This is a genomic window from Azospirillum thiophilum (assembly GCF_001305595.1).
Classification (GTDB): Bacteria; Pseudomonadota; Alphaproteobacteria; order Azospirillales; family Azospirillaceae; genus Azospirillum; species Azospirillum thiophilum.
Map to the genome: position 1 here is coordinate 22,501 of NZ_CP012403.1, position 115,343 is coordinate 137,843.

General features: G+C 67.6%; 80 protein-coding genes and 1 rRNA gene (2 of these 81 only partly in view). 39 read left to right on the forward strand and 42 right to left on the reverse strand.

Annotated features, from left to right (window positions below; all coding sequences use genetic code 11):
• Positions 1-1,162 (forward strand): 23S ribosomal RNA (locus AL072_RS19465); it begins 1,583 nt to the left of the window's first position.
• A gap of 160 nt (positions 1,163-1,322) precedes the next feature.
• On the opposite strand, the gene AL072_RS19470 is transcribed toward AL072_RS19465, so the two are convergent.
• From AL072_RS19470 to AL072_RS19520, 12 genes are all read right to left on the reverse strand, one after another.
• On the reverse strand, positions 1,323-2,429 hold the full coding sequence (locus tag AL072_RS19470; protein ID WP_045584473.1) for a GNAT family N-acetyltransferase: 1,107 nt from the start codon (positions 2,427-2,429) through the stop codon (positions 1,323-1,325).
• Positions 2,426-3,442: an NAD(+) synthase gene (nadE, locus tag AL072_RS19475; RefSeq protein ID WP_045584474.1), complete on the reverse strand. Its 1,017-nt coding sequence runs from the start codon at positions 3,440-3,442 to the stop codon at positions 2,426-2,428. Before nadE ends, AL072_RS19470 begins: the two co-directional genes overlap by 4 nt.
• Positions 3,443-3,494: 52 nt before the next feature.
• Entirely contained in the window at positions 3,495-5,546 is a 2,052-nt protein-coding gene (asnB, locus tag AL072_RS19480) for an asparagine synthase (glutamine-hydrolyzing) (RefSeq protein WP_045584475.1), read from the reverse strand.
• 67 nt (positions 5,547-5,613) lie between these two features.
• Positions 5,614-7,206, reverse strand: coding sequence for a class I adenylate-forming enzyme family protein (locus tag AL072_RS19485; protein WP_045584476.1), 1,593 nt, complete (start codon positions 7,204-7,206; stop codon positions 5,614-5,616).
• 69 nt (positions 7,207-7,275) lie between these two features.
• Positions 7,276-7,554: a phosphopantetheine-binding protein gene (locus tag AL072_RS19490; protein WP_045584709.1), complete on the reverse strand. Its 279-nt coding sequence runs from the start codon at positions 7,552-7,554 to the stop codon at positions 7,276-7,278.
• Positions 7,555-7,848: 294 nt separating this feature from the next.
• Complete coding sequence (locus AL072_RS19495) at positions 7,849-8,781, reverse strand: polysaccharide deacetylase family protein (protein WP_045584477.1); 933 nt, start codon at positions 8,779-8,781, stop codon at positions 7,849-7,851.
• 44 nt (positions 8,782-8,825) lie between these two features.
• Positions 8,826-9,995, reverse strand: a complete 1,170-nt coding sequence (locus AL072_RS19500) for a glycosyltransferase family 4 protein (protein ID WP_200909895.1) — start codon at positions 9,993-9,995, stop codon at positions 8,826-8,828.
• Positions 9,996-10,127: 132 nt separating this feature from the next.
• On the reverse strand, positions 10,128-10,331 hold the full coding sequence (locus tag AL072_RS34410; protein ID WP_144428311.1) for a hypothetical protein: 204 nt from the start codon (positions 10,329-10,331) through the stop codon (positions 10,128-10,130).
• Positions 10,332-10,398: 67 nt separating this feature from the next.
• On the reverse strand, positions 10,399-11,616 hold the full coding sequence (locus AL072_RS19505) for a glycosyltransferase family 4 protein (protein ID WP_045584479.1): 1,218 nt from the start codon (positions 11,614-11,616) through the stop codon (positions 10,399-10,401).
• A gap of 21 nt (positions 11,617-11,637) precedes the next feature.
• Positions 11,638-12,645 carry a glycosyltransferase family 2 protein gene (locus AL072_RS19510; RefSeq protein WP_052710281.1) on the reverse strand — a complete coding sequence of 336 codons (1,008 nt, stop codon included), beginning with the start codon at positions 12,643-12,645 and terminating at the stop codon, positions 11,638-11,640.
• 81 nt (positions 12,646-12,726) lie between these two features.
• Positions 12,727-14,055: an O-antigen ligase family protein gene (locus AL072_RS19515; protein ID WP_045584480.1), complete on the reverse strand. Its 1,329-nt coding sequence runs from the start codon at positions 14,053-14,055 to the stop codon at positions 12,727-12,729.
• Between the two features lie 263 nt (positions 14,056-14,318).
• Positions 14,319-15,782: an exopolysaccharide biosynthesis polyprenyl glycosylphosphotransferase gene (locus AL072_RS19520; RefSeq protein ID WP_045584481.1), complete on the reverse strand. Its 1,464-nt coding sequence runs from the start codon at positions 15,780-15,782 to the stop codon at positions 14,319-14,321.
• Positions 15,783-16,593: 811 nt separating this feature from the next.
• On the opposite strand from AL072_RS19520, the gene AL072_RS19525 reads away from it, so the two are divergent.
• On the forward strand, positions 16,594-18,084 hold the full coding sequence (locus tag AL072_RS19525; RefSeq protein WP_045584482.1) for a lipopolysaccharide biosynthesis protein: 1,491 nt from the start codon (positions 16,594-16,596) through the stop codon (positions 18,082-18,084).
• 55 nt (positions 18,085-18,139) lie between these two features.
• Complete coding sequence (locus tag AL072_RS19530) at positions 18,140-18,784, forward strand: serine acetyltransferase (protein WP_052710282.1); 645 nt, start codon at positions 18,140-18,142, stop codon at positions 18,782-18,784.
• Between the two features lie 99 nt (positions 18,785-18,883).
• On the opposite strand, the gene AL072_RS19535 is transcribed toward AL072_RS19530, so the two are convergent.
• The 5 genes from AL072_RS19535 to AL072_RS19555 all read right to left on the reverse strand — a co-directional run bounded on the left by AL072_RS19535 (position 18,884) and on the right by AL072_RS19555 (position 27,340).
• Positions 18,884-21,403, reverse strand: coding sequence for a cellulase family glycosylhydrolase (locus AL072_RS19535; protein ID WP_045584483.1), 2,520 nt, complete (start codon positions 21,401-21,403; stop codon positions 18,884-18,886).
• A gap of 221 nt (positions 21,404-21,624) precedes the next feature.
• Positions 21,625-22,590 carry a class I SAM-dependent methyltransferase gene (locus AL072_RS19540; RefSeq protein ID WP_045584712.1) on the reverse strand — a complete coding sequence of 322 codons (966 nt, stop codon included), beginning with the start codon at positions 22,588-22,590 and terminating at the stop codon, positions 21,625-21,627.
• Positions 22,591-22,716: 126 nt separating this feature from the next.
• Positions 22,717-24,009, reverse strand: a complete 1,293-nt coding sequence (locus AL072_RS19545) for an endo-1,4-beta-xylanase (RefSeq protein WP_045584484.1) — start codon at positions 24,007-24,009, stop codon at positions 22,717-22,719.
• Positions 24,010-24,142: 133 nt separating this feature from the next.
• Positions 24,143-26,500: a GumC family protein gene (locus tag AL072_RS19550; protein ID WP_082109214.1), complete on the reverse strand. Its 2,358-nt coding sequence runs from the start codon at positions 26,498-26,500 to the stop codon at positions 24,143-24,145.
• 3 nt (positions 26,501-26,503) lie between these two features.
• Entirely contained in the window at positions 26,504-27,340 is an 837-nt protein-coding gene (locus tag AL072_RS19555) for a WecB/TagA/CpsF family glycosyltransferase (RefSeq protein ID WP_082109236.1), read from the reverse strand.
• A gap of 412 nt (positions 27,341-27,752) precedes the next feature.
• Here AL072_RS19555 and AL072_RS19560 point away from each other — a divergent pair, with 412 nt between their 5' ends.
• Positions 27,753-30,062, forward strand: a complete 2,310-nt coding sequence (locus tag AL072_RS19560) for a helicase-related protein (RefSeq protein WP_045584486.1) — start codon at positions 27,753-27,755, stop codon at positions 30,060-30,062.
• A 34-nt stretch (positions 30,063-30,096) separates the two neighbouring features.
• Here the strand turns inward: AL072_RS19560 and gpmA are convergent, their stop codons facing one another.
• On the reverse strand, positions 30,097-30,843 hold the full coding sequence (gpmA, locus tag AL072_RS19565; RefSeq protein WP_045584487.1) for a 2,3-diphosphoglycerate-dependent phosphoglycerate mutase: 747 nt from the start codon (positions 30,841-30,843) through the stop codon (positions 30,097-30,099).
• A 264-nt stretch (positions 30,844-31,107) separates the two neighbouring features.
• On the opposite strand from gpmA, the gene AL072_RS35680 reads away from it, so the two are divergent.
• The 4 genes from AL072_RS35680 to AL072_RS19585 all read left to right on the forward strand — a co-directional run bounded on the left by AL072_RS35680 (position 31,108) and on the right by AL072_RS19585 (position 36,280).
• Positions 31,108-31,608, forward strand: a complete 501-nt coding sequence (locus AL072_RS35680; RefSeq protein ID WP_245636927.1) for a cyclic nucleotide-binding domain-containing protein — start codon at positions 31,108-31,110, stop codon at positions 31,606-31,608.
• Positions 31,609-31,626: 18 nt separating this feature from the next.
• On the forward strand, positions 31,627-31,971 hold the full coding sequence (locus AL072_RS19575) for a hypothetical protein (RefSeq protein ID WP_045584489.1): 345 nt from the start codon (positions 31,627-31,629) through the stop codon (positions 31,969-31,971).
• Positions 31,972-32,717: 746 nt separating this feature from the next.
• A complete protein-coding gene (locus tag AL072_RS19580; RefSeq protein WP_245636928.1) occupies positions 32,718-34,922 on the forward strand; it encodes a hybrid sensor histidine kinase/response regulator in 2,205 nt (734 codons plus the stop codon).
• A 62-nt stretch (positions 34,923-34,984) separates the two neighbouring features.
• The gene (locus AL072_RS19585; RefSeq protein WP_045584491.1) at positions 34,985-36,280 is read left to right on the forward strand and encodes a pentapeptide repeat-containing protein; all 1,296 of its coding nucleotides are present in this window, start codon (positions 34,985-34,987) and stop codon (positions 36,278-36,280) included.
• A 12-nt stretch (positions 36,281-36,292) separates the two neighbouring features.
• Here AL072_RS19585 and AL072_RS19590 read toward each other — a convergent pair whose 3' ends face one another.
• Positions 36,293-36,511 carry a hypothetical protein gene (locus tag AL072_RS19590; protein ID WP_045584492.1) on the reverse strand — a complete coding sequence of 73 codons (219 nt, stop codon included), beginning with the start codon at positions 36,509-36,511 and terminating at the stop codon, positions 36,293-36,295.
• Between the two features lie 168 nt (positions 36,512-36,679).
• Here AL072_RS19590 and AL072_RS19595 point away from each other — a divergent pair, with 168 nt between their 5' ends.
• From AL072_RS19595 to AL072_RS19650, 12 genes are all read left to right on the forward strand, one after another.
• Complete coding sequence (locus tag AL072_RS19595; RefSeq protein ID WP_245636929.1) at positions 36,680-38,275, forward strand: glycosyltransferase; 1,596 nt, start codon at positions 36,680-36,682, stop codon at positions 38,273-38,275.
• Positions 38,276-38,386: 111 nt separating this feature from the next.
• Positions 38,387-39,436, forward strand: a complete 1,050-nt coding sequence (gene pseI, locus AL072_RS19600) for a pseudaminic acid synthase (protein ID WP_045584714.1) — start codon at positions 38,387-38,389, stop codon at positions 39,434-39,436.
• Positions 39,429-40,205, forward strand: a complete 777-nt coding sequence (locus AL072_RS19605) for a cytidylyltransferase domain-containing protein (protein ID WP_045584494.1) — start codon at positions 39,429-39,431, stop codon at positions 40,203-40,205. The genes pseI and AL072_RS19605 overlap by 8 nt, the downstream gene beginning before the upstream one ends.
• Before the next feature lie 74 nt (positions 40,206-40,279).
• A complete protein-coding gene (locus tag AL072_RS19610) occupies positions 40,280-40,513 on the forward strand; it encodes an acyl carrier protein (protein WP_045584495.1) in 234 nt (77 codons plus the stop codon).
• A 3-nt stretch (positions 40,514-40,516) separates the two neighbouring features.
• Complete coding sequence (locus tag AL072_RS19615; RefSeq protein WP_045584496.1) at positions 40,517-41,353, forward strand: alpha/beta fold hydrolase; 837 nt, start codon at positions 40,517-40,519, stop codon at positions 41,351-41,353.
• A 7-nt stretch (positions 41,354-41,360) separates the two neighbouring features.
• On the forward strand, positions 41,361-41,609 hold the full coding sequence (locus AL072_RS19620; protein WP_045584497.1) for a hypothetical protein: 249 nt from the start codon (positions 41,361-41,363) through the stop codon (positions 41,607-41,609).
• Complete coding sequence (locus tag AL072_RS19625; RefSeq protein WP_045584498.1) at positions 41,606-42,814, forward strand: AMP-binding enzyme; 1,209 nt, start codon at positions 41,606-41,608, stop codon at positions 42,812-42,814. Before AL072_RS19620 ends, AL072_RS19625 begins: the two co-directional genes overlap by 4 nt.
• Positions 42,811-43,623 carry an SDR family NAD(P)-dependent oxidoreductase gene (locus AL072_RS19630; RefSeq protein WP_245636930.1) on the forward strand — a complete coding sequence of 271 codons (813 nt, stop codon included), beginning with the start codon at positions 42,811-42,813 and terminating at the stop codon, positions 43,621-43,623. Before AL072_RS19625 ends, AL072_RS19630 begins: the two co-directional genes overlap by 4 nt.
• Before the next feature lie 26 nt (positions 43,624-43,649).
• Positions 43,650-44,708, forward strand: a complete 1,059-nt coding sequence (locus AL072_RS19635) for a 3-oxoacyl-ACP synthase III family protein (protein ID WP_045584499.1) — start codon at positions 43,650-43,652, stop codon at positions 44,706-44,708.
• 202 nt (positions 44,709-44,910) lie between these two features.
• A complete protein-coding gene (locus AL072_RS19640) occupies positions 44,911-46,770 on the forward strand; it encodes a flagellin N-terminal helical domain-containing protein (RefSeq protein ID WP_045584716.1) in 1,860 nt (619 codons plus the stop codon).
• A gap of 142 nt (positions 46,771-46,912) precedes the next feature.
• Positions 46,913-47,380, forward strand: a complete 468-nt coding sequence (locus tag AL072_RS19645) for a flagellar biosynthesis repressor FlbT (protein WP_045584500.1) — start codon at positions 46,913-46,915, stop codon at positions 47,378-47,380.
• Entirely contained in the window at positions 47,377-53,388 is a 6,012-nt protein-coding gene (locus AL072_RS19650; RefSeq protein WP_045584501.1) for a tetratricopeptide repeat protein, read from the forward strand. The genes AL072_RS19645 and AL072_RS19650 overlap by 4 nt, the downstream gene beginning before the upstream one ends.
• Positions 53,389-53,463: 75 nt before the next feature.
• Here AL072_RS19650 and AL072_RS19655 read toward each other — a convergent pair whose 3' ends face one another.
• From AL072_RS19655 to AL072_RS19665, 3 genes are all read right to left on the reverse strand, one after another.
• Positions 53,464-53,643: a YdcH family protein gene (locus AL072_RS19655; RefSeq protein ID WP_045584502.1), complete on the reverse strand. Its 180-nt coding sequence runs from the start codon at positions 53,641-53,643 to the stop codon at positions 53,464-53,466.
• A 232-nt stretch (positions 53,644-53,875) separates the two neighbouring features.
• Positions 53,876-54,568: a tetratricopeptide repeat protein gene (locus tag AL072_RS19660; RefSeq protein ID WP_045584503.1), complete on the reverse strand. Its 693-nt coding sequence runs from the start codon at positions 54,566-54,568 to the stop codon at positions 53,876-53,878.
• 11 nt (positions 54,569-54,579) lie between these two features.
• Positions 54,580-58,134 (reverse strand): tetratricopeptide repeat protein, encoded by a 3,555-nt coding sequence (locus AL072_RS19665; protein ID WP_245636931.1) that lies wholly within the window; start codon positions 58,132-58,134, stop codon positions 54,580-54,582.
• A gap of 174 nt (positions 58,135-58,308) precedes the next feature.
• Here AL072_RS19665 and AL072_RS19670 point away from each other — a divergent pair, with 174 nt between their 5' ends.
• Complete coding sequence (locus AL072_RS19670) at positions 58,309-59,529, forward strand: class I SAM-dependent DNA methyltransferase (RefSeq protein ID WP_245636932.1); 1,221 nt, start codon at positions 58,309-58,311, stop codon at positions 59,527-59,529.
• On the opposite strand, the gene AL072_RS19675 is transcribed toward AL072_RS19670, so the two are convergent.
• Positions 59,526-60,425 carry a tetratricopeptide repeat protein gene (locus AL072_RS19675; protein WP_045584506.1) on the reverse strand — a complete coding sequence of 300 codons (900 nt, stop codon included), beginning with the start codon at positions 60,423-60,425 and terminating at the stop codon, positions 59,526-59,528. The genes AL072_RS19670 and AL072_RS19675 overlap by 4 nt on opposite strands.
• Before the next feature lie 211 nt (positions 60,426-60,636).
• Here AL072_RS19675 and AL072_RS34975 point away from each other — a divergent pair, with 211 nt between their 5' ends.
• On the forward strand, positions 60,637-61,221 hold the full coding sequence (locus AL072_RS34975) for a hypothetical protein (protein ID WP_158511084.1): 585 nt from the start codon (positions 60,637-60,639) through the stop codon (positions 61,219-61,221).
• Between the two features lie 10 nt (positions 61,222-61,231).
• Positions 61,232-61,432, forward strand: coding sequence for a putative motility protein (locus AL072_RS19685; RefSeq protein WP_045584508.1), 201 nt, complete (start codon positions 61,232-61,234; stop codon positions 61,430-61,432).
• Positions 61,433-61,531: 99 nt separating this feature from the next.
• Here AL072_RS19685 and AL072_RS19690 read toward each other — a convergent pair whose 3' ends face one another.
• A complete protein-coding gene (locus AL072_RS19690) occupies positions 61,532-61,936 on the reverse strand; it encodes a flagellar basal body rod protein FlgC (RefSeq protein WP_045584509.1) in 405 nt (134 codons plus the stop codon).
• A 330-nt stretch (positions 61,937-62,266) separates the two neighbouring features.
• On the opposite strand from AL072_RS19690, the gene AL072_RS19695 reads away from it, so the two are divergent.
• A complete protein-coding gene (locus AL072_RS19695; RefSeq protein WP_045584510.1) occupies positions 62,267-63,082 on the forward strand; it encodes a PP2C family protein-serine/threonine phosphatase in 816 nt (271 codons plus the stop codon).
• A 73-nt stretch (positions 63,083-63,155) separates the two neighbouring features.
• On the opposite strand, the gene AL072_RS19700 is transcribed toward AL072_RS19695, so the two are convergent.
• Positions 63,156-64,712, reverse strand: coding sequence for a DUF4384 domain-containing protein (locus AL072_RS19700; RefSeq protein ID WP_082109215.1), 1,557 nt, complete (start codon positions 64,710-64,712; stop codon positions 63,156-63,158).
• 201 nt (positions 64,713-64,913) lie between these two features.
• Between AL072_RS19700 and AL072_RS19705 the strand changes: the two genes are divergently transcribed.
• Together AL072_RS19705 and AL072_RS19710 are read left to right on the forward strand one after the other, a co-directional pair.
• A complete protein-coding gene (locus AL072_RS19705) occupies positions 64,914-66,575 on the forward strand; it encodes an alpha-amylase family glycosyl hydrolase (RefSeq protein ID WP_245636933.1) in 1,662 nt (553 codons plus the stop codon).
• A 188-nt stretch (positions 66,576-66,763) separates the two neighbouring features.
• Complete coding sequence (locus tag AL072_RS19710) at positions 66,764-67,861, forward strand: TRAP transporter substrate-binding protein (RefSeq protein ID WP_045584511.1); 1,098 nt, start codon at positions 66,764-66,766, stop codon at positions 67,859-67,861.
• A gap of 91 nt (positions 67,862-67,952) precedes the next feature.
• On the opposite strand, the gene AL072_RS19715 is transcribed toward AL072_RS19710, so the two are convergent.
• The 4 genes from AL072_RS19715 to AL072_RS19730 all read right to left on the reverse strand — a co-directional run bounded on the left by AL072_RS19715 (position 67,953) and on the right by AL072_RS19730 (position 75,879).
• Positions 67,953-70,001, reverse strand: a complete 2,049-nt coding sequence (locus tag AL072_RS19715) for a flagellin (RefSeq protein ID WP_045584512.1) — start codon at positions 69,999-70,001, stop codon at positions 67,953-67,955.
• Entirely contained in the window at positions 69,998-71,407 is a 1,410-nt protein-coding gene (gene flgK, locus AL072_RS19720) for a flagellar hook-associated protein FlgK (protein ID WP_045584513.1), read from the reverse strand. The genes AL072_RS19715 and flgK overlap by 4 nt, the downstream gene beginning before the upstream one ends.
• Before the next feature lie 139 nt (positions 71,408-71,546).
• A complete protein-coding gene (locus AL072_RS19725; RefSeq protein WP_045584514.1) occupies positions 71,547-74,171 on the reverse strand; it encodes a flagellar hook-basal body complex protein in 2,625 nt (874 codons plus the stop codon).
• 238 nt (positions 74,172-74,409) lie between these two features.
• Positions 74,410-75,879, reverse strand: a complete 1,470-nt coding sequence (locus tag AL072_RS19730) for a tetratricopeptide repeat protein (RefSeq protein ID WP_045584515.1) — start codon at positions 75,877-75,879, stop codon at positions 74,410-74,412.
• 95 nt (positions 75,880-75,974) lie between these two features.
• Here AL072_RS19730 and AL072_RS19735 point away from each other — a divergent pair, with 95 nt between their 5' ends.
• Positions 75,975-76,313, forward strand: a complete 339-nt coding sequence (locus AL072_RS19735; protein WP_045584516.1) for a DUF1491 family protein — start codon at positions 75,975-75,977, stop codon at positions 76,311-76,313.
• A 13-nt stretch (positions 76,314-76,326) separates the two neighbouring features.
• Here the strand turns inward: AL072_RS19735 and AL072_RS19740 are convergent, their stop codons facing one another.
• From AL072_RS19740 to AL072_RS19765, 6 genes are all read right to left on the reverse strand, one after another.
• Positions 76,327-78,774, reverse strand: a complete 2,448-nt coding sequence (locus AL072_RS19740; protein ID WP_245636934.1) for an ATP-binding protein — start codon at positions 78,772-78,774, stop codon at positions 76,327-76,329.
• Between the two features lie 8 nt (positions 78,775-78,782).
• Positions 78,783-80,153 (reverse strand): bifunctional metallophosphatase/5'-nucleotidase, encoded by a 1,371-nt coding sequence (locus tag AL072_RS19745; protein ID WP_245636935.1) that lies wholly within the window; start codon positions 80,151-80,153, stop codon positions 78,783-78,785.
• Positions 80,154-80,474: 321 nt separating this feature from the next.
• Complete coding sequence (locus AL072_RS19750; protein ID WP_045584519.1) at positions 80,475-81,308, reverse strand: metallophosphoesterase family protein; 834 nt, start codon at positions 81,306-81,308, stop codon at positions 80,475-80,477.
• Between the two features lie 11 nt (positions 81,309-81,319).
• Positions 81,320-82,510 carry a carboxylate--amine ligase gene (locus tag AL072_RS19755; RefSeq protein ID WP_045584520.1) on the reverse strand — a complete coding sequence of 397 codons (1,191 nt, stop codon included), beginning with the start codon at positions 82,508-82,510 and terminating at the stop codon, positions 81,320-81,322.
• Positions 82,511-82,554: 44 nt separating this feature from the next.
• A complete protein-coding gene (locus AL072_RS19760; RefSeq protein ID WP_052710285.1) occupies positions 82,555-83,784 on the reverse strand; it encodes a GNAT family N-acetyltransferase in 1,230 nt (409 codons plus the stop codon).
• Between the two features lie 204 nt (positions 83,785-83,988).
• Positions 83,989-84,696 carry a glutathione binding-like protein gene (locus AL072_RS19765; RefSeq protein ID WP_045584521.1) on the reverse strand — a complete coding sequence of 236 codons (708 nt, stop codon included), beginning with the start codon at positions 84,694-84,696 and terminating at the stop codon, positions 83,989-83,991.
• 167 nt (positions 84,697-84,863) lie between these two features.
• Between AL072_RS19765 and AL072_RS19770 the strand changes: the two genes are divergently transcribed.
• Positions 84,864-85,295, forward strand: coding sequence for a PaaI family thioesterase (locus AL072_RS19770; protein ID WP_052710286.1), 432 nt, complete (start codon positions 84,864-84,866; stop codon positions 85,293-85,295).
• Positions 85,292-86,074 carry an oxepin-CoA hydrolase, alternative type gene (locus tag AL072_RS19775; protein WP_045584523.1) on the forward strand — a complete coding sequence of 261 codons (783 nt, stop codon included), beginning with the start codon at positions 85,292-85,294 and terminating at the stop codon, positions 86,072-86,074. The genes AL072_RS19770 and AL072_RS19775 overlap by 4 nt, the downstream gene beginning before the upstream one ends.
• A 56-nt stretch (positions 86,075-86,130) precedes the next feature.
• Here the strand turns inward: AL072_RS19775 and AL072_RS19780 are convergent, their stop codons facing one another.
• A complete protein-coding gene (locus AL072_RS19780) occupies positions 86,131-86,349 on the reverse strand; it encodes a hypothetical protein (protein WP_045584524.1) in 219 nt (72 codons plus the stop codon).
• A 227-nt stretch (positions 86,350-86,576) separates the two neighbouring features.
• Here AL072_RS19780 and AL072_RS19785 point away from each other — a divergent pair, with 227 nt between their 5' ends.
• Positions 86,577-87,023 carry a response regulator gene (locus AL072_RS19785; protein WP_045584525.1) on the forward strand — a complete coding sequence of 149 codons (447 nt, stop codon included), beginning with the start codon at positions 86,577-86,579 and terminating at the stop codon, positions 87,021-87,023.
• Between the two features lie 346 nt (positions 87,024-87,369).
• Positions 87,370-87,756 (forward strand): hypothetical protein, encoded by a 387-nt coding sequence (locus AL072_RS19790; protein ID WP_045584526.1) that lies wholly within the window; start codon positions 87,370-87,372, stop codon positions 87,754-87,756.
• 71 nt (positions 87,757-87,827) lie between these two features.
• On the opposite strand, the gene treY is transcribed toward AL072_RS19790, so the two are convergent.
• The 5 genes from treY to AL072_RS19815 all read right to left on the reverse strand — a co-directional run bounded on the left by treY (position 87,828) and on the right by AL072_RS19815 (position 100,080).
• Positions 87,828-90,608, reverse strand: coding sequence for a malto-oligosyltrehalose synthase (gene treY, locus AL072_RS19795; RefSeq protein WP_045584527.1), 2,781 nt, complete (start codon positions 90,606-90,608; stop codon positions 87,828-87,830).
• A gap of 54 nt (positions 90,609-90,662) precedes the next feature.
• Positions 90,663-96,257: a malto-oligosyltrehalose trehalohydrolase gene (treZ, locus tag AL072_RS19800; protein WP_045584528.1), complete on the reverse strand. Its 5,595-nt coding sequence runs from the start codon at positions 96,255-96,257 to the stop codon at positions 90,663-90,665.
• A gap of 119 nt (positions 96,258-96,376) precedes the next feature.
• Entirely contained in the window at positions 96,377-96,685 is a 309-nt protein-coding gene (locus AL072_RS19805) for a hypothetical protein (protein ID WP_045584529.1), read from the reverse strand.
• A 207-nt stretch (positions 96,686-96,892) separates the two neighbouring features.
• On the reverse strand, positions 96,893-98,248 hold the full coding sequence (locus AL072_RS19810) for a sigma-54-dependent transcriptional regulator (RefSeq protein ID WP_045584530.1): 1,356 nt from the start codon (positions 98,246-98,248) through the stop codon (positions 96,893-96,895).
• On the reverse strand, positions 98,245-100,080 hold the full coding sequence (locus AL072_RS19815) for an ATP-binding protein (protein ID WP_245636936.1): 1,836 nt from the start codon (positions 100,078-100,080) through the stop codon (positions 98,245-98,247). Before AL072_RS19815 ends, AL072_RS19810 begins: the two co-directional genes overlap by 4 nt.
• A 283-nt stretch (positions 100,081-100,363) precedes the next feature.
• Here AL072_RS19815 and AL072_RS19820 point away from each other — a divergent pair, with 283 nt between their 5' ends.
• The 6 genes from AL072_RS19820 to pseG all read left to right on the forward strand — a co-directional run bounded on the left by AL072_RS19820 (position 100,364) and on the right by pseG (position 112,506).
• The gene (locus tag AL072_RS19820; protein WP_144428314.1) at positions 100,364-101,680 is read left to right on the forward strand and encodes a dicarboxylate/amino acid:cation symporter; all 1,317 of its coding nucleotides are present in this window, start codon (positions 100,364-100,366) and stop codon (positions 101,678-101,680) included.
• A 243-nt stretch (positions 101,681-101,923) separates the two neighbouring features.
• Positions 101,924-104,236, forward strand: a complete 2,313-nt coding sequence (locus AL072_RS19825; RefSeq protein ID WP_045584531.1) for an NADP-dependent malic enzyme — start codon at positions 101,924-101,926, stop codon at positions 104,234-104,236.
• 67 nt (positions 104,237-104,303) lie between these two features.
• A complete protein-coding gene (locus tag AL072_RS19830; protein WP_045584532.1) occupies positions 104,304-106,325 on the forward strand; it encodes a tetratricopeptide repeat protein in 2,022 nt (673 codons plus the stop codon).
• Positions 106,322-110,359, forward strand: coding sequence for a tetratricopeptide repeat protein (locus tag AL072_RS19835; RefSeq protein WP_045584533.1), 4,038 nt, complete (start codon positions 106,322-106,324; stop codon positions 110,357-110,359). The genes AL072_RS19830 and AL072_RS19835 overlap by 4 nt, the downstream gene beginning before the upstream one ends.
• 159 nt (positions 110,360-110,518) lie before the next feature.
• On the forward strand, positions 110,519-111,244 hold the full coding sequence (locus AL072_RS19840; RefSeq protein WP_045584534.1) for a nucleotidyltransferase family protein: 726 nt from the start codon (positions 110,519-110,521) through the stop codon (positions 111,242-111,244).
• Positions 111,245-111,402: 158 nt separating this feature from the next.
• On the forward strand, positions 111,403-112,506 hold the full coding sequence (gene pseG / locus AL072_RS19845; RefSeq protein ID WP_045584535.1) for a UDP-2,4-diacetamido-2,4,6-trideoxy-beta-L-altropyranose hydrolase: 1,104 nt from the start codon (positions 111,403-111,405) through the stop codon (positions 112,504-112,506).
• Positions 112,507-112,549: 43 nt separating this feature from the next.
• Here the strand turns inward: pseG and AL072_RS19850 are convergent, their stop codons facing one another.
• Positions 112,550-113,059: an RT0821/Lpp0805 family surface protein gene (locus AL072_RS19850; protein ID WP_045584536.1), complete on the reverse strand. Its 510-nt coding sequence runs from the start codon at positions 113,057-113,059 to the stop codon at positions 112,550-112,552.
• A gap of 171 nt (positions 113,060-113,230) precedes the next feature.
• Here AL072_RS19850 and AL072_RS19855 point away from each other — a divergent pair, with 171 nt between their 5' ends.
• Positions 113,231-114,847 (forward strand): acyl-CoA synthetase, encoded by a 1,617-nt coding sequence (locus AL072_RS19855; RefSeq protein WP_045584537.1) that lies wholly within the window; start codon positions 113,231-113,233, stop codon positions 114,845-114,847.
• Positions 114,848-114,851: 4 nt separating this feature from the next.
• Positions 114,852-115,343, forward strand: the 5' portion of a protein-coding gene (locus tag AL072_RS19860; RefSeq protein ID WP_045584538.1) for a sulfite exporter TauE/SafE family protein. 246 nt of this gene lie beyond the right edge of the window; 492 of the gene's 738 nt are visible here — the first part of the coding sequence; the start codon lies at positions 114,852-114,854; the stop codon falls past the right edge of the window.

A 115,343-nucleotide genomic window follows, 5' to 3' on the forward strand; every position in this document is an offset into this window, starting at 1 on the left:
GAGGGCCCCGTTGTGGCGCAAGCCATGGCGGGGGGCACAGACCAGGGGGTAGCGACTGTTTACTAAAAACACAGGGCTCTGCGAAGCCATACAAGGCGACGTATAGGGTCTGACGCCTGCCCGGTGCCGGAAGGTTAAGAGGAGGGGTGCAAGCTCTGAATTGAAGCCCCGGTAAACGGCGGCCGTAACTATAACGGTCCTAAGGTAGCGAAATTCCTTGTCGGGTAAGTTCCGACCTGCACGAATGGCGTAACGACTTCCCCGCTGTCTCCAACACCAACTCAGCGAAATTGAACTCTCCGTGAAGATGCGGAGTTCCCGCGGTCAGACGGAAAGACCCCGTGCACCTTTACTACAGCTTTGCAGTGGTGCTAGGGATCTCATGTGTAGGATAGGTGGGAGGCTTGGAAGCCTGGGCGCCAGCCCGGGTGGAGCCAACCTTGAAATACCACCCTTGAGATCTCTGGCATCTAACCGCGGCCCGTTACCCGGGTCCGGGACCCTGCATGGCGGGTAGTTTGACTGGGGCGGTCGCCTCCCAAAGTGTAACGGAGGCGCGCGATGGTGGGCTCAGAGCGGTCGGAAATCGCTCGTCGAGTGCAATGGCATAAGCCCGCCTGACTGCAAGACTGACAAGTCGAGCAGAGACGAAAGTCGGCCATAGTGATCCGGTGGCTCCACGTGGACGGGCCATCGCTCAACGGATAAAAGGTACGCCGGGGATAACAGGCTGATGACTCCCAAGAGTCCATATCGACGGAGTCGTTTGGCACCTCGATGTCGGCTCATCACATCCTGGGGCTGGAGCAGGTCCCAAGGGTTCGGCTGTTCGCCGATTAAAGTGGTACGTGAGCTGGGTTTAGAACGTCGTGAGACAGTTCGGTCCCTATCTGCCGTGGGTGTAGGAGTTTTGCGAGGATCTGTCCCTAGTACGAGAGGACCGGGATGGACATACCTCTGGTGCACCGGTTGTCACGCCAGTGGCATGGCCGGGTAGCTAAGTATGGACGGGATAACCGCTGAAAGCATCTAAGCGGGAAACCCACCTCTAAACAAGAGCTCCCTTGAGAGCCGTGACAGACCATCACGTCGATAGGAGGCATGTGGACGGGCGGTGACGCTCGAAGCTAAGCCTTACTAATCGCTCGATCGGCTTGATCTCACCGGGCGCCATGCACAGCGGTAAACCGCTTCATGGATGTTCTGAAGACGCATTCCCGTCACTTGAAACTCGACTTTACAACGACCTTCAGAAAGGCTGCACTCCCGCATGGGAAGGCAGCCTTTTTGCATTTCTGCGCCTGATTTCGAGCTATAGGCGACTATTCGCCGAGCCCCCTGAAGCCCATGTCGCTGTCGGCGACGGTGACGAACCAGTTCTTCGGGTCGCCTGCCGGTCCGGCCAGGTCCAACTGGTCCAGCGCCGGCCGTACCATCATGCGGGTCGGCGCGTGCAGGCCGTTCTTCAGGCACAGAAAACCCATCATCGACAGCGGCCGTGCCGCCTGGGCGTTCAGCGTCCGGCACATCAGCGCGACCATGCCTTCCCGCCGCGCCAACTCGGTCATCAGCGAGAAGCTCGCCATCAGCCAACCCGGCCTGGCAAGATAGTCGCAGACGACACCGACCGGCTCGCCCTTCCAATGGTCGACCCGGAGCACGACATAGGCAAGCAGCGTCTCGCCACGCATGATGTAGAAGCGGCGAAAGCGGTCGGACTGCGGCGTGGTGTCGAAGCGCCAGTTCAAGAAGGCCCAGTCGCGGCGGGCGATGACGGGATGCTGCGGCGCAGCGGCTTCCCACAACTCATCGACGCGGTAGTCGAAGCTGTCGATCTCCACCAGCTTGGCGCCGAGCAGCCGGGCCGACAGCCCATAACCGAGAGAGGCCGAGGTCAATGCCGGCTTGCCTACCTTCGCCACCAGCTTGGCCAGCCCACCGCCATAAGGGCTGACGCGCAGGCAGCGTAGCGGATCGATCACCCGCAGATAGGTGGGCACATTGCCGAGATCGAGCCATCCCGCCCGCTTATAGGATTTGTAGGCGGCCTCCGTCATCGACAGGGATACGGCGAGATCGGACGATCCGGAATGGGTCTCGGACAGGGCGGGGCCGACACCGCGCAGCCGCCATTCCGGTGCGACCATCAGGTCGATCGCCCAGGAGGCCCGGCGGTTGCGTTCCCCGACCTTCAGGGCGAAGGGAATGCCGCCCTGTTGACCGACGACGGCACCGTTGCGCTTGCACAGCCAGAGCTGCGGTCCCTCATGCTCGCGTTCCGGCGGTTCCTCGAACAGCCAATGGAAATGGTCGGGTGAAAGCTGGATGGAGTCGGCACCGAAATGAGCCCGCTGGAAACTTTCCAGGGCGGCATGGTCGCTTGGCTCGTAGCGGGCGACACCTCGCTGTTTCCAGTCGATGATGCTCATGCGGCATCCCCGACGGACACCGGCTGTACCAGATGGGCATTGCGCAGGATGCGGGCAGACGTCCGGCGCTTGGCGGTGATGTCCTTGTAGACACGGTGGATCTGCGGGACCGTCAAGCCCAGGGCCTCCGCGGCTTCCTCCTCGCTGGCGCCGCGGCCATAGGCGCAGAGCGCCAAATCCAGCTTGTCGTAGGGCAGGGCGTAGTAGAACTCCTCCTGCGACTGGGGCAGGGTGTAGGTGTCGGTGCTGGGCGACTGCGCCTGGATTTCCGCCGGCAGGCCGAGATGGGCCGCCATCTGGTAGACCTGCGACTTGTAGAGATGTGCGATCGGCTTCAGGTCGGCCAGACCGTCGCCACCGCGCACGAAGAAGCCCAGCTCATATTCGAGCCGGTTCGGCGTACCGAGGACGGCGTAGTTGAGGCGGTCGGCATGGGTGTATTCGACCGTCTTGCGGATGCGCTGCTTCAGGTTGGTCGCCGCCACCACATCGAGATAGACGTCGACCGGCATGCGGCTGGTCTGACGCTCGCCGTCCGGCGATTCGACGGTCAGGGTGAAGTAGTTGACCCGGTCGGCGTCCAGCAGGTTGCCGGCCAGACCGATCTTCTGCTTCCAGCCCGGGCCGAATTCCGGAAACAGCCGACGGATGGCGTTGTCGCGGCGCTCGTAGCAGCCGAGTGCCTCCAGCGGACCGGTGATGGTCTCCATCACCGGCGTCACGCCGAGATGCTCGCAGAGCAGGGTTCCGAGGCGGGTGCTCTTCGGTGAATTCTCCTTCTCCGGCATCAGGATGCACAGCACACGTTCCGGCCCCAGGGCGCGGACGGCGAGCGTGGCGCAGACCGAGCTGTCGATGCCGCCGGACACGCCGAGCACGACGCCCTGACGGCGCAGATCATGGGCGACGATGCGCTGGATGGCGTCTTCGATCTCGCGCGCCGCGGCCGCGCAATCCAGATCGAGGGCCTTGGTGTCGAACTGGGCGAGGGGCGAGGAGAGGGCGTTCAGCATGGTCACGGTTCCCGATGGGGGTTGATGCATCGTCGGAAGAAAGTGGAGGCGGTCAGGCCGCGGTCGGCCGGGGCAGGACGATTCGGGCGTCCGGTCCGGCGCCGGACGCGTGCTCCTCAAGGATGTGGATCTCGGCCCGGTCCAGCGCGGCGCGCTGGTCGCGAACACGTTGGGGAAGCTCGTCGTGGACATAGTTGGCCAGCATCTGCAGGGTCAGCGTCCCGACCAGGGCCATTTCCTCCCGTTCGCCGGCCATGCGGCCGTTCTGGCGGTGGGCCTTGTCGGCCAGCGCCGCCACCGCAACCGGGTCGGTCAGGCCGTAGCGGGCGAGCGCTTCCGGCGACAACAGGTCGCGGACATAGTCCGGGGCACCATCGCCGAACAGCGCGCTGGTCATCGGCGCACGGTAGGGCCGCTTCGGACGCTGGACGATCTCCGCCGGCAGATGGCGGGCGGCCAGCCGGCGCAGGGCGAGCTTGTCGCGCAGCCCCAGCATCTTGACCCGGTCCGGCAACGCGGCGCAGAGCTCGTCCACCTCCGGGTCGAGGAAGGGGTAGCGGACCTCGATGCTGTTGGCCATGGCGACGCGGTCGCCCTGGGCGGACAGCAGGTAGGGAGTCATGAAGGCGGAAATCTCCGCCCACTGGCTGCGGGCGAGGGGGGACCAGCGCGGCCAGCCGGCCGGCAGATGGGCTGCGACATGCGCCTCGAAGGCGGCATCGTCGGCGGCGGCCTGCACCTCGGCGGCGAGCAGCCGCTGCGACCAGGCGGTGTTCCGCCAGCGGGTGCGGTGGGCGTAGAAGGTCTCCTCCGTATCCATCATGCCGCGCTTGAAGAAGGCCTGCCACAGCGGGCTGTCCTTCTGGCCGTTGACGGCGGCGAAGGGATGGATGCGGCCCAGCAGCTTCGGCCGCGCCTTGCTGTCGGGCTGGCGCGCCCAGAAGCGGCGGACCTTGTCCTCCTTGAAGATGTCGTAGCCGGCAAGCCACTCGTCGGCGCCTTCGCCGGAGAGGACGACGCGGATGCCGGTCTCGCGCACCAGGCGGGAGAGCAGGAACAGCGGAGCGGGGGCGGTGCGCAGCAGCGGCGATTCGCCATGGCGGATGACGTCGGGCAGGGCCGCCTGGATGTCTTCCGGTCCGCACAGGATGTCGTGATGCTCGGTCCCGACATGGCCGGCGACCAGCCGCTGCTGCGCGGTCTCGTCGAAACCGGCATCGGTGAAGCGGACGCCGAAGCTATGCATGCGGGTGGTGTCGAGCTTGCGGGCGAGGGCCGCGATGACCGAACTGTCCAGCCCCCCGCTGATGTAGACGCCGACCGGTACGTCGGCGCGAAGCCGCAGGCTGATGGCGTCGAGGAGCTTCTCTTCGAGCCGGTCGGCCGCCTCGTCGAGCGAGAGGGAGGCGAGCGCGGGATCGGCAGTGAAGTCCGGCTGCCAGTAGCGGTCGACATGCAGGGCGAGCGTGGAGTCGACACGGATGGCGGTGGCCGCTGGCACGCTCTCGACGCGCTCGAAGACGCTGCCGTGCGGTGCCGTGCTCCAGTGGGTGAAGACCTGGGCGAGGCGGGCGGGGTCGAAGGCCGGCTCCACCCGGCCGCCGCCGAACAGGGCCTTGGCCTCCGACGCGAAGACCAGATGACTGCCGCGGCGCGCATAGAACAGCGGCAGGATGCCGAGCCGGTCGCGGACCAGCCACAGCTCGCGCCGTTTCGTGTCCCACAGGCAGATGGCGAACTGGCCGTTCAGCTTGGCCCAGGTGGCGGGGCCGTACTCCTCGAAGGCGTGGACGATCACCTCGGTATCGGTCTGGGTGTAGAAGCGGTGGCCACGCGCCTCGAGGTCGCGCCGCAGCTCGACGTGGTTGAAGATTTCGCCGTTGAAGCTGATCCAGAGGGTGCGGTCCTCATTGTGGATCGGCTGGAAGCCGCCGGCCAAGCCGACGATGCTGAGGCGGGCATGGGCAAGCCCGATCCGGTCGTCGCGGTAGAAGCCGTAGCCGTCCGGGCCACGGTGGCCCAGCATGGCGATCATGCGCTTCAGCTCGTCCAGACCGGCCGGCTCGGCATGCGATCCTGATAGAACTCCGGCGACACCACACATGAGCGTGCTCTCTGTCCTGGGGTGGGTGTTTGTCGTGGTGGTCGGTGTGGGAGGCGCTTTGCCCCCCCTAACCCTCCCCCGCCACGCGGGAGAGGGGACGGGTGTTGCCGTCGGACGTGGTGGCTTCCTCCGTCAGTTCCGCCCGCCGGATCTTGCCGGAGTCGGTCTTCGGCAGGCTGTTGCGAAACTCGATCAGCTTCGGCACGAGATGGCTTTCCAGCCGGCCGCGGCAATGCTGCCGGATGGCGGCCTCGGAGAGGTCGGCGCCCTCGCGCGGAACCAGGAAGGCCTTGACCGCCAAGCCGTCGGCATCGTCCGGGACGCCGATCACGCAGGCTTCCAGCACGCCGTCCAACTCATACAGGGCGTTCTCGACCTCCTTGGGGCTGACCTTCTCGCCGCGGCACTTGAAGACGTCGTCCTTGCGGCTGACGAAGTAGAGGTGCCCCTCGGCGTCCTGGCTGAACAGGTCGCCGGTGAACAGCAGGGTATCGCCCTGGGGACCGCGGCGCAGGTGCCGGGCGGTGTCCTCGGGCCGGTTCCAGTAGCCGCGCATCACGTTGGCACCGCGTACCACAAGCTCGCCGACCTGGCCGGGAGGCAGGCGGTTGCCGTCCTCGTCGGCGACGAAGGCCTCGGAGTTGGGAATGGCGCGGCCGACGGAGGTCGGTTTCCTCTCCAGGTCGGCGGGATCGAGCGTGCTGATGCGGGTGCAGCATTCCGTCATGCCATACATGGAATGGAAGGCGGCCTGGGGGAAGCGCTCGCGCAGCCGGCGGAGATGGGCGGCCGGCAGCGGAGCGGCGGCATTGGTGAGGTAGCGCAGCGAGCCGAGGTCGGCGGTCTTCGCCGCCTCCAGCCCCAGCAGGGTGGAGAAGATCGTCGGCACGCCGGGCAGGCCGGTGACGCGATGCCCGACCATGCGCTTCAGGGTCTCGGCCGGGAAGGCGAAGGAGCGCTCCAGCACCAGGGTAAAACCGACACGGACGGCGGTCATCACCTGGGACAGGCCATAGCCGAAGGTCAGCGGCAGCACGCACATCACCACGTCGTCGGGCGTGTTGCCCAGATAGGTGGATATCGCCCATGTGGTGTTGACATAGTTGGCGTGGGTCAGCATCACGCCCTTCGGCCGGCCGGTGGTGCCCGACGTGTACATGATCGCTGCCAGATCCTGGTCGATCAGTCGGGGATCGGCGGGATGTCGCTGGGGAGACGACAGCGCGTCGGCATAGAGCAGGCCCTTGGCTCCGGCCGGAAGAGCGGTTCCCACCCACAGGACGGACGGAGACGTTTCCACCGCTTCCAGCGCCGGCAGCACCTGTCGGGCCAGCGCGGCCGGCGCGATCAGCAGCCGGACATCGGCGTCGGCCAGCAGGTAGGCCAACTTGTCGGCCTTGGTCGAGGGGTTCACGGGGACGAAGATGCCGCCGGCCTTGAGGGTGGCGAACAAGCCGGCGACATATTCGACGGAGTTCTCCAGCATCACCGCGACGCGGTCGCCGCGGGCGATACCCGCCGACTGGAGCGCGCAGGCGATGGCGTCGCTTTCGCGGTCCAGCTCGGCGAAGTTGCGGCGGGCATCGCCCGCGATCAGCGCGGTGCGTGCGGAATCGCGCCGGGCGGTTTCGGTGAGGAACTGGTGAACCAGATGGACCATGATGGTTCCCTATCTTGCCGTCGCCCGCTTCGGGACCGTGGCCGTGACCGTGGTGGCGGTCCGGACCGGTCAGGCGGCGTTGCGCAGTTCCTGCTTGCGGCCGACGAAGGCGGCGATCCGGTCCACCGATTCCAGGTTGTCGGCGACCATGTCGTCGTCGTCGACGGCGATGCCGAAGCGCTCCTCCAGGAAGGCGACGACGTGCATGATGCCGGTGCTGTCGATGACCCCGGACTCCAGCAGGGATTCGCTGTTGTCAAAGCCGGAATCCTTGCCCAGCAGGAAGTTTTCCACGATGAAGGCGCGGATTTCCGGCAGGGCGGGAGCGGTCAGGGTCGTGTCGGTCATGGTGGCGGTCCGCATGTCTCTGAAAACTCCTCGTGGGTTCGGTCGAAACGGGGTTCCGGGTGGCTTGGCTGACGGATAGGGGGCTTGTCCGGCGGCCCCCTCCCTTATGTCCCTGAGCTGTGCGGGCCTCTGTTTTCGCATCCGCGTGATAGCAATTTTATTGTGATACTTGCGCTGCTTTGCGAGGGATCAAAGGATAGAAGCAACTTGAAGTCTGTGGTTAGCCACTCTGCTTCCTGGTAATAGGGCTTGACGTCGGATTGCAGACCTTCGTCGTGGCAGGGCCTGGCGTGGTCATATGCCGGCGGACTTGGGCTTGGCCATGCCATCCGACCATTCGGGCGCGGCCTGACCGGCGGCTCCGCCGCTGGTGGCGGTCTTCCGCTTGCGCAGCCATGCCGGGATGCCGGTCAGCTGCACGCTGAGCCATTCCACCGTCGCGTCGTCGGAGACCGGAAAGGCCTTCAGCCGCAAGGGGTCGGTGCCGGCGTCGTTCCAGCCGGGATCGATGGTGCGGGCAGTGCGATAGCCGGCGCGTCGGATCTCCTCGACCTCGCGGCCGCTGAAATCGCCGTTGGGGAAGGCGAAGTGCCGGCAGGGCCGCCCGAGCGCCTCCTCCAGCTCGGTGCGGCACAGCACGATCTCGTCGGCACAGCGGCGGTCGTCGCACTGCAGGAGGATCGGGTGGGTGCGGGTGTGGGCGCCGTAGTCGGCGACGTCCGTCATCCGGGCGATCTCGTCCCAGGTCATCGCCTGCCGTTCGGCCCCGTCTCGGTCGGGATCGTTGCCGGCCTCCGCCAGCAGGCGGCGCCGTTCGGGGTCGGGAACCCGCTTCAGCCGTTCCACCCCGATGCTGTCGGCGGCGTCGGTCTTCCACCAGTAGGGGCGGGCGGTGCCGACGATCCGGCTGCAGAGATACACCGTCGGCCGCAGGTCGAATTCGCGGAACAGCGGTGCCAGCGCGGTGTTGTTCCGATGCCCGTCGTCGAAGGTGATGACCAGCGGGTAGGCCGGCAGCGCGTCCCACCGGCCGGTCTCCATCGCGGTCGCGACCGCATCCAGCGTGGTGAAGCTGTAATGCCTGGCGAACCACCGCAGATGCTCGCGCAGCACCTCCGGTGCCGGGTCATGGTAGACGACGATGGTCACGCCGCGGCGCGCCTTCAGGAACCGCTGCATTGCACCGAATCCCGACCAGCGCACCAGATTGGCGATGGCGTCCTTCATGGTGCTCCCCCTCCTTCTTGTCGATCTGTCCAGGCCGGCCCGCTTCAGCCGGCCCTACCCTTGGAGTGGCCGGCCGGTCCGGAGGCCGGCACCGGTCCGGCCGGGACCGCGGGGGTCGTGCCCAGGCTGCCGCGGGCGTTGCGGCGGTAGATCTCCAGCAGCCGTTCGCGGAACACCGCGACGTCGAACTGGCGCTCCCACCGCGCCCGCGCCCCGGCGCCGAGGTTGCGGCGCAGGTTGCGGTCGTCGATCACCCGTGCCAGCGCGTCGGCCAGGGCGGCGGCGTCGCCCGGCGGCACCAGCAGCCCGGTCTCTCCGTCGGCGATGGCGTCGGGAACGCTGCCGACCGGGGTGGCGACGATGGTCAGGCCTTCCGCCATCGCTTCCAGCACCGACATCGGCAGGCCCTCGAACATCGACGGCTGCACCAGCACATGGGCGTTGCCCAGTTCGCGCCGGCAGCCGGCCTGATCGAGCCAACCGGTGAAGCGCACGCGGTCGGAGATGCCCAACTGGGTCGCAAGGCTGCGGTAGGTCTCCAGGTCGCCGTCGCCGGCGATCGTGATCCGCCAGTCGCGGTCGCGGCAGACCGGCGAGGCCAGCGCGTTCAGAAGGACGTCGATGCCCTTCAGCTTGATCAGCCGGCCGAGGAACAGCAGGCGGACAGGGCCGGCGAAGCCCTCCTCCGCGTCGTCGCGCACCGGGAGGGAGGCCGGGCCGGGGACGGCGTTGTGCAGCAGGGTCGTGCGGCGGCGTGCCTCCGGCCCGAAGGCTTCCGCCACCCAGTCGCGCCAGAACTCACCCAGCACCACGATCTCGCTGGTCATCGCCATCATGCGGCGGATCGCCCAGCGCGTGACCGGTTTGGAGTCCTTGAAGTGTTTCGGGAAACGGCCGCCATGCAGGTGGAGGACCACCGGCACGCCGAAGCTGCGGGCCATGGCGATCAGGATGCCCTTGCGCAGGACACTGCCATATTCCGCCATGTGGATGTGAACGAGGTCGGCCTTGCCGGTGACGAAGCAGCCGGCCAGACGGGCAACCGCCCGCGCGAAATAGAGGGGCATCAAGTGGAATTTGCCGGGGCCGTAGCTGTCGACAACCTCGAACCGCAAGTCCGGACAGTTTTGCCGGAAATCGGTCGTGAAGTTGTCGACCACACGGCCCATTCCACCTTTCTCCTGGGTACCGCCGGGGGAGACGATATAAATCATGTCCGCTCCTGATCCTTTCCCGGCCCGCCGTTCCTGCTGTTCCGTCCCGGCTTTTACCGTGTGACGTCCGTCCTTCGACGGCTGCGGCGGGCTTGTTTTGTCTTCGGCCTCGATCCCTTGCCGGCCTGTAGGTCAGGGCGGCAAGGGCAGTTCATGGTGATGCGGCCGGTCGGCTGCCGCCGTTTGGAAGGCGCCGCAACCGGCGGTCGGGCGGCGCGTGCTTTCAAGTTTACGCCATGCCGCACCCGTACGCTGTGGAGCGACCGAACGGGTGAGCCTGCCGGGGGAATTACCCAACCTGAGCATGGTTTTCTCCATTCCGGTCATGGGGTTCATGATGGTTTTCCACCCCGATCATCGAAGGAATCATCGGACGGGCCGTCGAAGAGGGCATCCGGGCGCATCAACGGCGCTTCGAAGCCGCGGCGGCCGATTCCGCCAGCTTGTCCAACTCTCCCGACAGTTCGGTCCCGCTGCGGTCGAGTTCCTGGTAGATGGCCAGCAGCGACTTGGCATAGGCGTCGATGACGAACTGCTTGAGGAACAGCCGCCGGCCGTTCTCCGCCAGACGGCCGTACAGCACGGGGTCGCGCCCGACCTGGGCGATGGCGTCGGCGAGCGCACCGGCATCGTTGACCGGGATGATCCGCGCCGTCTCGCCGTCGGCCAGCACTTCGGGGATCGAGCCGACCGGCGTGGTGATGACCGGCAGCCGGGCCGAAAGCGCCTCGAGGATCACCATCGGCAACCCTTCATGGGTGGAGGGCAGCAGCAGCATGTCGTGCGAGCGGATGTGTGCATGCGCCTCCTCCCGGCCGATCCAGCCGAGGAAGCGGCATTCCTCCGCAACGCCCAGCCCGGCGGCCATCGCGCGGTAGCCGTCGATGTCGCCGCCGCCGCCGATGGTCAAATGGAAGGGCTGGCCGCGTTCCTTCAGCAGGGCGCAGGCGCGCAGCAAGGTTCCTATGCCCTTGCGCTCCGACAGGTTGGCGAGCACCAGCAGCGACAGGACCGCACCCGGTTCCGGCGGCGTGCGGGACGCCAGATCGGCGCCTACATCGGGCACGGCATTGTACAGCACCCGAATCTTGCGGGGATCGGTACGCACCGACTGCACCAGATAGTCGCGCCAGTTGTCGCCCAGCACGACCACGCGGCCGCAGCGGTTGAACAGCCAGCGGCTGATGGCGCGTGCGAAGATCCCGCCTTCGAAATACTCGACGAAGGAGGCGCCGTGCAGATGCACCACCGTGGGGCAGCCCATCAGCCCGGCCACCGCCTGGACCGCTGCCTTGCGCAGGAAGCTGGCCCGTTCCGACACGTTGATGTGCACGACGGAGGCCCGGCGGAGGGCCAGGATCCAGGCCATCCGCGCCAGGGTCACGCCGAGGTAGAAGGGTGACAGCAGAACGCTCCCGGTGCCGCGGGTGTCCAGGATTATGGATCGCGGGGCGCCCGCCTTTTCGAACTGGTCGACCACGTATCCCGTCATGCGGCCGATGCCGCCGCCGCCGTCCAACGCGCCGGGCGTCGCGAAGACGATTGCGTTCTTCTGCGGTATTTTTTTTTGCGGCGAGCCCCGATTGCGGGCAGGCTTTTGGCTGTCGGTTTTGCTGTCCATAGGCGTCGGGGTCCTTTCGGCTCAGGCCGCGTCGGACGCGGAGAACAGGGCTTGCCGCAGCCGGCGGCGCAGGCCGACGGGCATCAGCGAATGCATGGTGAAGGTCGCAAGTGCCATTGGCGTGGGCTGACCGTCGCGCAGGGCGGAGTTCAGGATCCGCCAGCGGGTGCCCGCGGTGCGGGCCGCCTGCTCGCCGCCGGTCGCCTGCAGCAGCAGGCTGGCATAGGCGCGCGGCGACAGGTGATCGCGCATCGCCTCCGCCCATTCCAACGCGTGGTTGATGTTGTGGCAGGTCGACAGCGTGACCCGGTTGTTCTCGGTGTAATGCACGGCCATCACGTCGGGGATGTGGATCAGCGCCGTCCCGTCGACCCGGCCGCAGGTGATCAGCCATTCCCAGTCGTCGAAGCGGGATTCCGGAATGGGATTGCGCAGCAGCAGGGACTTGGGTGCCAGCAGCGTCGTGGTCGGGGCGAAGGTCTCGCCCTTGAACAGGCCGCGGCGGATGAACAGGTAGTCGCCGATGGCATCGCCCGGACCGGCGAGCCGGCGCGGCCAGGCGAAGGTGCCCCTGGCCGTCACCACCTGGCAGCGGCAGCTGACGATGGGAAAGCGGATGCCCGCCGGACGGGCGGCCATCTGGAGCTCGACTTTTTCCGGCATCCAATGGTCGTCGTCGTCGAGGAAGGCGATCCAGCCGCCGCGGGCGCTGCGCACGCCGATGTTACGGGCCTCGGCGGCGCCATGGTTGGTCTCCAGCTCCATCACGGTCAGCCGCGGATCACCGAGCGTCGCCAGATGGGCCGCGGTCGCGGGATCGGGGCCGTCGATCACAACCACCACGTCGAGGGTCCGGTAGGTCTGGTCCAGTGCGCTGCGCACCGCCCGCATCACCATGTCCGGCCGGTTGCGGGTCGGGATGACGACCGTCACCTGTTCATCGACGGCGTGTTCGCTGGCCACCTGTCCGTCGGTCGCCGGATCGTTGCTGATTGCCGGTTCGTTTTTCGGGCTCTTTTTCGGGCTCATGGGTCTGCCTTCGGTCGAAGGAAAAATGGAAGAGGTCACGGGTGACGATCCTTCAAGGAGCCTGAATCGGGCAGGGTGGGCCTAAGAGCGGGCGGCCTGGAGCGGGCGGCTCCGGCCGGCATAGGCCGGGCCGATTCCGGAAGGTGCATGGCGGTGCAGGCGGGCATGCTCCGCCGCACGGTCGTTCAGCAGGCGCTGCCAGCGGCTTTGCTGGACCAGCCGGACGACGGCGATGGTGGCGATCACCCAATTCATGGAATGCCGCTCGGCGAAGACGCTTTCCGACACCGACACCGCCAGCAGGGCGCAACCGACGGCGAAGGACCAGGCGGCCTCGGGCCGGCCATTGCCGTAGCGGGCGGCGAAGAACCCCTGGAACAGCAGGCGCGCCAGCACCGCCAGCACCAGCGCCACGCCGACCAGGCCGAGGTCGAGCGTCAGTTCCAGCCAGCCGCTGTGGGCCGAGGTGATGCCCCAGTCGCGGGTGAAGCTGGCGCCCGGGCCGTTGAAGCCGAACCAGTAGGCGGCGTAGCCGTAGCCCTGGAGCGGACGTTCCCACACCGAATGGACGATGTGTTCCCACAACACGGTGCGGCCGGTCAGCGTGGGGTCGCGCCCCAGCGCATAGAGCACGTCGTACCAGAAGGTGGCGCCCGCCGTGACCATGACGACCAGCAGCGCCGTCAGCAAGGCCATGGTCGGTGCGAAGTTGCGGATGCTGCCGCGAAGGAAGGTGGTGGACAGCAGCGCGACGGACACCAGGATCGAGGTGATCAGTCCGGTGCCGGACTGGCTCATCACGATCAGCAGCATCGCCAGCAGCATCAGCGGCCGGGTGACCCAGCGGCTCTGTTCCTTCTGCCAGTCGAGCCAGACCAGGCACAGGATCAGCCAGACCATCATGCGGCCGGTCACGTTCTTCTGAAAGAACACACCCTTCCAGGCGCCGACATGCTGGGCGCTGTCCAGGCCGATGTCCGGCATCGCGACGATCATGAAGAAGGAGATGAACATCAGCGCCGACAGGCCAACCACGATCAGCCGCATGATCTCGGGAAATCGGAAGCGCAGGCCGAGCCAGATGCCGAATACCGTGGTGAACAGGAAGGCGATCGACCGGCGGAGCGTCACGTCGGGAAACAGCGACCACAGCGAGGTCAGGAACGCGAAGGCGATCAGCATCGTCAGCGCCGGGCTGGCGAACGGGATCTGGAAGGCGATGGCCGGCCGGAGCGCGATGGCGCCGAGCAGCAGCAGGTAGACGCCGCCGTAGAACATCGTGACGCCGGAGGATTCCAGGTCGCCGGCCAGCGGGTCGCCGCCGGTCAGCATCAGCGGAAGCACCGAGCCTCCGAAGGCGATGATGCCGATGACGGCGATGCTCTTTTCCAGAAAATCCAGGATTTTCATCGGCTTTTCCTTGGGCTGCCGTAGCGCGTTCGGCTGTGCAGCACTGAAGATGCGGTTCCCTCCTCCCATCGCGTAGCCGGGCGGTGGCATTAGACCGAAGGAGGCCGGACCCGAATGGGGTAGCCGCTTTCGCGCAGTCTGCTTCCTTTGCCGTCCGAAAAAGGTCGTCGGCACTGTGCGGGATCGACAAAACCCCCGCGCGGGTGGCGCGGGGGTCCGGCTGGCATCGGTTCGAAAGCGGCGGGAGGCATCCTCCGGGGTGGTTACGACCCGTCGCCCTTCAGGACCATCACCGCTGTCTTGCACAGGATGAAGAAGTCGAACAGCAGGCCGCAGTTGCGGACATAGAAGACGTCCATCGCGACGCGCTCCTGGAAGGTGGTGCGGTGACGGCCCGACACCTGCCAATAGCCGGTCAGCCCCGGGCGGACGGTGCCGATCACCGCGGCGGAGTCACCCACCTCCGGCAGCTCCTTCGGCATGTAGGCGCGCGGACCGATCAGGCTCATGTCGCCCATCAGGATGTTCCACAGCTGCGGCAGCTCGTCGAGCGAGGTCTTGCGCAGGAAGCGGCCGAGCGGGGTGATGCGCGGGTCGACCGTCAGCTTGTGGTAGGTCATGTATTCTTCGCGGGCGACCGGGTCGTTCGCCAGCAGATGCTGCAGCTGTTCCTCGGCGTCGACATGCATGGAACGGAACTTCAGCAGGTCGAAGGTCTGCTTGCCGCCGGCCCAGCGCTTCTGGCGGAACATCACCGGGCCGGGGCTGTCCAGCCTGATGGCGACGGCGAGGCCGAGCATCAGCGGCGCCACCACGACCAGCAGGATCGCCGACAGCACGATGTCCATGGCGCGGCGGATGCGCAGGTAGCCGGTCGGCGGCCGGACGCTGACGCGGAGCGCGAGCGAGCCGTGCAGGTTGTGGTAGGTCGCGTCGACGGCGCTGACATTGCCCTCGCCAAGCACGCAATAGACCTGGCGGAAGGGCAGGGTGCGGACCAGGCTGGTCAGGTCGCTGCCCTGGCGCCCCATGTGGCGGCCGATGTCGGCGACGATGGCGGCGCTTGCCTGGCTGGCGACGGCGGGTGATTTGGCCAGCAGTTCCACCGGTCCCATCACCGGCAGGCCGGCGACGCGGGTCTGCCACAGGCTGTCGTCGTCATCGACGAAGCCGACCGGACGCATGCCGAGCCAGGGCAGGCGCTGCAGCTTCTCGGCGATGGCGGCACCCTGCGGTCCGGCGCCGACGATCATCACCGGCGTCCGCCAGTCGAGCGCGCTGGACAGCAGTCCCTGGATCAGCAGCAGGTCGGCCACATAGGTGACGGCGAAGCCCAGCAGGGCGATCGACAGCGCCTCCACGAAGAAGGAACGGAACCCCTCCATCACGATGAAGGGGACGGCGAGCACGGCGCAGCACAGAAATGCCGCCTGAAAAGTCCGTCTCGTCCGTTCCATGTAATCGAAGCGGCCGAGCGTATAGATGCCGAACACCGATTTGACCAGGGGCACCAGCATCAGGCCGGTGACCAGCGACCGCTGCCAGGCGGCGGCCTCCACCGGTTCGGTCAGCGCGTCGGCGCCGAGGAAATGGTTGAGCGTCCACCCCACCAGGGCGAGAACCAAGCCGTCGGACAGTGCCAGCAGCAGCCCGGGGGCGATCGGTGGGATCGTCGCCTTTTTCGCCGAGGTCAGATCGATGACCACTTCGGGGTCCAGTTTGCTCATCGCAGGTCCCGTGGTTGAAGGGAATGCCAGCCACCGCACGGCCATTCGTGCGGATGGTCGCTCGTCATCAGCGTCTCTTGTGAACCGGCCGGTCTTTACTGCGCTGCGCCGCAGCATGATGAGTGGCGCATTTGTGTAAAGATCGCTGTTTCATGATTTCAGTCAGCCGATCCGCGGTTTGTTGAGCACGAATTAGGATGAGGAGGCGCAGGCAGCAACAGTGCATACGGACGTTGATTTCGCGTCCGCGATACCACCGGAGTTTCAAAGGGTGCGGTGCCCCGAATATTAAAGGGGATACTTTTGGATGCGGACTCGGGTGAGGTAGCATTTCGGGTTAGCGGCAAGGTGGTGTCGCACCCCAGGCGGCCTGTTCCATCACCGCGAATTGTGGGTATGGGGTGCCTGCTTTCCTGACCGACCGGTCGGGATGCGGCGACGCGAAGGAAGGCGGTCACCGATCGTACGGGGAGCATCCCGCACCCGGTTTTACCGAAGGAGGGCATGCGGCAATTCCGGACGAGGGGGTGGCGCGAAAGCCCCCTTGCGTGTTGTCGGGCGCAGGAGGCAGCGTGCGAACTCGCCGGAACGCCTAATCGGAATGTCCAGGCCCTCTGACCGGCGCCGTGATGACTAGCACCGAAGAGTGCCGCGGTCGCTTCAAGGCCGAATTGACGCTTCCAGAGCCGCCGCCGAGATTTGGCCGGTTCTTCTTCCTATTGTGCGCCCGCGTCCTGTGCGTCCGCGTTCTGCGGAACGCGGCGGTTGGCAAGGGAGGAGGGAGCGGGAAACGGGGGGCGAAGGAAACCGGATGGCTTTGGAAGCTGGCACCATCATCAAACATGGCTGGATGTTCATGGTGGCGAATGTGGTCAACCGCGCCGCGGGACTGCTTCTGCTGCCGCTCTACGCCAAGGTCCTGTCGCCGGCCGAGTTCGGCATCTACGCCCTGATCGGCGTGGTCGGCGACATCGTGGCGGTGATGCTGATGATCGGCATGATCAACGCCTTCACCGTCGTCTATTTCGAACATCCCGACGACCGCGGCCGTTCCCGTGTGGTCAGCACGACGATGATCGGGCTGTGGGTTGCGTCGCTGGCGCTGCTGGCGGTGGCGCTGCCGGCCGGCTGGGGCGCCAGCCACCTGCTGTTCGGCACCGCCGACCAGGGGCCGATCATCGCCTTCGCCTTCGCCGGCATCGCCTTCAGCGCGGTGTTCGAACTGGCGCTCGCCTATTACCGGGTCCACAAGCGGTCGGGCACCTGCCTGCTGATCTCCGTCGGCAAGGCGGTCGGGCTGATCGGGCTCAATCTCAGTTTCCTGCTGGTGATGGATCTGGGGGTGAGCGGCATCTTCCTGGCCAATGCCATCACCTTCGTCGGGCTGGGCATCGTGCTGACCGTCGCCATCCTCGGTGCGAACGGCTTCGGTTTCTCCTTCGGCATCCTGAAGCGGGTGTCGGTGCTGGGACTTCCCTTCATGCCGCAGACCATGCTCGACATGGGCAACCAGTTCGCCATGCGCTATCTGGTGAACCTGATGATGGGGGTGGCCGCCGTCGGCGTGCTGTCCTTCGGCCTGCGGCTGTCGACCATGCTCTACATGTTCCTGACCGCGTCCTTCCTCCAGATCTGGTCGGTCAGCCGGATCGAGGCCCAACACGATATCGGGGACAATACGGCCGGACGCGACCAGTCGGAATTCGTCTTCTACCTGTTCGTCGTCCTGCTGTCTGCCGCGGCCCTGGGCATGGCGCTGACCGCGCCCGAAGTGCTGTGGCTGATTGCGTCCAGCGAATACGATACGGTCCTGCCCTGCATGCCGCTGCTGGTCCTGGCCTATGTGGTGCACGGGGTGCGCATGCATGCCGAGGTCGGGCTGGTCAAGACCAAGAAGGTCGGTGTCCTGCCGGCGATCTCGCTGGGCGGACTGGCGGTCGGCACCCTGGTCATGGCGGTGACGCTCGGGCCGCTGGGATTGATGGGCGGCGCCATCGGCGTGCTGGCGCGCGAACTGGTGATGCTGGTGGCGACCGAACTCCTGTGCCGCCGCCTCAGCCCGGCGGAACCGCCGCTTGGCGTCGGGCGCGTGCTCGGCATCCTGGCGCCATGCGCCATCGCTTATCTGGCCGGGCTGGCCCTGTTCGGGTTCGACGTGAACCCGACCTATGCCGCCGCCAAGGTTGGGCTGACCATGCTGTTCGCAGTGCTTGCCCTGTTCGGGCCGAGCTTCGGCAAGAGCGACCGCGCGATGCTGTTCCGCATGATCGGCCGCTTTCTGCGCCGGCCGCAAACTGCCTGACTCCATGGCCTGACGGGACTGTTCCGAACACCCCTTCCGGAAGGATCACACCGAGATGCAGGAAGCTTCCCGTTTCACCTTTCGCCAGACCGTCGCGGCGGATGCAGTCCGCTACGGCGGCGGCTCCGGCCTGGGGGCGGTGCTGAAACTGCTGGCCGGCAACCGCATGTTCCGGACGACCTTCACCCTGCGCAGCTGTCAGGCCGCCGATCGACTGGCGGGCCCGCTGCGCCTGCCGCTGCTGGCCGCCTGCCGGCTGCTGCATCGCTGGACCCAGCATTCGGCCGCCATGGATCTTCCGTGGGAAACGCAGATCGGCCCCGGACTGCGGATCCTGCACGGCTGGGGGTTGGTGGTGAACGCGAATGCCCGCATCGGCGCCAACGTCACCCTGTTCCATGGGGTGACGTTGGGGCAGAAGGACGATCTGCTGCCCACCGGCCGGGTGACCCATTATCCCGAGCTGGGCGACGGTGTCTGGGTCGGCCCGCATGCGGTGGTGATCGGTGTCGCCATCGGCGACGAGTGCATCGTCGCCGCCTCGTCGGTCGTCACCAAGCCGATGCCGCGGCGCACGGTGGTCGCCGGCAATCCCGGCAAGGCGGTGGCCGAGGTCACCATCCCGGACATCCCCCATCCCGCCCCGGTCTGCGGCCCGGCCACCGTGCATGCAGACGAGGCCTCTCCTGCCCTGGGTTGAGCCCACGACGGGAAAGGGGGCCGGCAGCATGGCCGCCGTCCCCCCTTCCTTGGATAAACCGCCCGGTCGAACGATCCGAACCGTCAGGCCGCCGAACCGTCAGGCGGCATGCGCCAGGCTGGTGTCGGTGACGTGCAGTTCGTGGTAGTTCACGCCCAGCGTGGCATAGGACAGATCCGTGGCCGAGGCGTCGTGGCTGGAAACGGTGGCCGTCGACGCATCGCCGAGGGTGGCGGTATCGTTGGCGGCGTTCACCGTGTAGGACAGCAGGTCGGCCGAGCTGAGCGAGGCCGCGGCGGCCTTCGCAGCCGAAGCGTCGACGATCGTGCCGGTGCCGGTGGCGTCGGCGATGGTCGCGGCGGTCGGGTTGGAGATCTTCAGCCCGAAGGTCTCGTTGCCTTCCGTTACGCTGTCGCTCAGCACCTTGACCGTCACGGTCTTGGCGGTTTCGCCGGCGGCGAAGGTCAGCTTGCCGCTGGTCGCGGTGTAGTCCGAACCGGCCTTGGCCGTGCCGTCCACCGTGGCGTAATCCACCGTGACCGCGCTGCTGGAGGCCGCCGACAGCTTCACCGTGAAGGTGGCGTTGACGGTGTTCGGGGTGGTGGAGCCGTTGTCGGTGTCGAAGACGGCGCCGCCCATGGCGGTCTTGAAGATATCGACCTTGGTCTGGTTGACGGTCTTGTAGTCGTCCATCAGCACGCCGCCGACGTCACCCGATTCCGGCGTCCAGGCCCAGAAGGTCCAGCTCATGCCCTTGTCGCCGGCGGCGATGTCGCTCTTTCCGTCCAGGTTCCAGTCGCCGTTCAGGTACTTGGCCAGGGACTTGCCCCAGGTCTGCTCGGCCGAGCTGTTGAACAGGCCGCCCCATTCGCCAAGCAGGATCGGCGCGGTGTTGTTCTTGTACAGGTAGCCCCACATGCTGTCATATTGGGCCGGCAGATTGTTGGGGTAGTTCGGGTCCTGCAACCAGGAGAAGTTGTAGACGCTCTGTCCATAGGCGTGCGGTGAATAGACCAGCTTGTTGGGGACGTCGAACTCGATCGGGCGGGACTGCGCGCCGGCCAGCGTGCTGCTCCACTCCGTGCCTTCGACGAACAGCAGCCAGTCCTTGTTGACCGTCTGGATGGCGTTGCCGATGCGCTCGGCCGCGGACGCCCAGTCGGTGGCGGCGCTGCCGCCCCAGGTGGCGGTGACGCTCGGCTCGTTGTGCAGGTCGGCGCCGATGACGGTCTCGTTGCCGGCATAATGCTTGGCCAGCATCTTCCAGTTCTCGATCATCTTCGATTCGGGATACCGGGTGCTGTACCACAGGCCGTGCTCGTTGGTGCCGGCGCCACCGTCGTTGCGGTGGTGGTCCAGGATCACCTTCATGCCGAGCTTGCCGGCATAGTCGATGACCTTGTCATAGACCTGCAGGCGGGTGAGGCCCATCAGGTCCGGGTTCTTCGAATAGTCGATGCCGTTGGTCACCGCCGCGCTGTCGAACATTTCGTCCGACATGGTCAGGCGGATGACGTTGAAGCCAACCGACTTCATCTTTTCCAGGTGCCCCTGGTAGCTGTCGGCCCACAGGCCGGCGGGCACGTAGTTGTAGCCCTCGCCGCCGAACCAGTTCACGCCGGTCAGTCGGACGGTATTGCCGGCCGCGTCGACGATCTGGTTGCCTTCGGTGTGGAGGAAGCCTTGGATGCCGCCGGTCGACTTGGTTCCGGTCGGCTCGGTCACCGTCACGTCGCTGACCGACAGGGCCGGCTTGGTCACAGGCGTGGTCGGGGTGGAGGTGCTGCCGGCGAACCAGGACTTGTCGGCCTTCACTTCCATGGTGCCGTTCCACCAAATCCCCTGCTGGCCTGCGACAACGTCCTTGCCGTCCAATGCACCCTTGTCGATCGACACGATGCTGTCGGTGGGGGCGACGGCATGGCCGCCGATGGTGATCTTGTTGACGTACAGGTTGCGGTCGGCGCCATTGACCACGGCGTCGTTGTCGTACTGGATCTGGACCTTATGGGCGGCATCGGCGCTGACGTTGGCGTTGAAGGTGAAATCCTTCGCCGCGGTGCCCGCGGTGGCCTCGCCGATGACCTTGCCGTCGACCATGACCTTGAAGTGGGCGTTCACGCCGCCGGCCGCATTGCCATGGGCATTCACCACGATCGGCGTGGTGCCCGTGGTCGGGGTCGTGGGGGTCGTGGGGGTCGTGGGGGTCCCGGTGGCGCCGGCGAACATGTCCTTTGACATGTTGAAGTCGAGCGAGCCGCTCCAGGACAGGATTTCGCGGCCGGATAGCGTGCCCTGGCCCTCGGCGGCGTAGGAGACCGCCGAGTTGGTGGAAGCTACGGTTTTGCCGTTCACTTCGACGGATTTGACGATGAGATCGCGGTACATGCCGGACTTGTCGGATGCCAACCAGTCATTGTCGTAGACGATCTGAATTTTGTGCGCGACGTCGGGAGCCACCTTGGTGGTGAAGCTGAAACGACCCGCGCTGGTGGAATTGACCGTCGCCTGGCCGACGGCGACGCCATCGACGAGGAACTTGAAGTGCGGCCAGACTCCTCCGGCAGCCACACCCGAGGCATTGACGACGAAGGTCGTATCGACGGGGTTCGTTGCCATTGGAAGTATCCTCTTTTCCGTGTTTCGCTGGAGCCCAGACTGGCCGGAAAAGGTTAACGAGCTATTTCAAATTTTAGGGAAATGCGTCTCTAATGCCACTATCACTTGTGAAAAGAAAGAGACACGAAAAACCCCTTTGCCGATGCTTTGCAGCAACAAAGGGGTACTAGGTCGATGCTAGCGCCTTGATTTTTCGAGATATTTTGAAGGAGAAAGGCGCGTCAGGCAGGCTTGTGGGCGACCACAAACACCTCGGGGCGGAACATGTAGAGCTGGCCAACCCTTCCGAGCTTGCGATTTAGGGTTAACGGGAGCCGTCCCAAAAATGTCTCCACCGCTCGCATGTAGCCGAAATAGGCACGGCTGGCGAAATGCAGGTTCACGCGGCGCCGCACCGCCATAGGCACGACATAGACGGCTTCGACCTTGCCGAAGCCGGCGCCTCGCAACAATGCCGCCGTCTCGCCATAGTCGTATTCGCGCAGATGCATGCAGACGGGTTCCTGCAACCCGAACACCTCCGACAGATCCATCGGGCCTGCGTATTTGTGCGGCATGCTCAGGACATATTTGCCGCCCGGCTTCAGGATGGTCCGGACATTCTCCATATGGGTGGCGACGTCGCCGGGATGCATATGCTCGACGACGTGGGTGGAGATCACGCTGTCATAGCGCCCGGCGGGCTCGAAGCGGGCAAGGTTCACGCCGTCGCAGCATCGCCAGGAGATGTTGGAATCCTGTTCGATCCAGCCGGCGCCGCGTTCGCGCGTCACCTCGGTCGCGACGCAGCGGTAGCCGTGGCGGGCGAGGTAACGCAGCAGCCGCGCCTTGCCCGATCCGACCTCGTAGACGTCCTGCGGTCCGCCCAGCAATGTCAGGAAATGGCGGAAGTCCAGGTCGTCGTCGCGGGTATGGGCATCGTCCTCGGCCTCGTTCAGCCAGGGGCAATTGGTGTAGAGCGTGGTGTATGCCTTCTCGAAGACGTCCCAGCGCTCGTCCGGCTTGCTATCCAGCAACTCGCGGGCGAGGCGCCTTTCCAGGTCCCAGTGCCTCCGCACCATATCGACGGTCAGCGGATAGGACGGCGAAAGGTGGAATTTCCGCCGGTACCGATCGACGAGGGCATCATCCTCCACGCGATCGACGGGCAGGCGATCCAGTGGCAACGTGTCGGCTGTGTTCTGCACGATCGACCTCTCCATCAGGGGGGTGCCGGACGCATTCCGGGACTCTAAACGGGAGTGGAAACGGAAGCGCGGGTGCGAAGGGGAAAGTGGGCGGGGCTATCGGATGGCTATGTCGCCATGAAGGGTTTACCCCGCCCGGGCCTTGCCGGTGCGGGACTTGTCGCGCAGCGTGTCGACCACTGCGGCGTAGAGCGGCAGCGGCCGCGACTGTGCGTCGTACGGAGAGGGGTGGGGGCGCAGCGCCGGATGTTCGCGCGCGATGAAGTTCAGGTCGGAGCGCAGGTGCCACCAGCACAGCTCCTCCAGCCGGGAAGTTTCCAGCACGTCGGCCAGATAGCGGCGGGCCAGCAGGGCCAAGGTCCGGTCCTTCTCGGCCCGCGACCAGGAACCCGGCAGGCGCGTCTCGTCCACGTCCATCTCGGTCAGGTGGACGGTGAGGCCCAGCTTGTTGACGGCGCGGAGGAAGCCGCGCATGCCGGCGCTGTCATAGGGCTTGCCGCCGATCAGGTGGCTCTGCAGCCCGATGCCGTGGATCGGCACCCCGCGCTTCACCGCCCCGGTCAGCCAGTCCAGCAGATAGGCGCGCTTGCGCTGCTGCCAGCCCTCGTCGATCTCGATGCCGAACTCGTTCAGCACCAGCCTGGCCTTGGGGAAGGCGGCATGGACATGGTGGAAGAAGGGGTCGAGCCATTCCGGGCCCTTCTCCGCTCCGCCGGCCGCGACCCACCACATGCCGCGGCGGAAACCGTAGCGGTCCTGCTCGCGCGGGTGGCTGTCGACGGTCTCCCAGAAGAAGACCTCGTTGGCGACATCGATGCGGTAGAAGATATCGCCGTAGCGCTGCCTGACCGCCTCGACCACGCCGGTGAAGCGGGGCCAGACATTCTCCTGTCCCAGCGTGCCCTCGGGCGAGAAATAGGCGTCCTCGTCGATGCCCAGCTCAGCCTGCCTGCCTGCCGGAAGCTTCATGTAGGGCGGCATGCCCATATGCTGCCAGATGATCGTGTGCCAGTTCGGCATGGCGCCGATGGAGCGGGCCAGCTCCACCGCCGCGTCGAAGCGGCGCCAGTCGTAATTGCCCTCGCTATGCTGGAAGACCCCCCATTTCCCGCCATTTTCCGGCGTGACGACATCGCATTCGCGCGCCATCAGCCGGTCGAGCGTCGGGTCCTCCGGCTCGATGAAATGGTCGCGCGCGGCGCCGTGGCGGATGCCCAGCGCACGGCAGGCCGCGCGCAGCGTCACCGCAGGCTCGGCCGCGTCCGGTTGGGGGGCCGCTGCTTCGGCGGGTGCCGGGCCGGAGGCGCCGCGGCAACTCGCCAGCACCGCGCCGGCGGCGACCGTCCATAGCAGCTCGCGCCGGGTCGGCCGCAAGTCGGGCAGCCAGGAGGGCAGGCGGGGCTTCGGAAGCGTGATCATAGAAAGGGGGCTCTCTTCTGGTCGCGGGTTCCGGTCGTGAAAGGTTCCGGTCGTGAGAAAGGCCCTTCCCTCCGGATGCCGGGGCGTTCCGGAGGGAAGGGGCTCGAAGTGGAAGGAGCTTGGTCCCGGCCGCTTACGGCGCAGTCCGCAGCGTGGTGTCGCCGTAATATTTCTTGGTCGCCATGTAGCTGTTGTAGGGGCCCTGGTAGCCGCGGGAGGCCGCCTTCTTCAGGTTCACGTCGGTCATCACCGCGACGAACTTGGAGTGATCGATGGGGCCGAGGTCGGCGACCGCCTGAAGGTCGCTGGCCGTGGTGTGGCCCCAGCGGCTGACGAACAGAACCTTGGACGCGGCGCCGCAGACGATGCGGGCATCCGACACGGCGAGCGCCGGGGCGGTGTCGAACACCACGAGGTCGAAGTGCGGCGACAGGCCGGCCATCAGGTGGATCAGGCCGTCGACGTTGAAGCGGTCCAGCGTCTCCGGCATCAGGCGGCCGGCCGGGATCATGGCGAAGGGTGCGTCCTCGCTGCTGTGCACGATCTCGTCCAGGGTGGCGGTGCCGGAGATCCAGTCCGACAGGCCCTTCTTGGCCGACAGGTTGAACAGGCCGTCGATGCGCGACCGGCGGAAGTCGGTGTCGACCACCACCACCCGGCGGCCGGCCTGCGCCGCGACCTGGGCGACGGCGAGGCTCATCGAGGTCTTGCCGTCCTGCGGGCGGGCCGAGGTGACGGCGATGGAGCCGACCGGACCCAGATCCGCCAGATGGTTACGGAACAGGGCGCGCATCGATTCCGAGAACAGCGAGAAGGGATGGTTCTGGAAGATCTGGTCGAGGCGGCTGCGCGACCCGCGGGTCGAGTGGTGCGGGACGATGTGGACCGTGCCGACGCCCAGGATGCGGCGCACGGCGTCCGGGGTGCGGATGCGGCGCTGGAACAGCTCGATGCCGAAGACAATGAAGATGGCGGTGGCGAGCGAGGCGACGAAGCCGGCCAGCAGCAGCAGCAGGCGGAACGGACCCGACGGCTCATGCGGAACCTGCGGTGCCGACACCAGCTTGACCGCGGTCGGGAAGGCGCGGTTGTCCTGCTGGGCCTGCACCTCTTCCAAACGGCCGAGCAGGCTGTCCAGGAGCTGGCGCTTGGCCTGGGCCTCGGCCTCCAGCGTGCGCAGCGGCACCGCTTCCTCGGTCATGGTCTGATAGCCGGCTTCCAGCTTGGCGATCATCCCCTTCAGGGCGTTTTCCTGCTCGATGGCGACATTGGCCGCCTCGCGGACGCCGCCGATCTCGTGGCGGACCTCCTGCTGCAGCGAGGAATTCGCCTCGTTCAGGCGGGCCTGCAGCTCCTGGATGCGCGGGTGCTTCGGGCCGTACTGGCGCGACAGCTGGGCCAGCTCGGTGGAGATGGCGGCGACGGTGGCGCGCAGCTGGGCAACCACGGGCGAGGCGAGGCTGCCGCCGTTGCCGCCGCTGCGTTCCAGCGTCTGGGCCTGGGCGACGGCACGGGCGCGGGTGGCCGCGGCCTCGGCCAGCCGCAGGCGGGCCTGCTCCAGCTCGGTGGTGGCCATCAGGCCGTTGGTGCCGTTCTTGACCAGGCCGGCCTTGAAGCGCACGGCGTCGACCTTGGTGTCGGCGGCTGCCACTTCTTTGCGCAGGGTGCCGATGCGGTCCTCGAGCCAGGCGACGGCGCTGGTGGACAGGTCGCGGTCCATCTGCTGGCGGGTTTCCATGTACCGGCGGACGACGGTGTCGACCACCTTCTGGGCGATCTCCGGCTCGCGCGCGGTGTAGCGGACCTGGATCACGCGCGACCGGCCGACGACCCCGACCTCGAGGTTGCGGCGGACGCGGTCCAGCACGCCGTCGATGCTGTCGGCGGCGCGGGTTTCGCGCAGTTGCGTGTCCTTGGTCATGTCGTCGCCATGGGCCAGCACCGCCTGCACCACGCCTGGCAGTTCGGGGCCGAACACCGCATGGGCCTGTACCCGCGTCCAGGCGGTGGCGCGCTCGACGAAGGGCTTGGTCTCGTCGGCCTGCGGCGGCGGGTTGAATTCCAGGTTGGTGGCCAGCTTCAGGTCGGCGACGGCCTGGGACAGCACGGCGGTCGATTTCAGGATCTCGATCTCGCTGAGGATCGCACCATCCTCCGGCGTGATGGAGTTCAGCGCCTGATCCTCCGCGCGCACCACGCGGACCTGCCGGTTGTCGACCAGCAGCAGGGCTTCGGATGTGTATTTGTCCTTCATCAACGAGACGCCGAAGGCCGACATCGCGGTCAGCGCCAGCACGATGGTGGCGATCAGCGTCTTGTGCGCAGCCAGAACCCGCAGGATGAACCGGAAGTCGGGCCCCATCGCCGGAGCCGGCCCGTCGAACTCGCGCGGCGCATGGTGGCCGACCTGGGTTGGCCATGCCGGAGCCGGCAGCCCTCCATGGCTTCCAGGGCCATGGCCACCGTTGTTGATCTGGGGAAGGTTTTCCACGTCTCAAAGCTCCTTCTGGATAGGCGACCGCCGGATCGGGGACGAGGTCGGGGACGGGGCGATCCGGGTGGAACCGGGCGCTGCGGGGCCGGCCCCGCGGGTGCGGAGGGATGCGGCACGGCGTAGGCGAAGGGTGCTCCAGGCGAAGCCGAAGGCACCGATGCAATAGCGGCGGAACAGGCGCCGGGGCTCCTGCGCCAGACGGAAGGCCCATTCCAGGCCGGTCCGCTGGACCGCCTCCGGCGCGCGCTTGAAGCGGCCGGCCAGGAAATCGACGATGGCGCCGCCGTTGACGATCAGGACCGGATGGTCGAGCGAGCGCTTCAGCCGGGCAGCCACCTCCTCCTGCCTGGGCATGCCCATGGCGAGCAGGATCAGGTCGGGACGGGTGGCCCGGGCCTGGGCGATGTAATGCTCGACTGGGTGGAAGCCGTGCTGCAGATCGCGGTAGCGGTGCGGCGTGGCGGCTTCCAGCACCACGCGGGCACGGTCCAGCCAGGGGGTGGCGGTGCCGTAGATCGCGACGTTGCGGGCCGGGAGCGATCGCAGCAGCAGCGGAATGAAATCGGTGCCGTTCATGTTCAGGCCTGCCGGCATGCCCAGCACCGGCATGACCGCCTGCAGGCCGATCCCGTCGCGCAGCAGGATGTCCGACGCACCGAAGGCGGCCAGCGCCGCGTCGGAGTCCATGCAGACGTTCAGGCCATGCGCGTTCAGGAAGGACAGCACCGTCGGATGGTCCACCGTCCCCAGCCGTTCGACCAGGGACCGGCGCTCGCCGTCGTTCGAAATGCACCGCATGCGCTCGATCAGTTCCAGGACTTCACGAGGGTTCGGCATGCGCATCTCCCGAAATGATTGATCGAATGAGGAACATCGGCAGACCCCGCGACCGATCCCGCGGCCGGTTTGGCGACCAGTTCGGCGCAGCCTTGTGCGCCGGACGGCGGCTAACCCGTTGGAGACGGGACGTCGAACCTGCGTGGCTCTATGTGGCCGGTCATCCCCCCTTTTCGCACGGGCGAGATCGGCGAAGCGGCGACGGATTCGAATTAGCCCGGCCTCGCTCCGGCGGGGGATTCGGCTTGCCGAATCGTCCGGTTCGACCCATAAAGAAGGACCTTGGCCATAAAGAGAGATCCTGGCGCTCTATGGCTGTTGTCGGGAAAGCGCATCCGGGCCGGCCGCTCCGCACAGGCCGTCAGACCGATGTGCTTGCAATGACCAGGGCATTTCCAAGAAAAGAACAGTCATGACCGACGATACCCCCGACACCTCCCGTCCGGGCCGCACCCCCGGCACGGCCGATGAATTCGACCGCCGCGACGCCTTGCGCGCGGTGGCGGCCGTGGTGCGCGGCGACGGCATCGACGTGGATTCCGATAGCACCCCGGCGCGCTGGTCGGTGGCGGCCACCCATGTCGTCGCGATCCCCGGCACCGACCGTAAGCTGAAGCTGCGTTTCAAGGTGGCGATCGGCCCGCTGCCGGACATCGAGGCCGACCTGTGGGGCCTGCTGACCATCGAGGAGGGGTTCGGCCGGCCGCAGGCACGGGCGCTCGGAAAACGGGTGAAGGGCGCCTGCCTGTCGTCCCCCGCCATCGAGAAGGCGAAGGCGCGTATCGACGCCTGGTTCGTCTCGATGGAGCAGCGGGCGGCCGGCTTCGGCGAGTCCTGGCGGCCGAAGGGCTTCGCAGACGAGCTGGGCCGCGTCGTCGGCTTCGGTGGGCGCATTCCGCGCCTGCAGACCCTGCTGGACGCGCTGGAGGAATCCTTCTCCACCGCCGCGGCCCGCTCCGGCCTGAAGGTGCGGCGCGAGCGGCTGGAGAACGCGTCCGGCATGGGCGTCTATCTGGACAGCTTCGCCACCGCCCGCGCGATGATCCGCAAGCTGCGGCTGTTCGTCGGCCCGACCAACTCCGGCAAGACCCATGCCGCCATGGACCGGTTGGCGGAGACGGAGAGCGGCTGCTACCTGGCGCCCCTGCGCCTGCTGGCGCTGGAAGGGCAGGAGGCGCTGGAGACGCGCGGCCGGCCCTGCAGCCTTGTCACCGGCGAGGAACGCGACGTGCGTCCGGGGGCGGCCTTCACCTCCTCCACCATCGAGATGGTGAACACCGTCAAGGTGTGGGGTGCCTGCGTCATCGACGAGATCCAGATGATCGGCGATCACGACCGCGGCTGGGCTTGGACCCAGGCGGTGGCCGGCGTGGCGGCGCCCGAGATCCTGATGACCGGCTCGGCCGACGCCATCCCCTACGTCAAGCGTCTGGCCGATGCCCTGGGCGAGGAGCTGGAAATCGTCGAATTCACCCGCAAGTCGCCGCTGCGCGTGCAGGAAGAGCGGGTGAAGCTGTCGGAGGTGAAGTCCGGCGACGCGCTGATCGCCTTCTCGCGCAAGGACGTGATGGCGCTGCGCCATGATCTTCTGGGGCGCAACCACAATGTCGCGGTGATCTACGGCGCCCTGTCGCCGGAGGTCCGCCGGGCCGAGGCCCGTCGCTTCCGCGAGGGAACCGCCGACGTTCTCGTGGCGACCGACGCCATCGGCATGGGGCTGAACCTGCCGGTCGCCCGCGTCGTGCTGTCCACCACCCGCAAATATGACGGGCGTGAGGAACGCGAGCTGACCCCGTCGGAGATCCGCCAGATCGGCGGTCGGGCCGGTCGTTTCGGCATGCATGAGGAAGGCCGCGTCGCCGTGCTGGAGGGCGAGAGCATCAACCCGGTGCGCCGGGCGCTGACCTCGCCGCCGGTGCCGCCGGAAGACCCGCGCTCGTGGATTTCGCCCAACCTCAGCCATGTCGAGGCGATCGCGCGGGAGCTGGAGACCGACAGCCTCGCCAAGGTCCTGCGCACGGCGGGGCAGGAGTTGCTGCGCGCCAACCAGACCTTTCGCATGACCGACCTGGAGCAGCGGATCCAGGCGGCCACCGCGGTCGACCGCGCCAGGCTGCCGCTTGCCGAACGCGACATGCTGGCCCGCTGCCCGATCGACACCCGCGACCAGAACAACCTGCGCCTGCTGGGCGGCTGGGCGACCAACCAGGGCAGGGGCATTCCCAACGCCGCTCCCGACGCGGCGGAGCGGTTCCGCCACCATGTCGGGACCGACGTCGAGCTGGAGAAGGCCGAGCGCGCGGTGAAGGAGTTGACCGCCTACGCCTGGCTGGCCTACCGCTTTCCCGATGCCTATCCCGAGATGGATTTGTGCCAGGAGCGCCGCGCGCACCTGAACGCCTTCATCGAGCGCACGCTTGCCGAACGCTCGCTGGCCCGGGCCTGCCCGGTCTGCGGCGCCCGGCTGAAGGCCAACCACCGTTTCCGCGTCTGCGACAGTTGCTATGGCAACCGTGTAGAGCACCGCCGCGACGGCCACCGCGATGGCCGCCGCGGCCCGCCGGACCGGGCCGGAGGCAGCGCCCTCGCTCCCGCCCATGGGAACGGCACTGCCGATGCGAACGGCAAGACCGCCGGCAATCCCCACCAGTTCCACCATCCGGTGGGCAAGGATGGCCAGAAAGCCGGTCCCCCGAACCGGGCTCGGGGGCGGAGGCCGTAGGCGGCCGCTTCGGACAGGGCACCGGCGGCGGGCGTCATGCCGCCGCGCTGCCCTCCCGGTCCGGCCAGGTGATTTCCTCCACCGTGCCGCCGTCGCCAAGGAAATAGCGGCGCAGCGGTGTCAGGTCTGCGCCCAGCTCGTAGACGAGCGGCCGTCCGGTCGGAATCTCGAACAGCGGAATGTCCTGGTCGGCAACGCCGTCCAGATGCTTGACCAGCCCCCGCAGGCTGTTGCCGTGCGCCGACACCAGCACCCTCGCGCCCAGCCGCAGGGCCGGGCTGATCGCCTCGGTCCAGAAGGGGATGACGCGGTCGGTGGTGTCCTTCAGGCTTTCGCCGCGAGGCAGGTTCGCTTTGGCGATGCCGGCGTAACGCCGGTCGGAGACGGCCGACCGCGGCTCGTCCGGTTCGATGGGTGGCGGCGGCACGTTCCAGCTGCGCCGCCATTGGAACACCTGCTCGGCGCCGTGCCGCTCCGCCGTTTCCGCCTTGTTCAGGCCCTGCAGCGCACCGTAATGGCGCTCGTTCAGCCGCCAATGCTTGTGCACCGGCAGCCACAGCCGGTCCATGTCGCGCAGGACGAGGTGCAACGTCTCGATGGCGCGGCTCAGCACCGAGGTGAACGCAACGTCGACGTCGATACCGGCATCCTTCAGCAGACCGGCCGCCTCGCGGGCTTCGGCGATGCCGCGGTCGGTCAGGCCGACATCGGTCCATCCGGTGAAGCGGTCTTCCGCATTCCAACGGCTTTGGCCGTGGCGCAGCAGGATCAGTCGATGCATGGCGTGAGCTCCAGGAGGCGGGCGCATCCGGCTTGAAACGCCGGCGCAATCCGCAGGTTCCCGCGACCGTTCGCCGCAACCGTCCGGCCGTCACAGTGGTATCGGGTGGGCAGCAGGCGGTTTCAGTCCGATTTCATGATTGCTTCCGGAGACACCAATTATGTCAGCGGCGAAATCGAGACGACATACTCGGACAATAATCGTGCGGTACGGTCACCCCATCTGAAATTGCCGGCCCAATCGGCCTACGAAATGGAGGGGAAAATGGCGGACGTGTCCATAGGCTCGCAAAATCCCTCGCAGGCGGCTGCCGGACTCCGCGTGCCGCATCCGGGCCTTGCCGCCAACCCTTCCGCCAACCCTTCCGCCAACCCTGCCGTTCTCCGTCCTCAACCCGGAGCGGGGGAGGGGACTGCCGCGAATGGCCCGGCCCACTCCGATTATCGTACCAGCCACCTTACAACCTTGCGTACCGAGGCCACGATGCTGCATCATCATGACGTCATCTCCAGAGCCGTCTCGACCGACCGCGAGATCACTCTGGAGGCGCTTCGTGTGTTCACCTATCTGAGCCGGAGGCTCCATTTCGATCGCTCCGTTCCGGTGCTGCAGTCCGAACTGGCTGATGCGCTGGGCATGCAGCGGCCCAATGTGAACCGGGCCATCAAGCTGCTGGAAACCAAGCAGATCCTGCTGCGGGAATCCAAATTGGGGCGCGCGATCACGTTCCGGCTGAACCCGGGACTGGAGGGCAGCCGGGCCTGAGTATTTGCCAGGGATGGAATGATCGTCGAGACCCGTGAGCTGTTCTTCACCAATTCCGCCCTGAAAAAAGCCATTGCCTGGTATCAGAAGGCCGCAAACCAGACGGACTTGCCGCTGGGGGTCGTCACCGCGGTGTCGCCCAAGCCCGATGGCTGCCTGTCCGTGCAAATCCAGCAGAGCGGCGCGTCCAGGTCTCGCGAGGTCGTGTTCACGCCCAGCAAGACGCTCGCGCTGCTGCTGCTGTTCTGCCGTCGCCAGAAGGTTCCGATTCCCCGCGATGCGGGGAAGGAATTGGAGGCCGTCGATGATGGCCTGATTCTGATCGTGCGTGGCGAGACGGCGACCTCGGCCCCGCCGCATTGAGCGGTCGACCCGACCGGCGGCCGTTCTCCCCGACCAATCAAGTGCCGCCGCGCATTCCGCGCGAGCGGTCGCCTTGCCATGTCCGAAGCGTGACATCGCGATTGCCGATGCTTTTATCATTCAACGGCAGGAGCCGTTCGGGAAGGGTACGCGCCCAACCCGACGGCTAAGATGCTCATCATCATTCTGATTTCGCAGGACCATTTGCGCATCCTGCCTTGAGATGCCCAGGGCGCCATTCCGTCGGAATGGAAATTTCATAAAATGTGCATTGATCAATTATTGCGCCAAAAGGATAGCGAATCTCCTCTCGCCATACTGATCAAACGGGTGGGCAATGTATGAGTATAGTCATAGTCGCCAAGGTTGATCGCGCGGTTCCTCTTGCTGTGCTATTGTGCAAATCGTAAAACGAGCTAATCTTTTCTACCGGAAGCTTTCACCAAATGGATGGAGCTGCATTGTCTTCTGGCGGGGGCACTCGGATAGGGGGATGCTGTGGCAGATGCATTCGTTCGGTTCCGGCTGGACGAACTGCTGCAATCCGATCCCGGTTCATCGCCAAGGATGCCATCCTGATGCCCATCAGACTTCCGTTGCCGCCGTTCTCGACGGACTCCGGCCGTCCTGGGCAGCCGGTTCGTTCAACGCCGACCTGATCAGGGCCGATGTCTTCGCTTTTTCATGCTGCTTCGCTTCACCGGCACGCTTCCACACTGCTTCGCACGGCGACCGCCTCCTCCCGGGTGCCGCTCACCGTTCTGTGCGCGGCGTTGGCTCTGCTGGGCAGCGTCTCCTGGGTGGCGGTCACCATCCTCGATTATCGCGACACGCTCGAACGCTCCGAAGAGACTGTGCGGCAGGCGGTGACCCTGCTCGACGGCCATGCCAGCAGCGTGTTGGAGCCCGGCGTCACCCTCCTGCAACAGGTCGCCGACCGTATGGATGGCCGCGGCCTGGGGGCATGGGCGGAGCGCAGCCTGATGGAAGCGATGGCTGTGGAACGGTTCGGCCGCATGACCGTGCTCGATGCGAATGGGATGCTGCGGTTCGGCGCCGCCGTCGCGGTCGAGGGGCCGGACGGAGGCGGGCCGATGACGCTTGCCCACGTCCTACCACCAGAGGAGGAGCGTGCGATCCAGGCAGCCTTCGGCCATATGGCAGGCCAACCCTCGATCCTTCTCGCCCGCCGCATCCACGACATGGCCGGCGTATTCGATGGCGTCATTCTGGTCGCGGTGCCGGTGTCATCGCTGATGCCGGCGCTGAACGCCCTCGGCGACGGGATGCAGCGGTCGGTTGGGCTGTTCCGCCCCGACGGTATGCAGCTGGTCGGGTTCGGTGCCGCTGCGCTCGGCATGCTGCCGCCATTGGCACCGGGGGCTGAGCGGCTGGAGGCAGAATGGACGGTTGACGGTCGGCCGTCCATGCTGGGGCTGAGCCGCATGCTGCGCATGCCCGTCCTGTCGGTGGTGTCGATCCCGCGGGCGGTGGTCCTCGACCCCTGGCATGTCAGGCTGGAGCGTGGGCTTGCGGTGATGGCGGCCGGTGTTGCGGCCCTTGTCGGGCTGTCCCTGTTGGGGGTGGCCGGCCTGCGCCGGGAGGCTTCGGCACGCCGCCGGCTGGCCGAGGCGAACGGACAGCTCGAACAGGCGAACGCCCGGTTGGAGCAGCGGGTGGAGGAACGGACCGCCGCGCTCAGCGCCGCCAACCTGGAGCTGAGCCGTGCGCTGGCGGAGAAGGAGAGGGCCAATCAGGTGAAGGGCCGCTTCCTGTCTGCCGCAAACCATGATTTGCGGCAGCCTTTCCAGGCGTTACGACTGTTCCATCACATCCTGACGGAACGTCTGGCCGACACGCGCGACCGCGCCATCGCCGAGAAGATGGGCGAGGCGCTCGATGCCGGAGAGAAGCTTCTGCACGCCCTGCTGGAAGTGGCGACGCTGGATGCGGGTGTGGTCCGCCCGCAATTGGCCGATGTGCCGGTACCGGTCATATTCGATGATCTCCTGGCGGAATTCCGTGGGCTGGCAGCGGAAAAGGGCTTGCAGTTGCGCGCCATGCCCAGCCGGATGGTGGTCCGGACCGATCGGGCGTTGCTGACCCGCATGCTTGGCGATCTGGTGCGCAACGCCATCCGTTTCACCGATGCCGGCCGCGTCACCATCGGCTGCCGCCGCCGGGGGCATTCGCTGCGCATCGAGATCTGGGACACCGGGAGCGGCATTCCGGCCGAACAGCTCGACAACATCTTCGAGGACTTCGTCCAACTCGGCAATCCGGAGCGGGACCGCCGCCAGGGACTTGGTCTTGGCCTTGCCAAGGTGCGGCGCAAGGCTGCCCTGCTCGGCCATGCGGTGGAGGTGCGGTCGCATCAGGACCGGGGGTCGGTCTTCGCCGTCACCGTGCCGACGGTGGAAACCGAGCGCCCGCCTGCCCCGCCGCCGGTGCCGGCAGCCGCCTGCGTCGCGACCGGCGGCCGGCTGATCCTGGTGGTGGAGGACGATCCGGTCCAGCGCGACGCCATGCGCCTGCTGCTGGAAAGTTGGGGCCATCGCGTGATCGAGGCCGCCGACGGCGAGGCCGCGCTGGCGTTGGTCGGCGGTGCCGTCCGGGTGGTCGAGGCCGCCGAGCCGGCCTCGATCACCCGGGAGGTTCTGGTTCCCGACATGGTCGTGAGCGATTTCCGCCTGCCGGGTGGGCTGACCGGCGTCCAGACCGTGGCGAAGGTGGGTGAACGGCTGGGCCGTGCCGTGGCCGGCCTGATCCTGACCGGCGATACCGCGCCGGAGCGCATCCGCGATGCGGTGGCCACAGGCTGCCGCCTGCTGCACAAGCCGGTGACGCCCGACGATCTGCGCGACGCCATCGCCATGACCCTGGCTGAACAGCCGGGCGCACGCGCTGCAACCGATAGTGAAAAGATTTTGGAGAACCAGCAGACTACTTGAGTTAACCGTTTTTGAAGCGTGGCGACGCCACACTGCCGTCGGAAAGGGAGTTCATCGGTCCGATGGTGCAGAATCGCACGCTCAAACGTCTAGACCAGGGGCAGCTCGATCAGGCGGTCCGGCGGCACGAGATGTTCCGCAACGCGCGTGTGGGCGGCGCGCGCGCAAACCTGTCCTTCTGTGACCTTTCGGGGCTGGATTTGGCCGGCCGCGATCTGGCTCATGCCGATTTCGTCGGCTGCAGCCTGCGCGGCGCCAATCTTGCCGGCGCGCGGCTGGATTGCGCGTCCTTTTTCGTGGCCGATCTTCGGCAGGCTAATTTCGATGGCGCCAGCCTGATCAAGGCCGATCTGCGCGGCGCCTGCCTGCGCGGCGCCATCCTGGTCGGTGCCAACCTGTTCGAAGCGGATCTCCGCGACGGCTCGCTGGCGGAAAAAGACCGATCCGGCCATCTGCGCATGGTGCAGATCGACGCCAATCCGGCCGAGGCCGACGGCGCCGACCTGTCGGGCGCCAACCTGACCAATGCCCGCATGTCGGGGGTCATGGCGATCCACACCGACTTCTCCGACGCGGTGATGCGCGGCTGCAAGCTGGTGCGGGCGACCATGCGCGGCGCCAACTTCACCGGTTCCAACCTGGAGGGTGCCGACCTGTCGGGTGCCGACATGCGCGGTGCCTGCCTGCGTGGCGCGGTGCTGACCGGTGCCACCATGATGCTGACCGACCTGACCGACGCCGACGTGGAAGAGGCGCTGACCGACAAGCCGGTCGGCCGGGTGGTGGCGGAATTGGGGCGATCGCTCGACGATCTGCTGGCCGACCATATGGCCTGGGTCGGATCCAGCGGAGCCCAGGGCACGATGCTCGACCTGTCGGGCTTCGACCTGCGTCATGCGCCGTCGCTCGCCCATGTCTGTCTGACGATGCTGCGGGCGGCGGGGGCGACGCTGTATGGCCTCGACCTGACCGGGGTGCAGTTGCAGGCCGCGGTGCTGGACAACGCCGACCTGCGCGGAGCGACGCTGAACGACGGCGATCTGCGCGGCATCGGCCTCAGGCATGCGAAGCTGAACAACGCCAACCTGCGCAATGTCAATCTGCGGCCGCTGGTGTTCGACGAGCAGCGGTCGCGTCCGGCCGACCTGTCCGGCGCGAAGCTGCGCTATGCCGATCTCAGCGGTGCCAGCCTGCGCGCCGTCAATCTCGGCAATGCCGACCTGTCCTTCGCCAACCTCCGCGGCTGCGACCTGACCAGGACCGACCTTACCGGCGCCAAGCTGTTCGGTGCCAAGGTGGAACGCCGCGCATTGACGGAAGGGGCGATCCTGGACGGCGTCGCTGGGCTGAAGCTTTAAGCCTTCACCCTGCTATGCCTTTACGCGGTCGATTTTCTGGAGCAGCCGGCGCAGGTCCAATGCGGCGCGGTCGGCGATGCGTTGCGCCTCCACCAGGACGCCGGTGAGGTCGCCGACCTCCGGCGCGATTTCTCCCGCCGCGTCGGACATCGCGTCCAGCTCTGCCGCCGCCTTGCCGATCAATCCGGTCACCACACCGGCAGGACCGGCGGCGCTGTCGAAACCAGCCATGGAAACATCCCTTCTGTAAATGTGGTTTTTGCGAGTGTGTCGCATTCGGCAAGCGCACGCAATGTCTTCAGTTGCATCGCAAGGCGTTTGCCGCCGAATGCCGGCTTGCATCGTCATCGCCGGTGGCAGTACACCCGGAGGGGGTGCCCGAAGCGGAAGAGGTCCAGAATGCCGGAACCGGTCCCGTCCGACCGCATGACCGAGGCGGCAGCCGCCCTGATGGTCTTCCTGACCGACCGGCAGTTCGATGCCGGGAAGATCAACCGCTTCTCGATGCTGTGCGACGGGTTGCGCCGCAGCCTGGACCAGGACTCCCGGCTGGGGCTGGCCGACCTGCTGGAGCGCGAGGCGCCTGCGAACGACACGGTGCGTCTGCGTTCGGTCCTGTTCCTGCTGACCGGCGACCTCTACCATTACGAACGGATCCTGCATTATCTGATGCTGGGGGCGGACAGCGCCGATCCGGCCGTGCTGCACTACACCCACTGGTGCCTGTCGCGGCAGCTGTTCCTGGGCGTCGCGACCGGCGACAAGCTGGCGAGCTTCGTGCCCTGCGACCTGTTCCGCTACTATACTTCGATGGTCCGGTCGGTGGCGCGGCGCTGGGGACTGACGCCGCCGCGGACCACGCTGCGCGACGGGCCTATCCGCCGCGTCGCCGTGGTGACCAACCAGTTCACCAACCAGGGGCATCAGCCGACCCGCGACTGTTTCGATTTCGCAGCCCGCATGCAGGACGAATTCGGGCTGGACGTCGCCATCATCAACTGCAACGCATTGCCGACCCGGGTGGAGAATGTCTTCATCCCGCCGATGATCGCGGAGGTCGCCGCCGACCTGGAGGGCGTCTTCGCGCTGAAGATGTTCGGCCGGCAGGTCAAGGTCGCCTCCTTCACCGGGCCGGCCTTCAGCCAGGACAAACTGCGCCTGATCGTCGAGGCCATCGACGGCTACGACCCCGACCTGATCGTCTCCTTCGGCGGCTCGAACATCGTGGCCGACCTGTTCGCCGATGTGGGTGCCCGGCCGGTGGTGGCGCTGCCCACGAGTTCCGGCATCACCCTGTCGCTGGCCCCCATCGTGCTGGGATTCGAGGAACGCGACCATACGCAGGCGATTTCGCCGCTCTACCGCGCACCCTTCGCCCGCCGCTTCCGTCCCTTCACCTTCGGCTACACCCTGCCGCCGTCGGACGGCGTGCGCGCCGACACGGGTTTTCCCGACGGCACCCCGCTGTTCGCGGTGGTCGGCACCCGGTTGGACGAGGAGGTGACTGGAGAGGTGCTGGGGCTGTTCGACGACATCCTCGACCGCTGCCCCGGCGCCGGACTGGTCTTTGCCGGCGAGGCGCGGGAATTGCAGGCGAGGCTCGCCCCCTTGCGCAACCATGGGCGGATGCGCTGCCTTGGCCATGTCCTTGACATCCGGGCTCTCTACCGCCGCTGTCACGTCTTCCTCAACCCGCCGCGCCAGGGGGGCGGCGGCGGTGCGGCCTTTGCCCTGGCGGAGGGAGTGCCTGTGGTCACCTATGGCTGGGGCGACGGTGCCAGCGTGTCCGGACCGGGCTTCTCCGTGGCAGACCGCGCCGCCTTCGTGGCGCGGGCTACCCTGCTCATGACCGATACCGAAGCGCGCGAGGCGGCCGCTGCGGCGGCCCGGGCGCGCTTCGCCGAGATTGGCGACCGCCATCGCTGCGTCGAACGCCTGCTGGCCTATGGCGAGGAGGCAAGGTCCCTGCACCGCGCCGGACGCAACGGGCCGTAGGCGTTCGCTGAAATTAACGTTCCTTCATGTTTTGATGGAAGACTGTAGCAGTCGTCCCGTTCCAGCCGGAAACCCCGCCCCTTGCCGAACAGCAACTCCCTCCGTCCGCCCTTGACCATCGCCGGCCGACCCATCGGGCCGGGCCATCCGCCCTATTTGATCGCCGAGATGTCGGGGAACCACAATGGCGACCTGGGCCGCGCGCTTGCGCTGGTGGAGGCGGCGAAGGCGGCAGGGGCCGACGCGGTCAAGCTGCAGACCTACACCGCCGACACCATCACCATCGCCCATGACGGTCCCGGTTTCCGGCTGGCCGGCGGGTTGTGGGACGGGCGCACCCTGCATGACCTCTACCGCGAGGCGCACACGCCATGGGAATGGCATGCCCCGCTGTTCGGGCGGGCGCGGGAACTGGGGCTGACCATCTTCAGCTCTCCTTTCGACGAGACCGCCGTCGAACTGCTGGAAGGTCTGGACGCCCCGGCGTTCAAGATCGCCTCCTTCGAGCTGATCGATCTGCCGCTGATCCGCCGCGCCGCACGGTCCGGCAAGCCGCTGATCATGTCGACCGGCCTCGCCACCTTGGGCGAGATCGAGGAGGCTGTGGCCGCGGCCGGCGAGGTGCCGCTGGTTCTGCTGCATTGCGTCAGCGGCTATCCGACGCCGCCGGAGGACTGCAACCTTCGCACCATACCCCATCTGGCCGAGGCCTTCGGCGTCGCCGCCGGGCTGTCGGACCATAGCGAGGGCATCGCCGTGCCGGTCGCGGCGGCGGTGATGGGCACTGCGGTGATCGAAAAGCATTTCACCCTGTCGCGCGCCGATGGCGGCGTCGACAGCGCCTTCTCCCTGGAGCCGGCTGAATTCAAGGCGATGGCCGATGCGGTGCGTACCGCCACAGCCGCCATGGGCCGGGTCGATTACGCGGTAAAGCCCAGCGAGGCCGGCGGGCGCGACTACCGCCGTTCGCTCTACGTCGTCGCCGACGTGGCGGCTGGGGAGCCGCTGACCGCCGCCAATGTCCGCTCCATCCGTCCGGGCTTCGGCATGGCGCCCAAGCATCTGCCCGACGTGCTCGGCCACCGCGCCGCCCGGCCGCTCCGCCGCGGCGAACCGCTGGGCTGGGAGATGCTCGCGCCGCGGGAGGAGCCGCATGGGTAGGCCGCGCGTCGTCGCCATCTCGCAGGCCCGCATGACCTCTACCCGCCTGCCGGGCAAGGTACTGATGCCGGCCGCCGGCCGGCCGCTGCTGGCCCACCATCTGGACCGGCTGGCGCGGACGCCCGGCCTGGATGCGGTGGTGCTGGCGACCACGGTGAACACCGCCGACGATCCTGTTGCCGCCTGTGCCGAAGGGCTGGGGATAGCCGTCTTCCGCGGCGACGAGGCGGATGTTCTGGGCCGCTTCGCCGGGGCCGCAGCGATGGCGGGGGCCGAACTGGTGGTCCGTGTCACCGCGGACTGTCCGCTGATCGATCCGGTGCTGGTCGGCCGGCTGATCGCCACCTTCCTCGGCGGGCAGTGCGACGATCCGCCGCTGGACTATCTGTCCATCGACAGCACACGCTATCCGCGTGGTCTGGATGCCGAGATTTTCCCGCGTCGGCTGCTGGAGGAGGCCGCGGCCAATGCCGCCGATCCAGCCGAGCGGGAGCATGTCACCCCCTACATCTACCATCGCCCGGACCGTTTCCGGCTCGGTGCGGCGCTGGCCCCCGATGCGCCGGCCGATCTGGCAGATCTGGAAGGGCTGGCGGAACAACGCTGGTGCGTGGACGAACCGGCAGACTACGAACTGGTCCGCCGGCTGCTGGAGGCGCTTCTGCCGGCCAACCCAGGATTCGGTTGGCAGGATTGTTGCAAAATTCTTCGCGACCATCCCGATTGGATGGACATCAACCGTTCGGTCCGGCAAAAGACGCTGCACTGACATGCCCCCGGTTTTCGCCGTGGGAGCCGAACCCGCCGATCCGGACGCCACCCCCCGGACAAGGAGAAAAGCTAATGGATCGTAAGGATTTCCTGCTCGCTCTCGATGAGATGCTCGAACTGGATCCAGGCACGCTGACCGGTGATGAGGCCCTGGAATCCCTGGATTCCTGGGATTCGCTGGCGGTCATCAGCTTCATCGCGCTGGTCGACGAGAAGACCGGAGTCGTGGTCGAGGGGGAGAAGCTGGCCAAGGCCCGTACGGTGGCCGACCTGCTGGCCCTGGCGGGTGCGCCGGTCACGGCCTGACCGGTGCCGCGTCCCGTTTCCGACGGCAGCCGCCTGCGTGCCGGTGTCGCGACCGTGGATGGTGCGCAGGCAGCCTACCTCTCGGTCGGTGGCGGGGGCGTGCCGGTGCTGCTGCTCCATGGCTTCGCCGGCGACCGGCTGACCTGGCAGTTCAACCTGTCGGCCCTGTCGGCGCGCCGCCGTGCTGTCGCCGTCGATCTGCCGGGCCATGGCGGCTCCACCCCCGATGTGGGCCGCGGTCTGGTCACCGACTTCGCCCCCTGGCTGGTCGGCTTCCTCGACGCGCTGGAATTGCCGCGGGTCCATCTCGTCGGCCATTCGATGGGGGGGTATGTCGGGCGCGAACTGGCACGGCTGGTGCCGGACCGTGTCGCCAGCCTGACATTGTTGGCCAGCGCCGGGCTGGGAACGCCCTTCGACCTGGAATTCCTGCGACGCGCCGTGGCACCGGCAGACGTGGCGGAGGGGCGGGCCTGCGCCGAAAGGCTGTTCGCCGGCCCGTCGCCCTTGATTTCGCGCTTCGCCGAGGTGTTGCATGCCCAGGGTTGCGACCCGGTGCGCCGGGCGGCGCTGGAGCGGATCATCGAGCTGTCCTTCGCCGACCATACCGATGGCGGGCCGCCGGTGGATTGGGGCGCCTATCCCATGCCGATCCAGGTGCTTTGGGGCCGTGCCGACCGCATCATCCCCCTGCCGCCACCCGACCGGCTGCCGCCCGGGGCGCCCTTCCTGGTTTTCGACAATGCGGGGCATCTGCCGCACATCGAGGCCGCCAGCCCGGTGACCTTGGCCATCCGGGCCTTCCTGGACCGTTGCGACGACACCCTTCCAGCGAGTTGACCATCCGATGACCGACAGCATCTTCGCCCTGATCGCCGAGGAACTCGGCCGTATCGTCGCCGATAAGGGAGAGGTTTTGCCGCCCCTTGGCATGGGCAGCCTGTTCCTGGGCGGCGACCTGCCCATCGACTCCCTCGACCTCGCCACGCTGCTGGTGGTGCTGGAGCAGCGGACCGGCCAGGATCCTTTCCGCGACGGCTTCCGCCAGTTCACCACCGTCGGTGAACTGGCGGCGCTCTACACCGTTCCGGCATGACGGCCGCACGCCCCGGCTGGATTCATCCCGCCTTCCGCCTGATCGAGGGGGAGGAGGCCTTCGGCTGGCCCGAACTGGCGGCCTTGCCGCATGGTGACTTGTCGGGTGGCGGGGTGGTTCTGGCAGACCGGCCGTCGCGCGTGCTGGCCGCCCTGGCCGCCGCCGAGGCCGCCGGGCAGGGACTGCTCCTGGCGCGCGGGACGCGCGATGTCCAGGATTGGCAGCCGGGGCAGGGCTTCTCGGTGACGCTCGAAAGCTCCGGCACCACCGGCGGGCCGAAGCGTCTGCGCCATGGCTTCGACCGGCTGCGCGGCCGGCTGCGCGGCGTGGGGGAGATGGGGGCTCGCTGGCTGCTGACCTATGAGGCGGGGGCCTTCGCCGGGCTTCAGGTGATGCTGACCGCCGCGGCGTCCGGCGCGCTGCTGGTTGCGGTGCCCGGCGGCAAGGCAGCCGGCGGTCGGCCGGAGGGGGCGGGCATTGCCGATCTGGCGCAGGCGGCGCGGCGGCATGCGGTCACCCATGTCAGCGGCACGCCCAGCTTCTGGCGCGCCTTCCTGATGGCGCTGGGCGATGCGGAATTGCCGTTGGCCGCGGTGACCCTGGGTGGGGAAGCCGCCGACCAGCCGTTGCTCGACCGGTTGGCGCGGCGTTTCCCGCGGGCGCGGCTGCGCCATATCTACGCCTCGACCGAAGCCGGAGCATTGTTCGCGGTCAATGACGGTCGTGCCGGCTTTCCGGCCGGCTGGCTGGAGACGGGGGCCGACGGCGTCGCCCTGCGCATCGCCGACGGCGTTCTGGAGGTGCGGAGCCCGCGTGCCGCTCCGGCTGCTGCCGGTCCCGACGGCTGGCTGTCAACCGGCGATCTCGTCGAATGCCGGGGCGATCGCGTGCTGTTCGCCGGCCGGCTCGACGGGCTGGCCAATGTCGGCGGGGTGAAGGTCTCGCCGGAGGCGGTGGAGCGCCGCCTGCTGGCGGTTGACGGGGTGGCCGATGCAGCGGTCGTCGCCGTGCCCAGCCCGATCACCGGGCAATTGCTGACCGCCACTGTCGTGCTGGCGCCCGGCGCCGACGAGATGGTCCTGCGCGCGGCGCTGCGTGCCGCCGTCGCCGATCTGGTCCCGGCGGCCCGACCGCGGGCGGTGACCTTCGCCGACCGCATCCCGTTGAGCGCAGCGGGCAAGAAGTGCCGGAAGGGAACCGCATGACCGACATCCCGATGCCCGATATCCAGGTGCCCGATGCCCCAATGACAGATGCCGCTGCGACCGTTGCCGGACCGAAGCGTCACGTCATCGTCACCGGCGGCAGCCGCGGGCTCGGCCTTGCCCTGGTGGAAGCGCTTCTGGCCGACGGCTACCGCGTTTCCACCTGCAGCCGCTCGTCGTCCGATGCGCTGGAGCGGCTGGCCGGTCCCGACCTGTTCTGGCATCCCTGCCGCATCGGCGAGGCGGCGGAGGTGCGCGGCTTCTTCGACGCGGCCGTGGCCTGGGGCGGCGATGCGCCGCTGTGGGGACTGGTCAACAATGCCGGCATCGCACGGGAGGGCGTGCTGGCGACCTTCCCGGAGGTCGACGCCGAAGCGGTGATCCAGACCAACCTGACAGGCGCGCTCCAGGCCGCCCGCGCCTTCCTGCGGGCCAAGCTGGTGGAGCGGGGCGCCGGCCCGAAGGGGGGGCGGATCGTCAACATCTCCTCCATCATCGGCCAGCGCGGCTATGTCGGGCTGGCCGCCTACTCGGCCTCCAAGGCCGGGCTGGACGGGTTGACCCGGGCACTGGCGCGCGAGGTCGGAAGGCGTGCGATCACCGTCAACTCGGTGGCGCCGGGCTATCTCGACACCGAGATGTCCGGCACCCTGTCGGCCGGGCAGCGTGACCAGATCGTCCGCCGCACCCCGCTCGGCCGGCTCGGGACCGCGGTGGACGTGGTCCCGGTGGTCCGCTTCCTGCTGGGCACGGGCGGCGGCTTCGTCACGGGACAGACCATCACGGTGGACGGCGGCATCACCTGCTGACGCCGTGCTTGACAGGGGAGGCGGACATGGTCGCAGGCCGGATTGACGGGGTGTGCGTGCGCGGCATCGTCGGCTGCGTGCCGGAAGGGCGCGAGACGGTCGATGACCTCGCCCGTCGCTTCGGGGAGGACGCTGCCCGCAAGGTCGCCGCCGCCACCGGGATCGAGGAGCGGCGGATCGTCGCCCCCGGCCAATGCACCAGCGATCTTGCGGAGGCCGCGGCGCGCCGTCTGCTCGACGGGTTGGGCTGGGATCCGGCAAGCCTCGATCTGCTGGTGCTGGTGACCCAGACCCACGACCAGGTTCTGCCCGGCACCGCGTCGCTGCTGCATCGGCGGCTGGGACTGCGCAAGGGGGCGGCGGTCCTCGACATCACCCATGGCTGTTCGGGTTTCATCTATGGGCTATGGACCGCCGCAGGGCTGCTCAGGGCAGCGGGCCGACGGGCGCTTCTGCTGGTCGGCGACACCACGTCCCGGCTGGTCGATCCCGACGACCGGGCGGTGGCCCCGCTGTTCGGCGACGGTGCCGCCGCCGTCGCACTCGAACAGGATGAGTTCGCCGCGCCAATTGCCTTCGACCTGGGCAGCGACGGCGCCGGCGCACCTTATCTCGCGGCAGAGAGCGGAGCGATGCGCCATCCCGGCCGGCCGGCCCGGTTGTTCATGGACGGCACCCAGGTCTTCGCCTTCACCCTGCGGGAGGTGCCGGGCAGTGTGCGTGCCGCGCTGGATGCCGCCGGCTGGACGATGGAGTCGGTCGATCACCTGGTCCTGCACCAGGCCAACGCCCAGATGATCCGCCATCTCGGTCAGAAGCTGGGAGCTCCGGCCGGGCGCACGGTCGTTGCTCTGCGGGAGGTCGGCAACACCAGTTCTGCCTCCATACCTCTGGCACTCGCCGGAGCGCTGGCTCCGTCGCTCAACACCGCCTCCCGCCGGCTGCTGCTGTCCGGTTTCGGCGTCGGCTGGTCCTGGGGCAGCGCAGCGCTCGTCGTCGGGCCGCTCGCACTGTGCGAGACGGTTGTCCTGCCCGGCAGGAAATGCCCGGCAGAAACTGCCGCCCCGGCAAGCCCTACCTCCTAACCGGCAGTTTCTGCCGGGCAACCGGCAAAAATTGCCGGGCTCTATTTTTCCTATCGGCACGGATTGCCAAGGAAACCCGGCAAATTTGATCTGGCCCGCTTTTTGCCTACCCCTTTGGCGGGGGAATTAGTCCCCTTCCGGGTTTCACGCGCACCGAATAAGGCGCGCGTCCGGACATCGATCCTCCAAAGGAGTGGCCATCATGGCTGGCAACGTTTCCCTGTCCTCTTCGATGCGCACGAACCTGCTGCAGCTGCAGAGCACGCAGGCGCAGATCGACAAGAAACAGAACATCCTGTCGACGGGCAACAAGATCAACACCGCCCTCGACGGCCCGACCGCCTTCTTCTCGGCCAAGGGGCTGAACCAGCGCGCCGGCGACCTGACGTCGCTGAAGGACGCGATGGGCCAGTCGATCAGCACGATCCAGGCCGCCGACAAGGGCCTGACCTCGATCGACTCCATGGTCGACCAGGCCAAGGGCCTGACCACCGCCGCCTATGCGGCCCTGGGTAACGACGCCGCCTCGATCGCCACCCGCAAGTCGCTGGCTGCACAGTTCAACACGCTGCGCGGGCAGATCGACAAGCTCGCCGGCGACAGCGGCTACAGCGGCAAGAACCTGATCAACGGCAACGGCCTGAGCATGGACAGCACCAGCGCGTCCCGTGCCTCCGCCAATACCATTGTCGGCGTCGACAACGCCCGTGTCACCAACGTCCAGTCCGCCGATACCTATTCGATCCGCATCAAGGGTGACGGATCCGTCGAGGGCAAGACCGAGGACATCACCAAGGCGGAGCGTGCGCATGGCCTGACCGGACTGAAGCTGTCGGGCACGATGTCCTCGACATCGGGCAGCTTCTCCAACGTCCAGATCGAGGTTCGCGGGGCCAACGGCCGTTCGCGCGACTTCATCGTCTCGGACGGCAAGGAAAGCCGTACGATCTCCTACTTCGACAACACGCAGTCGACCAGCACCAACCTGACCACGCCTGCCAAATCGGGTTCGGCGCAGGTCTCGACGGTGAACATCAGCGGGACGATCGAGGAAGGCGACATCTTCTCCATTTCGGTGGAAGGCCAGACCTTCAGCTACACTGCGACCAAGGGCGATGTCTCCATCGGCCAGAACGCCGCCAAGAACATCGCGACCAACCTGCAGGCGTCGATCAGCACCGCCATCACCGGCGGCCGCCTGCAGGGCAAGGACGTCGCCACGGCCTCGATCCAGACCAACGGCACCATCACCCTGACCGGCAACACCACGGCCGGCGTTGTCCGTGACTTCACGCTGACCTCCAGCACGACCAACGCGCTGACCAAGAAGATCTCGGAGAGCTTCGCGTCGGGCACGATCGTCTCCTTCACCGTCGACCGGCAGTTGCTGGAAGCGGCGAACAACCAGGGCAACGGCATCTCGAGCATCGAGAAGAAGGTCGACCTGCAAATCCAGGTCACCAACTCCAATGGCGCCCAGGTCACCCGCGATGGCAACAACGAACAGGGCAATGCCAAACTGGCCGGCGGCGACCAGGCCTTCGCCTTCGACAGCGGCACTGTGCACCTGAACATCGACGCGGCGACCATCAAGCAGGCGGCTTCGGCGAACTGCTCGGCGAACATCGTCACCAAGCAGATCTCCGACGCCAACTCGTCGAACGACATCACGGTCCAGTTGAACGAGACCAACACCAACGCGATCACCGTGAGCGCGGTCAACCTCTCGACCAGCGGCCAGGGCCTGAAGCTCGACGAAGCGCAGAACGACTGGACGGACCGCGCCGACATCGACAAGGCGGTTGCCGGCCTCGACAACGCCAAGGCGACGATCCGCTCCGCCTCGCAGTCTCTGTCCACCAACCTGAACATCATCACGACCCGCGAGAACTTCACCAAGGAGTTCAGCGACGTGCTGACCGAAGGCGCCAGCAAGCTGACGCTGGCCGATCAGAACGAGGAAGGCGCAGGCCTGTTGATGCTGCAGACCCGTCAGCAGCTCGGCACCATCGCCCTCTCGCTGGCCAACCAGTCGCAGCAGTCGATCCTGCGCCTGTTCTAAGGCGTGGAGTTCGGATAGGGAGTTCGGGTAGGATCACTTATGGCGGGCGGCGGCATCAGGCTGCCGCCCGTTTCCTTCTTGGGCCGAACCGGGCCGGCAAAGGCCGGCCGGCGATGGCGCGCAAGCCCCGGGTTCCTCACTCATGCCGCTCAAGTTCGTACTTCGTCCCAACGAGAAGGTCATCATCAACGGCGCCGTCATCGGTGCCGGCGACCGTCCGGGATCGTTCTTTCTCTACAACACCGCGAATTTCCTGCGCGGTCGCGAGGTTCTCAAGGAAGAGCAGATCGACAGCATCGAGAAGAAGCTCTATTTCGTCATCCAGCTCGTCTACATCTTCCCCGAGGATTCGACGCTGAATCTCCAGCGCTTCGCCTCGATCCTGGATGAAACGCGTGATGCGCGGCCGGACTCCGCCAAGACACTGGACGAAATCGCCCGTCTGGTCGAAGGGCGCAACTACTATCGGGCGCTGAAGCTGTGCCGCAAGCTGTTCAAGGGCGGAACCGGTGGAGAGGCGGCCGGGGAGTCCGACGATACGGCGGATGACGTGCCGGCCAATCCATCATCCACCGATGGCGAACCTGCGACGAGCGACCGGATGCCGTGACCGCCACCGGGCTGATTGACGTAGCGCTGCCGCTCCACCGCGCCGGCCGCCTAGCCGATGCGCTGGCATTGTACCGCCGGTTACTGGTGGATGAGCCGGCCCACGCCGATGCGTTGCACCTGTCGGCGATGGTCGCCCATCAGACGGGCCGACCGGCGGCCGCACTCCGGGGATTGCGCGCGGCGCTCGCGGTGCAGGCGCAATTTCCGCAGGCCTACAACAATCTAGGCAATGTGCTGGCGGATCTGGACCGTTTGGACGAGGCACTTGCAGCCTATGCGACGGCCATCGGGCAGAACGAACGCTATGTCGAGGCGCACGCCAACCGCGCCACGGTGCTGCAACGGTTGGGTCGGCGGCAGGAGGCGGCTGACGCCTATGCCCGTGCGCTGACCATGGGGCCGGACAATCTGAACGCGCGTTTCAATTACGGCGTCCTGCAGCGGGAGATGGGACGGATCGCTCCGGCGGCAAACGCCTTCTATGCGGTGGTGCAGGCTGACCCGTCCCATTCGACGGCATGGAGGCATCTGGCGCTCTGCCTGCGCGGATTGCGCCATCCCGATGCCGAGGTCTGCCTGCGACGAGCGCTGGCGGACGCGCCGACCGATGACGAAGTGTCGGGCGCGCTGGGGGCCCTGCTGAACCAGGACGCGCGCTATGCCGAGGCGCGCGAGGTGCTGGCACCGGCGGTGGAAGCATATCCAGATGACACGGTGTTGCGCTTCGGTCTGGGCTCCGCATTGTTCGGAATGCACCGCTTGGTCGAGGCCGTGGCGCAGTTCCGCCGGGTTCTGGACATTGCTCCGACCCTGCAGGGCGCCTGCAACAACCTGGGAGTGGCCCTGCTCGACCTTGGCGAGGCTGATGCGGCGGCCCCGGTGCTGCGCCGGGCGGTGGCGCTCAGCCCCGACGATGCCATGGTCGCCAACAACCACGGCACCGCCTTGGAAAACCGCGACGACCCAGGGCATGACCCGGCTTACGACCTGGAGCAGCCGGCGCGCTGGTACCGTCGTGCCCTGCGCCTGCGGCCCGAGTATGGCAAGGCGCTGATCAATCTTGCCGGGGTTCATGCGGCGAACCGGCAAACCGACCGGGCCGTGGACCTCTATCGCCGATCGGTGGCCGCCGATCCCGGCAATGCCGAAGCCTATGCCAACATGGCCGGCCAGCGGCTGGACCGTGACGATCCGGCAGGAGCCGAACAGCTGTATCTGCGCGCTTTGGCGATCGATCCGCACCGGCCGGCGACACTGACCGCCTATGGCCTCGCCCTGCAGCTTCAGGGCCGCATCGCCGAGGCGGAGGCGGCGCATCGCCGGGCGTTGACGATCGACGGCCGCAACGCGGAGGCGGCGGGCAATCTTGGCATGCTGATCTGGCAGTACCGCCAGGACGCCGCCGCGGCCGAGCCCTGGATGTCGCTCGCCCTGTCGATCAACCCGGCGCTCGGCACCGCGCATCTCAACCGTGGCCTGCTGCGGCTGGCCGGCGGTGATCTGGCCGGGGGATGGGACGATTATCGCTGGAGATTCCGTGCCAAGGGCTATGTCAATCGGCGGATCGGCGCCCCACCCTGGAACGGGGAGGATCCGGCCGACCAGCGCCTGATGGTCTGGCGCGAGCAGGGAGTGGGCGACGAGATCCTGTTCGCATCCTGTTACCGCTCTCTGATCGCACTGGCGGGACATGTGGTGGTGGAATGCGATCGGCGGCTCGTCACGCTGTTCGCGCGCTCCTTTCCCCAGGCCACGGTAAGGGCGCAGTCCGTCGATGAGGACGGCCGCGAACTCGTTCAGCCGCCCGATGTCGATGCCCATGTGCCAGCCGGCAACCTGCCGTGGCTGTTGCGCGGCAGGCTGCCGGATTTCCGCGCAGCCTCGCCCTGGCTGGTGCCGGACCCGGCGCTGGTGGAACGCTGGGGACAGCGGCTGGCGGCGCTCGGGCCTGGGCTGCGCGTTGGCATCGGCTGGCGCAGCCAGCTGATGACGACGGAACGCCGCGCCTCCTACGTGATGCTGGAGCATTGGGGGGCGGTCTTTGCCGTGCCGGGGCTCGTGTTTGTGAATCTCCAATATGGCGATTGCGAGGCCGAACTGGAGGCGGCGGAGGCGCGGTTCGGCGTGACCATCCACCGCTGGGCCGATCTCGAGCTGAAGGACGATTTCGACGGAGCGGCTGCGCTGATCGCCAACCTGGATCTGGCGATCTCGCCGGCGATGTCGGCGGGCGAACTGGCGGGGGCGCTGGGCGTGCCGGTCTGGCGCTTCGGGATGCGCGACTGGACGCAGCTCGGCACCGCCGTCCGGCCCTGGTTCCCCTCCATGCGCCTGTTCCAGCCCAGTCCCGGCGAGGGGCTGGAACAGGTGCTCGCCGCCATGGCGCTGGAACTGCGGCGGCTGGCACGCCCGGCGCCGGTGGCGTTGCAACGGCAAATCCCAGTGGAGTCCGTGCAGACCATGGCCGATCCCGACCGGCGGACGGCCGAAGCCGTCGCTCTCTACCGCAGTGGTGACGCGGATGCGGCGCACGCGCTGGTGCGGACAGTCATCGACGCCGCGCCCGGTCATCCGGTCGCGTTGCATCTGGCAGGGGTTCTGGCCAAGCGGCGCGGTGCGCTGGAGGAGGCGGTCGAATTGTTGGTCCGCGCCTCTGCCGCCGATCCCCACAACGCCGCCGCCCATGCCGCTTTGTGCGAAACCCTGCAGGGTCTGGGCCGGCTCGACGATGCCGAACGCATTTCCCGCAACTGCGTGGCGGTTCAGCCGGAAGGTGCGGGGCAATGGGTCAACCGCACCGCCCTGCTGCGCAGTCTGGGCCGGGTCGGGCCGGCATGGTCCGCGGTCCGTCATGCATTGCGCCTGCGGCCGGACCTGGCACCGGCGCACGGCCATTGGGGGGAACTGATGGACCGGCCGGAGGATGCGGTGGCGGCCCATCGCATCGCGACCGCCCTGGTGCCGGCCGCGGCGGATACCCTCAGCAATCTCGGCGGCGCCTTGCACAAGATAGGGCGCTTCGGCGAGGCGGAGCGCCTGCTGGACCGTGCGACCCGGTGTGATCCGAACCTTGCCGCCGCATGGACCAACCGCGGCAACGCGCTGGCGGCGCTGGGCCGGGTCGCGGAGGCGGAGCTGTGCCATCGCGCGGCCATCGACCACGCGCCGTCGTTCGCGGAGGCACACGGAAACCTCGCCTGCCTGCTGCAACGGCAGAACCGCCGCACGGAGGCGTTGGCTGCTTTCGACGCGGCGCTGGAGGCCGACCCCAAATACGCGCAAGGCCATTACAACCGTTCGCTTCTGTTGCTGGAGGAGGGAGCGTTGCGGGCCGGCTGGACCGGGCATGAATGGCGCTTCGGCACCCCCGAATTCCAATCCCAGCGCCGCAAGTTCTCGATGCGGCCCTGGCGGGGCGAGAACATTGCCGGACGGCGCCTTCTGGTCTGGCGTGAGCAGGGGGTGGGCGATGAGATTCTGTTCGCCTCATGCTATGAGGAGGCGATGCGACGTGCCGGCCGGCTGGTGATCGAATGCGACCGCCGGCTGATTCCGCTGTTCAGTCGCTCCTTTCCCGATGCCGACTTGCGGTCGGAGAGCGCCGATCCGCGCGATGTCGACGTGCAGGTCGCGGCCGGCAGCCTGCCGCGGCTATTGCGTGCCGATCTGAAGCGTTTTCCCGGGCGGCCGTCCTGGCTGGTGCCGGACCCTGCGCTGGTGGAACGCTGGCGGCAGCGGCTGTCGGCGCTCGGACCTGGACTGCGCGTCGGCATCGGCTGGCGCAGCCAGCTGATGACCGCCGACCGCAAGGCGGCCTACGTGATGCTGGAGCATTGGGGGGCGGTCTTCGCCGTTCCGGGCGTCGTCTTCATCAATCTCCAATATGGCGATTGCGAGGCCGAATTGCGGGCGGCGGAGGCGCGGTTCGGCGTGACCATCCACCGCTGGGCCGATCTCGACCTGAAGGACAATTTCGACAATGCGGCGGCATTGGCCGCCAACCTGGATCTGGTGATCTCGCCGGCGATGTCGGCGGGCGAACTGGCGGGGGCGCTGGGCGTGCCGGTCTGGCGCTTCGGGATGCGCGACTGGACGCAGCTCGGCACCGCCGTCCGGCCCTGGTTCCCCTCCATGCGCCTGTTCCAGCCCAGTCCCGGCGAGGGGTTGGAGGCCACGCTTCTCCAAATGGGAAAGGCCTTGCGCAGTGCAGCGTCGCCGAGGGATGGGCGGCCGTCCAGTCCCCCCGCCGGGCCCGCCGGGGTTAGCGACACGGCCGATCCGGACCCGGCTCCGGTCTTTCCGGCCGATCCCGACCGGCTATTGGAGCGGGCGGTGCGAGCCCACCGCACCGGTAAGACGGCAGAGGCAAGCGCCTTGTACGAACGGTTGCTGCTCCTTCGTCCGCTGGATCCGGTGGCGCTCCATTTGTCCGGTCTGTTGGCGCATCAGTCCGGCGCGCCGGAGCGAGGCGAGCCGCGCATCGCCGCCGCCGTTGCCGCGGCCCCCGATTATGCGACGGCGCATATCAGCCTGGGCAATGTCCGTCTGGCGCTCGGCCGGGAAACACAGGCGGCGGCGAACTTCCGGGCCGCGCTGGCGCTCCGGCCCGACGACGCGGCTGCACTGACGAATCTCGGCAATGCGCTCGATGGCCTGGAGCGGAGAGAGGATGCTCTGCGCGCACACAGCCGGGCGATGGTGGCGCTTCCGGGCCTTGCGGAGGCGCATGGCAATCTGGGTACGGTCCTGGCCCGGCTCGGCCGCTGGAGCGAGGCGGAGCGGGCACATGTCCGGGCGCTGGAACTGGCACCGGAGTTGGTGGCAGGTTGGGTCAACCTGTCGACGGCATTGCGGCGTATGGGGCGGCTGGATGCAGCGGAACGGGCCGGCCGGCTGGCGTTGGCGCTGGACCCGGCATTGGCCGACGGCATGGCGAACCGGGGACGTCTCCTGCGCGAGATGGGGAATAATGCGGGTGCACGGCTGTGGTGCGTCCGGGCTCTGGCAGCGGAGCCCGGGCACCCGTCCGCAGCCTTCAACGGCGGCGTGCTGGATCTCGCCACCGGGCGGCTGGTGCCGGGCTGGGATGGCTACGACCGCCGCTTCGACACGCGCGATCTGACTGCGGCGGCACGCCGCCCCGGGGTGCCGGCCTGGAACGGGGAGGATCCGTCGGGCCTGCGGCTCCTTATCTGGCCTGAGCAAGGCATCGGTGACGAACTGATGTTCGCCCAGCGTCTGCCGGAACTGATCGCCCGTGCCGGCCATGTGGTGGTGGAATGCGACCGTCGCTTCGTCCCGCTGTTCGCACGCTCCTTTCCCCAGGCGACGGTACGACCGGCCCCAGCCTCTCCGGAGGAACCGGTCCCGGATGTGGACCGGCATGCGGCGATCGGATCGCTGTCCCGGCATCTCGGTCCGTCCTTGTCGGCTTTTGCAGCGGTCGTCCCGGCGCTGCGGGCCGATCCGGCGGAGGTGGAGCGCTGGCGGGCTCGGCTTGGCGGGTTGGGGGAGGGGCTGCGGGTCGGAATTGCCTGGCGGAGCGGCCAGCTCGACCCGGACCGAATGCCCGACTATACGCGGATCGAGGATTGGCGGCCGGTTCTGACGCTGCCCGGCCTCGTCCCGGTCAACCTGCAATATGGCGATTGTGCCGCCGAACTTGCGGCAGCCGGCCGGGCTTTCGGGCGGGCACCGCACGCGTTCGATGAACTTGACTTGCGGAACGACCTGGATGGAACCGCCGCTCTGACGGTTGCGCTGGATTTGGTGATTGCGCCCGCGACATCCACCGGCGAACTGGCGGGAGCGCTGGGCGTTCCGGTCTGGCGGCTGGCGCGGACGGGGGACTGGACGGCGCTCGGTACCGTGGTGCGGCCCTGGTTCTCGTCGATGCGTCTTTTCCGGACAGGCGCCGGACAGCGGGTGGCCGATCTGCTGCCCGCGGTGGCGGGCGAGCTTTCACGCCTGATGGGGCGGTGCTCGCCGCAGGACCGTGCGCAATAAAAAAGCCGGGCGAGGCAATCCGCCTCGACCCGGCTTTCTATCCCCGTCCAGGGGGTGATACGGTGAGTGGGGGGATTAATTCATCGGGCCGTGGCGCGTCAGGCGATCGATCTCTTCCTTGACGTGCAGCTTTTCGAGCTTGAGGCGCTTCACCGCGCTCTCATCCGGCCAGGAGCGCTTTTCCTCGTCGAGGATCGCGCGGTCAAGGCGCATGTGCTTGTCTTGCAGAGACGAAAGGCGAGCTTCAGTGTGCATGAGTCGCTCTCCATAGGATCAGTCCGGGACCGCCTCAATGTGACGGGCCGGTGACAACAGTGTTCACCCATCCGAAGCGCCGAACAACCCTAATCTTGCGTTTTATGCGGTCAAACCATGCGAAAAAGTGCCTCAACCGTTCGATCGTATGACAGTGGGTCGCAGGGGTGGGGTCTTGAAATCACTTCGCGCAATACCGTGTGGAGGTCGTCAGACCCTTTGAAACAAGGGGTTATGTTCCTTGCGTCGCTTCCGCGGCAGCCTCGGCGATGACGGACAAGGCAAGGCGTGCCTCCAAATCGGCTGGTTGGAGGACGAGGGTGCGGCGATACCAAATCGCGGCTTCGGAATGCCGGCCGAGCCGGCGGAGGATCGTGGCCAGCCGGGCGGCAACCGAGGTCCGCATCGGATCGAGCCGGGCGGAGCGGCGCAACGCTTCCAGCGCTCCCTCCGGCCGCCCTGTGGCATCGAGGGCGAGCCCCCACTGTTGCCAAACCGCGCCGCCGCCGCCGACCCATGCCGCCCGGCCATAGGCGTCGGCCGCGGCTGCGGCGTCGCCAAGGTCCCGCGCTGTGTGCCCCAGCCCTTCCAGTGCCGCGGGCAGCGCCGGGGATAGGGCCAAGGCATGGCGGAAACGGCGGGTTGCCTCGACCGGACGCCGCAGGGCGCGCAGGATTTTGGCATGGTTGACCGCCGTCTCGTCATCCAGCGGCGCCATGGCGAGAGCGCGAGCCAGCAGCCCGTCGGCCTCCTCCAGCCTGCCGAGCTGGGCGACCAGCAGGCCGTATCGGTGCAATGCCGTCGTTCGGTTGGGATCGGCGGCAAGGATGCGGCGGTACAGCGCCTCAGCTTCGTCGAACCCGCCGGTCTGGTGGCGATCGAAGGCGGCGGCCAGCAGCGTGTCGGACTCGAGCGGCGCAGGCATCGGGCAGGCTCTCAGCCGGGGATCAGTCCGGCCAGGACCCGCACCGCCTGCCGGGCGGCTGCGGCCAGCCCCTCGCCGGGGGGAGGCTGGATCAGCCGCATGGTCGGGTACCACGGACGCACGCCGGCTCCCAACTGGGTCCAGTCGCGGGTCCCCAGCCGCCAGACGGGGGCGCCAAGCGCCCCGGCCAACTCGCCGACTGCCGTCGCAGGGGCGATCACAAGATCCAGATTGGCGATCAGTGCCGACACCCCTTCGAAATCGTCCTTCAGGTTCAGGTCGTCCCAGCGATGCAGCCGGCGCGTCGCCGTCTCCACCCGCGCCAATTCGGCGGTGCAGTCGCCGTATTGCAGCGTGACGACGCTGACGCCGGGCAGATCGAGCAGCGGCAGCCAGTCGGCCAGCCCGGTGTAGGCCGCCGCGCGCTGGGCGGTGACGATCTGGCTGCGCCAGGCCAACCCCACCTTCAGGCCGGGCAACGCCGCCACCCGCTCGCGCCACAGCGCGAGACGACTGGGATCGGGGCGCAGATAGGCTTGGCGCGGCGGGAACCGGTCCAACCGGTCGCGCATCAGGGCGGGCAGGCTGCCGGCCGCCGTCTGGAAGTCGCAGTCGGGTGGATCCACCGTTTCGCGTCCGGCGGAATCGATCATTTCCGCCCGCACCACGGCCCACGGGAAGGATCGGGCGAACAGGTTGACCAGCCGCCTGTCGCATTCGACGGTCACCGGCCCGTCCAATCCCTGCAGAGACTCAAAGCAGGACGCGAACAAGATCTCGTCGCCCACCCCCTGTTCCGACCAGACCAGCAGCCGCCGGCCGTCCAGCGCTCTGCCGGTCCAGGCGGGCCGGTCGATGAGACGCGCGCGTTGCAGCTGCCGGGCGGAGAAGCGACGGGCGTACCCCGTCCATCCGTCGGCGATGCGGCCGTCGGCGAGATCCATCAGCCCGATGTTCCAGGCGGCCAGCGCGAAACCGGGATCGAGCCGCAGGGCACGGCGAAGATGGCGTCTGGTCTCCTCCTCCTGACCGGTGAGCATCGCCATGGTGGCGAGATTGTTGTGGGCATCGGGCGTGTCCGGCTGCTGGGCCAGCGCCCGCCGGTAATGGCCGGCAGCCTCGGGGATCCGCCCTTCCAGTTCGCAGGCATGACCGAGGTTCGTGTGGGCCGGCGGATTCTCCGGCTGGACGGCGATGGAGCGGCGATGCAGGCGCATGGCCTCCGCCACCCGCCCGCCGGTCTGGTGCAGCAGGCCGAGATGGGTCAGCGCCTGCGGGAAGACCGGGTGCAGCGCCAATGCGCGGGCAAAGGCGCGGCTGGCCTCGGCATGATGTCCCTCCGCTTCTTCGATCAGACCCAGATGGTTCCAGGCTTGCGGGAATTCGGGGGCCAGCCGTAGCGCCTCGCCGACCAGAACCAACGCGTCGGCGTTCCGCCCCGTCTGATGCATGAGCAGCCCCAGCAGATGGAGCGCGTCGGCATGGCCGGGGGCAGAGCGTGCGGGATCGGCGGCGAGCACGGCGCGGTAGGAATCCTCCGCTTCGGCCAGCCTTCCGCTGCGATGCAGGGCGACGGCCTGGTTGAGCCGGGCGTCGAAATCCGGTGGGGCCATCACCACCGGCGTGCAGGGAGCCGCCTTCGCAACGGGCGCTGTCGGGGGCGACATCGCGCGCAGGGCGGCGGCGATCGTCCGGATCGTCGTTTCCAGCCCCTCGCCGGATCGGGGCTGGAACAGGCGCATGGAGGGGAACCAGGGCCGGACGGCGGTGCCGAGCTGCGTCCAGTCGCGCATCCCGAAGCGCCAGACCGGCACGCCCAGCGCCCCCGCCAGTTCGCCCGCCGACATCGCCGGCGAGATCACCAGATCCAGGTTGGCGGCCAATGCCGCCGCATTGTCGAAATCGTCCTTCAGGTCGAGATCGGCCCAGCGGTGGATGGTCACGCCGAACCGGGCCTCCGCCGCCCGCAATTCGGCCTCGCAATCGCCATATTGGAGATTGATGAAGACGACGCCCGGAACGGCGAAGACCGCCCCCCAATGCTCCAGCATCACGTAGGCCGCCTTGCGGTCGGCGGTCATCAGCTGGCTGCGCCAGCCGATGCCGACGCGCAGTCCAGGTCCGAGCGCCGACAGCCGCTGGCGCCAGCGTTCCACCAGCGCCCGGTCCGGCACCAGCCAAGGCTCTTGGGATTCGAAGGCAGACAGGGCCCCGCGCAACAAATGGGGTAGGCCGCCGGACGGGCTCTGGAGGTCGCAGTCCGGCGGCTCGATCGTCTCTTGCGGGATCCTGCGGAAAGCGTCACCGGTGCAGCTTTCCGCCCTGACCGTGGCCTTGGGGAACGAACGGCGGAACAGCGGTACGAGCCGCCGGTCGCATTCGATGATGACCGGCCCGCCGGCCCAGGCAATGACGTCTGGGTAGCAGGACGCGAACAGGATCTCGTCGCCCACCCCCTGCTCGCGCCAGACCAGCAGCCGCCGGCCGCGCAACAGTTCCCCACCCCATGGCGGCGCCGCGATTCGGCGGTTCGGCATCACCTCTCCGGCGGCGAAACGCCGTTCATAGCCGGTCCAGCCACGCGACAGATCGCCGTGCAGTAGCGCCAGAAGGGATAGGTTGTAAGCGGCGGTGGCAAGGTCGGGCTGCTGCGCCAGCGCCTCCTCGAAACAGGCAGCGGCCTCCCCGTAGCGTCCCTGCGCCTGCAAGGCATTGCCGAGATTGTAACGGGCCTCGACGAAATCAGGGTGGAGGTCCAGCGCCTGCCGGTGGCACTGCTCAGCCTGGTCGGGCCGGCCCAGCCGCTTCAGCACGCTGCCGAGATTGTTCAGCGCAGCGCTGTGGCGCGGGTTGCGTTTCACCGCCTGGCGGTAGGCGATCTCCGCGCTCTCATAGGCACCCCTCTGCTGCAGGACGGCACCGAGATTGTAATGGGCGGTGGCGTCCTCGGGACGAAGCTCCGTCACCAGCCGGTGCTGCAGGATCGCCTCGTCCAGCCGTCCGCCCATCGCCAGCGCGTCGCCCAGATTGTTGTGCGCCTCGGCCATGCCCGGCGTCAGGCGGACGGCATGGGCGAGTGCCATGGCGGCATCTGCGTAGCTGTGGCGTGCGGTGTGGCTGTTGCCGAGATTGTACCAGGCCTTGGCATAGTCCGGCTTCAACGCCAGCGCGCCGGCGAAGGCGCGTCCAGCCTCGTCGTGGCGGCCGAGGGCCGTCAGCGCATTGCCCAGATTGTGCCGGCGCTGCGGCCCTTGCGGCCCTTGCGGATCGAGGATGACGGCGTTGCGGTGGGCCTGCACCGCATCGGCCGGCCGGCCGGCGGCAGCCAGCGCGCTGCCCAGATTGTCCCAATAATCTGCAACCCCCTTCGCGCGTTCCAGCGCCTTGGCGATCAACTCCACCGCCTCGCCCGCGCGGCCCGATTGCAGGGACAGCACGCCCAGCAGATGCAGCGCATCGGCATGCCGCGGGTCGGCGGCCAGGATCCTGCGGTAGCCGCGTTCGGCCTCGGCGAGGCGTCCGGCCTGATGGTGCGCCACGGCCCGAGCCAGCGTGTTGGTATCCATCGCCACGTTTCCGCCCCGTCCTTCGACTGCCCGCATCCTCAAAGGGAGTGCCATCATCGGGGGATCACGGTAAAGATGCCATCGATAATGTCGGAGATGCGGTCGCCGAGGATCTGCGGCCCGGGTTGGGGAGTGCTTGCGATGGCCGGGGCACGCTTGTCCTTGCGAGGAGGAATGCGCGGAGCGGCGCTGCCGCCGGCGGTGCGGCTCAGCCGGCAGGCCGATGCGCTCGCCGCCGCGGGCGACGCGGCGGGGGCGGAACCGCTCTATGCCCGTGCGCTGGCTGCCGACCCGATGCTCGCCGGAACCCACAACAACCACGGCAACGTCCTTCGCGCGCTCGGCCGCCTGGACAAGGCCGCCGCCGCGTATCGCGCCGCCGTCGCCCACGGCCTGGACGAGGGTATGGCGCATTACAATCTCGGTTCCGTCCTGCGTCAGGCCGAACGGCACGCGGAGGCGGACGACGCTTTCCGCCAGTCCCTGGCCCTGCGCCCCGATCATGCGGAGGCGTGGAACAACCACGCCAATCTGCTGCGCGACCTCGACCGCTTCGGGCCGGCGGCGCAGGCCTATCGCCGGGCGCTCGCCCTGCGGCCGGATTGGGCCGACGCCCACGACAATCTCGGTGCCGTGCTCTATCTGCTGCACGAGCAGGGCGCGGAAGGCGAAGCGGCCGCCCTGGCCCGGCTGTGGCGGCGGGACCATCCCGGCAACCCGCTGGCCTGCCACATCGGCGCGGCCATCGCGGGCGAGCAGGCCGCCTCCCGTGCCCCCGACGGGTATGTGCGGCAGACCTTCGACCTGTTCGCGAACGAGTTCGACCGCAAGCTGGCGGAGTTGGATTACTGCGCCCCGGCGCTGCTGGCCGGCCTGTTGGCGGACGAGGCGCCTGGTGCGATCCTCGACGTGCTCGATGCCGGGTGCGGCACCGGGCTTTGCGCGGCCTCGCTGCGGCCCCGCGCCCGCCGGCTGGTCGGCGTCGACCTGTCCGACGGGATGCTGGAGCATGCCCGCGCCCGTGGCCTCTATGATGAGTTGCATGCCGCGGAACTGGTCGGGTTTCTTGCCGCCCGGCCCGGTGCCTTCGATCTTGTGATGGCGGCTGACGTGTTCTGCTATTTCGGCGTTCTGGACGAGGCGTTCGCCGCGGCCCATGCCGCGTTGCGTCCCGGCGGGCGGCTGGCCTTCACGGTGGAGGAACTCGGCCCGGACGATGGCCGTCCGCACCGTGTTGCCACCCACGGGCGATATGCCCATGCCGAAGCCTATGTGCGCGCCGCCCTGGCCGCGGCGGGGCTGGAGTTGAGGCGGTGCGACCACGACCGCCTGCGCTTCGAGAGCGGCGAACCGGTGGGCGGGCTGGTGGTTCTGGCGGAACGGCCGGTCAGTTAGGGTGCGCGGCGCGGACGGCGCGGACGGCGCGGATCGCTCGGTTTGGGTGAAGGCTTCCGGGCCGGCGGAGCGTCCAGCGCCGCCGCTTCGTCGGTTCGGCCGAGCGTGCGCAAGGCGACGGCCAGCGTGTCGCGCGCGGCGGGGTGGGCGGGGTCGATGCGGACGGCCTGGCGAAGGGGGGCCAGGGCGGCAATGTTGCGGTTGGTGGCCGCCAGCGCGATCCCGAGATTGAGGGCGGCCGACAGGAAGTCCGGAACCAGTGCCAGGGCATTGCGGAAGGCGATCACCGAATCCGCGCGCAGCCCCGCCGCGAACAGGATATTGCCCAGCAGGAAGGCGATATCGGCGTCCTGAGGGGCGAGAGCCGCGGCACGGAGCAGGTCGGTCAGTGCCAGCGTCACCTGCCCGGACTCGAGCCGCAGCCGGCCGCGCCCATGCAACAGCTTCACCAGCTTTTCCCGCGCCGGTTCCAACCCCGGTTCGATCCTGAGGGCGCGTTCCAAAAGATCCGCGGCCATGTCGGCGGCGGCGGCATCGCTGCCGCCGTGTCGGGCGAACGCGCGGTCGGTCCAGGCCTCCGCGAAGTCGGGGCGCAGGGCGAGCGCATGGCGATAGCCGGCTTCCGCCTCGTCCAGCCGGCCGAGACCGCGAAGCAGGTTGGCGCGATTGGCATGGATGTCGGCCTCCACCGGTCGCAGGGCCAGCGCCTTGTCGATCAGGGTCAGGCCGAATTCGCCACGGCCGATCTGCCCGGCCAGCACCCCTAGGTAATGCAGGGCGTCGGGCTGTTCCGGTTCGGCATCGAGGATACGGGCATACAATTCCTGCGCCTCACCGAAACGGCCGGCAAGGTGCAGGTCGAGCGCGAGCGTCAGGGCTTCGAGGATCGTGACCATGGAGCAACGCTTTAGGACGAGGGACGCCATCGCCGCAAGCCTGCGCAGCGGCGGTTTCCGAATTTCGACATGGGTACACCGGTATGGTGCAAAGCCGTTACCGTCGGCAAGCAAGAAACGCAAACGCTAATAAGAGTAAAGAAAGCCTTTACGGGCGCGCGGGGTTACGATAATTTAATGTCTGATTACCACCGAATCGGGTAAGCCGGTCATGAACGTGGCAGCAGCCACATCGACGGTCTCGCGGCCGTCTTCCTTCATGACGCCCCGCGGCAGCGATGCCGTCGAGACAGGGGCCGGCGCCAGGACTCCGCCCGCCACCAGCCGTGGCGGCACCGCCGATAGAGGAGCCGAAGCGGCAGGATCGGAGCCGCTGGTCAACCGCTTCCCCACCATCGCCTTCAGCTACGATACCGATGCCTCTCGGTTGGTGATGCTGTACCGCGACCCGGCCAACGGGAAGACCGTTTCGCAGATCCCGACCGAAGCCGCGCTGAAGCAGTACAAGGACGCCCAGCAGCAGGAGAAGGAGGCCGAGCGCGCCACTCTTCTGAAGTTGACCGTGGACGGCAATGGCGGCGGCTACCCTGCGGCGGATGGCCGTGCGGGCGGCGCGCTTCCCGCGACGGCCGCCGGCAAAGGGAATTGGAGTGTCGATTCCACCGGGTCGACCGGCACCCATGCCGCTTCGGTCGCATTCGCCGCTTCCGCCAGGGCGTCATCCGTGGCACCCTCTGGAGGAACCGTGAATGGTTCGGCCGGCGCATCGACCGCGCGGGTGAATATGGTGATCTGAGGACTGAGTCATGGACATCACCTCTTCAACAGCCGGTGCGGCCATCTCCTTGAAGCAGGCGCAGGGTCAGATGGATTTCGGTGTCAAGGCGCTGAATCGGAATGCCGAGCAGCAGCAGGCGACGGTGGACGCCCTTGTCCAGTCGACTGCCGGCTCCGTCGGAGGCAACGTCACCCCGACCCGCGGGCAGAACGTGAACATCACGGTCTGAGCAGACGGTCCGACTGCGCCTCGAAGCCCCCCCTTTCCAGATCGGGTCGTGTAAGATCGGAATCGATTCGAAGCGAGGCTTCGATCGCCAAACAAAGGGCTAAACCTTCGAATCGAGCAGCGATGTCAGCATCTCATCCTGGGTGCGGACGACCGCGACGTTGGCGCCATAGGCACGGTTCGCAGCCATCTGGGTGACGCGTTCCGTCGCGAGGTCGACGTTGGGTGCTGCCACCATCCCGTCGGCATTCGCGGCGCTGTCGTCGGGGGCATATTCCTGCAGATAGGGCGGGGTGATCGGCGTGAAGGTCGCGCGCGTGCCGGGGTTTGCGTTGGTCTGCGCGACCGTCAGCGGCTGGTAGGCGGTCCGTTTCCCATCTGTGGTCGCGTCCGTGGATGGAACGGTGCCGGTGGAACGCACATTGGCGACGTTGGAGGCCGAGGCTTCGAGCCGCCGCGTCTGTGCGGTCAGGCCGCCGAGCGCAATGCCGATGCTGTCGACCATGGAGGGCCATCCTTCGTAACGACGGGCGTGCAGAGGGCACGGTCACGCCATCCTACCACGTCGGAAGGCATGGGTCAGCCCGGCGGCAAGTGTAAGGATATCGGCTCCGGCAATCGTCTGGTCTGCCGATCCCCACTGCTTCTTTTCAGGTGTATCTTTTCAGGTGCCTGCGCCATTATCGGGCGAATGGCCGACGCTCGTTTCCCCCCTGGTGCCGGTGCCCAGAAATTCCGGACCGATGGGGGTCCGGGGCGATGGGCTTCGGTTCCGGATGGCGCCGGCCCGGAATCAACGGACGTTAACGTTCGCGTTACGGGAGCCGCCGCCTGCATGCAAAACGCCGCCTTTGTCTTGACCGTCGCCGGCCGGACCGATGTCGGTCGCACCCGGTCCCGCAACGAGGACAACTTCCACGTCAGCTCCAGTGGTGAATTTGCGATCGTCTGCGACGGAATGGGGGGCCACGCCGGCGGCGATATCGCCAGCCGCAAGGCGGTCGAGGAGATCTCCGGCTTTCTGGAGGATTACGCGCCGACCGAACCGGTGACGGTGGTGGAGTTCGACGATGCCGACCGTACCCAGTCCGATCCGATGGGCACGGAGCCGGCGGTGCGCAATGCCCTTTCGGTCGCGCGTTCCGCCGTTCAGAATGCCAACCGGTCGATCCACGACCTGAACGTCGCCCGCGGCTTCGCACAGGGCCGCGGCATGGGCACGACGGTAGCCGGTGTCTGGCGTGTGCCGGGCTCGGCGCAACTGGTGGTCTTCCATGCTGGGGACAGCCGGGTCTACCGCCTGCGCGACGGGGAACTGCGGCCCCTGACCCGCGACCACAGCCTGTACCAGATCTGGCTGGACAATGGCGGGCGGGGGACGGCGCCGCAGCGGAACATCATCGTCCGCGCACTCGGCACCGCTGAGGACGTGGAACCGGAAGTCGCGGTGCATTCGCTGCTGCCCGACGACGTGCTCATGCTCTGTTCCGACGGGCTGAACGGCATGGTGCCGGACAGCGTGATCGCCCGCATCCTGCGCGAGGAGGCGGACCCCGCCCGTGCGGCCGCCGTGCTGGTCGATACAGCCAACGGCGCCGGGGGGCAGGACAATGTCACCGTTGTGGTCGGCCGCTTCGCTGCCCGCGCCTGAGGGCGCCGCCAGAGCCCGTCGTCGCCCAAGCCCGGCACTGCCTGAGCGCACGGGCTGGGCTCAAGATCCGGGTTCAAGGCCCCGTGGTGATGAAGCGGACGGTGGCGAGCGGTGCCGGCGCATCGTCCGGCAGGCTTGCCAGTACCCGGGCCAAGGCTGCCAGATAGTCGGCAGCCTGCTCCTGCTCCGGGCGGACGGTGGGGAACAGCGGCTCCGGCGTGGCGATGGTCAGCAGCATTTCGGTGCCATAGGGTGGACCGACGGTCCAGCGGCGCTCTCCCTCCGCCCGGCCGCCCAGGCGGCGCAGTGCCCCGGCTGCCAGCGCCGTGCCCTGGTCGGAAGGGTTGGGCAGCAGATGGACGACGCTGCCGTCGATGGTGAAATAATCGACCTGCAGGACCACCGGCCGCGCCGGTGCCCGGATTTCCAGTGCAAGCGAGTCGCCGGCGTTGAGCGCCGGTCCCTCCGTCACCGTCGCCGCCAGCGGCATCTCAAGCCTCCGGTTGGCGTCCAGGGCTGCCGCGACGGTGTCCAACGGGACGCAGAATTGGGCATCGGCCGTCACGAGGTCCAGGCCGTAATCCCAGCCGGCGGCATTGGCACCAACGGTGTCGCGCACTGCTCCGCCTGCCTGCTCTCCCGCCACGGTGCCGGAAACCAGCAGGCGCCCATTGACATCCTCCACAGTCAGCAGCGTGCAGTTGACGGAGCGCAACGCCTGTGCCACCGCGGCGATGGGTGGGCGGCGCGTTGTCGGTACGGGGAAGGAGAGTGCTGAACGGGCCGCCGCCTGCATCTCACTTTGCGGCAGTGGCGGGGAGGGGGCCGGGGAATGCAAGGCGACCACCGCGGCACCTGCACCGGCCAGCGCCAAACCGCCGAGCCATATCGTCCACATCGGCCAATGCCGGTCATGCCGGGGTGGGGCGGCTGGAGGCCCAGCCGAAGCCTTGCCCAGTTCACACACCGCGCAGCGCAGGGCAGCGGCATCCGGGAAGGCATCGGTGCCGTCGTCGCGTACTCTAGCCAGAAGCGCCGCCACCTCCGGCCGGTCGGCATGATCCGTCAGCAACCGCTCTGCCAGCCTTCTGGCCGCGTCAAGATCGTCGCGGGGGTTCGCATAGGATGCCGTGAGTGCACCCCGCCCGAACCCGGTGACCATGGCCGCCGCGCCGCTGCGGTGGATCGCTTTGGTGTCCAGGGCGCCATGGACGACACCGGCGCGATGGGCGGCACCCAGGGCGTCGAGCACCCGGTCGAGCGTCGCGACGCTGTCTTCCAGGATGACCGGGCCGGTTTTCAGCCGGGTGGCAAGCGTCGGTCCTTCCACGGGAGCGGTGGCGACGAAGGCGATGCCAGCATGCTCGCCGGAGGCCAGGACGGCGGGGATCGCCGGGTGGACAAGCCGGGCGGCAGCGGCGGCCATGTGCCTGAACCGCTCCAGGGCGTCGCCCTCGACCGACGGGGCGGCGCACAGGCACGCCAGCGGCACGGTCCACAGAATCACGGACCGTCCATCGGCATCCAATGCCCGGTAGAGCCGGGCGTCGCCGTCCCGCTCGATCTGGTCGAGCAGCCGGTAGCGACCAAGCCGCCGTTCCGTGTCCGCCATCGCCGTGTTGCGCGCCATCCCCACTCCCCGGAAAGGAAGGGCTGGTATAGCCCCGGGGCGGCGGGACGGCCAAGCCCCGCTGCACCAAGCCGCAAGATCCTGTCCGTTCGTCAGGGCAGGGCGAAAGGGCAGTGCCTGTGACCACCAAAGGCCGCTAACCTTTCGTTAGCCATGCTGGGCGAAGCTGGGCCGTCGAACCCCGGCGCGGAGCCTGCTGCCTTGACCCAGCCCTTTCACCTGTCTCGATCATCCGGTCCGAACCTGTCCTGGCTGAACGGGGCGGCGCTTTACCAAATCTACCCGCTGAGCTTCCGCGACCATGGCGGCGACGGCTGGGGTGACCTGGACGGCGTGCTGGAGGGGCTGGAGCATGTGGCCTCGCTCGGGGTGGACGGTGTGTGGATCAGCCCCTTCTATCCGTCGCCGCGGACCGATTTCGGTTATGATGTCGCCGACCACCGGGCGGTGGACCCGCGCATGGGCACCCTCGCCACATTCGACCGGGTGGTTGAGCGCGCGCATGCGCTGGGGCTGAAGCTGCTTGTCGATCTCGTCTGCGGCCATACCTCCGACGCCCACCCGTGGTTCGTCGAGAGCCGGCGCTCGCGCAGCGACGACAAGGCCGACTGGTATGTCTGGGCCGACGCCAAGCCCGACGGCACCCCTCCCAACAACTGGCTGTCGGTGTTCGGCGGCGCCGCCTGGACCTGGGAGCCGCGGCGGCGCCAATATTATCTGCACCATTTCCTGTCCAGCCAGCCGGCGCTGAACCTGCATGCACCGGCGGTGATGGATGCCTTGTGCGAGACGGCGGAATTCTGGATGGCTCGCGGGGTCGACGGCTTCCGCATCGACGCCGTCGATTTCTTCGCCCACGATCCGCAGCTGCGCTCCAACCCGGCCGCCGTCTGGCGCGAACCGGAGCCGCCGTTGAAGCCCTTCGCCTTGCAGCAGCATGTACACGACATGATGCATCCGGCCATCGGCGGCATCCTGGCCCGCCTGCGCGAGACGGTCGAGCGCTACCCCGGCCGCGTGCTGCTGGGCGAACTGTCCAGCCAGCCCGGCGCCGGCCAGCGCATCGCCGCCTACTGCACGCCCCACGGGCTGCATGCCGCCTATAGCCTGTCGCTGGCCAAGCAGCCTTTCAGCGCCAAGGGATTCGCCCAGGCCCTTTCGGCGGTGCCACGGCCGGACTCCATCTGCTGGAGCCTGTCGAACCACGATGTCGAGCGGGCGGCCAGCCGCTGGCTGCCCAGCGGGGCCGATCCGCAGGCATTCAACGCCCTGCTGGCGATGCTGGCGGCAACGCTTCCCGGAACCGTCTGCCTCTACCAGGGGGAGGAGCTGGGCCTGCCCAATGCCGTGCTGGAGCAGCATCAACTGCGCGATCCCTTCGGCATCACCTATTGGCCGGATTTCCAGGGTCGCGACGGCAGCCGCACGCCGATGCCCTGGCGTGGCGACGAGGCCAATGCCGGCTTCAGCGGCGGCGAGCCCTGGCTTCCGGTCCCCGATGCCCATGCCGGACTTGCCGTCGACCGGCAGGAACGCACCGCCGGCAGCCCGCTGTCGGTCTGGCGCGCCGCGCTCTCCCTGCGGCGCGAACTGGCGGCATTGCGTACCGGCACCGTCGCGGCGGTGGAGGAGCATGGCGATCTGCTGTCCTTCGAGCGTGCATCGGGCGAGGAGCGGCTGCTGGCCGTCTTCAATCTTGCCGGCCGGCCGGCCGAGTTCGGATTGCGCGGTCGCGGCCAACCGGAAGCCCTGACGGTGCCGCGCGCGCCGGGGACGATGGCGCCGGAAGCGACGCCCGACGGCCGGACGCTGGTGATGCCACCGTTGTCGGTCTTTCTGGGACGCTTGCGGCTGCCGGTTTGAACCATCCGGTTGCGCACCCCTTTCGAGGGTGTCTCGGCACCCTCGAAAGGCAGGCATGCACATTTATGCGATGCGGGGCGCCTCAACGGATGCTTTGTTACGCTCTCGGCTAAGCGACTGAAATTCCCTGATTCATCGCGGGTCATGGAGATTGTCGGTCACGCACCCAATCAAGTGGAGTAGCGGGAGTGAAAAGAAGAGCGTTCCTCACCAAGGCCGGCGTCGGCGCGGTTTCGACCGTTGCCGCTTCGACCCTCGCGGCCCCGGCCATCGCCCAGTCCCAGCCGGCCATCCAGTGGCGCCTGGCATCCAGCTTCCCGAAGAGCACCGACATCCTTGTCGGCACGTCGGAACTGATCGCCAAGCGCGTGGCCGAGGCGACCGACGGCAAGTTCCAGATCCGCGTGCATGCCGCCGGTGAGATCGTTCCCGGCCTGCAGGTTCTGGACGCGGTGCAGAACGGCACCGTCCAGTGCGGCCATACCTGCGGCTACTATTATGTCGGCAAGGATCCGACCTTCGCCTTCGACACCGCGATCCCCTTCGGCCCCAACGCCCGCCAGCAGAATGCCTGGTACCAGTATGGCGGCGGCCAGGAGGTGATGCGGGCCTTCTTCGCCAAGCACAACATCGTCCAGTTCCCGGCCGGCAACACCGGCGCCCAGATGGGTGGCTGGTATCGCAAGGAAATCAAGTCGCTGGCCGACTTCAACGGCCTGAAGATCCGCATCGCCGGCATCACCGGACAGATCATGGCCAAGTTGGGCGCCGCCCCGACCCAGATTGCCGGCAGCGACATCTATCCGGCGCTGGAAAAGGGCACCATCGACGCGGTCGAGTTCGTCGGTCCCTATGACGACGAGAAGCTCGGCTTCGTCCAGGTCGCCAAATACTATTATTATCCGGGCTGGTGGGAAGGCGGGCCGCAGGTCTCGCTCTACATCAACGCCAAGGAGTGGGAGGCTCTGCCCAAGGCCTATCAGGCGATTCTGACCGCTGCCTGCGCCGAGGGCAACAGCGCGATGACCGCCCGCTACGACGCCGAGAACGCCAAGGCGCTGAAGCGTCTGGTCGCCAAGGGCGCTCTGCTGCGCCCCTATCCGCGCGACCTGATGGAAGCCGCCCACAAGATCGCCTTCGAGCTGTACGACGACATCGCCAAGACCAATCCGGACTTCAAGTCGGTCTATGACAGCTGGAAGCCGTTTCTGGAGGAGGTGCAGCTGTGGTTCCGCGTGGCGGAGCTGCCCTACGATAACTTCACCCAGTCGGCCCGTTCGAAGTGATGGTTGCCGAAGCGGCGGCTTCGCGGTCCTGATGCGCAAAGGGGGTGGCCGGTCCGGCTGCCCCCTTTGCCGTTTCAGGCCGTGGTCGTCCTCATGCCAGATAGTTCAGCAGTGACAGCTTTTGCGTTTGGCCGGCGACGGTGTAGGTGGCCTGCTGGACGTTCATCGCGCTGCTCAGCCGTGCCGCGACCTCGGTCGGATCGACCCCCTCGATCTTGGCGATGCGGTCGGTCAGGGTGGCGACGCTGTCGGTGTGGCTGGTCTTGATGGTCTCCAACGTCGCGCTGTCGGAAGCGACCTTGGCGTGGATCGAGCGCATCTGGTCGGACGCCTGTGTCAGCATCTCGCGCGCCTGGGTGCTGTATTCCGTCCATTTTCCGGGGTTGGCCGCGGCCGTCCGCACCATCTGCATCGCCTTGACCAACGTCTGGAAGGCCTTGTCATCGGAGCTGACACCATAGGTGACGTTCAGGCTGTCGTCGATGGTCACCTGCGATTTGCGGTACGCATCGGCGTTCTTGCCCTTGGTCAGGTATTCGGAATCGTAGAAGGGCAGGTCGGGCGGGTCGGCATAGGGGACGTCGATCAGACTGTCCTGCTCCGGCGGCAGCGTGCCGACCGAGATGGTGTTCTGCAGCGACCCGTTCGTCACTTTCGCGGAGGTGGAGAACAGCGAACTGCGGCCGGGATGATTGGGGTCGGCATTCGCCGTGCTGGTCAGCCCGATGCCCGGACCGTTGCCGAGCGCGTCGATGGTGACCGGCGGAGCCGGATTCAGCTTGGCGAACTCCTGGCGCAGCTTGTCGGCCACCTGACCGACATTGTTGACGCCGCCGGCATAGTCGGTGTCGCTGACCGTATAGCGCACCGTATAGGTCTGGTACGGCGGCAGGTCGCGCGGCTCGGTGGGGTTTTTGATGTAGTAGTTCTGGTTGAACGGGTCGTCGGGATCGCCGACCGCGACCGTGAACTCATAGGTGTCGCCGATGTCGACCGCCGCGCCATTCAGGGTGAAGCGGTCGATCTGCGGCAAAGCGGTCGTCGGAGCCTGGGTGGTCGACGGCGTGTCCACGCTGTTCTCCACCGTGGCGGAGTTGACCACGCGGGCCGACAGGTCGAATTTCTGGCCGGGATCGTTGCCGACCAGCGTGATGATGCCGTTGGAGGTCGACACCGTCATCGGCAGGGGCGGGGAGGCGGCGTTGATCTGGCTGGTCAGCGTCTGCGCGACGAAGGTCAGCGTCTTCGGATCGGCCGCCTGGATCTGGTAGCCGAAGGTTTGGCCGCTGACCGACACTTCGAAGTAATCGTCGGCATTCACCACGGCGCCGTTCAGTGTGATCTTGCTGGTCTGCTTGGTCGCCATCAGGTCGGTGACCGGTTCGGTCCCATAGCGCGATCCGGCGAACAGGTAGCGGTCGCCGAAGCGCTGGTTCATCAGCGCCTGGATATCCCGCATGGCACCTTCGGCGCGGTCCTTCACCTGATCCGCCTGCGGGAAGGTGACCGAGAAGCTGCTGCTGGCGGACGCCTTCAGGCTGTCGAAGCTGAGATTCAGGATGGCGCCCTCGCCCGGGCCGCCGGAGATGTTGAAATTGTAGCCCTTGCCGTCGTTCGGCGGGGTGGTGCCCAGGTTGATGGCGCGCGTGGTCTTGCCGCCCAGCCCGTCGGTCACAGTCACGTCGAAAGTACCGTTGGAGCCTTGCTGCGACGGGACGGCGGTCACGGTGTAGTTGGCACCAATCGTCAGCTTGGACTTCGCGGAGTCGATCGTGACCTTCATCCCGTCCGGGTTGGTATTGGTCGGCGTGGTGACGCTGGCCGGACCGGGCTGGAACGGCATCGTAGTGCTGGAGGTCCAGCTGGAGATGATCGACTCCAGCGAGGTCAGCACCTTGTCCGTGGCCGCGATCCGTGGTGCGGCGGTGTCGATGCTCTGGACGTAGTTGTCCTTCTTGGCCATCTCCGCCCGGAGGTCCAGGAGCTTCTGCACTTCCGGTCCATAGGCGTTGAGGTCGATCGACTTCTTGCCCGTGGTCAACTGTTCGGACAGCCGGTTGATGTCGTTCTGGCCTCCGGACAGGTTCCGGACAAGGCTCAGATACTTCGAGTAGCTGCTGACTCCCGTAATCGAGCTCATCGGACCACCGCCTCCAGCGCATCAAACATTGCATTGGCCACTTGCATGACCCGTGCCGAAGCCTGGTAAGAGGTCTGGAGCTGTTGCAGTTGGGCGATTTCCTCGTCGATGTTCACGCCGGTCTGCGACTGGTAGCGCTCGGTCAGGAGCTGCGCCGAAGCCTGGTCGGAATCGCGGGTGGCGTTGGCCGTCTTGGCCGCCGCCATCCAGGTGCCGGTGATGGCACTGCCCATCCCGCTATAGGTGGTGTCGGCCATCTTCAAGCCGTCGGCGCTGAAGCTGCGGCCAGGAGCGTTGATCGCCGTGACCATGTCATCAATGGCGGTCTGTTTGATTTTTACCTTGTTATCCAACAGCTTGGGATTGATCGCGATGGTGAAGCGATCGGTGCCAATAAAGAATTGGGTGGCCTGTTCGTCGTCGGCGGCCGGGCCGGCATTGTCGTAGGCGTCGGCGAAGCTGGCCGGCTCACCCGGCTTGGTGGCGCCGGTGAAGGCCTTGGAGAGCTCGTCCAACTGCGAGCGCAGCTTGCGGATGACCTCGGTCGTCGGGTCGCCGCTGGCGGCGGTCGGCGGCTCGGTCGTCGAGCCGTCCTTGCGCATCTGCAACAGCGATCCCAGCTTGCCGGTGGTCAGGTGGTTGTTGATCGAGGTGACTTGATTGCCGACCTGTAGGTTGATGTTGCCGCCGTCATAGGAAAGATTTGCCGGCTGGGCATCGACCAGCGCCAGACCCGACGGGGTGAAGATCGCCATCCGGCCGTCCGGCCGCTCCACGGTGCGGACGCCCATATAGGTGCTCAGTTCGCGGATCAGGCCATCGCGCTTGTCGGCGACAGCGTTGGCGGCGGATCCCTGACCCTGCAGGGACACCATGTCGTTGTTGATCTGGTTGATCTGCTTCAGCAGGTCGTTGACGGTGCCAACCGACTTTTCCGTGTCGGTCGTGATGTCGCGGTCGAGTTGTTCGACGCCTTCCGAGACGCGGCGGATCTCGCGCGAGAAATTGTCGGCCGCCTGGACCAGCTGGTATTGCGCCGTCTGGTCTTCCGGCGAGGTCGCCAGCGTCTTGATCGCGGCCTGGAACTTGTCGGAATAGTCGTTCAGCAGCGGCGTGCCGTTGGTCGTGCGCAGCAGGTCGCCCAGCTGCTGCATGTAGGTGGCCGTCACCTGCGATCCGCCGTCCCGCGAGGTCAGATCCTGCACCTGCGCCATCAGGGCCTTGTCGACTTCCCGGCGGTAGGTCGTGCTGATGACCTGACCGCTGGCGTCGACCGATTGCTGGGCGGTGTGGCGGGTGCGATTCGGATCGTTTGCCTGCGCGATGTTGTCCGAGACCAGCTTCACGTTGGCCTGGACGGTGCGCAACCCGGCGGTGGCGCTGTTCAAGGCTGCGAAGAGGGACATGGCAGGGACCTTTCACGGATCGGGAGGAGCGGGGCGGTGCCGGGATGGCGGCCGCCCCGCCAACGATCTGGAAGCAGGGAATCGGGAAGCAGGAGATCGGATAACGGGTCAATGAAGCGTCAGGCGGCCAGGGCCGCGTTTAGCGCTTCAACCCGAGCACTTCCTGGAGCATTTCGTCGGACGTGGTGACGATCTTCGCGTTGGCGGAATAGCTCCGCTGGGTGACGATCATCTTGGTGAACTCGTCGGCGATGTCGACGTTCGAACTTTCCACGCTGTTGGCGACCACCGCGCCGGCGCCATTCGTTTCCGGATCGTTGAAGTTCGGCTTGCCGGCGTCCTCGCTCTCCAAGAAGACGCCGCCCGATTCACGATGCAGGGCATTCGGGTTGTTGAAGGTGATGATCGGCACCTTCGCCACTACCTTCGAACGTCCGTTGTCGTAGTTGACCAGGACGTTGCCGTTGTCGCCGAAGACGACGTCCTTGAACTGTCCGCGCGGTGCGCCGTTCTGGACCAGCTGGGTGACGTTAATCTCCTCGCCGGCATATTGGGTCAGGCCGCCGGGCTTCTGGTACTTGCCGAGATTGAGGGTGACGAGTTGCGGCCCGAAGCCGTAGTCGACCGTGAAGGTGACGGTGGCGTCGGCCCCGGCCGCTTGGGTGGCGGCGCTGACCGCGGTGCCGGTGCCGACCAGCGCGGTGGAGATGTTGGTCAGCGTGCCGACGGTTTCCGGCGTCTTGCCGAAGGTCAGGCCGATATGGGCGGGGGTCTGGCCGGCGACGGCGCTCTGGTCCAGGGTGAACTGTTGGGCGGTCGCATCCGTCACGTCGCCGGTCGAGCCGGCGACGCCGGTGGTCAGCACCGCACCCGTCGCCGAGGCGCCGCCGCCGATCTGCGTCGCGAAATACTGCATGACCTTGGCGGGCGTATTGTAGGTGTCGTAGTTGGCGTTGGTCAGCGCCAGGGAGTGGATCACGCCGCCCACCGTCACGGAGTAGGTGTCGCCAACATCGACTGTATCACCCCCCAGCGTGATGACGCCGGCCGCATCCTCGGTCATGGTGTTGGTGTAGGCGGGGCTGGCCGCGGTCTTGGACGTCACGGTGATGACGCCGCCCTGGGCGGTGGCCGTCACCGGGAGCGAGGTGTTGGAGTTGATCTTGTTTGCCAGGGCCGCGGTGATGTCCTCCATCGTCATTTCATCGCCGGTGGTGCTGTAGGTCACCGCCGTGCCGTTGATCGATAGGGTGTATTGGGTGCCGATGTCGCCCGGCGTGCCGGTCAGCGTGACCGTGCGGCTCTGGCGCACGCCGGCGACGCTTGCCACCGACGGCAGCGAACTCATCGAGTTCGCACCCGTCGCCGAATTGGTGGCGGTTGCGGTGGTTGTGACGTTGGTGTTCGCGGTGTTGGACTGGATCGACAGGATGTTGCCTGCGGCCGACGCGGTGACGCTGGAGCCCAGCGTCTGGTTGATCTTGCCGGCGAGCTGGGAAACGACGTCGCTCACCGTCGGATAACTCTGATAGCTCGCCGCGGTGACCGTATAGCTGATCGGCGTGCCGTTGACGTCGATGGTGAAGCTGTCGCCGATCTCGACCTGGGTCTGCGGGAACTGGAACTTGTCGATCTCGCCGGCCGTGGCGGTCGCCGCCGTCGATGTCTGCGAGACGATGGTGTTGACTGTGTTCGTCCCCCCCGCCACTTCGGTGTTGAGCTTGAAGGCGGTGCCGGCATCGCGGGCGGTCACCCGGATCGTCTGCCCCGAGGATGTGGCGAGCACCGATGCGGCCGGCGAGGCGGAATTGATCTGGTTGGCGAGCGCGCTGGCAAGGCCGGAATAGGTGCGGATCGAGCCGATGTTGGCCGCCGTGACCTTCAGGCTATAGGAGGTGCCGTCGACCTTGACCGTGTAGGTATCGCCGATGCGCAGGTTGTCCTGGCCGTTGGTGTTGTTGCCCGAGATGGTGATGACGTTCACCTGGGCGACGGCGGTCTGGCCGGCGATGTTCTGGCCGAAGGTGACGGTCGCGGGGTTGCCGTTGAAGGTGCCGTCGACCGGCTTGGTGCTCGACCCCGGAGCGTCCAGAACCATGCGCCAGCTGCTGTCCGCCTGCTGCCGCCATTTGAAGTTGACGGTGCGCGGGTTGCCTTGGCTGTCGAAGATCTGGATGCTGCTGTCGGGAACCTTCTCGCCCGCTTTCGGGGTGGCCGGAAGGTTGGCCGACAGGTCGATCGCGCTGGTCGCCACCGGCTTGTCGATCAGGGAATTCACCTGGATCGGCGCCACCTTGTCCTTCTGCAGGACGCCCGTCACCGGATCGACGACCCAGCCGTTCAGTGCATAGCCGGCGCTGTTGACCAGATAGCGGCTCTTGTCAAGTTCGAAATCACCCGCCCGGGTGTAGTAGGCGGCCGACGCCGAGACCGTGCCCGTCTGGGTCTGAACCAGCGTACTGGAACCCTGGGTGTTGACCTTGGAGACACTGAAGAAGCCCTGGCCCTGGATGGCGATGTTGGTCGGGCTCTGCACCTGGGTCAGGCTGCCCTGGATGTTGTTCATGAAGACCGGCTGCGCCGTGACCCCGCCCGGCTCGTGGAGGCGCTGGCTGGACTGGAGGACCATCGTCTCGAAGGCAGAATCGACGCGCTTGTAGCCGATCGTCGAGCTGTTGGCGATGTTGTCCGAGATATGTCCGAGCGCCTTCGACTGGGCATTCAGGCCGAGAACGGCGGTTGTCATCGAACCGAAGATGCTCATGGCCAGGGTCTCCGAAAGAAAGGGCAAAGGTCTTCTGCGCCCTTTCTAGCAAGCGGAGTGCCAACTTTCGCCCCCGGCTCAAGCCATTGAAACCATGCGAAAAATATAGGGACTTCCGCGGAATGGCCCGAATTTGCCGGGGGGTGGGAAAGTTTCGCCTAGTGCCGGCGGGGCCGGCGGGCAGAAAGCTCCTGCCGGAGTTGCCGGCCGTTCCTCCCGTCGGCGGGGTGGTCCACCTTCAGCACCGCGCCAGCTTGACGGCATGGGCCTTGAGGACGGCCGCGACGGTGCCGAGCGTCGTCGTCCAGTCGCCGGGGCGCGGCTGGCGGAACAGGCGCAGCGACGGATACCAGGGGCTGTCGGCACGGTCGAGCAGCCAGCGCCAGTCCGGGACATGGGGCAGCAGCAGCCAGGACGGCACGCCCATCGCCCCGGCCAGATGGACGATGGCGGTGTCGACCGTCACCAGCAGATCGATGGTGGTGAGAATAGCGGCGGTGTCGGCGAAATCGCGCACCCGCTCCACCGCGTCCTCCACGCCGTCGCCGGGCAGCCGGGCCAGGTCAGCACGGGCATCGCCCGTCTGCAAGCCGATGAAGCGCACCCCCGGCACCGACAGGAGCGGGCGCAAGGCGGCGATGGGGATCGAGCGGTTGCGGTCGTTGCGGTGGCGCGGGTTGCCGGCCCAGACCAGCCCGACCCGCAGGCCAGCCTTCTCCGTCCAGCCCGATGCAACCAGCCCGTCCCGCCGGCGGGCCACGTCGCCGGGTGCGGGGGCAAGGTAGGGCATGGTGGCGGGGATGCTCATCAGATCGGTGGCGAAGGCGCGTGGCAGGCTCATCAGCGGACAGTGGATATCGTGGGGTGGCGGTTCCGGACCGCGCACCAGCACCTGCACCGCCGGCTCCAGGCTGTGGGCGAACAGGCGGAGCAGCAAAGGGTGGGTCTCGACGATCACTCGTCCGCCGCCCTTCGCCGCGACCTGGGCCACCAGCGGTGCATAGCGGACGAACTGCATGGCATCGCCATACCCCTGGTCCATGTGCAGCAGGATGGTGGCGCCGCCCGTTGGCCGCCCGTCCCACGGCGGGGTGGCGAAGCGCTGCCAGCGATGCTCGAATCCTTCCCAGCCTGCACGCAGGTCGCCGCGTACCAGCCGTCCCACCGCGCGGGCCAGATGGGCGTCGGCAAGGTCGGGTTTCCGGGTCAGTGCCGCATCGAAGCACACCTCCGCCTCGGCGAAGCGGCGCTGGTCGCGCAGGACTGTACCGAGATTGAGCAGGGTTTGCGCATGGCTCGGCCGCAGCCTTGCCGCCCGTTCCAGCCAGCGCCGTGCCGCCGGATAGATTGCCAGCGCGTGCAGCGTGGCGCCCATCGCATCCAGCGCGTCGGCGTTCGCCGGGTCGAGCGCCAGGGCGCGCCGCAGCACCGGTTCCGCTCTCTCCGGCCGTTCCGCGGCTCGCAGGGCGGCGCCAAGATGCCCCCAGGCCGCCGGTGCCGCCGGCTGGGCGCGGAGCGCGCGGCCGATCAGCGGAACGGCCGCGGCTGCATCGTCCGCCTGTGCGCGCAGCACCCCCAGCAGATGCAGGGCGTTGGGTTGTGCCGGCTCCAGCGCCAGGATGCCGCGGTACGCGTCGGCCGCCGGTCCGGTGCGGCCGGCCATGTGGTGGTTGACGGCGGCGTTGAGAGCGTCCAGGAGTGTGGTCATAGCTTCCTCTCTACACCGGCGGACCGGGCAGGGCGAGGCCTGAAGGGATCATCGCGGTTCCCGCAACGACAACTGGTCAGGAGCAGCAGCCGGACATGGACGACCGTCTTCCGACGCATCTCTGGGTTTCGGCCCATATCCGTGCGGCCGACGCCCAGGGGGTGGCCATGACCGTGGTCCGCAAGGGCGACCCGAGCCGCGGCACGGTGATCCTGAAACTGAACCGGCTCGACCGGACCTTCACGGTGCTGGTCCAGACGCGCGAGGCCGATGGCGAGCGGCTGTTCTGGGCGCGCGGCACCGGTGCGGATCCGGTGCCGGAAACGGACGCGGACGCCTACATCGCCCGCCAGACCCGTTACGACCCCGACGTCTGGGTGGTGGAGGTGGAGGACCGCCAGGGCCGTCATTGGTTCGAGGGGCCGGTGCGCTGACATATGCCAGACCTCAGGCGGCGGTGATCCGGGGGAAGCGCAGGGTGAAGCGGGTGCCTTCACCGGGCCGGCTCTCCGCCGCGATGGTGCCGTGCAGGCGGCCGGTCACCAGATTGTAGACGATGTGCAATCCCAACCCGCTGCCGCCGCTGCCGCGGCGGGTGGTGAAGAAGGGGTCGAAGATCTTCGGCAGAACCTCCGGTGCGATGCCGTTGCCGTCGTCGGAGACCGACAGTTCCACCATGTCGCCGACGGCGGCATGGGCCGCGATGGCGATGCGGCCCGGTTGTTCCGGATCCAGCGCATGGACCAGGGCGTTCATGATCAGGTTGGTCAGGATCTGTGACAGCGCCCCCGGATAGCCGTCCAGTTCCAGCTCGACCGGACAGTCGACGGCAATGGTCAGTGCCGGACGCGCCTTGTAGGTCGGGTGCAGGCTGCGCAGCAGTTCGTCGATATAGTCGCGCAGCAGGAAGGGGCGGCGCTCGTCGCTGGACTGGTCGACGGCAACCAGCTTGAAGCTCTGCACTAGGTTGGCGGCACGGGTGCTGTTGGACAGAATCAGCGTCGCCATCTCCATTCCGTCGCTGAGAAAGCGCTGGAAGTCCGATTTCTTCAGCGCATTGGCGGCGTGACGGTCCGACAGCTCCTCGATCAGCGTCTGCAACTGCGAGGCACCCGTGATGGTGATGCCGATCGGTGTGTTCACCTCATGCGCCACCCCGGCGACGAGTTGGCCGAGCGATGCCATCTTCTCCGCCTGGATCAGGCTGGCCTGGGTCGCCTTCAGTTCGCCCAATGCCCGTTCGGCAGCATCGCGCGACTGGCGCAGGGCATTCTCCGCCTCGACCTCGCGGGTGACGTCGACGACCACCGCCTGGATCGCAGGGCCGTCCATCCAGTCGACACGCCGGCCGGTCAGTTCCACCCACAGACCGCCGCCATCGGGCCGGCGGGCGCGGATGCGACGGCGACGCGACGCCTGTCCGACATCCAGCAGGCGATCGTAAATGTCGATCAGTTCCTGCCGCTCCTCCACCGGCACCAGCATCAGCAGGGAAGGCAGGGCCATCACGTCCGCTACCGTCAGCCCCAGCATCGTGGCGAAGCTGTCATTCGCGTAGAGCGGGTGGAAATCGCGATGGATGACGATTCCCTGGATGGATCCTTCCACCAGATCGCGGAACCGCCGCTCGTTGTCGGCCAGCGCCCGCTGCCGCCGGTCGATCTCGTCGATGAAATAGCGGATCGAGGCGCCGATGTCGGTGATCTCGTCGTCACCATCGACCGGGACCGGGACCGGATCTTTCTCGTTCCGGAGGTCGTCGCCCGACAGGCGGGCCAGCACCGCGCGGTTCATCGCCACCAGCCGCGAGGACAGGAAGCGGCGGAAGATGAAATGGACGCCGACCGCCAGGATGACGGAGGCGGCTGCTAGCATCATCACCATGCGCGTTCGGTCGGCGATCAGTTCGGCGAGCGCACCGGTCCGTTCCGCCGACTGGTCGCGGATGGAATCGTAAAGCGCCCGGGTGGAACGTTCAACCGTCTCGACCAGGACGCGCGCCTGCCCGGTCAGCGCCTGGGCGCGATTGCGCGCCTGCAGCCGGTCGATGGCACTTTCGAACAGTCCGCCCGGTGCCACCAGCAGCGAGAAAAGCTCCTCCTGGACGGTGGACATCATCTGGCCGGTCGGGTCCGGCGCGCCGCCGGTCAGCCGGGCCAAATCCGCCAGTGTGCGTTCGGCGGCGCGCGCTTCCCCTTTCAGCCGGCTGAGATGGTCGAGCTGCATCGCACCGGCGGCCCGCGCCATCAACGCGCCGATGCGCGCGGCCCAGGCGCCGGTGTCGGGCAGGCTTTCCATCGATACGGCCAGCCGGCTCAACCCGCGGGCGGCCTCGGCCTGATGATCGCCATACTCGATCTGGCGGGTGATCTCTGCGTTCAGGTCGGCGACGGTGGCGGCCAGGATCAGCAGGGTGGAGCGGGTCTGCTCCAGCAGGCGGATATTGCGGTCGCGCTCGGCATCGCCGGTTTCGCCGTCCTTCATCAGCCCGCGCATGCGCGCGACCAGGAGCTGCATCGAATCCAGCTCCGTCACCAGCCCGTCGTAGATCGAGCGGCGCTGAGGCGTCGAACCGGCGGCGGCGAGTTGCGGCAGTTGGGCCACCAGTTTCTGCAGGGAGCCGTGCAACTCCGCGCTGGTGATGACCTCGGGGAGGGTGCTGGTGGACAGTGCCGTCACCTCGGCCCGGAACAGGCGGAAGGACGACATCGACACGCCGCCGATCAGCACCACGAGCAGTGCCATCACCGACAGGCCCAGCGTGATGCGCATGGCGATGCCAAAGCGGCGCGGCCGAATGGGCGGCGGCTTCTGCGCGCCGGACGGCTGCGTCGCACATGGCAGGGCGGCGGAGATGACCGTGTGCGGCGAACTCTGCGCGATCATGGAAGCCATGCTGTTCATCACCGCTTCACGGTCATCCGGCCATCCAGCCGGGGAGCGAACTCGCCGCTGCGTGTGATCTGGTCGATCATCTGGGTGGAGATGAAATCGGTGTCGCGGTCTTCCACCAGCCGTGGGGCGCCGGCCAGAACGCCATAGCCGTCGCCGCCGGATGCCAGGAAGCTGCTGGTGGCCAGCCGGTATCGGGAGGCTAGGCCGACCGGCTTTCCGCCGATGGACAGGCTGCGCAGCCTCTGGCCGGGCAGGCGGGTCAGATCGATTTCGGCGCGGGCGTTGGACAGGTGGGGAAAACGCCCCTGCAACTGCTCCACTGCCGCCACGCCGCCTTCCACCGCATCCCACAGCTGTTGACCGGTGACCTCCAGCATCACCCCGACATCGTGGTATGGCAATTCGGTGTAGATGTCGCGCCGGGTCAGCAGGGCGCCGGCCGGATATTGCCGGTCGCCGCGGACGCCGCCACCGTTGAATAGGGCCACGTCGGCATCCAGCGACGCACGCAACGTGTCCGTCACGGCATTGGCAAAGGCATTCTCGCCGGTGCGCAGCGATTCCTTGCGCGTGTCCAGCGCCGCGGTGAGACGTCCCACCTCCATCCGCAGCATGGTGTCGAGCCGTGCGGCATAGATCTTCGCCTGGATCTCGGTGGCGGCATCTGGCTCCACGCTGCCGGTGTCGATCAGGCGCGGGGCCGGCGTCCAGGTCAGCCGCGCCGTGCCGTCGGGTGCCGCCGTCCGCTCCAGCGTCAGGTCCAGCGCCAGGACCCAGGCCGCCTGCGGCCCGACGGCGGCGGACAGGAAACGGCCGTCATAATCGACGGCGAACGGACGGTTCCGATCCTGGTACAGCACGATGTCGGCCGGACGGGCCGCCAGCACGCTGCGGTGGGTGTCGCCGGCATAGCCGGTCATCGCCACTACCAGATCCACGCCGTCTGCCCGCAATTCCGCCGCCTTGGCGGTCAGAGCGGCGACGGGATCGCGGAATTCGGTCCGCTGGGCGCGGGTGGTTTCCCGTGTCAGCACCGGAGTGGCCGCCAGCACGCCGACGCGCAGTGGCCCGGCCTTCAGCACCACCGCATCCTCCAGCCCGTCCGGCGTGTGGCCGGTTGAGCGATCGACCGCATTGGTGGTGACGATGGGAAAGCCGGCTTCGAAGGCGCGGGCACTCAGCCGGTCGTCGCCATGGTGGTATTCGCGGTTCAGCGCCGCCATCGCATCGACGCCCATGCCGTTCAGAAGGTCGATGATGTGTGCGCCCTGGTCGTAGAAGGCGAGCACCGACGGCGCCAGGGTCTGGCCGCCATGCAGCACCAGGACATTCGCATGGGTGGCCCGTTCCTGCCGGATTACCTCGGCCAGCCGGGCCATGCCGCCGCGCCCCCTGGTTTCCTCCAGGTCCGTTGTACCCTGGGCGTATAGGATGGTGAGATGGACCGGGCCGACGGCCGCAGCGAGCCCATCGGCTTGCTGGGCGCGCGAAGAACCGGTCCCCGCGGCGAGGCTCAAGACGACGCCAAGCAGAAACAGGGCGATCAGGGATGACGATGTTCCGCGGGGGCGGGCGGGAGATCCGCCGGCAGCGTCGTTTCCAATACCGATGTTGTCCATAGCCCGGCGTCACCATTGCCCCCGCGCCGGATTATGCGCATTTCCGCGTCTCTAATGAAGCGAAGCCGCGTTACGGGAATGTCATATTGATGGGGCGCGGCGCGGAAGATTACGCTTTAGCCATTCATAAATCCCAAGATTTGTCAGGATTCCGATCAGCCGCACCCGCCACTGCGCCGGGACTGCGGCAAAACGTGGCGCCAGCCCGGCCCGCCGGGTCTTGGCCAGCGCCGTCCGCCGGGCGTATGAGATGCGGTGCAGGACGATCCGCCGGGTATCGGTGTCGAAGCATGCGAAGCTCGCCCGGCTGTCGGCACCGCGCGGCTCTCCCACCGTGCCGGGATTGAGCAGATAGAGGCCGTTCGGCCGCAGCACTGCGCCGCCGTCGAGGGGTACCGGACGCACTGCCCCGTCGAGCCATTCCCAAAGACCAGCCCGGTGGGTATGGCCGAAGGCGCAGACTTGCGCTCCCGATGGGTGGGCGCCGAGCGCCCGCAGGCTCAATGCGCGCTTGGCATCATCGTCCAGCCGGACCAGCTCCTGTCCCTCATTCGGATGGAGCGCACCATGCACGGCCACCAGCGCGCGGTCGACCGCCGCGGTCAGGGGCAGGGCGGACAGGAAGGCAAGGCTGTCCTCGTCCAATCGGCTGCGGGTCCAGGCGACGGCGCGCGCCGCCGGACCGCTGAAGCCGGCGGTATCGATGGCGCCGGTCACCGCCCGGTCGTGGTTGCCCGCTATGCAGACGGCTCCGGCCTGCCGCAACAGGGCGATGCAGGCGGCGGCATCGGTATTGTAACCGACGATGTCGCCCAGGCAGACGATGCGATCCACCCCCTGCCCGGCGATGGCGTCGAGCGCCGCCTGCAGCGCCTCCAGGTTGGCATGGATGTCGGAGATCAGGGCGATCCTCATGGGTTATGCCCTCAAGGCTTGGCGAGGCGCGCCGGCCGGGCGCCGCGGGGAAAGCGGGACAGCAGCCGGTCCAGCTTCGGCCGGAGGAAGGGCATCGGGTCATCCAGCGCGATCGCCTTCGCCTCGGCACGTGCGACCCAGGCGAGCCAGCGTGCCGCCGGCATGCCGGATTCCCGCGCCGCCAGCCGGTCCTTGCTGATATGGCACCAGCAGGCGCCGGGCCGTGCCCTTGCAGCGGCGGGGCGGGGGCGTCCGGTCAGGTCGGCATGGACGATGGCCGGAAGATTCACCCCGGCGACGGCCCCCAGATGGTGCCACAGGTTGAAGCGCGGATTGACCTCCAGCAAATGCAGGCGACCGCCGGGGTCGCGCTTGAAGTCGAATTTGGCGACGCCGCGCAGGCCGATGCGCCCTGCGACCTCGCGCCCCAAGGCGGCGACGTCGGCACCCTCGCCGTCGATGTCGGTGATGGTCAGCGCGGTGCTGTGGCCGTATTCGAGGGGATAGGTGCGGATCTTGCGGCCGGTGAACTCGCCCGCCACCGCGCCGTCCGTATCGATGTAGACATGATGGCTTTCGATCCGCGTCTCCTGACCCGGGATCAGTTCCTGCGCCAGCAGATCGATGCCGACCGGGATCAGCCGAGGCCACAGTGCCCGCAACTCCTCCGGCCCGTCCAGGCGGATCGCCTTGCCCAGCACCTCGATCTCGTCCCAGGGCGGGCGGCGGGTCAGCGGCTTGACGATGAGGGGATAGTGCAGGTCGAGGTCCGGCGCCTCGCTGCCGGGCAGGGGACGCAACCGCCTCGTCCGCGGTACCGGCAGGTCGAGCCGCTCCGCCAGTTGCTGGAACCGGCCCTTGTCGACCAGGCTCTCCACCAGATCGGCATCGGCGAGCGCGAAGCGGAAGACAGCGGCCAGCCGGTCCCGATGGCGCGAAACCATCAGCAACTGCGCGTCTTCCTCGACATAGAGCACCGGTTTGCCGGGCTGGGCCGCGCCGAAGCGCAGCAGCCGGTCGACCAGCGCCCCGTCATGGCCGCCCTCCCAGGGAATCCACCGATCGGTAAACCGGGAATGGGCGGTCGCGGCCCCCGCCGATCCCACCACGGCGCAGCGAATACCGGCAAGCCCCAACGGGCGCACCAGATCCATGTCGCCCAGCACGCAGGCCAGAGTGCCGTGTCTCGTTCCGGTGCTCATCTCCCATGTCCTCCCCAGTGTTCCCGCCCTCCGGATATCGGCCGTCAGAATCCTTTGACGGTGGCGGTCCAGCCGCGCAGCGATCGCTTGGCCGCTTCGAGCACCGGCCCGCAGGTCCGGCGCCAATGCGCTTCCATCCGGCGTCCGAGCCGGTCGGGGCCGAGCGTCAGCCAATTCATCGGCTGCTCGGCATTGGAGAGCAGCGGCTTATGCCCGGCCGGTGTCGACATGAAGTCGTAGCAGTCCTCACCGCGGGCCTGCGCGTCCTCGATGGCCAGGACATGGCTCAGAAGCCCCGGCTTCAACCGGTTGTCGTCCTCGAAGGCGAAGCCGCCCTGATAGTTCAGAACCCGGTTGCGGTGGACGAAGTTGTAGAGATAACCGATGGGGCGGCCGCCGGCCTCCACCCGGCACAGCCGCACCGTCCCCCGTGGGACACCCGTTCCGATCAGCCGTTCGTGGAAGGGGCGGAAGGACGGGTTGGCGAAGGCGCCGGCCTGGCCGCGAGCCTGCCAGCCGGCCTGGTGCAGCACCTCCAGCGCGGCGAAATTCTCCAGTGCCTCTTCGACTGTGGCCGCCACCCGGTAGTCCAGCCCGCCGCGGGCCCGGTAGAGCCGTTCGGTGCGGTTCACCGCGGCACGCGTGTTGCGTCCGAGCCCGGTGCGAAAGTTCCCGCCGCCGGCCCGCACCAGCGCGAAATCCACCCATTGCGCCGAATCGGCGACACGGATTTGCAGCGTCTGGCCGGTCTCTGCCGCGACACGGCGCACCGCCCGCTCGGCAGTCATGGACAACCCGCCCAGAACCAGCTCGTCATTGGCGGACAGCCGTTCGCCCAACCACTGCAGGGCGGCGGCGGTCACCTCGTCGGCGAAGCGGCGGTCGGCAAGAATGCCGTTATATTCCATGAACAGGCGGTCATAGCTGCGGTCGCCGGTTTCGTGCAGCATCCAGCGGCGGCTGCGCAGCAGGCCGAAGCGTCGGCGCAGCCGTGGGCACAGGAGCGCCAGACCGACGGTTTCGCCGTCCCGCCGGGCGACCAGGAGTTGCGGTTCGACCCCCGTCGGCATCAGTGCCAGCCAAGGCCCGATCCAGGTCCAGGACAGGAAGAAGGAGGAGTCGGAACGGGATTCCAGTTCAGTCCACATCCCCGCCAGCACCGCTTCCGGTGGCAAGGGCTGCAGGGAGATCTCGATAGCCGTGCCGGCCACCGGATCGGTGGCGATGACGTCGATGGCGGCGACGTCGGAGTCGGTGCGGGGCCAGATGTTCATCGGCGCGACGCCTCCGGTGGAAAATCTCTACCGGAAACAACACGCCGATATCAGGAACGGTCCCGTCTACGCCGGAGAGCCCCGAAAATCCGCGCCGCGCAAATGGATGCCGCCAAAGATCCGAGAAAAGATTTCGACGCAATACCGACACGCCGGCCCGGTGGATGGAACCGGGCCGGCACAGAGAGTGCAGTAGAGGAAAGCTCAGCGCTTGACCGTATCGGCCGACTGGCCGAACAGGATCTTCTTGCTTTCCTCGTTCACCGTGGGCGTGCGGTTGGGGTTCACCGCCTGTCCCTTCTCATAGGCGCGCACCACCGCCGGGCGGTCCTTGATCGCATCGAACCAGCGCTTCAGATTGGGGAAATCGTCCAAATTCTGCTGCTGGCGCTCATGCGGGACGACCCAGGGATAGCTCGCCATGTCGGCGATGGACAGCTCCGCCCCGCCCAGGAACTCGTTGGCGGCCAGCCGCTTGTCCATCACGCCGTAGAGGCGCCCGGTTTCCTTGACGTAGCGCTCCATGGCATAGGGGATGCGCTCCGGCGCATACTGGACGAAGTGGTGATTCTGTCCGGCCATCGGTCCCAGTCCGCCGACCTGCCAGAACAGCCATTCCAGCACCGTCTTGCGTCCGCGCACGTCGGCGGGCAGGAATTTTCCGGTCTTTTCGGCAAGATAGACCAGGATGGCGCCGGATTCGAACACGGTGATCGGTTCGCCGCCGTCGGCCGGGGCGCGGTCGACGATCGCCGGCATGCGGTTGTTGGGTGAGAAGGCCAGGAATTCCGGCTTGAATTGGTCGCCCGCAGAGATGTTCACCGGTTCGAACCGGTAGTCCAGCCCGGCTTCCTCGAGGAAAATCGTGATCTTGTGGCCATTCGGCGTCGGCCAGAAATAGAGGTCGATCATCCCAAACCCTCCAGTGATTTTCGCGAAAGGTTAACCGCTTCGTGCCGGCTGGCAAGCCCGAACAGACGCGCGGCAGCTCTCCGGTTCCGTGGACTTGTTTCGCAAAACAGGATTGGATTTCATTTGCCTCGCTTCGTGCACGAAACGGCCGCGTGATGGGAATGGGTATGGACGATCTGTTGAAGGGAGAGCCGTCATCGGGCTTCCAAACGTTGCTCGGTTATGTCCTGAGTCGCTGGGAGGAGGGCGAGGCGGAGCTGCAACTGAGCGTCGACCACCGCCACCTGAACCGTGCCGGGGTGGTCCATGGTGGGGTGTTGGCGACGCTTCTGGACACGGTTTCCGGATTCTCGGCAACATATTGCCCCGTTCCCGGACGGGTCCGGCGGGTGGTGACGCTGTCGCTGTCGACGAGCTTCCTGGGGCAGGCGCGCACCGGTACGCTGGTCGCCACCGGCCGGCTGCGCGGCGGCGGACACAAGATCATCGGTGTCGCGGCGGAAATCCGCCACCGTGACACCGGCGCCTTGATCGCCACGTCGGAAGGCATGTTCAAATACCGGCCGGGCAGCGAGAACCGGGAAGGAACCGAACCATGACGGGACGACTGACCGTCGCGCATCAGGGGCGCGTGATGGTGCTGACGATGGACGACGCGGCCACCAGGAACGCGCTGGGACCGGACATGATGGCGACCGCGCGCGACGCGCTGAACCAGGCAGCGGCGGACCCGGATGTCGGCGCCGTCGTGCTGACCGGGGCGGGCGGTACCTTCAGTTCCGGCGGCAATCTTGGGGCACTGCTTGACAACGCCAAGTCCGATCCGGAGGTGACCCGCGCCAACCTGGAGCTTTTCCATGGCTGGACCCGCGCCATGCGCGCCTGTCCCAAGCCGGTGGTCGCCGCGGTCGAGGGGGCAGCCGCGGGTGCAGGCTTTTCCATTGCGCTCGGCTGCGATCTGATCGTGGCTGCCGAGGATGCAACGTTCACGTTGGCTTATGTGAAGGTTGGGCTGAATCCGGACGGTGGGGCGACAGCCTTCCTCGCCCGCGCGGCTACGCCGCAACTGGCGGCGGAGATCATGTTCGAAGGCGGCAGGATCGGTGCGGAACGGCTGGCCCAGCTTGCCATCGTCAATCGGCTGGTCGCCCCCGGTGCCGCCCTGGCCGAGGCGACGGCTTGGGCGGAGCAACTGGCCGCCGGACCGACGCTCGCCATCGGCCGGGCCAAGCGGCTGATCGAAAGCGGGTTCGGCGCGCCCGACGCGCAGCTCGACCGCGAAGCTGCCTTCTTCGCCGAGGCGTTGCACGGCGCGGAGGCGGCGGAGGGGATCGCCGCCTTCTTCGAGAAGCGGGCGCCCGACTACCCCCGCGGTTGAGCCTGCTGTTCGACCGGCAACGACTTAGGCCGGCAACGACTTAGGCCGGCAACGACTTAGGCCAGCAGCGACAAGGTTGGATCCGGCGGGGTGGGGGCCGCATCTTCCAGGAGACGGGCGATGTCCGCCGGTGTGCCCTTCATCCGCAGCGGCTCGCCCCGGCCGGTCAGATACAGGTCGGTTTCACCGTCGGTGGCGGCGCGCAGGCAGGCGACGCACAGGGGGTTCACCAGAATGAAGTCCCCGGAAGTGTCGGTCAGTTCAACGAAAGCCATTGCTCTTTTCCTCTCTCGCGTAGGGGTAAAACAGGCTGCAATGGTGTATGTTTCCTTCCCCGACGTTCGGTAGGACGCCACAGCCGGAAGGGGGTGCTCCTTCGACCTCTTGAACGGGACGGAGCTGCGACAAACATGGGCGGTTCAGTCGATCGAAGCCAAGAGGCTTCGGAATCCGGACCAGGCGGGCTATAAGCCCGCACCGTGCATCAAGGGAGCATGCAGTCTTGAAGTTGCTTGTCGTCGAGGACGATCCGCTGATCGGTCCGGCCGTGAAGGCCGTTCTGGAGAATGCGGGCTACACCGTGGTCGGACCGCTGCGTGATGCCGCCAAGGCCGCGCGGGTCGGTGCCCGCGAGTGTCCCGACCTGGCGCTGGTCGACGTCAATCTCGCCGGCGGGGAGAACGGCCTCGTGCTGGCCCGGCGACTGTGGGAGGAGAATGGCGTTCCGTCGCTGCTGATGACCGGTTTCGATCACCATGCTGCGGAAGCGCGGAGCTTCGCCATGGGTCTGCTGCGCAAACCGGTGATGCCGGACGCGCTGGTCCAGGCCATCGGCACCGCAAGCGAGATCCTGAGCGGCCTGCGCCCCTCCTTCAAGCCTGCCGCGCTGGAGCTGTTCACCGGTTCCGCGGCGACTGCCGCAGCCCTGCCCAAGGCGCGTACGGCCTGACCTGTTGAACAGCCGTCGCTGCGTTCGAAAGCCCGCCCGTCGGCGGGCTTCGTCGTTTCCGGGCATGGACTGTGGGAGCTTTGGCAGACTGGAGTTCGGCGGTCGGGTTCACGCTTCAAATCGATTCCGATTTTACGCGATCCAATCCATTCGTTTCGACGAGCGGGAAGGGGCGCAATCAATCCGCAATTCCGCTGTTGATGTCTGGGAAAGCGGGGACGGGAACGGGCCGGCCGGTTCTTTTCCCCGCGGATCGACCAACCGAGATCGACTCCCGAGTTCCCAGAACCACGCCGCCTTGCCGCCGCCATAGCGGCGACGGGTGTGCACAGCGAAAGGAAACGTAATGAAGAGCCTGATGATCGGTGCCGCCACCGCCCTCGCCCTGCTCGCCGCGCCCGCCATTGCGGCCGACAGCAACTCCATTTCTGGCAGTCCGGCGGCCAACAGTGCCGGTTCCACCACAAATTCCAACCAGACCAACCCGCCTTGTTCGCCCACCAATGCGCTCGGCTGCGGCACCATGGGCGGCGTCGACGGCAAGAGCGGGACTGCTGGGTCCAGCGGGTCATCCACGGGTAACGGTTCGATGACGGGCACCGGCTCGTCCGGTACGACCAACGGCACCGGCGGCAACAGCTTGGGCAACAGCGGCTCGATGGGGAGCGGCTCCGACGGTGCGGTCGGCACGCAGCAGCCTTCGTCCCCCAGCACGGGCAGCACCGTCCGCTGATCGGTTCCGGCCGTAATGGGAAAGGGGCGTGCGAGTGATCGCGCGCCCCTTTCGATTGGCCGCGCCGCTCGTCAGCCGTCTCGGGACAGCAGGGCTATCGGGAGATCGGCGAACAGCGTGGCGAGCGATACCGCGTCTTGCCCTTCGACCTCCTTCCCGGTCAGCCGGTCGCGCCATCGGGTGCCGCGCGGCAGCGGGATGGCGGTGTTGCCCCAGTCCGGGTTTTCGCCCAGCCGGCCCACCAGCCGCGGCACCGCAACCACTACGCTGTCGTCGCCGTTGCGCCGCGCATAGGCGACGACATGGTCGGCGCGCTCGCCGGTCGCCTCCAGCGGCAGATACTCGCCGGCAGCGAAGATTTCCGGCTTATCGGCGCGCAGGGCCAGGGCTTGCCGGGTCACGGCCAGCTTGATGGCGCCATCGGTCCATCGTTCCAGCAGCCCGGCCACGGCGCCCCGTTCAACCACATCTTCCACCTCGTCCAAGAGGGTGCGGCGCGCCTCATAGTCGACCGGCGACCGGTTGTCGGGATCGACGAGGCTGAGGTTCCACAACTCGCAGCCCTGGTAGATGTCGGGTACCCCGGGGCTGGTCAGCTTCAGCAGGGTCTGGGCCAGCCCATTAACCATGCCGATGCGTGCCAGCGTCGCCTGGAAGGGCAGGAAGGCTTCCAGGAAGGCGTTGCGGCGGGTGACGTCCAGCGCATCATGGATGAAGCCGACCACGGCCGATTCGTAGGCCTCATTGGGCGCTGCCCAGGTCGAATGCAGCTTGGCCTCGCGCATCGACTTGGTCATGGCACCGACGATGCGCTCGGCGAATGCGGTCATCGCCGACTGGTCGATCCGGTCAGGTGCCGCCCCGGTCAGTTCGACCGGCCAAGCCCCGAGCAGCAACTGATAGAACAGATATTCGTCGCTGCGGTCGGGCGGGGCGGTCCCCTCCACGTCGCCGCGGCGGGCGCGCAGCAGGCGGCTCCAGGTCTGGACCTGCCTTTCCCAGTCCTCCGGCATCTCCGACAGGGCGTAGAGGCGGGCGCGGGTGTCCTCGCCGCGCTTGGTGTCGTGGGTGGTGGTGGACAGCATGTTGCCCGGCCAGTTGCGGGCGCGGTCTTGGTTGGCGCGGTGGAAGGCGGAGACGCTGACCCCGAAATGGTCGGGATGGCCGCCGACCTCGTTCAGCGCGACCAGCCGGTTGTAGCGGTAGAAGGCGGTGTCCTCCAGCCCCTTTGCCATCACCGGTCCGCTATATTGCTGGAAGCGCATGGCGAAGCGGGTGACCTGCCGGTGGCTGTAGCCGCTCTTGGGTGCAGCCACCAGATCGGTGGTCAGCAGCCGCTGCAGGAAATCATAGACCGATTCGTCCGGCCCCTGTGCGACCCGCCGTGCCTGGGAGATCGCCCAGTCGATATCGCGGCGGTCGAGATCGGTGGGCCCTGTCCCGTCGACATAGGTGCGGTAGACGGGGAAACGGGCGATCGTCTCCTTCAAGGCCTGATGCAGGATGTTGGCGGTGAAATCGGCGGTCGCTGGATTGGAGCGGGCGATGCGCGACGCCTTGCGTGACAGCACGTTGAGCTCGCTCGCCATCTCGCTTTCCATGATGCGGATCTTGGATTTGCGCACCACCTCCTCGAACGGTTCATCGTTGCCGATGAAGCCGGCATAGAGACGGGAAAAGGCCTCTTCTCCCTTGGGATCGACGAACAGGCCGCCCATGAGGTTGGCGAACTCGTAGCCGGTGGTGCCGTCGATCGGCCAATCCTCGCGCAGGCGTTCATGGCGAGCGAGGATCTTCTCCACCACCAGGTAGAAGGGGGTTCCCGCCGCCTCGACCAGCCGCTCGCAATAACCCTTGGGGTCGATCAGCCCGTCGATATGATCGATGCGGATACCATCGAGCGTGCCGTCCTTCACCATCGCCAGCACCATCCGGTGGGCGACGTCGAACAGCTCCGGCTCGTCCATGCGCAGGCCGGCCAGCTCGTTGATGTTGAAGAAGCGTCGGTAGTTGATGTCGTCGGCCGCCACCTTGAAATAAGCGACACGCCAGTTCTGGCGGCCGATCAACTCGTGCAGGCGGCCCCAGCTTTCCATTTCCCCGGAATAGCCGCGAAACGCGGTCAGCCGCTGGGCGATGGCGTCGGCGACGTCAGGCCGGGCGGCGACCAGCGTCGCCAGCTCCGCCTTCTGAACGGCCGCCCGCGGGATCTGGTGGGGCCGGGCGTAGGCGAGATGGGTGAAGGCGTCGCCGATCCGTTCCAGATCCGGATGGTCGTCGCCAAGGACGATGCCGTAATCCTGGGGCCGCACCGGCAATTTGTGGCTGTCATAGGCCCAGACGGCGAAGCTGCCGGTCTCCTGATCGAAGCGCAGCTCCAGCCCGCCCGACATCAGCACCGCGCCGTACTGGTCGCCAAGGACGGGGACCAGCAGCTTGCCCTGGAGATAGCGGTAGTCGGAGTCCCATTCGATGTCGAAATACCCGGAATACGGGCTTTCCTCGCCCCACTCCAGCACATTCAACCACCATTCATTGTCTGAGCCGCCGACGCCCATGTGGTTCGGCACGAAATCCAGGATCTGGCCAAGGCTGTTGCGCTTCAACGCCCCGACCATCTCCTGGAACGCGTTCTGGTCGCCCAGTTCCGGATTGAGGGCGTTGTGGTCGACGATGTCGTAACCGTGGGTGCTGCCCGGCCGCGCCTTCATGTAGGGCGAGGCATAGAGGTGGCTGACGCCCAGCCGGGCTATGTAGTCGGCGATGGCGGCGGTGCGGTCGAAGCCGAACGCGCCATTCAGCTGGACCCGGTACGTCGCACGAGGGATGGGCTTGCCGGCGGCGGGGGCCATGGGTGTGTGCTCCTGCTGTGGGAAGGCGGCCAACGGGAAGATCGGGTTTGAGGGTCAGTGTCGGGAAGCCGGGCGCGCGGCGGCGAGGATCGCCGCGACCGCCGCCGGTTCCGGTGCGTCGGCCAGTTCCTCCAACGTCATCGACAGCTTGCGGCGCCAGTTGGGATACTGGTCGGTGGTGCCGGGCAGGTTGACCTGATCGCGCTCGCCGGTCAGGTCGTCCAGCTGCGCCACCGCCAACGCCGATTTCGTGCGGGCGAGGAAGGCGTGGACCGCATGGTCGAGCGTGTCGTCATAGCTGCTGTCCGGTCCGAAGCCGGCCGGCAGCGCGATGTCGGCGGCGCGCAGCGCATCGACCAGGGCGGTACGGTCGGCGGAGCGGCGGATCCGTTGCTTGTCCGCTTCGTCGGCGGCGGGATAAAGGCCCCTGTCCGCCTTCAGGGTGATGTCGTCGCCTTCCCACCAGCCGCGCAGCGTTGCAAGGTCGTGGCTGCCGACGGTGGCGAGCGCCAGTTCCGGATACTCGTCCGGCCCCTTGAAGGCACCGCTCTCGGTCCATTCGAAGAAGACGACGCGGTAGCTCAGCACCCCGGCCTCGGTCATCCGTTCACGGAAACCCTCGGGCACCGTGCCCAGATCCTCCCCGACAACGAGGCAGCGCTGCCGCTGGCTTTCCAGCGCCAGGATGCCCAGCAGTTCCTCCATCGGGTAGGCGACATAGGCTCCCTCTCCGGCGGGATGGCCCTGTGGAATCCAATAGACATGCTGGAGTGCCATCACATGGTCGATGCGCAATGCACCAGCATGGCGCATGTTCGCGCGGACCAGATCTATGAAGGGCTGGTAGCCGGCCTCGCGCAACGCCCGCGGGTGGAAGGGCGGCAGGCCCCAGTCCTGGCCGGCCGGGTTGAACAGGTCGGGAGGGGCGCCGACATGGGCGGCATCCACCACCGCCTGCGGCGTCATCCAGGTTTCCGCCCCGCCGGCATCGGCACCGACGGCAAGATCCCGGCAGAATCCGATGGCCATGCCAAGTTCGGTCGCCCGTTCGGCCGCGGCGCGCAGCTGGCCGTCCGCGACCCATTGCAGCCATGCGAAATAGGCGATGCGGTCGGATTGTTCCCTGGCGAAGCGCCTGACAGACGGTGCCTCCGCCTCGTGCAACTCGGCGGGCCATCGGTGCCAGTCGGCCTTGCCTTCCGCGGCGAAGCGTTCGCGCAGCGCCTGGAAGGTGGCGAAGCGCTCCAGCCCGATGCCGCCCGCGGCCCGAAATGCCTCGAAGGCGGCACGGCGCTCCGGACTGCCCGATTGCCGGAAGCGGGCGAACAGCAATTCCAGGACCGGCAGCTTCAACTTGGCGACCGCGGTGTAATCGACATTGGCGGCGGTGCGTGCCGCCTCCAGTGTCTGCCTGAACTCCGGTGACGCCACCCGCCGGCGCAACTCCGCATCGTCCAGGAACCCGGGTATGGCGGTAACATCAATGTAGATCGGATTCAGGAACAGACGGCTCGCCGGGGAATAAGGGCTGGCATGTTCGGGATTGTCGAGGAACAGCGCGTGCAGCGGATTCAGCCCGATCACCGCCGCCCCACGCGCCGCGGCGATGTCGACCAGCGTCCGCAGGTCGCCGAAATCGCCGATGCCCCAATTGCGCTCGCTGCGCAGGGTGTAGAGCTGCACCGACAGGCCCCACAGCTTGTCGCCCTTCAGCATCGCTGCCGGCAGATGGCAGCGTGCCGGCGCCAGGACGAGGCGGGTTTCCGCCAGACCATGCTCGGTCTCGACCCTCAACCTGTGATAGCCGGCCTGGGCCAGCCGGCCCAGCGGCAGCCGGCGTTCCGCATAGGTCACGTCGCCGGCGGTGATGCAGCGGCAGCGCGGCAGGCTTGCGAAGCCGACCACCCCGCTCTGCGTCTCCCCGGTTTCGAGCGTCAGGGTGTAGCGCAGGGTGCGGGTGCCGTGGGGCAGGGTGACGGGCACGGTCGCCGCCTCGCCGGCACGGCGCACCACCACCGGCGGCAGGACACGGGCGCTCTCGTCCCGGTCCAGCCGGTCGAGATGGGCAAGTGCCTGCGCCTCGTCCCCCGCCTCGACCCCCATGGCGGCCAGCAGGGCGCGGACGGTGTCCTCGCCGGCCGTCACCGTCTCTCCTGCGGCATTGTCGAAGGACCGCTCGATGCCCATCCGGTCGGCCAGCCGGTCGAGCGCCGAGGCTTCCTCCAGCCACAGCACCACCGACCAGGGGGCGAGCGTGTCGCCGCGCAACCCCTCGCCCTCCGTCCACAGCACGCGCCCGGACGCTTGCGGGAAACCGGCGGCCGGCCGGTCGGCCAGATTGGCGAAGGCATGCAACCGGCTGCCGTCGCCCAGTTTCCAGCAGACCGTCAGCCCGGTCGCACCGACCACCGTGTGGCCTGAGCCGCCGCTGGGAACGCCGTCCAGCCGCGGCACGATCTCCGCCTGGCGCAGGGACAGCGCGCGGCGATACCAGTCGAGCCAGCCGGCATGCTCCGGCCGCCCCCTGACCTCCCAATCCAGCTTGGCGGACTCCGCCGTTGCCGTTGCCGTCGGGTCGGGGATGCGGTCGCGGGCGTCGGGGTCCTGGAATTCGGGGAACTTGGCGAACTCCTCCGCCCGTCCCTTGCGCACGGCCTCCGCCAGTTCATCGCCGAAGTCGCAGAAGAAGGGAAAGGGCTTCGCCGACGCCCATTCCTCGCCCATGAACAGCATGGGAATGCCGGGGCCGAGCAGATAGAGGATGGTGGCGGCGCGCACCGCCTCGGGCTTGGCGATCTGCGCGATGCGCTCGCCGAAGGCGCGGTTGCCGATCTGGTCGTGGTTCTGGATGAAGGTCACGAAGGCGGTTGGCGGCAGATGCGCCGACGGCTCGCCGCGCAGTTCGCCGTCACGGTAGGCCGACGGGTCGCCCTGGTAGGCGAAGCCCTCGGCCAGAGCGCGGCCCAGCTTGGCCGGGTCATGGGCGTAATCGGCATAATAGCCGCCATCCTCGCCGGTGGCCGCGCTGTGCAGGCAATGGTGCAAGTCGTCATTCCACTGGGCGGTGTGCCAGCGCGGATCTCCTTCCCGGTGGCGGGCCAGGAAATGGGCTTGGTTGGCGTCGTTCTCCAGCACCAGATGGACATGGCGCCGGTTCTGGAAATGGCCATGTACCCGCTCCGCCAATTCCTCCAGGACATGGTGGGCGCTGTCGTCGATGATGGCGTGGACGGCGTCCAGCCTCAGCCCGTCGAGGTGATATTCCTCCAGCCAGTAGAGCGCGTTGTGGATGAAAAAGTTCCGCACCGCCGCGCTCCGCCGGTCGGCGACGTTGATCGCGGCCCCCCAGGGGGTCTTGTGGCGGTCAGTGAAGAAGGCGTCGGCGAAGGCGTGGAGATAATTTCCCTCCGGCCCGAAATGATTGTAGACGACGTCGAGGAAGACCATCAGGCCGCGCGCATGCGCTTCCTGGACCAGGGCCTTCAGATCCTCCGGCCGACCATAGGCGCTGTCGGGGGCGAAGGGCAGGACGCCGTCATATCCCCAGTTGCGCGTTCCGGGGAAATCGGCCACCGGCATCAGCTCGATCGCGGTAACGCCCAGTTCCACCAGATCGTCCAGCCGGTCGATGGCCGACAGGAAGGTCCCCTCCGGCGTGAAGGTGCCGACATGCAGCTCGTACAGCACCGCCTCATGCCAGGGCCGGCCGGTCCAGGCGGCATCGGTCCAGACATGCAGGCTGGGGTCGATCACCTCCGACGGTCCATGCACATCGTCGGGCTGGAAGCGGGAGGCCGGATCCGGGACCGTCAGCCCGTCCGGCAGCACGAAGCGGTAACGGCTGCCGGCATGCGCTCTCGCGGTGGTCAGGCCGAACCAGCCGTCGACCATCTCCTCCATCGACATCGGCTGCCCGCCATCCTCCAGCGTCAGGAGGACCGATGGCGCGGTCGGCGCCCACAGCGCGAAGCGGACCGAGCCGTCGGGCTGGACCTCGGCGCCGAAGGGCATGGAATGGCTGCGGCGCCGCTCGTCCACCGGGGGGAAGCGGTCACGCTCGCGGCTGGCGATTTCCGGCCCGGCATCGGCACGGAGAATGGCCAAGACGCCGGCCAGCGGAATCGCCACCCAGCCGGGCCGGTTGGCCAGTTCGTAACCGACCTCGTACAACGCCTTTTCCAGCAGGAACAGCTTCAGCAATCCGGTGGCCGCCTTCGGATCCTGTGGAAAGCCGGGGCAGTCGCCGATGACGTCGCGATAGCCGTCCAGGAAGGCGGCGGACGCCGCTCCCTCCCACCAGGCCAACCAGGCGGTGCGGGCATCCGACGAGGCTCCGTCGATGCCGGCCGGGACGGCGTCGCGGGCCATGGCGGCGGCATAGGCGATGGAGCGCAGCATGCCGGCGACGTCGCGCAGGATGCAGTGCTTGGCCCGCCGTTCCGCCAGCGGGCGCATCGGCTCGCCTTCGAAATCGACGATCTGGACATCGCCGCGCGACACCAGCACCTGTCCCAGATGGTAGTCGCCATGCAGGCGCATGGCGTGGAAATCGGCATCGGCAGGGATCAGCGCATCGATCCGGGCCATCACAGCTGCTTCGCTCTCCGCCAGAGCAGAGGCCGACGAAGCGATGGCGGGATCGAGGGTCGCGCCGGTGGCGCGCAGCCGTTCCAGCACCTGCTTGGCCAGGGCGCGTACACCGCCAGCCCAGTCACGCAGCCGTTCCGGCGTCACCGGTTCCGGCGTGAAGGCCTCTCCGCCACCGGGAATGGCGAGCGCACGGTGCAACTCCGCCGTGCGCCGGCCGAGCAGGCGCAGGAAGGCGATGCTCTCGGCATCGCCGGCCCGTTCCGCCTCGCCGCCACCATTGGTGAAACCGGCCATGCGGTCGTTCAGGTATCCGGTGACATGTCCCCAGGCGTCCTTGGCCTCCGGCACCAGTTCCTGCATCACGCACAGGGTGGTCGAGCCGGAGCTGTTGGCGCGCTCGACCCAGCCCAGCAGCGCCGGGGTGTTGGCGAAGCCGGCGACTTCGGTCAGGAAGCGGCTGACCTCAAGTTCGGGATGAATGCCGGGCTCCAGCTTGCGCAGGCCCTTGAGGATGGCGACGTCGCCGATGCGGATGGAGGTGTTGGACTGCTCGGCGGTCATCCGGTGCAATGGTGCCCCGACGTCGAGCCGTCGGGCCAGCGCCCGGCACGCCCGGGTGCTGCCGGCGGTCAGGCCGGGCGACAGCGCCGTCTCACCCTCCTGGGGGTTGCCCTTGAGGATGGCGGCCAGCAGAGCCCGAACCACGCCATCGTCGGCATAGCCGTCGCGCAGGCGGCCAGGGACCGGCATCGTCCCGTCGGTCCCGGCGATCACCGACGGATCCTCGCCGGTGCCGTGGTCGAGAATCAGGGGAAGCTGGTAGAGCTGCGGTTCCCGCCCGGGCGGTTCGACCCGCAGCAGGCAGAGTTGCGCCAGCGAGCCGTTCGGCAACGGCAGCGGCAGCGCGTCGACGATCCGCACGGCGGGCCGCCCGGCGTCCTTTGCGGCGTACCAGCGGCGGGTCAGCAGATGGTCCGGCAGCAGGTCGTCCTGAAGGCGGGACAGGAACTCGCCTTCCAGTGGGGTCGGCAGGACATTGGGCTGCGGCGCATTGGTCACGGAGGCTTCTCCCCTGTTGAGCGCTGGGTGGCACGTCGCTCAAACAGCACGGAGGGAGGGAATTCCCGCACCCGCGAAGCCGCTTCCACGAACGACCGCGCCCTTCTCCCTAAGAGTTGTCAGACCGTCCGCGGGTGGTGCGGCAGATGGGCAAGGCGGCCGATCCGCTCGGCCACCTGCAGGGCCTCCACCACGTCGTCCAGCCGGCCGTCGCGCATCAGGTTGTGCGCATGGGTGTTGAGTGCGGCCACGACGGCCCGTTCGTCGGACACCCCGCGCGCCGGCTGTCCGCTCGGGTCGAGCACGGTGGCGCCGAGCGCCGCCATGGCCTCGGCGGTCAGGTTCACGGCTTCCGACAGGGCCTCCTCGTCTTCATCCGAGGCGGTCAGGATCGGTTCCAGAAGCTCCGCAAGGAGACGGGGGGTCATGGTGCTAATCCTCGGTGACATTCTCAGGCCGTCCCCATCGATGTCGATGCTGTGCGTTTGACAATACAACAGCCGGAACGAAGGAAAGGTCCGCCCGGCGCTCCGCTACCTGACCGGTCGAAAGCGGCATCCGACAGGGGAGGTCAAATAGGGACCGGGCGTCCAGCCCGCAAGCCGTCAGGGAAGTCAACTCGACCGAAGGGGGAGCTATTCGATGAAATCCTCCCGGCTCAGGCCGTAGCGTTTCAGCTTGTCGTAGAAGGTCTTGCGGGGGACGTTCAGCGCCTCGACGGCGGCCTTGACGCTGCCGCGATGGCGGGCCAGTTCGGACTGGATCAGGCCTTTCTCGAACAGGTCGACCTGCTCGGACAGCGACAGCGCCGACGGGGCGGTGGCCGGCGCGGCGGCCATGGCCTCCAGCCCCAGGACGAAGCGGTCGGAGGCGTTGCGCAATTCACGGACGTTGCCGGGCCAGTCCTGGCCCATCAGCCGCTGCATCTGCTCGCGGGTCGGCGTACGGGGCTCCCGGTTGTAGCGGGTGGCCGCCTGGACGACGAAATACTGGAACAGCAGCGGGATGTCGTCGCGCCGCTCGCGCAGCGGCGGGATGGTCAGCACCACCACGTTCAGCCGGTAATAGAGGTCGGCGCGGAAATGCCCGGCGTCGGCGGCCTGTCTCAGGTCGGCCTTCGTCGCAGCCACCACGCGCAGGTCGACCGGAATCTGCTCGTTGGAGCCCAGCGGTTCCACCACGCGTTCCTGGATCACCCGCAGCAGCTTGACCTGCAGCGACAGCGGCATGCTCTCGATCTCGTCGAGGAACAGGGTGCCGCCGCCGGAATGCTCGATCCGGCCGATCCTGCGCTTGCCGGCTCCGGTGAAGGCGCCAGCCTCGTGCCCGAACAGTTCGCTCTCGAAGATCGCTTCCGGCATCGCGCCGCAATTCAGTGCGACGAAGGGGTGCTTGCGCCGGCCGCTGGCGGCGTGGAGCGCGCGGGCGACCATCTCCTTGCCGGTACCGGTCTCGCCGAACACCAGCACGTCGGCATCGGTGTCGGCGACCGCGGCGATGGTGGCACGCAACCGCTCGATCCCGGCGGTGCGGCCGACGATGCTCTCCCCCGGGCCGGCACCGCCGGCGATCTGCGCCCGCAGCCTGCGGTTCTCCATCACCAGCCGGCGCCTGTCCACCGCCCGCCGGGCGATCTCGGTCAGCCGGTCGGACGGGAAGGGCTTTTCCAGGAAATCATAGGCGCCGTTGCGCATCGCCTCCACCGCCATCGGCACGTCGCCATGTCCGGTGATCAGGATGACCGGCAGGTCGGGATCGATTTCCCGCACCCGAGCCAGCAGTGCCAACCCGTCCATCTGCGGCATCCGCACATCGGTGACGAGACAGCCCGGCCAGTCGCGTCCGAGATGGCGGAGCGCCCGCTCCGCCCCGTCGCAGGCCGTCACCTCGAAGCCCGCCAGTTCCAGCGCCTGCTGCCCGGCAAGCCGCACCGCCCGCTCGTCGTCGACGAAAAGGACGCTCCCTGCGTTTTCTGGAAGGGGCTGGTTCATGCTGTCTGCTCCCTGGTCTTGAGCCGCAGGGTGAAGACGGCGCCATGGCCAGGCTTCCCGTTGCGGTTGGCAGCGGTCAGGCTGCCGCCGAAATCCTCGACGATGCCATGGCTGATCGATAGCCCCAGCCCCAGCCCCTCGCCGGCTTCCTTGGTTGTGAAGAAGGGGACGAACAGGCGGGGCAAGGCGGCATCGACGATGCCGGAGCCGCTGTCGGCGACGCTCAGCAATGCCTCGCCCTCCGCGGTGACCAGCCCGATGCGCAGGCGGCGCACCGGGCTGCCGCGCATGGCATCGGCGGCGTTGCCGACCAGATTGACCAGCACCTGCTGCAGGCGCACGTCCTCGCCCACCACCAGGACCGGCCGGTCTGGCAGGTCGACTTCGACCGTGATGTCCTCCCGCCGCAACTTCGCTTCCAGCAGGGCCAGCGCCTGTCCCACCGCGGCATGGACCGACACCGGCCCCAGTGTGCCGGAGGCACGGCGGGCGAACCCCTTCAACTGGCGGGTGATCGCGGCCATGCGGTCGGTCAGTTCGGCGATCTCTGCCAGATTGGCGCGCACTGCGTCGGTCCGCCCCCGCTCCAGCAGGACCACGGCGTTGTCTGCAAAGCTGCGCATGGCGGCCAAGGGTTGGTTGATCTCATGGGCGATCCCGGCCGATATCTGGCCGAGCGCCGCCAGCTTCGCCGCCTGGGTCAATTCATTCTCCGCCGCCCGCAGATCGGCGGTCGCCGCGGCGACGCGGCGCTCCAGCTCGGCCCGGGATTCCTCCTGCAGGGCGAGGCGCTCGACCAGCGCCACCCGACGGAGCGCCACCGCGTAGGCCGTCAGTGCTGCCATCGCCACCACTGCGGCGGCCAGCAGCCCGGCGACCCAGGCGCGGGCGGTCACCGGCTCCAGGCTGGTCAGGCTGTGTAGGGTCCAGTCGCCGCCGGGCATGGCGGCGGAGGTCAGCAGATAGTGCCGCTGCCCCTCCTTCTCCTCCAGCGCGATGCGGTCGGAGGCGCCGCCGAAGGCCCAAGGCAGCACGTCCAGCCCCTCGCTGGTGCCCTCCGGCACCACCGGCAGGCTGATCGGCAGGCGGCGGGGCAGGGCATGATAGCGCCAAGCCGGCATGTTGGTGATGAAGACCACCCCATCGCGGTCGGTCACCAGCAGCTTTTCCTGCCCCGGCGCCCAGGCCCGTTCCAGCCGGTCGAAGCCGAGCTTCAGCACCACCGCCCCCAGTGTGCGGTTTTCCGCCACCACCCGGTAGGCGGTGTAATAGCCGGGCACCAGCGAGGTGGTGCCGAGCGCGAAATGGTGTCCCTCGCCCTGGTCGATCGCCATGCGGAAATAGGGCCGGTAGGAGAAATTCTCACCCACGAAGCTGGCAGGACTGTTCCAGTTGCTGGCCGCCACCGTCTGCCCCCGGGCATCCATGACATAGAGCGCCAGCGCTCCCAGCGCCCGGGCGATGTCCTCCAGCTTGTGGTTCAGGCTGTCGACCGCGGCCGGCTTCGGATCGGCCAGCATGGCGCGCATCTCGGCATCCTGGGCCAGAGCCAGGGGGATGGCCGCGTGCCGCTCCAACTCGGCCCGCAGGTTGGCGTCGTAGAGCGCCAGCTGCGCCGCGGCGCTCTCCCTCAGTTCGTCCTGCGCCAGGGAGGTGGCCCAGCCGGCAGCGCACGCTGCCGCCACCGGCACTCCCAGCAGCAGCGCTGCCAGCAGCAGCCGGCGCGGACGTTCGAGCGCCCGCGCCACCAGCAGCGCCGCGGGGGAGCGCGGTTCGGCCGGAGCGGCGGAGGTGGTCGATTCTGTCGCCGGGTCGCGCAGATGGCTAAGCAAAGTCGCCCTTCGTCATGCTGCGCCGCAACATTGATGCCGCAGCGCTGTGAAGTGTGCGGATTTTCGCACATCACTGGGGGCCATGTCGTGCGGATTTTCGCTCTCGCCCTTTCGGCAAATGCTTGATGTTGCTGGATTCAGCAATTGGCCCATCGCTTGCTTTCAATGGCAATCAGTTGGGGCCGCCCGCCCAGCCGGCACGAATGCCGGTCGAAAGAACGGGCGCCTCGCCAGGAACGCCGTTCCGGGGAACGCCACCCCGGAACACCTCGAGGAGAGCACCATGAGCGCAGACGCGATCGCCGCCCGGCCGGGTACGGTGAAGAAGCCCTTCTACACCAACCTGACCTTCCAGGTTCTGACCGCCATCAGCATCGGCATCCTGCTCGGCCATTTCTATCCGGCCATCGCGGTACAGATGAAACCGCTGGGCGACCTGTTCATCAAGATGGTCAAGATGGTGATCGGCCCGATCGTCTTCCTGACTGTCGTCACCGGCATCTCCTCGATCGGCAACCTGAAGAAGGTCGGCAAGGTCGGCGGCAAGGCCCTGCTGTATTTCGAGGTGGTGACCACCTTTGCGCTCGGCATCGGCCTGCTGATCGTCAATCTGGTGCGTCCCGGCGCGGGGATGAACATCCAGCCCGGCCAGTTGAAGGCCGATGCGGTGCAGAAATACGCCACATCCGCCCATGAGCACGGCTTCATCGACTTCGTCGTCGGCATCGTGCCGGACAATGTCGTCGGCGCCTTCGTCCAGGGCGACATGCTGCAGATCCTGTTCTTCGCGGTGGTGTTCGGCGTCGCGCTGTCCGCCATGGGCCAGAAGGGCAAGCTGGTCGAGGACATCTTCGACAAGATCGGCCACGCCCTGTTCGGCGTCATCGGCATCCTGATGCGCGTCGCCCCGGTCGGTGCCTTCGGCGCCATGTCCTTCACCATCGGCAAGTACGGCATCTCGTCGCTGACCGCGCTGGGCCAATTGATGGCGTCGGTCTACATCACCATGGCGATCTTCATCTTCGTCGTGCTCGGTGGCATCGCCAAGGCCTATGGCTTCAGCATCTGGAGCTTCATCCGCTACATCCGCCAGGAACTGCTGATCGTGCTCGGCACCTCCTCCTCGGAGTCGGTGCTGCCGCGCATGATGGAGAAGATGCAGAAGTTCGGTTGTTCCAAGCATGTCGTCGGCCTCGTCATACCGACCGGCTATTCCTTCAATTTGGACGGCACTTCGATCTATCTGTCGATGGCGGCGATCTTCATCGCCCAGGCCTTCAACGTCGACCTGACCATCTGGCAGCAGCTCTACATCCTGGTCATCCTGATGCTGACCTCGAAGGGGGCGGCGGCTGTCACCGGCGGCGGCTTCGTCACGCTGGCCGCCACCCTGTCGGCCACCGGCGTCCTGCCGATCGAGGGGTTGGCCCTGCTGCTGGGCGTCGACCGCTTCATGTCGGAAGCCCGCGCGCTGACCAACCTGATCGGCAACGGCGTCGCCACCGTGGTCGTTGCCAAGATGGAAGGCGAATTCGACGAAACCAGAGCGGTCGCCGAATACCAGCAGCACTTCAAGGAGCCGGCCCTGGCCCGGATCTGACGATCCGCCGAAAGCATGCATGGCAAGTCTGCAAGACCGGATGTGGAAATTCCAAAGATGACCCGTTCGGCCCGCCGGGCGATCCTGTAAGATACGGGGGACGGTTCGATTGGGTTCGAATCGTCCCCTTGCGATTCGGGCGGGACTGTTGGCGCAGGCACCCCGGATGGGGTATAACCCCGATCCAGGTGAAGTTGACACAAAGAATTAACCTAAATCACGTTAACCGGAGGAAGAGACCCGATGTCCGGCGATTTTGAGGCGATGGCGCTCGAGTATCACCGCAACCCGCGGCCCGGCAAGCTGGCGATCGTCGCGACCAAGCCCATGGCCAACCAGCGCGACCTCGCGCTTGCCTACTCGCCGGGCGTGGCCTACGCCTGCACCGCCATCGCCGAGGACCAGTCGAAGGCGGCGGAGTTGACCTCGCGCGCCAATCTGGTCGCCGTTGTCACCAACGGCACCGCCGTTCTGGGGCTGGGCCACATCGGTCCCTACGCCGCCAAGCCGGTGATGGAGGGCAAGGCCGTCCTCTTCAAGAAATTCGCCGGCATCGACTGCTTCGACATCGAGCTGAACGAACTGGACGTCGACGCGCTGGTCGACACCATCGTGCGGCTGGAGCCGACCTTCGGCGCCATCAACCTGGAGGACATCGCCGCCCCCGCCTGCTTCGAGATCGAGCGGCGCTGTCGCGAGCGGATGAAGATCCCGGTGTTCCACGACGACCAGCACGGCACCGCCATCGTGGTGGGTGCCGCCGTGCTGAACGGTCTGGCGCTGGTCGGCAAGGACATCTCCAAGGTCAAGGTCGTTTCCACCGGCGGCGGGGCGGCGGGCATCGCCTGCCTCGACCTGATGCTGTCGCTCGGCGTGAAACGCGAGAATGTCTGGCTGGTCGACCGCATCGGCGTGGTCCACAAGGGCCGGAACGAGGAGATGAACGAGTACAAGGAGGCATACGCGCAGGAGACGGAGGCCCGGGCGCTGGCCGAGGTCATCGATGGCGCCGACATCTTCCTCGGCCTGTCCGGAGCCAAGGTGCTGAAGCCGGAACTGCTGGCCCGCATGGCCGACAAGCCGCTGATCCTGGCGCTCGCCAATCCCGAGCCGGAAATCATGCCGGACCTTGCCCGCGAAGCCCGGCCGGACGCCATCATCGCCACCGGCCGTTCCGACTTCCCGAACCAGGTCAACAACGTCCTGTGCTTCCCCTTCATCTTCCGCGGCGCGCTGGACGTCGGCGCCACCACGGTGAACGAGGAGATGAAGATCGCTGCCACCCACGCCATGGCCAACCTCGCCCGCGCCGAACCGTCGGACGTGGTGGCGGCGGCCTATGTCGGCGAAACGCTGCGCTTCGGGCCCGACTACATCCTGCCCAAGCCTTTCGACCCCCGCCTGATCGTCGAGGTGTCGTCGGCCGTCGCCCGCGCCGCCATGGAATCGGGCGTCGCCACCCGGCCGATCGCCGATTTCCGCGCCTACAAGGACCAACTGAACCAGTACGTCATCCGCTCCGGCCTGTTCATGAAGCCGGTCATCACCAAGGCCAAGACCGCGCCCAAGCGCGTCGTCTACGCCGAGGGCGAGGATCCGCGCGTCATCCGCTGCGCCCAGGTCGCGGTCGACGACGGCATCGCGCATCCGGTGCTGATCGGCCGCCGCGAGGTGATCGAGCGGGTGATTTCCGAGATGGGCCTGCGCCTCAAGATCGGCCGGGACGTCGAGGTGATCGAGATCATCCGCGATCCGCGCTATCACAATTTCACCGAGCATTACCGCAAGTTGATGGGCCGCCGCGGCGTCTCGCCCAGCCATGCCGCCAACGTGGTCCGCACCCAGCCCACCGTCTTCGGCGCCCTGATGGTCCGCCGGGGCGAGGCCGATGCGCTTGTCTGCGGCACCACCGGCCGCTTCAACGAGCATTGGGCACATATCTGCGGCCTGATCGGCCTGCGGGAGGGGGTGAAGGTCGCCGCGACCATGAATGCGCTGATCTCGCAGAAGGGCGTCCACTTCATCACCGACACCTACGTCAACCCCGACCCGACTGCCGAGCAGGTGGCCGAGATCGCCCGGCTGGCCGCCGACGAGGTGCGGCGCTTCGGCATCGAACCGAAGGTCGCCCTGTTGTCCCACTCCAACTTCGGCAGTGCCGATACCCCGTCGGCCCGCAAGATGCGCGCTGCCGTGGAACTGGCGTCGGAACAGATGCCGGATGTCGAGATCGACGGTGAAATGCATGCCGACGCGGCCCTCGCCCCGGCGATCCGCAAGGAGGTGCTGCCGGACAGCCGCCTGAAGGGAGAAGCGAACCTGCTGGTGATGCCGACGCTGGACGCCGCCAACATCGCCTTCAACATGATGAAGATCCTGGGCGAGGCGCAGAATGTCGGCCCGATCCTGCTGGGGATCCAGCGGCCGGTCCACATCGTCACCCCGTCGGTCACCACCCGCGGTCTGGTCAACATGACCGCCGTCGCCGTGGTCGACGCCCAGTTGGCCGAGCCGGTGAACGCCGCCCCGACTCCGCCGGTGGGTGTGGGGCCATAAGCCCCCACCTTCCGCTTCACCGGAATCGTGCTATCCCTACCCCGTAGCCAACAGGGATGGCACGGGCATGAAACGCAAGCAGCGCAGTTCCGGCACCGCCGCCGGCAAGTCCGCCGCCACGGCCATGGCGCTGGTCGGGCAGGCGGTGCCGCTGCATCAGGCCGGCCGTCTGGCCGAGGCGGAGGCGCTCTACCGTCAAGCCCTCGCCGCACAAGCCGGGCAACCCGACGCCCTGCATCTGCTGGGCATGATCGCCTGCCAGACCGGCCGCTTCGCCGAGGCGGCCGACCTGATCGGCAAGGCCGTGGCGGCAAGGCGTGACGTTCCCGACTACCATGCCAACCTCGCCTACACCCTCCAGGCGTTGGGCCGCCCGGCGGAGGCGGAGCGGGCGGCCCGCAACGCGTTGCGCCTGCGCACTCCGTTCCCCGAAGCGGCCAACACGCTGGGCAATGCCCTGACCGCCCTGGGCAAGGCCGAAGAGGCCGAGACGGCCTATCGCGCCGCCCTGGGCGCCCGCCCGGACTATGCTGAGGCGGAAGGCAATCTCGGCGCCATCCTGCGCAACCTTGGGCGGCCGGCCGAAGCCGAACCGTTGCTGCGCCATGCGCTGGCCGCCAATCCCGGACTGACGGAGGCACGTGCCGCGCTCGGTCTCGCCCTGCTGGACCTCGGGCATGCCGATGAAGGGGAGGCGACCTTGCGCGCCGCCCTGGACCGGCGCCCCGATCATGCCTCGGCCGTGCTGGCGCTGGCCGGGTCTCTGCAACGCCGCGGCGGCGACGCGATGCCAGCCTACCGCCGCTATCTGACGCTGGAGCCGTCGGATGCCGATGCTTGGAACGGCTATGGCCTCTCGCTTCAGCAGTGCGACCGTATCGCCGCTGCCGTCCAGGCCGTTTCCCATGCCCTGAGGCTGGCACCGGGGATGGCGGAGGCGCTGACCAATCTCGGCACGCTCCATCGCATCCAGGGCCAGCCCGTTCGGTCCGCCGCCCTGCAACGCCAGTCCCTGTCCCTGCAGCCAGGCTATGCCGCCGCCCATACCAATCTGGCACTCGCCGTCCAGGATCTGGGTGACGAGGCCGACGCGGAACGGGCGTTCACCCGTGCGCTGGTAGCCGACCCGCTACAGGCGCTCGCCCGTTTCGACCGCGCCATCCTGCGCTTGCGCCAAGGCCGGTTGGCCGAGGGATGGCAAGACTATGCCGCCCGCTTCGACTCGAACCGGCTGTGGCCGAAGCGTCCTCTTCCGATGCCGGAATGGCAGGGCGACGATCCGGCTGGACGCCGCCTGCTGCTGTGGGCGGAACAGGGGCTGGGCGACGAACTCATGTTCGGCGGGCTGCTGACACAGGCCATTGCTCGTTTCGGCGCCGATGCCGTCATCGTCGAATGCGAACCACGGCTGGTCCCGCTATTCCGGCACTCCTTCCCCGGCGTTGCCGTGCGGGCACCGACGCGGCGGCCGACCGATGCGGACTGCCATCTGCCCTTCGGTTCGCTGCCGCGGATTTTGTGGCCGAGAGTGCCCGATCCTCCCCCGCCTGCCGGCTGGCTGAAAGCCGATCCGGAACAGGTCGCCTTCTGGCGGGCGCGACTGAAAGGCCTTGGAGCCGGTTTGACGGTCGGTGTCGCCTGGACCAGCCGGCGGGTCACCACCGAACGCCGCCGGTCCTACACCGACCTGGAAGAGTGGATCCCGTTGCTTCGCTTGCCCGGCCTGCGGGTGGTCAGCCTGCAATATGACGGGCGGGAGGATGAGATCGCGGCGGTGGAGCATCGCCATGGCGTGTGCCTCCATCGCTGGGGCGACCTCGACCAGACCGCCGACCTGGAGGGCACCGCCGCATTGATGGCGAACCTGGATTTGGCGGTCACCGTCGCGTCTTCCGCCGGGGAGATGGTGGCGGCGTTGGGCGTGCCGGTCTGGCGGCTCGGCCGGCGGGACTGGACCCAGCTCGGCACCGCTGTCAGGCCCTGGTTCCCGACCATGCGCTGCATCTCTCCCAACGCCGGCGATGATATTGGTAGCAGCATTCCAATGGTAATCCAGATTCTTACAAAATTTTCCCAAGGTGCACTGTGAGCGTTGCCGACTGGTTTGCCGAAGCTCTCCGCCACCACCAGAACGGCGCGTTGGATGCTGCAGAACCGCTCTACCGGCGGATTCTGCAAGCCGAGTCCAATCACGTCGACACGCTGCATCTGCTCGGCGTTCTCACCCATCAGCGCGGCGACAATGCAGAAGCCATTGCCTTGATTGACAAAGCGGTCGAAGCGGCGCCGGGGGTGGCGGACTATCACGCCAACCGCGGCACCGTGCTGCAACGGCTCGGCCGACTGGCGGAAGCGGAAGCGGCGCTGTGGCGGGCGCTCGACCGAGACGCCGCTCATGTCGGCGCCCACTTCAATTTGGGTCTCGTGCTAGCCGGGCGGGACCGGGTGGCGGAGGCCGCGGAGCATTATGCCGAAGCTGCCCGCCTATCGCCGAATCTGGCCGATGCCCACCTGAACCTCGGCGCCGCTCTGCAAGGGCTCGGCCGGGCAGAAGAAGCGCTGGCCGCCCATGGGCGGGCGGCAGACCTGTTGCCCGGCGACCCGCGCCCCTGGACCAACCGGGCGATCAGTCTGCGTCATCTCGGCCGGCTGGCGGAGGCTGCGGAGGCGCTGGGCATCGCGACGGCGCTCGGTGGCGGTGCCTCCGATCCGGCGACGTTAGCGGCGCTGGCCGCGGCACTGCATGCCGCCGGGCGTCTGACCGATGCTGCGGAGCGCTATGCCGACGCTCTACGCCTTTCTCCGCAGGACTCCTTCTGTCTCAATGGCTTGGGGCTCTGTCTTAAAGGCTTAGGACAGCTCGATGATGCCGCGACCTGCTTCGATGCGGCGCTGGCAATCCAGCCCGGCCATGCCGAGGCGCTGGACAATTTCGGCAGCATCCGCAACGCCCAGGGACGCTATGCCGAGGCGGAGGCCCTGCATCGCGAGGCGATCCGCTACCGCCCGGACTTCGCCGGGGCATGGAACAATCTCGGCAATGCACGCCACGCCGCCGGCCGCACGGCCAACGCTTGGCCGGCATGGCGGATCGCTCTGGCGCTCGATCCGGGCCTGCCGGAAACCCACACCAATTTCGGCAATGCCCTGCGCAGCGCCGAACGCTTCGCCGAGGCCGAGAGGTCGCAACGCCACGCCATCCGGCTGGCTCCGCTGGAGGCCCCCGCGCGCAACAATCTCGGCCATCTGCATCAAGGCCGCCACGACCATGCCGGCGCGGCCGGGGCCTATTACAGTGCATTGGCGCTCGACCCTGCCTATGGCGAAGCCTGGAGCAATCTGGGACTCACGCGCCAGCGCCTGGGTGACGGTCAGGGGGCGGAGCGCTGCTACGACCGTGCCCTGCATCTGCGCCCGGACCTGTCGCTGTCCCACTTCAACAAGGGACTGCTGCGGCTGGAGGCCGGCGACCTCGACCGGGGATGGCCGGGGTATGGCTGGCGCTTCGGGTCGGGGCAGGTCGGGCAGGGACGCCAGCCGCGTGCCCAGGCATGGCGCGGCGAGGATCTGATCGGCCGCCGCCTGATGATCTGGGGCGAGCAGGGGGTGGGCGACAGCATCCTGTTCTCCCCACTCTGCGCCGACATCGCCGGCCGTGCCGTCTCCACCATCCTGGAGGTCGATCCCAGGCTGGTGCCGCTGTTCACCCGCTCCTTCCCGAACCTGCGGGTGCGGGCGGAGGTGCTGGACGGGCAGGGCCGCGAGGCGATGGCGATCCCGGACTACGACCGCCATGTGCCGATGGGGTCGCTGCCGCGCGTTCTGCGCCGCCGGCTGGCGGACTTCCCTCCGCGCCCCTCATGGCTGGTGCCGGATGCGGCCTTGGTGGAGCGTTGGCGGGAGCGGTTGGCCAAGCTCGGACCGGGGCTGCGCGTCGGCATCGGCTGGCGGAGCCAGATGATGACGGTGGAGCGCAGCGTCGCCTACCTGCCGCTCGACACCTGGGCGCCGCTGTTCGCCCTGCCCGGCATCCAGTGGGTGGTGCTGCAATATGGCGAGGTCGAAGCGGAAATCCTGGAGGCCGAGCAGCGCTTCGGTATCCGCCTGCATCGCTGGGACGATCTCGACCGCAAGGACGATTTCGACGGCGTCGCCGCGCTGATCGCCGGGCTGGACCTCGTGGTTTCTCCCGCCATGTCTGTGGGCGAACTGGCGGGAGCCCTGGGCACACCGGTCTGGCGCTTCGGCAGTCGCGACTGGACCCAACTCGGCACGACGATCCGTCCCTGGTATCCGGCGATGCGCCTGTTCCAGCCGCGCCCCGGCGAACCGTTCGCCGCGACACTGGCCGATATGGCCAAGGCCCTGCAAGCCCTCTCGCCACCCGCTCCCCGCATCCCGCCGGTGAAGAGGATACCTGATGAAACGGCGCAGGAACTGGCGGGGCAGGCAGCGTCCCTGCACCGGCAGGGACGGTTTGCGGAAGCCGCCAACCGCCACCGGGAGGTCGTTGCCACCAATCCGGCCGATGCAGCCGGCTGGACCAACGGCGGCGTCACCCTGCTTCGGCTCGGCCGGCACGTGGCGGCCATGGCGTGGCACCGGCGGGCACTGGCTTTGCGGCCGGCCCTGGCCGAAGCGCTGAACAATCTCGGCGTGGCTCTGCAGGCGACGGGCGCGGCCGACGAGGCGATGACGGCCCATCGCCATGCCGTTCGCCTGCGTCCGTCGGTCGCCGAAAGTTGGGGCAATCTGGCCGCCGCCCTGCTGGCCGCCCGGCGCTATCCGGAGGCGGAAGCCGCCTGCGCCCATGCCATTGCCCTGTCGCCGACCCTGGCCGGGGCGCTGACCACCGCGGCCGCCGCGCTCAAGGGGCGGGGACGCTTTGCCGGGGCCGTGCTGGCGAGCCGCCGTGCGCTGCGCATCGCCCCACTGTCCGCCCGGAGCTGGTCGAACCTGGGCATGGCGCTGGCCGGGCTGGCCCGCTGGGACGAGGCGCTGCACGCCCACCGCCGCGCGGCGGCGCTGGCTCCCGACCTGCCGGACGCCATGCTCAACCATGGGCACACGGCATTGGTGCGGGGTGAACGCCGCCTGGCCCGCGCTTGCACCGAGCGCACCCTGCGGTTGGCGCCGGGACAGGCGGAGGCCCGGACAAACCGCGGACTGCTACGGCTGGCCGATGGGGAGCTTGCCGGCGGCTGGGACGATTACGCCCATCGCTTCGCCACCGGCAACACCGTGGGCCGGCATTTTTCCATTCCGGAATGGAGGGGGGAGGATCCGGCCGGCCGCCGCATCCTGGTATGGGGAGAACAGGGGTTGGGCGACGAGATCCTGTTCGGCACCGCACTGACCGATCTGGTCCGCCGGGCCGGCAAGCTGGTGGTCGAATGCGATCCACGGCTGGTCGGCCTGTTCGCCCGTGCCCTGCCGGGCGCCGATGTGCGGGCACCGACGTCCGACCCGCGGGATGCCGATGTCCATGCACCGATGGGGAACGTCGCGGCGTGGCTGCGGCCCAGCCTGGAAAAATTCGGCCTGAAACAATTAGGCCAAAGACAATTTTCGGACGCGGCGCCGTTCCTGACGCCCGATCCGGCCCTCGCGGCGGATTGGCAAGGGCGGCTGGCGGCGCTGGGGCTTGGTTTGCGGGTGGGGATCTGCTGGCGCAGTGGCCGCGTCACGGCAGACCGGGCCGGCTCCTATACCGATATCGAGCAATGGAAACCGGTCCTTGCCGTGCCGGGCGCCGTCTTCGTCACCCTGCAATATGATGGCGACGATCCGGAGCGGGCGGAGGCGTTGCGCCGTTTCGACACCGCCCTCCATCATTGGCCCGATTTGGACCGGCGCAACGATCTGGAGGGGATGGCGGCGCTGATCGCCGGCCTCGATCTCGTCATCACCGCGCCGACCTCGGTGGGCGAATTGGCAGCGGCGTTGGGCACACCGGTCTGGCGGCTCAGCGGAGCCGGGGATTGGTCGGCGCTGGGTACACCGGTGCGTCCCTGGTTCCCGGCGATGGCGCTGGTCGGCGATCAGCGCGGCCAGGACGCCGCTCTTGCGGGGGTGGCACGACGGCTCCGCCGTCTGGCCGGGACCGGCCCGATTGCGGCATGACCGTCTATGCGGCTCCCGTCCCGCACAATTCCGCATTGCGCTTCGCCCGCGCGCCCTTTATCGACTATGGCCGCCGGACGCCGCGCAGGGTGGATGACCCGGCGCCTGCGCCGTCGTAAGCTGACCGGCATCAGCAGGGTTTCAGGGAAAGGACGGTCGGTGCGGTCCGAGGACGCTCTTGCCAATATCGACGTCGCGGTGCTCGCCGGTGGGCTGGGTACGCGCATCCGGGGTGTTCTGGGCGACACGCCCAAGGTGCTTGCCCCGATCGCGGGCCGCGCCTTCCTGGGCCATCTGCTCGACTATCTGTCGACCTACGGCTCGCGTCGCGTGGTGCTGTGCCTCGGTCATCTGGCCGACCGGGTGACCGCCTGGCTCGCCCGCGGCGATTCCGCCGGCACCATCGACGTCGTGTGCCAGATCGAACCGCGCCCGCTCGGCACTGCCGGCGCGCTGGGCTATGTCCGCAAGGAGTTGCGCAGCAGCACGATCCTCGTGGTGAACGGCGACACCTTCCTTGATGCCGACCTGCGGGCCTTCATCGCCTCCCATCGGCTGTCCGGGGCGGAGGCGTCGGTGCTGTGCGTGACGGTCGAGGATTCCTCCCGCTTCGTCCGGGTGGAGATCGGACCGGACAGCCGGATCCGCCGCTTCATCGACAAGGTCCCGGGTGCAGGCACCATCAACGCCGGGGTCTACCTGTTCTCCGCCGCCTTCCTCGACCGGTTCATCGCGGCGGGTGCGGTATCTCTGGAACGCGACGTGCTGGAAACACTGCCGCCCGGCACCCTCAACGCCCACATCGCCAAGGCCCGTTTCCTCGACATCGGCACGCCTGAAAGCCTTGCCACCGCAGCCAGCGTGATCGCCGGCCGCGAGTCCTGACGCGCAGGAACTGCACCGCAAGCCCGTTCCTGCGATTTGTCCCCCGTTCCGTACGCGGTCTGGCGCTGGACAGTCGCATGGTGCCGCGCCAAGATGCACCCCGACTCGAATCGCACGCCTCGGCCCGACCGCCGCCGCGTTTCCTTCGGACAAGCGCCATGGCCGTCATCCTCATCCGTGCCGACGCGTCGCCCACCATCGGCACCGGCCATGTCATGCGCTGCCTCGCCGTGGCTGAGGCCCTGCGCGAGCAGGGACACGAGACACTGTTCGCCGCCGTGGAATCCACCCCCGCCATCGACCGCCGGCTGTCCGCAGACGGGTTCCGCCATGTCGCCATTGCCGGTCCGGTCGGGGAGGCGGCGGATCTGGCCGCGACCCGTTCGCTGCTTCGGCGGGAACATGGCAGCGCGGTCATGATCGACGGCTACCGCTTCGGCGAGGCCTACCGTGCCGGCTTGCAGGCGGCCGGCGCCCGCGTGCTGGCCTGGGACGATCTCGGCGACGGAACGCCGCTGCACGCCGACCTCGTCGTCAATGCCGCTCCACAGGCGTCGACCCTGCCTTATGACGCGATGGCGCCGGGCGCGCTGCTGCTGCTCGGCCCCGGCTACGCGCCGCTGCGCCGCGAGTTGCGTCTGGCGGCGCGCGAAAGGCGGCGGCCGGTTGGCGAGCGTCGGGTGCTGCTGGTGACCTTCGGCGGCTCCGACCCGCTCGGCCTCACCGGTCCGGTGCTGGAGGCGCTGGCCGCCGGCAGGCCCGATGGCTGCCGGCTGGTGGCCGCCGTCGGCGGCAGCAACCCGCGAGCGGCCGAACTGACGGAACTTGCCGTCCGCCTTGGCCGGCAATTCGGCGTCGACCTTTCGGTCGAAGTCGATTGCCCGCGCATGGGTGCGTTGATGGCCGACAGCGGGCTGGCCGTATCGGCCGGCGGCGGCACGATGGGAGAACTGGCAGCGCTGACGGTGCCGACCCTGCTGGTGGTGACCGCCGACAACCAGGCGATGGCCAGCGGCGACGCTTCGGCGCTCGGCTGGTGCGCCGTTTTGGATGCACGCGGAAACAGCCCTGCGGACGCCGCGGCGATCATCGCTGCCCAAGCCCTCGCCCTCTGGGCCGATGCCCCGCGCCGCCAGCGCATGCAGGACGCCGCCGTAGCACTGCCGCTGGACGGAGACGGCGCCCTGCGGATCGCCCGTGCCCTGACCGGCCCGCCCCCCAGGGTCGGCAGCACCGGCCGGCGTCGGACGGCGCTTGCCTGATCAACCTGCGGCCGTGCTCACGCCCCCCACATAGATCACGTCATCAGCTGACGACGCGCCAGCTGCCGTCTCCCTGCTGGCAGGCGGTGCCGAAGCCCTGCTGGGTGCGGCCCTGCACCACGATGGTGGTCTGGTACTCGCGGCAGAGCTGGCCCTGCGGCCCGGTGCCCTCGCGAACCGGCGTATAGCTGCCGTAATTGCCGGTGTCCGGGTTGTTCCAGCGCACGGTGCTGCCGGTGGGAGCCGCATAGGCGTTCATCGCCGCCTGATTGGCATAGGTCTGGTCGGCCCGGTCGAGCGAGGCGCCCGCCGCATTGCCGAGCGCTGCACCCAGCAGCGTGCCGACCCCGACCGCGACCAGCTTGCCGCTGCCGCCACCGAAGCGCGAACCGGCGAGGCCACCGACCACGCCGCCCAGCACCGTGCCGGCCGTCTGCTTGTTGGCGCTGACGCCGCCATAGGAGTCGCCGTATCCCGGCTGGGCGCAGCCGGCAAGCGGGGCCGCGAGCAGGCTGGCGGACAGTGCGGCGGCGAGGATGGGGCTGGCTTTCATGGTGGCTCTCGTCCTGTTTTGGATCGTCACGAAACACTGCGTTCCTGACGACATCAACATGGCAGACCCGCAACTTATTCCCCGCGCGTGACGCGGTGCCTCGCTTGCCCCTATGATCCGCTAAACGGTTCCAGGAAGGAATCGACGACAATCCCTTGGGAGGGAACGAACATGCTGCCCAACGCGGACAGCTATGACGGGATGGCCCGCGCATTCGCCTGGCGCGTCCCCGACCGCTACAACATCGGCGTCGACGTTTGCGACCGTTGGGCGGAGGCCGAGCCGGACCGGCTGGCGCTGATCCATATGCGACGCGACGGCGGGGCCGAGGAGTACCGTTTCGCCGACATCCGCGCCCTCTCCAACCGCTTCGCCAACGCGCTGGACGCGCAGGGCGTGGTGCGTGGCGACCGCGTCGGCATCCTGCTACCCCAGGCCCCGGAAACCGCGGTCAGCCATGTCGCCGTCTACAAGCTGGGCGGGGTGGCGGTGCCACTGTTTTCGCTGTTCGGGGTGGAGGCGCTGGAATACCGGCTGGCCAATTGTGGCGCCCGCGCCGTGGTGACCGACGCCGCCGGTGCAGCCAAGATCGCGCAGATCCGCGACCGTCTGCCGGAACTGCGCGCAGTCTTCCGCATCGACGGTTCGGGTCCTGGTTGTCTCGACTGGCATGGGCTGTGCGACGCCGCTTCGGACGATTTCACCCCTGCCGACACCGGCCCGGACGACCCGGCGCTGATCATCTACACGTCAGGCACCACCGGCCAGCCGAAGGGGGCGTTGCATGCGCACCGGGTGCTGCTGGGCCATCTGCCCGGCGTCGAGATGTCGCACGACCTGTTTCCGCAGCCGGGCGACCGAATCTGGACGCCGGCCGACTGGGCGTGGATCGGCGGCCTGCTCGACGTGCTGCTGCCGGCCTGGCATCACGGGGTGACCGTCGTCTCCCACCGTTTCGAGAAGTTCGACGCCGAGGCCGCCTTTGCACTGCTGGCCGAATTCCAGGTGCGCAATGCCTTCCTGCCGCCGACCGCGTTGAAGATGATGCGGGCCGTGCCGGACCCGGGTGCGCGCCACGCCATCGCCATGCGCTCCGTCGCCAGCGGCGGCGAGACGCTGGGAGCCGGACTGCTCGACTGGGGCCGCCAGACCTTCGGGGTGACCATCAACGAGTTCTACGGCCAGACCGAATGCAACATGATCGTCTCGTCGGCCGCCACGCTGATGCAGCCGAAGCCCGGCATCATGGGGCGGCCAGTTCCCGGCCATGACGTGGCGGTGATCGACGGCGACGGCAACCGGCTGCCGCCCGGCCAAATCGGCCTGATCGCCGTCCATCGGCCCGATCCGGTGATGTTCCTCGGCTATTGGAACAATCCCGACGCAACCGCGGCAAAATTCATCGGCAACTGGCTGGTCACCGGCGACCAGGGCGAATTGGACCAGGACGGCTATATCCGCTTCGTCGGGCGCGACGACGACGTCATCACCTCGGCGGGCTACCGCATCGGCCCCGGCGAGATCGAGGATTGCCTGATCGGGCATCCTGCAATCCGCATGGCCGCGGTGGTCGGCGTGCCGGACCCGCTGCGCACCGAGATCGTCAAGGCCTTCGTCGTGCTGCAGGAGGATGTGGTTCCCGACGATGCCCTGGTCGCTTCGATCCAGCAGCATGTGAAGACCAAGCTGGCAGCCCATGAATATCCGCGCGCCATCGAATTCGTGGAAAGCCTGCCGATGACCACCACCGGCAAGATCATTCGCCGTGAGTTGAGGAACCGCTCGTAACATTATGATGGAAATCATTTTATTGACTGCTGCCTTCCTGGCCGGTGCAATGAATGCCGTTGCCGGTGGCGGAAGCTTCCTGACCCTGCCGGCGCTGATCTATGCCGGGGTGCCGCCGGTCGCCGCCAACGCCACCGGGACGGTCGCCCTGCTGCCGGGCTATGCCAGCGGGGTCTACGGCTATCGCCACGATCTGGCGCCGGTCGGAACCATCGGCCTGCCGCTGCTGTCGGTTGTCAGCCTTGCCGGCGGGCTGGCCGGGGCCGGGTTGCTGCTGGTCACGCCGGATTCGGTGTTCAGGAATATCGTGCCCTGGCTGCTCCTGATCGCGACCGGACTGTTCGCCTTCGGCAACATGCTGGCGCAGCGGCTGCGCCGTCTTGGTCTGCACGGCGACGGGGCGATGCTGGGCACGCTGTTCGCGGTATCGGTCTATGGCGGCTATTTCAACGGTGGACTCGGCATCCTGCTGCTGGCGCAGTTGAGCCTGTTCGGC

Bases quoted from the DNA above. Each gene is read 5' to 3' on its own strand.
- AL072_RS19470 (WP_045584473.1), bottom strand. From the start codon at position 2,429: ATGAGCATCATCGACTGGAAACAGCGAGGTGTCGCCCGCTACGAGCCA.
- nadE (WP_045584474.1), bottom strand. From the start codon at position 3,442: ATGCTGAACGCCCTCTCCTCGCCCCTCGCCCAGTTCGACACCAAGGCC.
- asnB (WP_045584475.1), bottom strand. From the start codon at position 5,546: ATGTGTGGTGTCGCCGGAGTTCTATCAGGATCGCATGCCGAGCCGGCC.
- AL072_RS19485 (WP_045584476.1), bottom strand. From the start codon at position 7,206: ATGGTCCATCTGGTTCACCAGTTCCTCACCGAAACCGCCCGGCGCGAT.
- AL072_RS19490 (WP_045584709.1), bottom strand. From the start codon at position 7,554: ATGACCGACACGACCCTGACCGCTCCCGCCCTGCCGGAAATCCGCGCC.
- AL072_RS19495 (WP_045584477.1), bottom strand. From the start codon at position 8,781: ATGAAGGACGCCATCGCCAATCTGGTGCGCTGGTCGGGATTCGGTGCA.
- AL072_RS19500 (WP_200909895.1), bottom strand. From the start codon at position 9,995: ATGATTTATATCGTCTCCCCCGGCGGTACCCAGGAGAAAGGTGGAATG.
- AL072_RS34410 (WP_144428311.1), bottom strand. From the start codon at position 10,331: ATGAACCCCATGACCGGAATGGAGAAAACCATGCTCAGGTTGGGTAAT.
- AL072_RS19505 (WP_045584479.1), bottom strand. From the start codon at position 11,616: ATGGACAGCAAAACCGACAGCCAAAAGCCTGCCCGCAATCGGGGCTCG.
- AL072_RS19510 (WP_052710281.1), bottom strand. From the start codon at position 12,645: ATGAGCCCGAAAAAGAGCCCGAAAAACGAACCGGCAATCAGCAACGAT.
- AL072_RS19515 (WP_045584480.1), bottom strand. From the start codon at position 14,055: ATGAAAATCCTGGATTTTCTGGAAAAGAGCATCGCCGTCATCGGCATC.
- AL072_RS19520 (WP_045584481.1), bottom strand. From the start codon at position 15,782: ATGAGCAAACTGGACCCCGAAGTGGTCATCGATCTGACCTCGGCGAAA.
- AL072_RS19525 (WP_045584482.1), top strand. From the start codon at position 16,594: ATGGCTTTGGAAGCTGGCACCATCATCAAACATGGCTGGATGTTCATG.
- AL072_RS19530 (WP_052710282.1), top strand. From the start codon at position 18,140: ATGCAGGAAGCTTCCCGTTTCACCTTTCGCCAGACCGTCGCGGCGGAT.
- AL072_RS19535 (WP_045584483.1), bottom strand. From the start codon at position 21,403: ATGGCAACGAACCCCGTCGATACGACCTTCGTCGTCAATGCCTCGGGT.
- AL072_RS19545 (WP_045584484.1), bottom strand. From the start codon at position 24,009: ATGATCACGCTTCCGAAGCCCCGCCTGCCCTCCTGGCTGCCCGACTTG.
- AL072_RS19555 (WP_082109236.1), bottom strand. From the start codon at position 27,340: ATGCCGAACCCTCGTGAAGTCCTGGAACTGATCGAGCGCATGCGGTGC.
- AL072_RS19560 (WP_045584486.1), top strand. From the start codon at position 27,753: ATGACCGACGATACCCCCGACACCTCCCGTCCGGGCCGCACCCCCGGC.
- gpmA (WP_045584487.1), bottom strand. From the start codon at position 30,843: ATGCATCGACTGATCCTGCTGCGCCACGGCCAAAGCCGTTGGAATGCG.
- AL072_RS35680 (WP_245636927.1), top strand. From the start codon at position 31,108: ATGGCGGACGTGTCCATAGGCTCGCAAAATCCCTCGCAGGCGGCTGCC.
- AL072_RS19575 (WP_045584489.1), top strand. From the start codon at position 31,627: ATGATCGTCGAGACCCGTGAGCTGTTCTTCACCAATTCCGCCCTGAAA.
- AL072_RS19585 (WP_045584491.1), top strand. From the start codon at position 34,985: ATGGTGCAGAATCGCACGCTCAAACGTCTAGACCAGGGGCAGCTCGAT.
- AL072_RS19590 (WP_045584492.1), bottom strand. From the start codon at position 36,511: ATGGCTGGTTTCGACAGCGCCGCCGGTCCTGCCGGTGTGGTGACCGGA.
- AL072_RS19595 (WP_245636929.1), top strand. From the start codon at position 36,680: ATGCCGGAACCGGTCCCGTCCGACCGCATGACCGAGGCGGCAGCCGCC.
- AL072_RS19605 (WP_045584494.1), top strand. From the start codon at position 39,429: ATGGGTAGGCCGCGCGTCGTCGCCATCTCGCAGGCCCGCATGACCTCT.
- AL072_RS19610 (WP_045584495.1), top strand. From the start codon at position 40,280: ATGGATCGTAAGGATTTCCTGCTCGCTCTCGATGAGATGCTCGAACTG.
- AL072_RS19620 (WP_045584497.1), top strand. From the start codon at position 41,361: ATGACCGACAGCATCTTCGCCCTGATCGCCGAGGAACTCGGCCGTATC.
- AL072_RS19625 (WP_045584498.1), top strand. From the start codon at position 41,606: ATGACGGCCGCACGCCCCGGCTGGATTCATCCCGCCTTCCGCCTGATC.
- AL072_RS19630 (WP_245636930.1), top strand. From the start codon at position 42,811: ATGACCGACATCCCGATGCCCGATATCCAGGTGCCCGATGCCCCAATG.
- AL072_RS19635 (WP_045584499.1), top strand. From the start codon at position 43,650: ATGGTCGCAGGCCGGATTGACGGGGTGTGCGTGCGCGGCATCGTCGGC.
- AL072_RS19640 (WP_045584716.1), top strand. From the start codon at position 44,911: ATGGCTGGCAACGTTTCCCTGTCCTCTTCGATGCGCACGAACCTGCTG.
- AL072_RS19645 (WP_045584500.1), top strand. From the start codon at position 46,913: ATGCCGCTCAAGTTCGTACTTCGTCCCAACGAGAAGGTCATCATCAAC.
- AL072_RS19655 (WP_045584502.1), bottom strand. From the start codon at position 53,643: ATGCACACTGAAGCTCGCCTTTCGTCTCTGCAAGACAAGCACATGCGC.
- AL072_RS19660 (WP_045584503.1), bottom strand. From the start codon at position 54,568: ATGCCTGCGCCGCTCGAGTCCGACACGCTGCTGGCCGCCGCCTTCGAT.
- AL072_RS19665 (WP_245636931.1), bottom strand. From the start codon at position 58,134: ATGGATACCAACACGCTGGCTCGGGCCGTGGCGCACCATCAGGCCGGA.
- AL072_RS19670 (WP_245636932.1), top strand. From the start codon at position 58,309: ATGCGCGGAGCGGCGCTGCCGCCGGCGGTGCGGCTCAGCCGGCAGGCC.
- AL072_RS19675 (WP_045584506.1), bottom strand. From the start codon at position 60,425: ATGGTCACGATCCTCGAAGCCCTGACGCTCGCGCTCGACCTGCACCTT.
- AL072_RS34975 (WP_158511084.1), top strand. From the start codon at position 60,637: ATGAACGTGGCAGCAGCCACATCGACGGTCTCGCGGCCGTCTTCCTTC.
- AL072_RS19685 (WP_045584508.1), top strand. From the start codon at position 61,232: ATGGACATCACCTCTTCAACAGCCGGTGCGGCCATCTCCTTGAAGCAG.
- AL072_RS19690 (WP_045584509.1), bottom strand. From the start codon at position 61,936: ATGGTCGACAGCATCGGCATTGCGCTCGGCGGCCTGACCGCACAGACG.
- AL072_RS19695 (WP_045584510.1), top strand. From the start codon at position 62,267: ATGCAAAACGCCGCCTTTGTCTTGACCGTCGCCGGCCGGACCGATGTC.
- AL072_RS19700 (WP_082109215.1), bottom strand. From the start codon at position 64,712: ATGGCGCGCAACACGGCGATGGCGGACACGGAACGGCGGCTTGGTCGC.
- AL072_RS19715 (WP_045584512.1), bottom strand. From the start codon at position 70,001: ATGAGCTCGATTACGGGAGTCAGCAGCTACTCGAAGTATCTGAGCCTT.
- flgK (WP_045584513.1), bottom strand. From the start codon at position 71,407: ATGTCCCTCTTCGCAGCCTTGAACAGCGCCACCGCCGGGTTGCGCACC.
- AL072_RS19725 (WP_045584514.1), bottom strand. From the start codon at position 74,171: ATGAGCATCTTCGGTTCGATGACAACCGCCGTTCTCGGCCTGAATGCC.
- AL072_RS19730 (WP_045584515.1), bottom strand. From the start codon at position 75,879: ATGACCACACTCCTGGACGCTCTCAACGCCGCCGTCAACCACCACATG.
- AL072_RS19735 (WP_045584516.1), top strand. From the start codon at position 75,975: ATGGACGACCGTCTTCCGACGCATCTCTGGGTTTCGGCCCATATCCGT.
- AL072_RS19740 (WP_245636934.1), bottom strand. From the start codon at position 78,774: ATGGCTTCCATGATCGCGCAGAGTTCGCCGCACACGGTCATCTCCGCC.
- AL072_RS19745 (WP_245636935.1), bottom strand. From the start codon at position 80,153: ATGGCCCGGCTGGCCGAGGTAATCCGGCAGGAACGGGCCACCCATGCG.
- AL072_RS19750 (WP_045584519.1), bottom strand. From the start codon at position 81,308: ATGAGGATCGCCCTGATCTCCGACATCCATGCCAACCTGGAGGCGCTG.
- AL072_RS19755 (WP_045584520.1), bottom strand. From the start codon at position 82,510: ATGAGCACCGGAACGAGACACGGCACTCTGGCCTGCGTGCTGGGCGAC.
- AL072_RS19760 (WP_052710285.1), bottom strand. From the start codon at position 83,784: ATGAACATCTGGCCCCGCACCGACTCCGACGTCGCCGCCATCGACGTC.
- AL072_RS19765 (WP_045584521.1), bottom strand. From the start codon at position 84,696: ATGATCGACCTCTATTTCTGGCCGACGCCGAATGGCCACAAGATCACG.
- AL072_RS19770 (WP_052710286.1), top strand. From the start codon at position 84,864: ATGGACGATCTGTTGAAGGGAGAGCCGTCATCGGGCTTCCAAACGTTG.
- AL072_RS19775 (WP_045584523.1), top strand. From the start codon at position 85,292: ATGACGGGACGACTGACCGTCGCGCATCAGGGGCGCGTGATGGTGCTG.
- AL072_RS19780 (WP_045584524.1), bottom strand. From the start codon at position 86,349: ATGGCTTTCGTTGAACTGACCGACACTTCCGGGGACTTCATTCTGGTG.
- AL072_RS19790 (WP_045584526.1), top strand. From the start codon at position 87,370: ATGAAGAGCCTGATGATCGGTGCCGCCACCGCCCTCGCCCTGCTCGCC.
- treY (WP_045584527.1), bottom strand. From the start codon at position 90,608: ATGGCCCCCGCCGCCGGCAAGCCCATCCCTCGTGCGACGTACCGGGTC.
- AL072_RS19805 (WP_045584529.1), bottom strand. From the start codon at position 96,685: ATGACCCCCCGTCTCCTTGCGGAGCTTCTGGAACCGATCCTGACCGCC.
- AL072_RS19810 (WP_045584530.1), bottom strand. From the start codon at position 98,248: ATGAACCAGCCCCTTCCAGAAAACGCAGGGAGCGTCCTTTTCGTCGAC.
- AL072_RS19820 (WP_144428314.1), top strand. From the start codon at position 100,364: ATGAGCGCAGACGCGATCGCCGCCCGGCCGGGTACGGTGAAGAAGCCC.
- AL072_RS19825 (WP_045584531.1), top strand. From the start codon at position 101,924: ATGTCCGGCGATTTTGAGGCGATGGCGCTCGAGTATCACCGCAACCCG.
- AL072_RS19830 (WP_045584532.1), top strand. From the start codon at position 104,304: ATGAAACGCAAGCAGCGCAGTTCCGGCACCGCCGCCGGCAAGTCCGCC.
- pseG (WP_045584535.1), top strand. From the start codon at position 111,403: ATGGCCGTCATCCTCATCCGTGCCGACGCGTCGCCCACCATCGGCACC.
- AL072_RS19850 (WP_045584536.1), bottom strand. From the start codon at position 113,059: ATGAAAGCCAGCCCCATCCTCGCCGCCGCACTGTCCGCCAGCCTGCTC.
- AL072_RS19855 (WP_045584537.1), top strand. From the start codon at position 113,231: ATGCTGCCCAACGCGGACAGCTATGACGGGATGGCCCGCGCATTCGCC.